Annotated in this window: 70 protein-coding genes and 1 pseudogene; 27 read left to right on the top strand and 44 right to left on the bottom strand. The window is 52.1% G+C overall.

Annotation, left to right across the window (positions count from 1 at the left end; all coding sequences use genetic code 11):
- The 7 genes from BCV73_RS05165 to BCV73_RS05135 form a co-directional block, all read right to left on the bottom strand.
- Positions 1-948: carbohydrate ABC transporter permease (locus BCV73_RS05165; protein WP_343219878.1), on the bottom strand; the 948-nt coding region annotated here is incomplete at its 3' end.
- Between the two features lie 172 nt (positions 949-1,120).
- Positions 1,121-1,909: a helix-turn-helix domain-containing protein gene (locus BCV73_RS05160; protein ID WP_076168852.1), complete on the bottom strand. Its 789-nt coding sequence runs from the start codon at positions 1,907-1,909 to the stop codon at positions 1,121-1,123.
- Positions 1,910-2,095: 186 nt separating this feature from the next.
- The gene (locus BCV73_RS05155) at positions 2,096-3,523 is read right to left on the bottom strand and encodes an alpha-L-fucosidase (RefSeq protein WP_089546336.1); all 1,428 of its coding nucleotides are present in this window, start codon (positions 3,521-3,523) and stop codon (positions 2,096-2,098) included.
- A 102-nt stretch (positions 3,524-3,625) separates the two neighbouring features.
- Positions 3,626-5,290, bottom strand: a complete 1,665-nt coding sequence (locus tag BCV73_RS05150; RefSeq protein WP_481855777.1) for an ABC transporter substrate-binding protein — start codon at positions 5,288-5,290, stop codon at positions 3,626-3,628.
- Positions 5,291-5,378: 88 nt separating this feature from the next.
- Positions 5,379-6,293, bottom strand: a complete 915-nt coding sequence (locus BCV73_RS05145) for a carbohydrate ABC transporter permease (RefSeq protein ID WP_076168856.1) — start codon at positions 6,291-6,293, stop codon at positions 5,379-5,381.
- Positions 6,287-7,261 (bottom strand): ABC transporter permease, encoded by a 975-nt coding sequence (locus BCV73_RS05140; RefSeq protein WP_084203793.1) that lies wholly within the window; start codon positions 7,259-7,261, stop codon positions 6,287-6,289. Before BCV73_RS05140 ends, BCV73_RS05145 begins: the two co-directional genes overlap by 7 nt.
- 258 nt (positions 7,262-7,519) lie before the next feature.
- The gene (locus BCV73_RS05135; RefSeq protein WP_256992752.1) at positions 7,520-9,730 is read right to left on the bottom strand and encodes a helix-turn-helix domain-containing protein; all 2,211 of its coding nucleotides are present in this window, start codon (positions 9,728-9,730) and stop codon (positions 7,520-7,522) included.
- 319 nt (positions 9,731-10,049) lie between these two features.
- Between BCV73_RS05135 and BCV73_RS05130 the strand changes: the two genes are divergently transcribed.
- Entirely contained in the window at positions 10,050-10,703 is a 654-nt protein-coding gene (locus BCV73_RS05130) for a cell wall hydrolase (protein WP_076168860.1), read from the top strand.
- A gap of 114 nt (positions 10,704-10,817) precedes the next feature.
- On the opposite strand, the gene BCV73_RS05125 is transcribed toward BCV73_RS05130, so the two are convergent.
- The 3 genes from BCV73_RS05125 to BCV73_RS05115 form a co-directional block, all read right to left on the bottom strand.
- Entirely contained in the window at positions 10,818-11,270 is a 453-nt protein-coding gene (locus BCV73_RS05125; protein WP_089546332.1) for an SRPBCC family protein, read from the bottom strand.
- Between the two features lie 150 nt (positions 11,271-11,420).
- Positions 11,421-12,065: an alpha/beta hydrolase gene (locus BCV73_RS05120; protein ID WP_076168864.1), complete on the bottom strand. Its 645-nt coding sequence runs from the start codon at positions 12,063-12,065 to the stop codon at positions 11,421-11,423.
- 55 nt (positions 12,066-12,120) lie between these two features.
- Positions 12,121-12,705 (bottom strand): TetR/AcrR family transcriptional regulator, encoded by a 585-nt coding sequence (locus BCV73_RS05115; RefSeq protein ID WP_076168866.1) that lies wholly within the window; start codon positions 12,703-12,705, stop codon positions 12,121-12,123.
- Between the two features lie 149 nt (positions 12,706-12,854).
- On the opposite strand from BCV73_RS05115, the gene BCV73_RS05110 reads away from it, so the two are divergent.
- Complete coding sequence (locus BCV73_RS05110) at positions 12,855-13,625, top strand: SDR family NAD(P)-dependent oxidoreductase (protein WP_089546331.1); 771 nt, start codon at positions 12,855-12,857, stop codon at positions 13,623-13,625.
- A gap of 74 nt (positions 13,626-13,699) precedes the next feature.
- On the opposite strand, the gene BCV73_RS05105 is transcribed toward BCV73_RS05110, so the two are convergent.
- From BCV73_RS05105 to BCV73_RS05090, 4 genes are all read right to left on the bottom strand, one after another.
- Entirely contained in the window at positions 13,700-14,794 is a 1,095-nt protein-coding gene (locus tag BCV73_RS05105; RefSeq protein WP_089546330.1) for a Gfo/Idh/MocA family protein, read from the bottom strand.
- A 40-nt stretch (positions 14,795-14,834) separates the two neighbouring features.
- Complete coding sequence (locus tag BCV73_RS05100) at positions 14,835-15,680, bottom strand: sugar phosphate isomerase/epimerase family protein (protein ID WP_076168872.1); 846 nt, start codon at positions 15,678-15,680, stop codon at positions 14,835-14,837.
- A gap of 23 nt (positions 15,681-15,703) precedes the next feature.
- On the bottom strand, positions 15,704-17,062 hold the full coding sequence (locus tag BCV73_RS05095; protein ID WP_089546329.1) for an MFS transporter: 1,359 nt from the start codon (positions 17,060-17,062) through the stop codon (positions 15,704-15,706).
- Positions 17,063-17,390: 328 nt separating this feature from the next.
- Positions 17,391-18,392: a LacI family DNA-binding transcriptional regulator gene (locus BCV73_RS05090; protein WP_089546328.1), complete on the bottom strand. Its 1,002-nt coding sequence runs from the start codon at positions 18,390-18,392 to the stop codon at positions 17,391-17,393.
- 258 nt (positions 18,393-18,650) lie between these two features.
- On the opposite strand from BCV73_RS05090, the gene BCV73_RS05080 reads away from it, so the two are divergent.
- Positions 18,651-19,628: a bile acid:sodium symporter family protein gene (locus BCV73_RS05080; RefSeq protein WP_076168878.1), complete on the top strand. Its 978-nt coding sequence runs from the start codon at positions 18,651-18,653 to the stop codon at positions 19,626-19,628.
- A gap of 57 nt (positions 19,629-19,685) precedes the next feature.
- Here BCV73_RS05080 and BCV73_RS35360 read toward each other — a convergent pair whose 3' ends face one another.
- On the bottom strand, positions 19,686-19,886 hold the full coding sequence (locus BCV73_RS35360; protein ID WP_218828103.1) for a hypothetical protein: 201 nt from the start codon (positions 19,884-19,886) through the stop codon (positions 19,686-19,688).
- A gap of 62 nt (positions 19,887-19,948) precedes the next feature.
- The gene (gene katA, locus BCV73_RS05075; RefSeq protein ID WP_089546326.1) at positions 19,949-21,409 is read right to left on the bottom strand and encodes a catalase KatA; all 1,461 of its coding nucleotides are present in this window, start codon (positions 21,407-21,409) and stop codon (positions 19,949-19,951) included.
- Between the two features lie 188 nt (positions 21,410-21,597).
- Between katA and BCV73_RS05070 the strand changes: the two genes are divergently transcribed.
- A complete protein-coding gene (locus tag BCV73_RS05070) occupies positions 21,598-22,125 on the top strand; it encodes a sigma-70 family RNA polymerase sigma factor (RefSeq protein WP_076169592.1) in 528 nt (175 codons plus the stop codon).
- The gene (locus tag BCV73_RS05065) at positions 22,122-23,372 is read left to right on the top strand and encodes a DUF4179 domain-containing protein (protein WP_179231893.1); all 1,251 of its coding nucleotides are present in this window, start codon (positions 22,122-22,124) and stop codon (positions 23,370-23,372) included. The genes BCV73_RS05070 and BCV73_RS05065 overlap by 4 nt, the downstream gene beginning before the upstream one ends.
- Here the strand turns inward: BCV73_RS05065 and BCV73_RS05060 are convergent.
- The 4 genes from BCV73_RS05060 to BCV73_RS05045 form a co-directional block, all read right to left on the bottom strand.
- A complete protein-coding gene (locus tag BCV73_RS05060) occupies positions 23,302-24,390 on the bottom strand; it encodes a Gfo/Idh/MocA family protein (RefSeq protein ID WP_089546324.1) in 1,089 nt (362 codons plus the stop codon). The genes BCV73_RS05065 and BCV73_RS05060 overlap by 71 nt on opposite strands.
- A 215-nt stretch (positions 24,391-24,605) precedes the next feature.
- Positions 24,606-26,249 (bottom strand): type 2 periplasmic-binding domain-containing protein, encoded by a 1,644-nt coding sequence (locus BCV73_RS05055; protein WP_256992751.1) that lies wholly within the window; start codon positions 26,247-26,249, stop codon positions 24,606-24,608.
- A gap of 38 nt (positions 26,250-26,287) precedes the next feature.
- Positions 26,288-27,169 (bottom strand): carbohydrate ABC transporter permease, encoded by an 882-nt coding sequence (locus tag BCV73_RS05050; RefSeq protein ID WP_089546323.1) that lies wholly within the window; start codon positions 27,167-27,169, stop codon positions 26,288-26,290.
- Positions 27,170-27,200: 31 nt separating this feature from the next.
- The gene (locus BCV73_RS05045) at positions 27,201-28,127 is read right to left on the bottom strand and encodes an ABC transporter permease (RefSeq protein WP_240913279.1); all 927 of its coding nucleotides are present in this window, start codon (positions 28,125-28,127) and stop codon (positions 27,201-27,203) included.
- Between the two features lie 356 nt (positions 28,128-28,483).
- Between BCV73_RS05045 and BCV73_RS05040 the strand changes: the two genes are divergently transcribed.
- From BCV73_RS05040 to BCV73_RS05025, 4 genes are all read left to right on the top strand, one after another.
- Entirely contained in the window at positions 28,484-30,769 is a 2,286-nt protein-coding gene (locus BCV73_RS05040) for a helix-turn-helix domain-containing protein (RefSeq protein ID WP_256992750.1), read from the top strand.
- 323 nt (positions 30,770-31,092) lie between these two features.
- Complete coding sequence (locus BCV73_RS05035; RefSeq protein ID WP_256992749.1) at positions 31,093-32,178, top strand: GerAB/ArcD/ProY family transporter; 1,086 nt, start codon at positions 31,093-31,095, stop codon at positions 32,176-32,178.
- Positions 32,175-33,614, top strand: coding sequence for a spore germination protein (locus BCV73_RS05030; RefSeq protein ID WP_089546321.1), 1,440 nt, complete (start codon positions 32,175-32,177; stop codon positions 33,612-33,614). Before BCV73_RS05035 ends, BCV73_RS05030 begins: the two co-directional genes overlap by 4 nt.
- A gap of 8 nt (positions 33,615-33,622) precedes the next feature.
- Entirely contained in the window at positions 33,623-34,759 is a 1,137-nt protein-coding gene (locus tag BCV73_RS05025; RefSeq protein WP_179231892.1) for a Ger(x)C family spore germination protein, read from the top strand.
- 10 nt (positions 34,760-34,769) lie between these two features.
- On the opposite strand, the gene BCV73_RS05020 is transcribed toward BCV73_RS05025, so the two are convergent.
- The gene (locus BCV73_RS05020; RefSeq protein ID WP_167372851.1) at positions 34,770-35,663 is read right to left on the bottom strand and encodes a LysR family transcriptional regulator; all 894 of its coding nucleotides are present in this window, start codon (positions 35,661-35,663) and stop codon (positions 34,770-34,772) included.
- 103 nt (positions 35,664-35,766) lie between these two features.
- On the opposite strand from BCV73_RS05020, the gene BCV73_RS05015 reads away from it, so the two are divergent.
- On the top strand, positions 35,767-36,636 hold the full coding sequence (locus BCV73_RS05015; protein ID WP_179231891.1) for an alpha/beta fold hydrolase: 870 nt from the start codon (positions 35,767-35,769) through the stop codon (positions 36,634-36,636).
- Positions 36,637-36,714: 78 nt separating this feature from the next.
- Positions 36,715-37,710, top strand: coding sequence for an acrylyl-CoA reductase family protein (locus tag BCV73_RS05010; protein WP_089546319.1), 996 nt, complete (start codon positions 36,715-36,717; stop codon positions 37,708-37,710).
- 95 nt (positions 37,711-37,805) lie between these two features.
- Here BCV73_RS05010 and BCV73_RS05005 read toward each other — a convergent pair whose 3' ends face one another.
- Positions 37,806-38,738: a helix-turn-helix transcriptional regulator gene (locus tag BCV73_RS05005; protein WP_179231890.1), complete on the bottom strand. Its 933-nt coding sequence runs from the start codon at positions 38,736-38,738 to the stop codon at positions 37,806-37,808.
- Between the two features lie 161 nt (positions 38,739-38,899).
- Here BCV73_RS05005 and BCV73_RS05000 point away from each other — a divergent pair, with 161 nt between their 5' ends.
- Positions 38,900-39,496 (top strand): GyrI-like domain-containing protein, encoded by a 597-nt coding sequence (locus BCV73_RS05000; RefSeq protein WP_179231889.1) that lies wholly within the window; start codon positions 38,900-38,902, stop codon positions 39,494-39,496.
- A gap of 141 nt (positions 39,497-39,637) precedes the next feature.
- Here BCV73_RS05000 and BCV73_RS04995 read toward each other — a convergent pair whose 3' ends face one another.
- The 8 genes from BCV73_RS04995 to BCV73_RS04960 form a co-directional block, all read right to left on the bottom strand.
- Positions 39,638-40,246, bottom strand: a complete 609-nt coding sequence (locus tag BCV73_RS04995) for a flavin reductase family protein (RefSeq protein WP_089546316.1) — start codon at positions 40,244-40,246, stop codon at positions 39,638-39,640.
- Positions 40,247-40,267: 21 nt separating this feature from the next.
- Positions 40,268-41,206, bottom strand: a complete 939-nt coding sequence (locus tag BCV73_RS04990; RefSeq protein WP_089546315.1) for a ring-cleaving dioxygenase — start codon at positions 41,204-41,206, stop codon at positions 40,268-40,270.
- A 42-nt stretch (positions 41,207-41,248) separates the two neighbouring features.
- Entirely contained in the window at positions 41,249-41,683 is a 435-nt protein-coding gene (locus BCV73_RS04985) for a MarR family winged helix-turn-helix transcriptional regulator (protein ID WP_089546314.1), read from the bottom strand.
- Positions 41,684-41,833: 150 nt separating this feature from the next.
- Positions 41,834-42,931 (bottom strand): Ger(x)C family spore germination protein, encoded by a 1,098-nt coding sequence (locus tag BCV73_RS04980; protein WP_089546313.1) that lies wholly within the window; start codon positions 42,929-42,931, stop codon positions 41,834-41,836.
- Complete coding sequence (locus tag BCV73_RS04975; RefSeq protein WP_076168911.1) at positions 42,928-44,013, bottom strand: GerAB/ArcD/ProY family transporter; 1,086 nt, start codon at positions 44,011-44,013, stop codon at positions 42,928-42,930. The genes BCV73_RS04980 and BCV73_RS04975 overlap by 4 nt, the downstream gene beginning before the upstream one ends.
- Positions 44,014-44,023: 10 nt before the next feature.
- On the bottom strand, positions 44,024-45,517 hold the full coding sequence (locus BCV73_RS04970; protein WP_256992748.1) for a spore germination protein: 1,494 nt from the start codon (positions 45,515-45,517) through the stop codon (positions 44,024-44,026).
- 368 nt (positions 45,518-45,885) lie between these two features.
- Complete coding sequence (locus BCV73_RS04965) at positions 45,886-48,384, bottom strand: glycosylhydrolase-like jelly roll fold domain-containing protein (protein WP_089546312.1); 2,499 nt, start codon at positions 48,382-48,384, stop codon at positions 45,886-45,888.
- A gap of 336 nt (positions 48,385-48,720) precedes the next feature.
- On the bottom strand, positions 48,721-49,098 hold the full coding sequence (locus BCV73_RS04960) for a nuclear transport factor 2 family protein (protein WP_089546311.1): 378 nt from the start codon (positions 49,096-49,098) through the stop codon (positions 48,721-48,723).
- Positions 49,099-49,380: 282 nt separating this feature from the next.
- Here BCV73_RS04960 and BCV73_RS04955 point away from each other — a divergent pair, with 282 nt between their 5' ends.
- A complete protein-coding gene (locus BCV73_RS04955; RefSeq protein ID WP_089546310.1) occupies positions 49,381-49,776 on the top strand; it encodes a nuclear transport factor 2 family protein in 396 nt (131 codons plus the stop codon).
- A gap of 35 nt (positions 49,777-49,811) precedes the next feature.
- The gene (locus BCV73_RS04950; protein WP_089546309.1) at positions 49,812-50,684 is read left to right on the top strand and encodes an NmrA family NAD(P)-binding protein; all 873 of its coding nucleotides are present in this window, start codon (positions 49,812-49,814) and stop codon (positions 50,682-50,684) included.
- Between the two features lie 185 nt (positions 50,685-50,869).
- Here the strand turns inward: BCV73_RS04950 and BCV73_RS04945 are convergent, their stop codons facing one another.
- The 5 genes from BCV73_RS04945 to BCV73_RS04925 all read right to left on the bottom strand — a co-directional run bounded on the left by BCV73_RS04945 (position 50,870) and on the right by BCV73_RS04925 (position 56,999).
- Positions 50,870-51,415 (bottom strand): VanZ family protein, encoded by a 546-nt coding sequence (locus BCV73_RS04945; protein ID WP_089550101.1) that lies wholly within the window; start codon positions 51,413-51,415, stop codon positions 50,870-50,872.
- A 205-nt stretch (positions 51,416-51,620) separates the two neighbouring features.
- Positions 51,621-52,223 (bottom strand): TetR/AcrR family transcriptional regulator, encoded by a 603-nt coding sequence (locus BCV73_RS04940; RefSeq protein WP_089546308.1) that lies wholly within the window; start codon positions 52,221-52,223, stop codon positions 51,621-51,623.
- Positions 52,224-52,358: 135 nt separating this feature from the next.
- Positions 52,359-55,160, bottom strand: coding sequence for a glycoside hydrolase family 2 TIM barrel-domain containing protein (locus BCV73_RS04935; RefSeq protein WP_089546307.1), 2,802 nt, complete (start codon positions 55,158-55,160; stop codon positions 52,359-52,361).
- Positions 55,161-55,586: 426 nt separating this feature from the next.
- Positions 55,587-56,522, bottom strand: a complete 936-nt coding sequence (locus tag BCV73_RS04930; protein ID WP_089546306.1) for an NAD(P)-dependent oxidoreductase — start codon at positions 56,520-56,522, stop codon at positions 55,587-55,589.
- 111 nt (positions 56,523-56,633) lie between these two features.
- Complete coding sequence (locus BCV73_RS04925; RefSeq protein ID WP_076168931.1) at positions 56,634-56,999, bottom strand: MerR family transcriptional regulator; 366 nt, start codon at positions 56,997-56,999, stop codon at positions 56,634-56,636.
- A gap of 197 nt (positions 57,000-57,196) precedes the next feature.
- On the opposite strand from BCV73_RS04925, the gene BCV73_RS04920 reads away from it, so the two are divergent.
- The 4 genes from BCV73_RS04920 to BCV73_RS04905 all read left to right on the top strand — a co-directional run bounded on the left by BCV73_RS04920 (position 57,197) and on the right by BCV73_RS04905 (position 61,359).
- Positions 57,197-58,543 (top strand): cytochrome ubiquinol oxidase subunit I, encoded by a 1,347-nt coding sequence (locus BCV73_RS04920; protein WP_089546305.1) that lies wholly within the window; start codon positions 57,197-57,199, stop codon positions 58,541-58,543.
- Positions 58,540-59,562: a cytochrome d ubiquinol oxidase subunit II gene (locus tag BCV73_RS04915; RefSeq protein ID WP_089546304.1), complete on the top strand. Its 1,023-nt coding sequence runs from the start codon at positions 58,540-58,542 to the stop codon at positions 59,560-59,562. The genes BCV73_RS04920 and BCV73_RS04915 overlap by 4 nt, the downstream gene beginning before the upstream one ends.
- A 204-nt stretch (positions 59,563-59,766) precedes the next feature.
- Positions 59,767-60,384 (top strand): hypothetical protein, encoded by a 618-nt coding sequence (locus BCV73_RS04910; RefSeq protein WP_089546303.1) that lies wholly within the window; start codon positions 59,767-59,769, stop codon positions 60,382-60,384.
- A 270-nt stretch (positions 60,385-60,654) separates the two neighbouring features.
- A complete protein-coding gene (locus tag BCV73_RS04905; protein WP_089546302.1) occupies positions 60,655-61,359 on the top strand; it encodes a DUF421 domain-containing protein in 705 nt (234 codons plus the stop codon).
- A 204-nt stretch (positions 61,360-61,563) separates the two neighbouring features.
- Here the strand turns inward: BCV73_RS04905 and BCV73_RS04900 are convergent, their stop codons facing one another.
- The 3 genes from BCV73_RS04900 to BCV73_RS04890 all read right to left on the bottom strand — a co-directional run bounded on the left by BCV73_RS04900 (position 61,564) and on the right by BCV73_RS04890 (position 64,006).
- A complete protein-coding gene (locus tag BCV73_RS04900) occupies positions 61,564-62,163 on the bottom strand; it encodes a short chain dehydrogenase (protein ID WP_089546301.1) in 600 nt (199 codons plus the stop codon).
- Positions 62,164-62,225: 62 nt separating this feature from the next.
- Positions 62,226-63,179, bottom strand: coding sequence for a D-2-hydroxyacid dehydrogenase family protein (locus tag BCV73_RS04895; RefSeq protein ID WP_089546300.1), 954 nt, complete (start codon positions 63,177-63,179; stop codon positions 62,226-62,228).
- Between the two features lie 44 nt (positions 63,180-63,223).
- Positions 63,224-64,006, bottom strand: a complete 783-nt coding sequence (locus tag BCV73_RS04890; protein WP_089546299.1) for a class I SAM-dependent methyltransferase — start codon at positions 64,004-64,006, stop codon at positions 63,224-63,226.
- Positions 64,007-64,229: 223 nt separating this feature from the next.
- Between BCV73_RS04890 and BCV73_RS04885 the strand changes: the two genes are divergently transcribed.
- Entirely contained in the window at positions 64,230-64,895 is a 666-nt protein-coding gene (locus BCV73_RS04885; RefSeq protein WP_089546298.1) for an NAD(P)H-dependent oxidoreductase, read from the top strand.
- A 68-nt stretch (positions 64,896-64,963) separates the two neighbouring features.
- Entirely contained in the window at positions 64,964-65,827 is an 864-nt protein-coding gene (gene sigJ / locus BCV73_RS04880) for an RNA polymerase sigma factor SigJ (protein WP_089546297.1), read from the top strand.
- Positions 65,828-65,911: 84 nt separating this feature from the next.
- Here sigJ and BCV73_RS04875 read toward each other — a convergent pair whose 3' ends face one another.
- Positions 65,912-66,379, bottom strand: a complete 468-nt coding sequence (locus BCV73_RS04875) for a DinB family protein (protein WP_089550100.1) — start codon at positions 66,377-66,379, stop codon at positions 65,912-65,914.
- 406 nt (positions 66,380-66,785) lie between these two features.
- On the opposite strand from BCV73_RS04875, the gene BCV73_RS04870 reads away from it, so the two are divergent.
- The 3 genes from BCV73_RS04870 to BCV73_RS04860 all read left to right on the top strand — a co-directional run bounded on the left by BCV73_RS04870 (position 66,786) and on the right by BCV73_RS04860 (position 71,386).
- The gene (locus BCV73_RS04870) at positions 66,786-69,440 is read left to right on the top strand and encodes a DUF4855 domain-containing protein (protein ID WP_089546296.1); all 2,655 of its coding nucleotides are present in this window, start codon (positions 66,786-66,788) and stop codon (positions 69,438-69,440) included.
- A gap of 231 nt (positions 69,441-69,671) precedes the next feature.
- On the top strand, positions 69,672-70,745 hold the full coding sequence (locus BCV73_RS04865; RefSeq protein ID WP_089546295.1) for a flavin-containing monooxygenase: 1,074 nt from the start codon (positions 69,672-69,674) through the stop codon (positions 70,743-70,745).
- A 164-nt stretch (positions 70,746-70,909) separates the two neighbouring features.
- A complete protein-coding gene (locus BCV73_RS04860) occupies positions 70,910-71,386 on the top strand; it encodes a MarR family transcriptional regulator (RefSeq protein ID WP_089546294.1) in 477 nt (158 codons plus the stop codon).
- Positions 71,387-71,512: 126 nt separating this feature from the next.
- On the opposite strand, the gene BCV73_RS04855 is transcribed toward BCV73_RS04860, so the two are convergent.
- The 3 genes from BCV73_RS04855 to BCV73_RS04845 all read right to left on the bottom strand — a co-directional run bounded on the left by BCV73_RS04855 (position 71,513) and on the right by BCV73_RS04845 (position 76,124).
- On the bottom strand, positions 71,513-72,412 hold the full coding sequence (locus BCV73_RS04855) for a carbohydrate ABC transporter permease (RefSeq protein ID WP_084203802.1): 900 nt from the start codon (positions 72,410-72,412) through the stop codon (positions 71,513-71,515).
- 19 nt (positions 72,413-72,431) lie between these two features.
- Positions 72,432-74,345 carry a DUF5711 family protein gene (locus BCV73_RS04850; protein ID WP_089546293.1) on the bottom strand — a complete coding sequence of 638 codons (1,914 nt, stop codon included), beginning with the start codon at positions 74,343-74,345 and terminating at the stop codon, positions 72,432-72,434.
- Positions 74,346-74,453: 108 nt separating this feature from the next.
- Entirely contained in the window at positions 74,454-76,124 is a 1,671-nt protein-coding gene (locus BCV73_RS04845; RefSeq protein ID WP_256992747.1) for an ABC transporter substrate-binding protein, read from the bottom strand.
- Positions 76,125-76,547: 423 nt separating this feature from the next.
- On the opposite strand from BCV73_RS04845, the gene BCV73_RS04840 reads away from it, so the two are divergent.
- Positions 76,548-77,069, top strand: coding sequence for a DinB family protein (locus BCV73_RS04840; RefSeq protein WP_089550098.1), 522 nt, complete (start codon positions 76,548-76,550; stop codon positions 77,067-77,069).
- 140 nt (positions 77,070-77,209) lie between these two features.
- Here the strand turns inward: BCV73_RS04840 and BCV73_RS04835 are convergent.
- Positions 77,210-77,323 (bottom strand): annotated as a pseudogene (locus tag BCV73_RS04835) (HTH domain-containing protein); the annotation flags it as partial.
- 225 nt (positions 77,324-77,548) lie between these two features.
- Here BCV73_RS04835 and BCV73_RS04830 point away from each other — a divergent pair.
- The 3 genes from BCV73_RS04830 to BCV73_RS04820 all read left to right on the top strand — a co-directional run bounded on the left by BCV73_RS04830 (position 77,549) and on the right by BCV73_RS04820 (position 80,322).
- Positions 77,549-78,364: a helix-turn-helix domain-containing protein gene (locus BCV73_RS04830; protein ID WP_089546292.1), complete on the top strand. Its 816-nt coding sequence runs from the start codon at positions 77,549-77,551 to the stop codon at positions 78,362-78,364.
- A gap of 25 nt (positions 78,365-78,389) precedes the next feature.
- On the top strand, positions 78,390-79,595 hold the full coding sequence (locus BCV73_RS04825; protein WP_256992746.1) for an epoxide hydrolase family protein: 1,206 nt from the start codon (positions 78,390-78,392) through the stop codon (positions 79,593-79,595).
- A gap of 73 nt (positions 79,596-79,668) precedes the next feature.
- A complete protein-coding gene (locus tag BCV73_RS04820) occupies positions 79,669-80,322 on the top strand; it encodes a type 1 glutamine amidotransferase family protein (protein ID WP_256992745.1) in 654 nt (217 codons plus the stop codon).
- A 225-nt stretch (positions 80,323-80,547) separates the two neighbouring features.
- On the opposite strand, the gene BCV73_RS35675 is transcribed toward BCV73_RS04820, so the two are convergent.
- Positions 80,548-81,167: LacI family DNA-binding transcriptional regulator (locus BCV73_RS35675; RefSeq protein WP_256992744.1), on the bottom strand; the 620-nt coding region annotated here is incomplete at its 5' end.

Raw genomic sequence — 81,167 nt, 5'->3', positions numbered from 1 at the left:
TTTTTCCCTTCCCCCGCCATAGAAAACCCAGCGTGCCGAGCTCTTAAATACCAGCAGCGTGACGGCCATAATCAGCAGGAACAAAATCCATGCCATAGCCGAGGCATACCCCATATGGAAGTAAGAAAAGGCGTTTTTGTACAGATACAGCGAATAGAACAGCGTAGAATCGTTGGGTCCGCCGGACGTAATAATGTAGGCCTGCGTAAAATACTGAAAGGAACCGATCAGGCCCATAATTAAATTGAAGAAAATGACCGGACTCAGCATCGGCAGCGTAATATAGACGATTTTTTGCCACCATACCGCCCCGTCGATCTGCGCCGACTCGTACATTTCCTGCGGAATATCCTGCAGCCCTGCGAGGTAGATGATCATCGCGCCGCCGACGCCCCACAGCCCCATCACGATCAGGGCAGGTTTCGACCATGCCGGGTCGACCAGCCACCCGGGACCCGCAATGCCGATGGCATCCAGCAGGCCGTTGATCAGTCCGAACTGCGGGTCGAACAGCCACAGCCACAGTACGGAAGACGCCACAACCGGAACGATGCTGGGCAGGTAAAAAATCGTCCGGTACAAAGCCATTCCTTTCACCTTCATGTTCAGCAGCAGCGCCAGCGCCACGCCGAAGACGATGCCGAGCGGAACCGAAAATAACGTATAGTACATCGTGTTGGTAATCGATTTCCAGAATAACGGGTCTTTGAATAACTGCACAAAATTATCCAACCCTACCCATACGGGCGAACTGACCACATCGTAGGTCGTAAAGCTGTAGTACAGGGATAGCAGAAACGGCAGCAGCGAAAAAGCGGCAAACCCTGCCAGCCAGGGTGAAACGAACAGCAGACCGTTCCGAAGATTCACTTTTGCGATTTTGCTCATGGTTCCCTTGGACGAACGGGCCTGAACAGACGGCCGAACCTCTGCACTTGAACGGGACAAGCAGACACCTCCTAGCCGATTTTTGCGGATTTAGCAGATTCCCCCTCCTTTGACAGCGTTTTCTTAAACGTGCAAGCCTATTTTATAAAGGGACGCCTTCGCTGTATTTATAAAAAACTTCACAAGTTTTACGATTATCGCTGAACATTTTCCGAAGACAGCCTTCGACTTCTCACCCGCCCCTTCTTCGCTGCTCTTTCCTCCAGGCGGTGGGAGACATCCCCGTCTGTTTTTGAAACCAGGCGGAGAAGGCATGAATATTGGGGAATCCGACCCCGCTCGCGATTTGCTGAACCGTCTTGTCGGAGAAGGTAAGCAGCATTTTGGCCTCGGACATCCGGTACTGCTGTAGATATTGCTTGGGTGAGAGACCGTAAGTCTTTTTGAAACAGGAGCGCAGCCCGCTCTCCGACATGCGGATCATCCGCGCCAGATCGGTCACCCTCATTTCTTTGTCCAGGTTGGTGCGGATATACTCGGCAATGGCGTCCAAGGTAATTCTGGAATCCTGTTGTTCGATGCGGTCCAATAAAAACAGCATAAATAACTCGACCCACGTTTTTAACAACCGGTTAAACAGCTGATTCGGGCGGACGGAGGTCATGTGGAGCCACACGCTGAACAACTTCTCAAAACGCTCCAATGCATAATGGGCCAGGGGAAACAGGTGCAGCGATTCTTCATTTGTCATTTGAAAAAATAACCGTTCGAGCTCATGCGACAAATGGTCAACCTGCAGGACGGCGAAGCGGATCGGTGTAACGGAGCTGTAGTCGTGGGGTACGCCGGGGGTGATCAGGATGACGTCCCCCTCCTGAATCGAAAAGACCTGGTCTTCAGCATAGAACACACCTCGTCCGAAAGTGACCACGCAGATTTCGAAATGGGGATGCACATGCGTGCCCATTTTCCATCCGGAAGGGTACGTTACGAGATCGGTGTACAGTGAAGATCTATCCAATACGAATATCCCACCTTCCATGATTTGAAATTGTTGGTTCGAAGTTCATTAACATTATACTGAGGCGGGAATGTCGGATAACCGCAAAAAAACTCCCCGATGGACAGACCCTATACGGGCCCGCCTCAGCGAGGAGTATAATCAGTTCATAGTATACGATTGAAAAGAAACTATAATGGTTCCGCTCTATGGCTGCAGATAGATCCGAATGGAGGAAATCTGCGGACACCACCGGGATTCCCGGATTTGAAGCCGGATATAACGGCTCTTGACGGCGGGAAAGCGGCAGATCCGCTTGTGGCCGATCACCGTACCCGTATAAGCAGTTTTCCACGTGTCCCCATCCAGATACTCGAGTTCAAAGCGCTCGACCCGCTGGCTGTACCGGTATTCCTGCAGCACGACGTGGTCAAAGGCGGTCTCCCTCTGCAGATCCAGCGTGAGCGAAGCCTGCTCCGTGCCTTCGGGCGGCGCCCAGTACGTGTCCGGTTGTCCGTCAAGAACATGGTCTGCTTGATGGCCTTCTGCCTGAACGGATGCCTCCAAAGTGGCCCCTGCCCCCAAGTCGGTGCCAAACGTGCTGCGGATCCGGTCCCCCAGCTCCTGCAGGCGCTGGACGTCCCGCTCATGAATGAGACCGCGCCGGTCCGGCGGAAGGTTAAGAAGGAACGTCGCATTGCCGCCGACCGATCCATAATATACGTTCATCAGCTCATCCAGCGATTTGACCTTGTCATCTTCGGAGGCGTGGTAGAACCAGCCCGGACGGATCGACGTGTTGACCTCCGCCGGGTACCAGACCAGATCCTGCTCGTGTTCGATGACCGCCCGGCTGCCCAGGTCCTCGTCCTCCGACCGGTAGCTCCGGGCAAACGCCGGATCGTCCTCCTGCTGCGATTTCGCCTGGATCTTCTCGTTATCCCGCAGCGACGCAGGCACGACGCTCCACTCCGATTCCCGGCAGTGGCCGGCTTCGTTGCCGCACCAGCGGATATCCGGACCGCAGACCGAAATCGCCGCCTCCGGCTGCAGCTCGCGGATCAGCGCGTAGTAAGCGTCCCAGTCGTACACCTGGCGCTTGCCGTTCGGCCCTTCGCCGCAGGCGCCGTCGAACCAGACGCAGAACACGTCGCCGTAATGGGTCAGCAGCTCCCTCAGCTGATTGGTAAAATATTCGTTATACGCCGGCGAATCGCCGTATGTAGGCTCATGCCGGTCCCAGGGGGACAGGTAAATGCCAAAGCGGATCCCTTCCCTCCGGCACGCCTCCGACACTTCCCGGACCACATCGCCCTGCCCGTCCTTCCACGGGCTGTTCTTGACCGAGTGCTCCGTATACCGGCTCGGCCAGAGGCAGAAACCGTCGTGGTGCTTGCACGTCAGAATCAGCCCCTTCATCCCGGCTGACTTGATCGCCGCCACCCATTGGCCGGCATCCAGCTCCGCCGGATTAAAGATAGCCGGATCCTCCTTCCCGTCCCCCCACTCCCGGTCAGTAAACGTATTGACCGTAAAATGAATGAACGCGTAGAACTCCATCTCCTGCACGGCCAGCTGCCGTTCGGTCGGCTGAACCTGTGCGGCGTAGCGGATCCTTTCGGTCGTTACCATCATGAAATGCCCTCCATCCTGGTTTTGATTACAGGTATGAATACCTTGTTCTCCTTGTAAAAGCCGGATACCTGCTTTACACCTCAGATATCCGGCTGCCGTCCCTTATTTCTTTAACGCTTTTTGGTAGATCGCCAAGTATTGATCCAGCTGCAATCCCTTGAAGCCGGCGATGTAGCTGTCCCAATCCTTGTCGATGTCTTTGTTGCCCGTCACGAACTGCGCCAGGCTCGATTTCACATAATCGGTCAGCGACTTCTGCATTTGCGCAACCGTCATGGCGTCCGCCGGGTCAATGAACGTATCCGCAGGATAGACGACTTCCGGCTTGGCGAAAGGCTCGTATTTTTTGGCGGCCAGCCATAAGCGGTATTCGTAGGCACCGTTGCCCAGCGGATCGCTTGGAGCGGCAAAGGATTCGCGGATGGAGTTAAGCATCTGCATCGTGCCCAGCTGCCACCAGAAATTGTCCAGCTTCGTTTCCCCGTTCGCGGACGGAGCTTTCGGAACGACTTCATACTTCGCCGGTTTGCCGTTGTAATCCAGCTTGCCGCTGTCGGCTTTTTTCCAGCCTTCACCTTCAAAGCCCCAGGAGGTCATGACCGTTCCTTCTTCGGACCAGAGGTAGTCCGCCAGTTTGATGGCAGCGACCTGTTCCTCCTTCGTCGCCTTGTTCGTGATCACAAACGATCCGTCGCCCGCGCCGATGCTGTAGCCTGTCAGCTGGACTCCATTTGGTCCTTTCAGCGGCGGGACGACGTCGTAATCCTTATGTCTCGGGTTCGAGTCATCCACGCTGAAGGCACTGCTAAGCAGCGCGTAACCTACAGTGCCCACGGCGGCGTCCGGCTTATTGGCTAGCTGCTTCACCGCATCGTTGTTCTGCGTAAAGACCGCTTTGTCCATCAAGCCTTCGGCAAACAGCTTCCGCAAATACTTCAGGCCTTCCTTCCATTCGGGCTGCGCCGGTGAATAGATGACCTGGCCGTCCTTGATGCTTAAGTAATCCGAGGTGTTGTCATAGATAAAAGCGTTCATCAGGAACGAATCCACGCCGCCTCCCCACACGCCGTCGGATGAGGTCGTGAACGGAATTTCGTCGGCTTTGCCGTTGCCGTTCGGGTCTTTCTCCTTAAAGGCCTTCAGCACATTGTAAAACTCATCGGTCGTCGTCGGCATCGACAGGCCCAGCTTCTCCAGCCAGGAAGTATTGATCCACATCCGCTGCCCATAGGTGCAGTGCAGACATTCGTTCAGCTTCGGCAGCGCGTAAATTTTGCCGTCCGGGGCGACCATGCCCTGCTTCAGGTAAGACACGTCCTCCATCGCCTTTTTGATGTTGGGGGCATACTGATCGATCAGATCGTTCAGCGGGATGAAGGCTCCCTGCTGGCCGTATTTGATCTGGTCCGCTTTGGATATGCCCGCGTTCATAATGACAGCCGGGTAGTCGCCGCTCGCCAGAAGCAGCAGCTTTTTGTCGCTGAAGCCGGCGTCCGGCACCGTGCTCCAATTAAACTTGATGCCGAGCTTGTCCTCGATGTACTTGGAGAACTTGTTGACGTCCATGTTTTCGATCCCCGCCTGCTGCGGAGCGAATACCGACAGCTCCACCGGTTTACTGGGATCCGAGGCGGCAGCCCCTGCGTCATTCTGCTCCTGCTTGGAGCCTCCGCATGCCGACAGCAGAAGGGATAATACCAACAACACACTTAAGCCGATAAATGCCCGTTTTTTCAAAGAAACTCCTCCTTTGGTTGAATGGCTCATATCCATGCCCCCTTACAAATGACCACTTCAAAACATCCTGCAGCGTTAGCCCGGTCACACCCCCCTTACGAAATTCCGTTCACCGTCTTCATCCCTTCAGCGATCCGATCATGACTCCTTTAACAAAATGCTTCTGGACAAACGGATAAATGATCAACACCGGCGCGCTGGAGACGACGATGAGTGAATATTTCAGCAAATCCTTCAGCCCCTGCTGCACGAGCAGGCTGTTCACATTGGTCATCATGTCGGAATTTTCCGAGTTCAGGATGAGAATGTTCCGCAGGAAGATTTGCAGAGGGAACATGCTGTTGTCTTTCAGGTAAATGAGTGCATTAAAGTAAGCGTTCCAATGCCCGATGGCATACATCAGGAACAATACCGCAAGGATGGGCTTGGATAACGGCAGTACGACCTGCAGAAAAAATCTCATGTCGCTGCACCCATCCATTTCAGCGGCCTCGGCCAGCTCGTCGGGAAGCGACTGGAAGAACGTCCTGGCGATAATGACCTGAAATACGGCCAGCGCGCCGGGGATGATCATAGCCCATCTCGTATTGACCATACCCAGGGATTTGACGAGCAGATAGTTTGGAATCAGCCCGCCGTCGAAAAACATCGTAAACACGATCACCACCATAATCAGCCCGCGGCCGTAAAACGTTTTGCGTGCCAGCGGATAGGCCAGCATCACGGTGAACGAAACGTTAATGAGCGTACCCACGATTGAATAAAAGAGCGAATTGCCGAATCCGATCAAAATATCGGAATTTTGGAATACCGCTTTGTAGCCGACCAGGCTGAAATTCACGGGCCAGAGCCACACCTTCCCGGACGTCACCGCCGCCGGCGAGCTGAAGGATGCGCTCAGCACATGCAGCAATGGAAATAAAATGACGATCAGCACCAGCGATAAAAACAGGTAGACGATGCCCAGAAACAGCCGGTCCGCTACCGCTTCGCGTATTTTCGTTGATTGCACGCTTTTCGCACCTCCTACCATAAACTGTTGGACGAGATCTTTTTGGCGATGAAATTGACAAGGATCAGCAGCACAAAGTTAATGACCGAGTTGAACAGCCCGATCGCGGCCGAGAAGCTGAAGTTGGCGCCCAGCAAGCCGATCTTGTAGACGTAAGTCGAAATGACCTCCGACGTGTTCAGGTTCAGCGGATTTTGCATTAAGTAGATCTTCTCGAAGCCCAGTCCCATGATCTGTCCCAGGTTCAGAATCAGCATAATGACGATGACCGGAACGAGGCTGGGAAGGTCGATATGGACAATTTTCTGAAACCGGGAAGCTCCGTCTACCTTGGCAGCCTCGTATAAATCGGGATTGACCCCGGACAGCGCCGCGATATAAATGATGGCCCCGTAGCCGGTGAACTGCCACACATCCGAGAGGACGTAAATCGTTTTGAAGTACCCTGCCTTGCCCATAAAATCGATCGGCTCCATTCCTAGCGACCTGAAGATGTTGCTGAGGAGCCCGACATTCGGCGATAAGTTGACGATCAGAATCGAGACGATCACGACCGTTGATATAAAGTAAGGCGCATAGGTAATCATTTGAACCGATTTCTTGAACAAGCCGTTGCGAATTTCGTTCAGCGCCAGCGCCAGAATGATCGGCGCCGGAAATCCGATGGCCATGCCGTACAGCGAAATTTCGAGCGTGTTCTTAAAGTACTGCCAGAAGAACGGGGTATCGAACAGCTGCTTGAAGTACTTCAGCCCGGCCCACGGACTGCCGAGGATGCCCTGTACGACGTTGTACTCCTTAAATGCGATGATGACGCCGAACATCGGCACGTACTTGAAAATGACGATATAAAGCAGAGGGAGGAAGACGAGCAAATAAAACTGCCAGTGCTTCCTGATTTTCCGGCCGGCCTGTGACCCCGCCCTCTTCCGGCGGGCGGCCAATCCGGGGGGATGCGGCGAAGCCGCCTTGCTGCTAGTTGCTTCCATACCTGCCGACTCTCCTTTGCGCTTGAGTTGCCTTCATGTTATCGGCACGGCACGGATGCGTTCAATATACAACTTTCGCCCGGTCAACTTATTTCCGCAATGCTAATGAATCGTCGTTCCCATAGGAAAAATCTGAAGGGCTAAACCTTTTTCTCCGTGCAACTTTTTTCTTACCGGCCTGGTCTATACCCAAAAAAATCCCGCAGGGATCTGTCCCGGCGGGATACGGCACCTTGAGGAACCGGCGCAAATGGCCTGTCAGAGAGCGGCTGAATCCCGCTCTGTCCGGGTGATGTGTTCACGGTATTCCCCCGGGGACAGGCCCACGATTTTTTTAAACATCCGACCAAACGAAATGACATTCAAATATCCGACCTCTTCGGCGATTTCCTGCACGGCATGGTCCGTATTCTCCAGCAGCGTCCGCGCGCGGCCGACCCGAAGCTCGATCAGATAGTCCACGAACTTCTGCCCGGTTTCCTCCTTGAACAATTTGCTGAGCGTTTTGGAGGGAAGATCGAACCGTTCACTGAGAAAATCAAGCGACAAATCCGGATTGGCGAATTCCCGCTCCATCGTTTCGCGGACCTTGCGGATCGTATCCGAATGATTCCGGGTGACTTGAATTTGCAGCAGCTGTTCATAGCACCGTTCCAGCGTCTTCATGAAGCTCTCTTCCACCTGCTCAAAGGTATCGGACGCGTGCAGCGCCTGCTGCAGGGGACGGTGCCCGGTCTCCTCCCACAGCTCCTGGTATTCCTTCGTCATTTTGCCCATTTCCCGCCCGATGGAATAGATCAAATAATCCGCCAGGCTGACGATATGGTCGCGGCTCAGCAGATGCTGCCCGATGCCTTGAATCAATTGGCCGTATTTATCCTTCCAGTCCGGCTTGCCGAGCCGGAACGATTGGGCGATCGAGTGGACCAGCTGAAAATAGTCGAACATGGCTCCCTGATCCTCTTTGGCCAGCGAATCATAGAAAATGATCCGGTTGCTGCCGAGAACCATTTTATATTTCAGAGCCTGCTGGGCTTGGGCGTAAGATTCCGGAATTTCGGCCGGGCACCGGGCTGCCGCTCCCGCACCGACCGTTACGGTAAGCTTCAAATGCTCCTGCACCCATCTTCTTGCATGGTCCAGCATATCCGTGACCCGGCCGCGGGGATCGTCCGTCTCCTCGATCTGCACCAGCACTCCGAGCCCGTCGCCGGAAATCCATTCCGTCCACACGATTCCCCCGTGCTCCTGGGCGGTTTCCTGGATGACGCTCTTCAGGGCGAACTTCATCAAGTACTGGTCCTCTTGGGTGAACTGGCTGCAGAACGAAGCAAACTTGTCGATTTCTACGACGCACACGACCTGCGGCATGTCGAGATCATTGAGCTGCATCGTGTCCCGCAAGGCTTCCCATTCTTCGGATTTCGGAAGATGCTGCCCTTCAACCAGCTGCTGGAACAAATACGCCTTCTTGACGTGCAGATCCTCGCGGAACTGGCGCTGATAGGTGTTGGACTGCTCCAGCATCTGGTTAATGGCGGACTGCAAAAAGGTAAATTCGTCCTGGCCGCTGCCCTGCATCAGGGCCGCCGCCTTCGTCTGGGATAACTTCTGAACCTGGGTGACGATCCTTTCGATCGGCTTGTAATTTTTTCGTGCGGCATAGACGATCCATAAGCCGCCTGCGGCGATCATGACGATCCCAAGGATGAACCAGACGTTATAGAGCTGGCTGGCTACGTCCACCCATTTTCCGTTAATCAGTCCGCTCTGGTAATCCCAGCCGGTCACGGGCGAAATCGCGCTCGACACGATGCTGCGCTCTTGCTCTGATTTACCGTTCGGAAGCACGTCTGCCCCCGATTTGTCGATGATATGGATGTAGCTGACATCCCGGCTGTACATACTCTCAATCAATTGGCTTAGCCCATTCGCCGTTACGTTCACGACCAGAAATCCCTGCCCGGTCTTCAGGAAAGGCGCCTTCAGCGCAAGGCTCACGACCCGCTTCGGCCCTTTGATGCTGAACTCCTCGAAATGGCGGACACCGCTCCAGCCCTCATCCTTCTTGGCCTGCTCGATATACGGCTCGATAAAAGGCGCATCCGGATAGTCTTCCAGGCTGGAGCTGGTCGCATTGCTCAGGACAAATCCGTCGCTGGACCGAACGAGATAAATGGAATCCACCAAGGGATAGGCATTTCTGAAGTTATTCATAAACTTGACGATCCGGATGTTCAGGTAATAGTCGTTTTCGGTTCCGCTTTTGTAAAAAGTCGACAAATCCGGATTATTCAGCAGTTCCGTCATCAGCATCTGCTCGATCGTTTTCAGGGAAGAGTCAATGGAGCTCATCGCCTGCAGCATCAGCGTCTCATTGGCTTTTACGGCTTCCTTGCGGCTCTGATCCCCAAGCATTTGAAAGAAAACGAAAAAAATAAACGAAATGACGATCAAAAAAGCCGGCATATATGAAAAAAGCTGGCGGTAAAACCAATTCCGTTTCCCCATCCGTTCTTGCACTCCTTATGTATGGCTCCTAAATCTTCTGTCCGCCGTCCTAGTAAAACGCTTTCATATTTGTTCAATTATAGCATCCTGCGGCTTCGAATTCATTAGTTCCAAATGCATAACGTGCAAAAAAACGAACCCGCACCATCATTTTAACGCCGCCGGTTTTCCAAAATTTCGCTTAGAGCCGCAAGGTTTTACCACTTATTTTCCAGTTTATGGCTTTGCCTTGTCCGTCCTCCTCCCGTTATAATGCCTCGTGAAGGAGATGATTTCGATGACAACCAAAAAATGGGCAGTTACCTCGATCCTCGTCGTCCTCTTAGTCATTCAAAGCTTCGCGTGGAAGGCTGATCATGCCGAAGCGGCTCCCGTCCTTAAATTAGGGAGCGAGGATCCCAAAGTTTCTGATTTACAGTACCGGCTGCAGGTGCTCGGTCTCTATGGCGGTACGCTTGACGGAAAATACGGCCCCGGCACGGAAGCCAGCGTCAAGGAATTCCAGAGGGAGTACGGCGCCGTTGCGGATGGCACGGTCGGTCCCGCTACATGGAGACAGCTCCGGAAGTACACCTTAAGCAAAAACGATATGGAGATTATGGCGAAAATCATTTACGCTGAAGCCCGCGGCGAGTCCTATAAAGGACAAGTAGCCGTCGGTGCCGTCATCATGAACCGGATTCAGTCGGACGAGTTCCCGGACACGATTCAAGGCGTCGTTTTTCAGAAGAACGCATTCACCGCCGTCAGCGACGGCCAGTACGGCATGAAGCCGAACCGGACCGCCTACCGCGCCGCCATCGACGCCGTGCGCGGATGGGACCCGACCCATAACTCGCTCTACTACTATAACCCGAAAACGGCAACGAACAAGTGGATTTGGACGCGCGCCCGTACCGTAAATATCGGACGTCATGTCTTTGCCATTTGATATCAACGTACATAGGCCCAAGGGATCATGCCCTTGGGCCTTTTTTAATATGGCAGTAAACATCATGAATGCCACCTGCCATGACTGTCACATCCCGCTCTCCTTAAGCTCCGCTTAACCCGCGGTGCCGGACTTCATTTCCTCCAGCAGTTGGCCGAACCGGTCGAAATTTTCCTCATTGCCGTTGATGCACATTTGTTTGATCTGCTCAAACTGCTTTTCCTTTTTGAACGTCTGGCGAAAAACAACTTTAGTCTGGCCCTTCTCTTCTTCAAACGTCGCCGTAACACGGAACTGGGGCTCGGAGAGATGATCCAGGACGACCCGCTCCATAGGGACAAGTTCTACAAAAACACTCTCGTTCGGATAATCCCGGCCATCCGGTCCGTGCATGGTGAATTTCCAGGCTCCGCCCGGCGTGATGTCGATTTCATGGAACGTATTCGTGAACCCGTGGGGCCCCCACCAGCGGGCTAATAAATCTGGATTTGTCCAAGCCTGATACACAAGGTGCTGCGGTGCGTCGAACACCCGAGTGGAAATAATTTCGTTCTTTCCGATCGTCATGCCAATGTCCCCTCCCACAGGTAGAATTTTTTAGGCGCCTATTTTTTACCGGTAGACCCATTATAAAAGGTGACGCCGCGTCAGGTGCAAGCCACTTTTTTAAGCAAACAAAAAACCCGCTCCAAGAGCGGGCTTGAACGAAATACCGAACTAAAATGCTTCGACTTCCTTCATCACCTGTTTTAACACGTCCATCGACGCAAAAAGATCGGTTTCGTATTCCAGGCCGTGATTCACGCCGGGGATCAAGCGCAGCAGCAGATTCGGATTTGCCCGAAGCTGCTGAAATCTCTCCTCGATATAGCAGCTGTCGTTGTCGCCGATGAAGCATAGGCTTCTTTGCTTACTGTCCAACATCGCGTTCCAGACGAAATCTCTGCCCAGCAGAGGCGTAAACCAGATGACCTTGGCCTTTTGGAACAGATCACGCTGCACCTCAAACCCAAGCGCAATCGTTCCAATGGACTTGCCGATCAGAATGTAATCGTCGTAGGATGCGTTCTGCAGCACACGGTCGATTACGGCGCCGACATCGATGCGGATCGCTTCGGCCATCTCATCAAAGCTGAAATCCCGGTAGAACGGATCGTTGTACTGATAGTTCACCTGCAGCACGTCGTAGTTTTGGTTCAGATAAATCCCCATGGAGTAGTACAAAAGAGGTGCCTGTGCAGTGTATCCCTGTCCCGGAAAAATGATCGCCAAGCCGCTGGTGTTGGATTCTGCTTTAGACAATAAGGTATAGGATATTTTCCTGTCTTTATAGCCCTGCACCCAGTCTGCCATGATCTTCATCCAAAAAAACCTCCCTTTCGGACCTATCTAATGAGGGTTCCCTTTTTTATCTGGATCAGCGATTTTCCTTAGAGGCGGGTTCGCCCGCCAACCGTCCGACCGCCCTCATGATCGCTTCCCGCAGCTCATCGGTTTTGCCGCTACTAGCCGGATCGATCGATGGACCAAACGGGTTGGTGGGCATCCAGGCCGTGGCCAGAACCATGATACTGGTCAGAAGAAACGCCGGGGAAAAATCCGTTCCGATGTGCCCGGCCTCCTGTGCTTTCGCCAGCTCCGCAATTTTGCGGTTATGGGCTTCCTTCCTCTGATCCAGCTGCTCCGTCTTCTGCTCCAGCGTAAACCATGTCATCAGCCGCATCAGGTCGGGATTGGCCATCATAAAATCAAAAACCCGCGCGGCATACCCCGGAAGATCTTCCGGAGTAAAGGCAAACTCCTCGTACACTCTCGTCAGATGCATTTCCAGCACAGTCGAGAAAAGCTGCTCTTTATTTTCAAAATAAATATAAATCATGTTCTTGTTGCACTTCGCCATCTTGGCGATCCGGTCCACCCGGGCGCCGGCAATTCCGTAGGCGGAGAACTCGGCCATGGCCGCCTCCAGTATTTTCTCTTTTGTAGCTTCGGCGTTACGCATAGTGGTTCCTCCCGTGTTTTTGCATAGGATTTACTATATCACGATTTTTAAGCCATTGACAAACCGGTTAGTTAGTTATATATTATGAACTAACCAGTTAGTTAGTAAACATGATCGCTGGGAAAATCAATGGAAAGAAGGTCTTTTGAATGACTTTACAAACCTCTGATCGAAAAATCGCACTCGTGACCGGCGGAAGCCGCGGTCTGGGCCGCAATACGATTCTTCAGCTTGCCAAGCGCGGCGTCGATTCGATATTTACCTATCACACCAATGAAGCCGAAGCGCAGCAGGTCGTCCAGTCCGTCCGGGATCTGGGGCGGGAGGCTGTCGCCCTGCAGCTGAACACGGCAGACACCTCTTCCTTTGACGGTTTCGCCCAGAACGTCCGCCAAGTCTTGGCGGAGCTTGGGGCGAAGCGGTTCGATTACCTGGTTAACAATGCTGGAACCTCGCATCACAACTCCATCGAGCAGACAACCGAAGGAGAACTGGACCAGCTGTACAACGTCCATTTCAAAGGCGTCTTTTTCCTGACGCAAAAGCTGCTCCCCCTCATTAACGATGGCGGGCGTATCGTTAACATCTCCTCGGGGCTGACGCGCATGAGCATCCCGGGAAGCGCCGCTTATGCCTCGATGAAAGGCGCGGTCGAGGTGCTTACCCGGTACCTGGCCAAGGAGCTCGGCGAGCGCCGCATCGCCGTCAATACGGTGGCTCCCGGAGCAATCGCGACCGACTTCAGCGGCGGCATGGTGCGCGACAACGCCGAGCTGAATCAGCAGATCGCCGGCATGACGGCGCTTGGACGCGCCGGACTTCCGGATGACGTCGGGCCGATGATTGCTTCCCTCCTCTCCGAAGACAACCGCTGGGTGAACGCGCAGCGGATCGAGGTTTCCGGAGGCATGTTAATCTGACGTCCCTGCCCCAAACGAAGAACTGCCTGTCCACATCACGGAGGACAGGCAGTTCTCTTCATATATAAAGATGATTACAACGTGATCGCATGGCCGGTTTCCGACGATTTGTAGATGGCCTCGAGGATCTGCGTCACTATAAGCGCCTGCTCCGGCTTAACGAGCGGCTCCCGATCTTCCAGAATGGCGTCGATCCACTGTTTCGCCTCCAGCTCGCCGGCGTTCAGCGATTCCCCTTCGTAAAAGGCGATGCCGCCCCCTTCAGAAGTGCTCGTTTCGACCAGCTGCCCATACCGGGTATGGTTAAATGTCACCGTGCCTTTGTTATCCCAGGCGTCGCCAAACATTTCGGCCCCGCCCTCGGTACCGCACAGGGTGACCTGCGCTTCTTTTGCGTTGATCATGTTCAGCGCCCACGAAGCTTCCAGCGTAATCGTCGCTCCATTTTCCATCTTAATGAAGCCGAATGCCGAATCCTCCACCTTGAACTCCTCCGGGTTCCACGGACCGAACATGTTGCCGTCCATCTTATCCTTCAGCTTATGGAACGCGGACCCGACGACGAGCTTCGGCTTATAGTTGTCCATGGTCCACAAGGCCAGATCCAAGGCATGCGTGCCGATGTCGATCAGCGGGCCGCCGCCCTGTTTTTCGATATCCATAAACACGCCCCATGTCGGAACGCCGCGTCTGCGGATGGCATGCGCCTTTGCAAAATAAACCTCGCCAAGATCCCCTTGCTCACATGCCGCATACAGCGCCCTCGAATCCGCACGGAACCGGTTCTGGTAGCCGATTGTCAGCTTTTTGCCCGTGCGCTTCGCCGCATCCAGCATTTGCTGTGCCTCGGCGGTATTCATCGCCATCGGTTTTTCGCACATGACATGCTTGCCGGCTTCCAGCGCGGCGACCGTAATGACGGCATGCGTGCTGTTCGGGGTAAGCACATGCACCACGTCGATCGACGGATCCTTGAGCAGCTCCTTGTAATCCGTATATACCTTGGCTTCTTCCGTTCCATACTCCTTGGCCGCAAGCTCCGCACGATCCAGCTCGATGTCGCAAAACGCCGTCATTTCCGCCTTGTGCCGCTGCTTGGCCAGCGCGGGCAAATGCTTGCCCTTGGCGATCCCGCCGCATCCGATAATGCCGATTTTCAAAGTAGTCATCTGGTTCCCTCCCGGTTGGTTGTCTATCCGAAGCTGTACCTTACTGTGCCAGCAGCCGCTGGATGTTGTCGAAGCTTTCCTTGACGCTGGCCAGCTCGCCTTTTACGGTCTGATCCTGTTCCACGATGATGTATTGAACCGTTCCGAGCTCTTCCGCTTTTTTCAAAATCGACGGAATGTCCATAACGCCTGCGCCGATCTCAGTGAAATCCTCCTGGTTTGCGGCTGAGAACACCACTTCATCCGTTAAATGCCCAGAAACCTTCTCCAGCAGATTCACCGGATTGGCCGACGGGGCCAGATCCTTCTGGTGAAGAAGCCCGATCCGGCTGCCGTACTTGTCCATAAAAGCGATGGGATCCACGCCGCCGCGCAGCGCCCAGAACGTGTCAAATTCAATCTGAACCAGCTCCGGATCGGTATGCTCCAGCAGAATGTCCATAATGGTCTGGCCATCAAACTCCTGAAACTCATGAAAATGGTTATGGAAGTAAAACTGAATGCCGGCTTCTTTGGACTTGCGTCCGGACGCATTGAGCCATTTGGCCAATTCCACCGCATCCTCCCGGTCACGGAAAAAGGCGCACGGCATAACGATGCCCTTGCTTCCGATCTCCGCGTTATAGCGGATGACCGCATCCAGATCCAGATTCGGATGATAGGCCACGTGGCTCGTGACCACCTGCAGGCCCAGCTTGTCCATCATGGCCTTCAACTCCGCCGCCGTGTAGTCGACCTCGAACGTGCCGTCTTCCCGGATGTTATGAAACGCGAATTCGATGTTTTGGTATCCGATATCCGCTATGCTTTGCAGCGTCCCGGCGAAATCTTTAGCCAGCGCTTCCCGTACCGAAAACAGCTGCAGACCAACTGGAATTTGAATCATGTGAAATCACTCCTCTATAATATTTAGGCTTTGACCGACGATGTGCGCAGGTCCAAATCTTGAACAATCTGTTTATGCTCTTTATCCAGCTTATACAGCACCAGACAACCGATTTGCAGAATGGTGAGCAGGATCGGTCCAATGTAGAACAGGACGCGGATCATATCGGTCGCCTGCGGCGTAACCGCATCGGGATCATATCCGGCGAAACCAAGTGCATAAGCGACAACGGAGCCGCCGACAGCAATGCCGAACTTGGTGGCGAAGCTGTAAGCCGAATACAGCATGCCTTCGGACCGATGGCCGAACTTCCATTCATGGTAATCCACCGTATCGGCGAGCATGGAGAAGTTGGCCGGACTGTTAATGCCGATGCCTATGTTGGCAATAAAGAAAATGACGAGATACAGAAATGGCGGACTGCTTTCCAGGAAAAACAGCAATCCGTACAGCAGCACGGCGCCAGTCAAGGCCAAGATGCTGCCGTTACGCTTACCAAGCCTTCTGAGTACAAACGGGGCGAGTGCGCCTCCTACAAAGTTGGCGACATTCGCGAGTGTCAGGTACAGCGGGATCATTTCAGGCTGGCCCAGAACGTACTGAACGAAATACACCAGCACGCCGAACACGACGCCGATCCGCAGAAACATGAAGAGGGAGTTCAGAGCGATCATCACCCAAGGCTGATTGCCAAACATATGCTTAGCCGATGTGAGCGTGTTAAACTCTTTGGTTTTCTCGGCGCTCTCCGAGAACCGTTCCTTGCACTTGAGAAACACCACATAAAACATCACGACGGCGACGACCGTGAAAATGCCCATCGTAACCGGGAACCCCAAGCGGTCATTCCCGCCGCCGATCCATTTCACCAGCGGGTTGGTGAGCGCCGATACCGCGATGGCCCCAATGGCCATCCCCATGATCCGGAAGCTGCTGAGCTGGTTTTTCTCCTCCGGATCCTTGGTCATCATCGGCATCAGTGCGCCGTAAGGAAGGTTGACGCCGGAATACAGGATCCCAAGAATCAGGTAAGTCAAATAGGCGTAGATCAGCTTCCCGCCTTCCGACCAATCCGGCGTAATGAACGTTAAGACGCTGAAGATGGCGAACGGGATCGTCAAAAAGAGAATGAACGGCCGCGCCTTGCCGAACCGGCTGCTGGTCTTGTCGATCATGACCCCGATCACCGGGTCGATCACCGCGTCAAGAATTCTTGTAATCAGAAACAAGGTGCCGATGGCCGTGGCGGCCAGGCCGTATACATTCGTGTAAAAATAGAGCAGATAGCTTGTCGTCATCCCCCAGACGAAGTTGGACGCCAAGTCTCCAAAGCCGTAACTGATTTTTTCGCTTAAGGACAGCTTTCCCGCCGCTTGAGCCATGTCTCATCACCACTTTTTGTGTTTTACAATGCGGTTTCTCGGTTTCCTATCCTGATGAACATGCTTGCTTCTTTTCCCCCGGATGAATCCGGAAAATCAACCTTCCTCCGGCAAAATGTAATGCGTTACATTTTAAGGTATGAAAAAGAGATATTGGCCTTACTGGTTGGTTTTGCTAAGCGGTACCTTTGATTCGCGCGAATCCGGTTTCTAGAAATGTAACGCATTACATTTCAGCGGTTTTAAAAAAACGGCTGCTTGGTAACCGTTTCTTTAAGCGATATTGTAAGCGATTTCTATAAAGAGCGCAACCCCCATTTTTCACCTGTCAGCGGGAGCGCTTTGCCGTCGACTCCCGGATGACGATTTCATGGGGCAGCAGGATCGTCTTGTTCTCGCCCGCTTCTCCGCGCAAGCTTTGCAGGAGCGCATCCATGGCGGCACGGCCGAGATCATACTTGGGCTGGCGTACCGTCGTGATAGGCGGCCGGCTCATCAGCGATTCCACCGTATCGTCGAATCCGACGACGGCAACGTCATCCGGCACCGATTTGCCCAGCGATATCGCCCCGTTGACACAGCCGATGGCTGTAGCGTCGCTGGAGCAGAAAATGGCGGTCGGATGCTCTGCAGCTTGGAGCCATTCGACGGCAAGGTCGTACCCGTTTTGGTATTCGTAGTCACTCTCCCTGATCCACTCCTGGCGCACCTCGATCCCCGCCAATTCCAGCGCTCGCCGGTACCCCTGCTCCCGGGCGGCGGAAGAACTCTTCGCGTTTCCCCCTTTAACCATGGCAATTCGCCGGTGACCCAAAGACAGGAGGTGGGACACCGCATCATAGGCTGCCTGCTCATTGTCGACCGAAACGCTGTAAGCGTGCTGCACCTGCTCATATTCCGAGCACTGCACGATGCTGTAATCTTTCGCCAGCTGATCCAGCTCCTCCGCGCTCAAGGTGGAAGCCACAATGATGACGCCGTCGACGATTTTTTTCTTGAGCATCTGCAGCAGCTCTTCTTCCTTATCATGGTCGTCCTCGGAGGCGCAGACCAGCACCTGATATCCGTTCTTCTGAGCTACATCCTGTATTCCCTTATACACGTCCGCCATAATTGGAAAGACGAGGCTCGGAGTCAGCACCATAATCCGGCGCGTCTCCGCTCTTCTTAATTCCCTGCCGAGGGAATTGGGCTCATACTCCAGCGCTTTGATCGTTTCCATCACTTTCTTGCGCGTCGATTCCTTGACGAGGGGACTGTTGTTCAGCACCCGGGACACGGTCGCAACGGACACGCCGGCCGTCTTGGCCACGAACTGTATGGGTCTCATATAATAGGCCGCTCCTTTACTCCGTACAATTGGGTTTATCTTTCATTTTATCATAGATTTCAAGGCCAATTCCAATTCCATGGTTGGCTGAAGCTCCATATTTTCATAGAGAACGCTGTCCGCGGAATGCCCTTGATCCAGCAGGCCTGATGCCGAAATCAAACAGCTCGCCTGTGCCCAACTGACCGATTCAGCCTTTTTCAATACTGCCATGCCATGTATAATGTATGAATACGAAAACATAAGGACGGACTGCTTATGCTGCAATCGCTGAATGCCCGACTCAACCGAATCATGCCTTTGATTACGCCGGCCAGCATCGTCATCGGCGTCTTATGCGGAGGTTTGCTGTCTTCGTATACGTTCATGTCCCCCTGGCTGTTTGCTTTTATGACATTTGCCGGAAGCATCAGCTTGAGCTTCAAGGATTTTCTCAGTGTTATGAAAAGGCCGCTGCCGCTCTTCGCCTGCCTGCTCGTTTTGCATGTGATCATGCCGCTGGTCGCCCTCGGCACGGGAAGGGTTCTATTCCCGCTCGATGCTTATACGATCACCGGGCTTGTACTTGCCGCGGTCATCCCGACGGGGGTCAGCAGCTTCGTATGGGTAAGCCTGTACAAGGGACATATCGCGCTGACATTGTCCATCATCCTGGTCGACACGCTGATAGCACCTTTCGCCGTTCCGGGCATTCTGTCGCTGCTGATCGGAACGAGCGTTCATATGGACATCCTGCCGATGATCAGCAGCCTGTTCGGCATGATCGTGGTCCCTTCCCTGCTCGGCATGGCCTTGAACGAATGGAGCAAAGGCGCCATCGTTCCGGTTTGGGGACCGCGCCTTAATCCGTTCTCCAAACTGGCCATGGCGCTGGTCATTATGATCAACGGCTCCGTGGTCGCTCCTTATCTGTCCGACATCAGCCCCCGACTGGTCGGCATCGCTGCGGTCATCGTCTTTTTGGCCGCGGCCGGGTACCTGCTGAGCTTCGCGATCTCCGCCCTGATGGGCTGGAGCGAGCCGGAGCAGGTCGCCCTCGTCTTCAACGGCGGGATGCGCAACATCAGCGCGGGCGCCGTCCTGGCCGTCGCCTATTTTCCCGCACCGGTCGCCGTTCCCGTCGTTCTTGGCATGGTCTTCCAACAGATGATGGCGTCTCTGGTCGGACTCCTGCTCGGCCGCCGCACACAGCTTCGAATACGGCGGGAGGAGTCGGGGAATACCCAGACATTATAAAAAAAAACAATAAAGAAGCTCACCCTTCCGATTCGGGTGAGCTTCTTTTTATCTGGTTCACTTTTCCGCGAATAAACCGTCGGTATTTATTTTATCTATGCGGATACTAGCTCCGCAGTGCGTTACTTCAATTTGATTTTGGTTTTGATTTTGCTCCCGCAGCCGCAAATGATCGTATGCTTCAAATTTTTGATCGGCTGGTGGCACATGGGGCATACACTTGGCTGAAGCATCATGCCGGATCACCCTCCCTTTCATTTGTTCGCACGCCTCGATCCATGCGGCTGCCGCCCTTAAGGGGCAAAACCGCTGCTGCCGCTTTACGCTTGGACGGTTAAGCCCAAACCTTCGGCAACGCGGGTTCCGTAATCCGGATCCGCTTTGTAGAAATGGGAGATCTGGCGCAGCTTAATTTCCTCCAGCTCCACCGGCTTCATCGCTTCCACGATGGTCCGGATGAGGCGGGCCTTCTCTTCTTCGCTCATCAAGCGGTACAAGTCCCCGGCTTGCGTATAGTGATCATCGTGATCGTACGCCGTTTGTCCAGCATAGCCTTCAACCTCGAACGGAGTGATCCGGGCATGCGGATCTTCCTTCGGTCCGTTGAAGCTGTTAGGTTCGTAATAGACCGATCCGCCGCCGTTCGTACCCGAATTCATGTATCCGTCGCGCTGATAGTTGTTGACCGGTACCTTCGGACGGTTGATCGGCAGCTGGTTGTGGTTCGCCCCTACACGGTAACGGTGCGCATCCGCGTAGGCGAACAGGCGGCCCTGCAGCATTTTGTCCGGGGACGGTTCAACGCCGGGAACAAGGTTGCCCGGAGAGAATGTGGCCTGCTCCACTTCGGCGAAATAGTTTTCCGGATTCCGGTCAAGCACCATTTTCCCAACCTCGATTAACGGATAATCCTTCTGGGACCACGTCTTCGTCACGTCAAACGGATCGAACCGGTACGTGTTTGCGTCCTCCAGCGGCATAATCTGAACATACAGCGTCCAGGACGGATAGTCCCCTGCTTCGATCGCCTGCTGCAGGTCCTGAATATGGTAGTCGGGATTTTCACCTGCCAGCTTTGCCGCCAGATCCGGATCCAGGTTCTTCACGCCTTGGTCTGTTTTAAAATGGTACTTGATCCACACGGCTCCACCCTGCTCGTTGACCCATTTGAATGTATGGCTGCCGAAACCGTGCATATGACGCAGCGTCGCCGGAATGCCGCGGTCGCCCATCAGGTAAGTAACCTGGTGCAGCGATTCAGGAGATAAGGACCAGAAATCCCATACGGCGTTCGGATTTTTCAGGTGCGTTCTCGGATCGCGCTTTTGAGTATGGATAAAATCCGGGAATTTGATCGCGTCGCGAATGAAAAAAATCGGCGTGTTGTTGCCGACGATATCGTAATTGCCTTCTTCAGTGTAGAACTTTACAGCAAATCCGCGCGGGTCGCGGACGGTGTCTGCGGAGCCCAGTTCTCCCGCAACGGTCGAAAACCGGATAAAGAGGTCGGTTCGCTTGCCCTTGTCATGAAACAGCTTCGCTTTGGTATATTTAGACATGTCGTTGGTCACTTCGAAATAACCGTGTGCTCCGGCACCTTTCGCATGAACGACACGCTCAGGAACTCTCTCGCGATTAAAGTGGGCTAATTTCTCCAGCAGGTGAACATCTTGAATCAGGGTAGGACCGCGATGTCCGGCCGTAATGGAATTTTGGTTATCCCCAACCGGGGCTCCCCAGCTCGTTGTCAGTTTATTGGAATCGGAATGATTTGTACTCATTAGCTCTCCACCTTCTTCGTAAAATGATCATCAGAAACCTCATAAACAAATGATAACACTTATCAATTTAAAGTCAATATTTATTTAGAATAATTATAAATAAGAATTTTAAAACCGTTTGAACCATTGGTCCGTCTGTACCACAGAGACAAGGAAAGGAGGGCTGCCCGCTGGGCTCTCACGCAGAAATGAAAAAGGTCAGCATGGGACAAGCCGGAGTAGAAACCGATGTTTATGACGCCATCATGGAGCACCGGGAAACGCTGCTGAACATCGCTTACAGCTATTTGCGCAATCGTCATGATGCCCTGGAGGCGCTGCAGGAAATGACGTGCAGGGCATGGGTCAAACGCTCGACGCTGAAAGACGGCAGGGCGCTGAAGGCTTGGCTCATCCGCATACTCATTTATGTATGCATCGATGAACAGCGGCGCAGGAAGCGGACCGTTCCTACCGTGGATGCGCAGCTTGAGGAGATTAGCCAGCCTCATGATGCATTCAAAGCATTCAACCACGATAAGGTCGCCATGGGTCCCTTGCTGGAAAAGGTGAAGCCGAAATACCGCCATGTGCTGATCCTGAAATACTACAACGACCTGACGCTCACGGAAATCGCCGCGATTCTCGGCAAACCGGAAGGCACGGTCAAAACGTGGCAGCATAAGGGGCTTGGCCAGCTCCGCAAATGGATGAAGAATCGGAGGGATTGGGAATGAACACGAACCCTGAAGAACAAGCCCTGCTTGCCGACGCGGCGCAGCTCCGGCGGCAAAGGATGCAAATCGGCGATACGGAAGCTACCGAGGCGATCCGGCGCGGATTCGCGAATAGATCGGCTTCGCGGAAGCGGCGTTTGCTGCCCTATGCCGTCGCTGCAGTGGTGCTGGCCGTGCTGCTCGGCGCCGGATGGTGGCAGGGCGGCCCGATCGGCATTCCTGCACCGCATACGGCGAAGGATATGAGTTGGGGCGCATTGGAAAGGTACAGGGCCCTATCCGCCAAAGACGTGGACCATGCGACACTCGAATCCGCAGTACGCAACAATTACATCCAAATCGTCAACAAGTCGGTTTCCTCCGGTCCTTACCGAATTACCCTCGACGCCGTCACGGCAGACGAGAACAAGATGCTGCTGCTTTACACGGCCACAGCCGAGTCCAGCCATGAAATCAAAGCGGTGAACAGCGTCAAAGTGACCGATTTGAATTCAGGCAGGCCTCTGAATGCTGAGCTGCAGATCAGCAATGGAGACGTACACAGCTTCTCCGCTCTGAGCACGGTGATGCTTGACCGAAGCCAGCCTTTTCCGAGCCGCATCGAGGTTGATTTTCAGGTGACCTCCGTAAATCCCGGGAAGCTTGGCGACCCGAAAACCAGAGCGGCCGCTGCGGACTTCCTTTATTCCGACCGTATGAAAATTAAAGTTGATTTAGAACCAAAATTTGAAAAGACGCCGACCGTTGTGATGCAGCCCGATCGTTCTATCAGCATCGATGGCCATAAGGTTGTTCTCTCCAAGGTGGAAATGTCTCCGTTGTTGACGCGCGCCACCTTCGTGATCGATAACGACAGCGAGTTGGATTTCAAAACAAAGCAATCCATCTGGGATAAGCTCCGTTACATGACCATCGTCTCCACTAACAGAAATGGAAGGGCTGTGCAGCTGAGTCCGGTAGCCGGAAACGGGACCGACGAAGGCTTCCAGCAAATATTCAGCAGCAGCATGCTCGACAAGCCCCGCTCGCTTGTGCTGAAGATGTACCTCGAGTCGGATGACGCGGGCGTCCCTATACCTCTAAAGGATCTGCCCGTCGTTGAACTGAAAAAAACCGCGATCGTATCGCGGTTTTTTAATCTTCCTTATGTTCCGGCTCGGCCATCGGGATCTTCATCTACTCAACGCCTGACCAAACCTGACGTGAAGAAACGACGGTTTCTCCAGACTGAATCGCCTGCTGTATGAGCATGCCCAAATAATGATCCTGCGAAGCATCGGAGAGACTGTAGAAACTGGGCCCGCCCGCAGCGTAGACAGCCATTTGCTGCAGGCAGCAGGCAATCGCGATTTCATCGTCGTACAGCCTTGCAGGGGCAAACGGATTGTTATACACCCACCGTTCTCCCGCCATGATCCCCTCCAGAAAGTACCCTTCCTGATTCTCGAGCTCACCCTTATTGATTCGCTTGAAGTTCAAATAAAGCGGCGTACGGAAGTCCTTCAGGACCGTCAGCCGGTCATCGAATATTTCGCCCCGTCCCCCCCGAACCGACAGGTGGTTCGAGCGGATCCAGGAACGATGCTGGTCCGCGGTGAAATCGTAGATCCCGAGCTTGCCGCCGAAATCCAGCCAGGCCAAATCTCGCCGGGACGTCACGATCTGTTCTTCCGGCGGTGGTCCGCTCCGGGTAGGTCCTGCCACCCAGTCGGACTCAAACCGCATTGCCCGAACGCGGACGTCTTCAAATCCAATACCGAGCATCTTCCGAAGCAGGGCGGCTCCGTGGTAAAAGTGTGAAATCGATACGGTTGCCTGGGTTACGTTCCCGAGCAGCCCTTCCCGAATGATGGCCATTCTAGCTTGATTCATCGGATGGAACGGATACTGCTCGGCGACCTGCACCCGCGCACCACGGCGTGTCAGCTGGTCATGCAGCCTGATCAGCCCGTCCAAATCAGGTGCAGGAGGCGTTTCCGCCAATGCGGGAATGCCATGGTCCGCAAGCTGAATCAAATACTCCGCGCAAGCCGATGCGCTGACCGACACGACCATGAAATCCGGCTGCGGGCCGGTCAACAGCTGTTCAAGCGTCCTGTATGCGGCCACCTGCCACTGGCGCTCCATCACCTGGCCTTTGGCTGCGTCCCGGACCACCATTCCCGTGACCTGGAATTTCTCTGGAAGCGCTTGCGCAATTCTTAAAAAATATTGGGCCCGAAATCCACCACCGCCGATAATGCCGAAAGTTGCAGGCCTTCCCATAACAACACCTCCTTTTTATTGAGAGCAGCCCGAAGGCGGCAGTACCATGAGCGACAGCCATGAACGAATCGCGGATATCGCCCGCTTCTCCCTTGGATAATAACTACCTTAGCACCGGCCCTGATCATTGACAATCCGCCGATAGTCAGAAGAAAGAACCGGCCGTTGGCCGGTTCTTTCCCGATGAGGATGGAACCATTTTTTCTATGATTGATTTATTCCGCCTGATACCGATCATAAGCCGCCTGATACACGGACATGTACTGGTCCAGTCCCATTTTCTTTAAGTTATTTACGTACCCGTCCCACTGATCGAAAGACGCGGAGCCGTTAATGAACTTTGCTTCCATTTCCGCGGTGTAATCCTCAATGTCCTTGCCGATGGAAGACATGACCTCCGTCTCCTCCGGCGTATAGTTAAAGTTATACAGGATGTTCTTCACCGCGTAAGGCTTGGCTTTTTCGGCCGCGGCCATGGAATTCGGGAGCGTCTCCGACCCCTTGAAATACTTCTCCGTCACGAAGCCGGGATAGCTTCCACCCAGCCAGGTGAAGTATTTGGCCAATGCCTGGTCCTGCGTCAGCCCGTCCGGATTGTTCGTAATCTCGTCCACGTATTTCAAACTGCCGCTCGCATCGCTGGTATACGTCTCCCCTTCCTTGCCCATGAAATACAGCTTGGCGCCTTCATCGCTGTAGAAGTAATCCATCCAGTGGATCGTAGCTTCCGGATACGGATCTTTATTGGTAATGGCAAAAGCGCCGACATGCACCATCGGAACTTTGACATGGGCATACAGCTGGTCGCCATGCGGCCCTTTCAAGGCTCCGAGTCCCGTAAATTCCTTGCGCCCCATCACGGTTTCAGGGTTCGGCACGACTGTTGAACCAAGCAGGCCGGCTTGGCCCTTGGCGTTCAAGGCGCTGCCTTCGATCGTAAATATTTCGGGATCGATCAGCCCCTCCTTATAGAGCTTGCTTATGAACTGCAGCACCTCTTTGTACTGCGGCAGGCTTTTGATAAAGCGAAGCTTGCCAGTCCCAGGGTCCACATCCACCAGCTTATGCCCGAGGCCGCTGGTGCCAAGCCCCCAGGCCCCTTTCATGTGGTCGATCAGGACGGTCACGCCACCGGCGCTGAACGGAATCTCGTCATGCTTGCCGTTCCCGTTCAGGTCCGTCGCCTTGACCGCCTGCAGGTACTTGTAAAATTCCTCGGTCGTCTGTGGTTCCTCCATCCCCAGCTTCTTTAGCCAATCCTGGTTGATCCACAGCGGCGTGCCGATCAGCATGGAGAGAAGATCCGGGTCATAGAAGGACGGAAGCGAATAAATGTTGCCGTCCGGCATCGTCAGCCCTTTGCGGATGTCCGGATATTTCTCCATCAGCTTTTTGAAGTTGGGCGCGTACTTGTCGATCAGGTCATTTAACGGAATGAAGACGCCCTGCTGCCCGTACCGGGCGAGCTCAGCCGATCCGACGCGCGCTGAATAAAAGACGTCCGGATAATCGCCTCCCGCCAGCGCCAGGTTCCTTTTCTCGGTCAGCGTTTCAAACGGCACCAGATTGAACTTCACCTGGATATTCGACATTTGGCTGTACGTTTTCCAAATCAGCGTATCTTCAAATTTGCTGCCGTTGGTCGGCGACTTGCCTGTGAAAAAGGTCAGCTCAATCGGTTCTTTCACGATCGGCATGCCCGTTTCGTTCAGATTTTCCACCTTGTCGGTCTTGTTCTCCGCTTCGCCTTCCGACGCACTGCCGCTGCATCCGCTCAGCAAACCCGCAGCCATCACGAGCGACAGCGTGAGCGGTCCCCATTTGCCCCTCATCTTACGAAGCCGTTGTTGCTTTCCCATACTCCATCTCCTCCGTTAACGTTTAGATTTGAACCTGATCAGCCTTTAATCGCACCAACCATGACACCTTTGACGAAATACTTTTGCAGAAAAGGGTAAAGAATGAGCATCGGCAGATTCGTGACAATAACCGCCGCATATTTGATCGCCTCGGCATCCATCAGACTGCGGGCCAGTGTATCATCGCTGATATCGACCATCTCCTGCATCTGGTTCTGTACCAGAATCTCGCGCAGAAACAGCTGCATCGGATACAAATCCCGGTCCGACAAATAGAGCAGTGCGCTGAAGTAAGCATTCCAATGTCCGACCGCGTAGAACAGCACCATGACCGCGAGTACCGGTCCCGACAGGGGCAGTACGACTTTGAGCAAAATTTTAATATTGGAGCATCCATCTATGAAGGCCGCTTCTTGAACTTCCTTGGGGATGGAGGATTGAAAAAACGTGCGCATGATCAGAATGTTCCATACCGAGACGGCGGACGGAATAATCATGGCCCAGAACGTATTGAGCAGCCCGAGGCTTTTGATCAGCAGGTATGTCGGAATCATGCCGCCGCCAAAAAACATCGTAAACACGATCAGGAACGTAAAGAAGTGCCTGCCTTTAAAGTCCGTGCGGGACAGCGGGTAAGCCCCCGCCACGGTCATCACCACATTGAGCGCGGTTCCGGCAACTGTGTACATAACCGTGTTCATAAAGCCACGGAGCAGCTCTTTGTTCCCAAACAGGCGTTCATAACCAACGAGCGAGAACCCTTTGGGCCACAGCCAGACCTCTCCCCGGATCACCGACCCGGGATGGCTGACCGATGCGATCAGCACAAAGAACAGCGGATACAGAACGATCAGGGTGACGACCCCCAACAGAACGTAGATGCCTATGCCCGTGATCCGTTCGGACCTGGTCTCCAGCATGGATGACCCTCCTTCCGTTGTCTAGTCAAGATTACCATAGACTGCTTCCGCCCATTTTGCGCGCGATCCGGTTTACGGTCAGGAGCAGCACGAAATTGACGACGGCATTGAACAGACCCACGGCGGCGGAATAGCTGTACTGCGCCCCCAAAATGCCGCTGCGGTATACGTTGGTGGCAATGACATCCGACGCTTCCATATTGAGCGAATTTTGCATCAGGAACACCTTTTCAAAACCGACGCCCAAAATCGATCCGATGTTCAAAATGAGCAGAACGACGATCGTCGGCGCGATGCCCGGCAAATTGATGTGCCACATCCGTTTGAGCCTGCCGGCACCATCCACCTTGGCCGCTTCATGAAGCTGCGGGTCAATCCCGGACAAGGCGGCCAAATAAATGATCGAGCTCCAGCCCATGCTCTGCCACACGCCTGACCAGACATAGATACTCTTGAACCATGACGGCTCGGTCAGAAAAGCAACCGGCTGTCCGCCAAGCCATACGATAACCGCATTGACGAGCCCGCTGACCGGAGACAGAAACATCATCAGCATGCCGACCACAACCACAGTCGATAAAAAATGCGGGGCATAAGTCACCGTCTGGACGAATCGCCGGAACTTGGATGAACGCACCTCATGCAGCAGGAGCGCCAGCACGATCGGAACCGGAAAACCCGCGATCAACTCATACACCCCGATGCCAAGCGTGTTCCACAGAATGCGCGCAAAATAAAAGCTGTCAAAAAAGCGTTCGATATGCTTGAGTCCGACCCAAGGACTCCCCGTGATGCCTTTCGAGGCGATGTAATCCTTGAATGCGATCTGCACGCCGTACATGGGAATATAGTGGAAGACGATAAAGTAACCCAGAACCGGGGCAATCAACAGATACAGCTGCCAATTCCGGAGCCATGCCGCCGCCCGGCTGCTCCCTCGTCCATTATTCTCGTACATGCTGCCGCCCTTGCCGGCCATCTTGTTCACCGCCGTTTGGCTGTCCACAACGAATTTCCCTCCCCTTTGATCTTCTGTGCAAGATTCATGCCCCAAGCTGGACGCTATCTGACACGAATGCATCATGACACAGCTTTGGCGCACGCCGCTATGGACAATTTTCAAGATGCTTACCCATATCTCATCTCTTCTAACTTGCAGTCCGGAAATCATGAATAATCAAACTAAATCATAAAATTTGCATATACAATTTTTACGTTCTCTTAACATCCGCGTCCAATCGACTTAATAGTGAGCCGTTACATTAATGGGATAGGCATCCGTGCCAAAATGGTTTGAAGGGAGCTTAAGCGGTGATGATTAGCTGGATCAAGGAACGCAGGCGCTCGCTGTTCGTCCAGATTTTCGTTAGTTTTCTTGCGCTGATCCTGCTGTTTGGCGGGGTTTATACGGCCATTTACCATATGTTTAAAGGAACGCTTCAGGAAGAAATCATCCAGTCGAACCAGAGTGATCTGCACGATGCGGCGGGCCGCTTCACCAATCAGCTCCAGCGTCTGCAGGTGCTGCTGTACGATCTGTACAACCAGGAGGACTTGATCGGCTTTAACAGCCAGCTTCACAGCGCCGAGAGCCAAAACGTCGATTATCTCAAAGCCCGAAGCGTGATTCTCCAAATGAGAAGGGATGTATATAACCCCCTCTTTTACCTGGAAGACGTTGTTATTTATTTTGACGAAAAAGATTTTGCCCTCAGCAAATCCGGAAGCAGCAGCGCTTCTTACCTGTTCAGCCATCTCTATGCCAGCTCCGCGTACCCGCAGCATTTCTGGCAGGCCGCCTCCGATCCGTCTGATCCGCAGACGTTCCGGCTGCTGCCGGCGTCGCCGTTTCACGTCAATGTCACGGTGCCGGATGCCAAGCAGCTGCTGCCTTACGTGTACCAGCCGCCTGGCGGACGATATCAGGTGATCGCATTGATCGACATTGAAAAAGCGGCCAGTTCATTTTTCGGCAACACCCAGAACCGGACGATAGGAATCATGGACACGGAGGGAAACCTGCTGTATCAGCATGGAAAACTCAGCATGGATACGCTGCCTGAATTCAAGCTGGGACAGCTTCAGATGCTCATTGACGATACCTATTATTTCAAAACATCGCCGGACCAAGGGCTGACTTATATTACGGCCGTACCCTACAGGCATGTCTCCTCGCAGTTCAGCCGGGTGACAGGAACCGTCCTGGTCATCTTCATGCTGACGCTCGCCGTTTCTGTAGGCGTTTCCATCCTCCTCAGCCGCAAGCTGCATACGCCCGTCAAGCGCATGCTGTCCGCCATGCTGGACCATAAACCCTTTGATGCAGCCCCTGCACCCTTGCGGAAGGGCACGGTGGAATATGATCTGATCGCGGAGAGGATCCACGAGCTGCAGCGGGACAAAAACGAGATCCGGGCCAAGCTCCAACAGCAGCGATCCGTACTGACCAGCTATTCGTATATCAGCCGCCTTAAAAACATCAACACGGATATTAACGAATGGAAGGACTTCCTGACGGCGGACGAACGCTATGTCGTGGTGCTGTATCACATCCGGTTCCGCTTGTCCCATACGGCAGATTTGCCTGTGCACGCCGATACAGCCGTCAGGCATCTGCTGGACCATATTCATATCCTGACGACCGGGCAGTTCGAGGGCTCCCATACGTTCCAGCTGGAGAAAAATGAAATTATATCTATTATGAAGGGAGCATCCTCAAGCTCGACTTATCCCTTTCTGGAAGAGATCCGCAGCATGCTGGAGGCGGAGAAGGACCAGATTCTGGTCAGCATTGCTGTCAGCGGCGATATCCACCAGGTCTCGGAGTTCAGCCGGGCTTACCATGAGCTGCGGTCGTGGACGGCCCAGGCCAAATTGGTCGAGGAGGCCCAGCTGATTACCGGCAGCCGCTCCCTTCCCGCTTCCGTATCCCTAAGCCCTGCTCAGGAGCGCGAATTCACCGCTTCCCTGCAATCGGGCCAGGACGCCCGCTGCCTGCAGCTGATCGACCAGGCGCTGGACTTCATGCTGCGCAAGGAAGCCGGCATCGGCCAATTCCGTTTCTTCTCCGATTCCATCGCCTCGCGGGTAATCTACTTCGTGGAAGCCGCCCAGGTGGAACCAACGAAGATTCAGTCGCTGAAGCAGTGGACCCGCGGGCTGCAGGACTGCCAGTGCGTCACCGATTACCGACAAGTCTTCCGCCAGCTGCTCGAAGCAGCCTGCTCCCTGCTGCGTTCCAAGTGGGATGCGCGGGAAGAGCCGCTGATCTCCAGGCTGCTGAAGGTCATGCAGACCCAGTACGCAGAGGATTTGTCCCTGGATTACCTGTCGGCCAAATTCAATCTGACGAGCACCTATTTATCCGCCTATATCAAAGACAAGACCGGCTTGAATTTCAGCGACCATATGCAGGGCATCCGGATGGAAAAGGCGCGCGAACTGCTCGCCTGCACCAGCCTGACTGTCAATGAAATCAGCCAGCAGGTCGGGTACCTCAATATCACCTCTTTCAACCGGACCTTTAAAAAGGTGACCGGCATCACGCCGGGTGCCTACCGCAAAAGGCATTGGCTTCAGAGCACCAGCCAAAGCGGTTAGCGGAACCTGGATGTGGCGCTCCGCTCTTTTCGCATGTTGACCCAACACAAAAACAGCCATTTGCCGGTTACATACAGGCAAATGGCTGTTTTTTGCTTGAAGCTATATCTCGAACAACATACATCCCATGATCAGGTTCGCCGCCATGCTCAACAATTCCAGTCCCCATAACATGACAAGATCCGCCTTAGGTTAATTTTGCTAATCATATTCCTAAAGCAAAGCGGTCGCAGTGTCACGTCATAAACAAGGCACTCTGTATAATTCTTCTAAAATATCCCATTATAAGAAGGAAAGATTGCCAAAGCAGGAGGATGAGGATCATGAAACCCCAAATTTCGTTCGTTCAATCGGTCATGATCTTGATGCTCAGCACGGGGCTGATGAACCATGTCATCATTATCCCGGTCCTGCTGGATGCCGCTGATCGGGACGCCTGGATGTCTGTAATTGTTGCGGCGGCATGCTCGCTGGCGTGGATTGTCATCCTGCACTTAGGAATCAGCAAAATCGGCAAGCGTCCGATATTTGACATCGTCTCAAAGGCTTACCATCCTCTTGTAGGGCGCCTGCTGGCCGGAGCGGCAGCGATCTATCTCTTTGCAATATGTACGATTACGACCCGGGACACTGTTTACTGGATCCACCAGACCTTTTCTCCTGAAACACCGATTCTGGTGTTTGCCTTGATCTTTCTTTTCATATCGGTGGTCAACGCGTACCTTGGTATCCAATCGATCGCTAATACGTCCAGCATCCTGCTGCCCATTGTCATCCTGCTCGGCTTTTTCGTCATGTTTTCGAACACTATGCATAAAGACTACTCCTTGCTTAAACCGCTTCTCGCCCATGGCATGCAGCCCGTCTGGAGCGGCGTGATCTATGTGGGGGCCGGCTTCGCGGAAGTGATCATGCTGTTCTTCATGCATCATCACATCAAAACCCGCCTGTCGTATCTATCCTTTATGATCATCATACTTCTGCTGGCGGGTCTCACTATGGGGCCGCTTATCGGTGCCATCACGGAATTCGGGACGGACGAAGCGGCCAAGCTGAGGTTTCCGGCTTACGAGGAATGGAGGCTGCTGACGATCGGCCGCTACATCGAGCATCTGGATTTTTTCAGCGTGTACCAATGGTTCAGCGGCGCGTTCATCCGGATATCCCTCTCCATGTTTCTCATTCTGGATGTATTCCGGATTCAGAGCAAAAAGGGAAAAGCCTGGATGCTTGGCTTCCTTTACGCGGTCATCACCTTCATCTCAACCATGCCGATCAGCGATCAGGCATTTTTACGAATAATGACAAACTATTTGCTCCCTATATCGCTGTGGGGAGTGCTGGCGTTATCCGTTATTATGACTGGACTGCTCCTGCTGGCTCAGCGAAGGGGGAAAGCGGCGTCATGATGAGAAAAAGCAGCCGGAACGGTTCAGCGATCGATGCTGTGGTCACCCGCTTATTCGATGCGAGCGCGGATATTAAGAACGTGACCCTTCCCCTTTCAAACACAGATTACAGCGTTCAGCTGCTGTACTGCCAAGGGTTGTGCGACATCAACAAAGTGGAGCAGGATATCATCCCTGAACTGAAGGGCATCTCTGAAGATGTTTTTCAGTCGGACCAAATGAACCTGCAGCAGAAAGTTCCGTTTCACATGCAGGCCCTGCCTGAAAAAAACCGGGAAAATGCCATCAAGGAAACCGTGCTGAACGGAAATCTTCTGCTCCTATTCAAACCTACTTATCAGATTTACTCGGTGACTGTAGCCGATCCGCCCTTACGGCAGCCGGAGGAGCCTAATACAGAGGTGTCGACCCGCGGACCGCGGGACGGATTTGTCGAAGATGCATACACCAATCTGGCCTTGATTCGAAGAAGGCTCAAGACTGAGATGCTGGCGGTTGAAGCATTCACGATCGGATCCGAAACGTCGACCGAGGTATTTCTGATGTACCATAAGGGTGAAATTCAGAAGAACGTACTTGATGAAATTCGCTCCAGGCTTACGCACGTACGTACCAAGGGCCTGATCAGCAATACGCAGCTGGAAGAAACGTTGACAGGCTTTTCCTTTTTTCCGCTAATGTCCTATACGGGCCGGCCGGACTACGCCGTTAACGCATTGCTTCATGGCAAATTCGTACTAGTGATGAATGGTTCGCCGACGGTGGTCTTTGCCCCCGTGACCTTTAATCTTCTGCTTAACACGTCGGAAGACGCACATTACGTCAATGTCTTCGTGGCCTTCACCAGGTTACTGAGGATAAGCGGGGTCATGCTGTCGCTTTTTTTGCCGGGCTTCTGGACGGCGATTACGACATACCACCAGGATCAGATCCCCTTCACCCTGCTGGCGACCATCGTCAACTCCAGGCAAGGCGTGCCGCTCCCGGTCCCATTGGAGGCCGTGGTGAGCCTGCTGCTCTTTGAGATTTTCAGGGAGGCGGGGATGAGACTGCCTTCATCCTTCGGACAGACCCTGTCGGTCGTCGGCGGGTTGATTATTGGCCAGGCGGCCATCAGCGCAGGGATCGCGGCACCGGGGACCATCGTCGTTACGGCGATTTCAGTCGTCTCCACCTTTACGCTGGTGAACCAGTCCTTGGTCACGGTGGTCAGCCTGCTAAGGCTTGTGATTCTGCTGATCAGCGGGTTTCTCGGACTGTTCGGCACGCTGTCGAGTCTGATGGCGCTCATACTGTTCCTGGTCAATCTTCGATCCTTTGGCACCCCTTATTTGGCCCCTCTATCCCCACCGCAATTTAAGGAATGGTTTAAGGTCCTTTTCCGCATGCCTTGGGGCAAAGGAAAATTCACCGACCAATCCGGAAACAAAGGATGAGTAGAGGCATGAGAACGATAAGATGCATTTTAACTGTGATCCTGCTCTCCACGCTGCTGACCGGCTGCTGGGGAACGAGGGAAATCGATCATATGATCTATGTAAATACACTAGGCGTAGATTATGTCAAAGACAAAGTCGTCGTGTACATCCAAATGGTCAACTTTGGAGGGATTGCCAAAAAAGAATCGGGGCAGTCCCAACAGCAGAAGACCTATGTCGGGAAAGCTGAAGGCGATGCGTTCGACGCCGCGGTATTCAATCTGTACGAATCGAGTCCGCAGCGAATTGTCTGGAGCAACGTGAAGTCGGTTGTCTTTACCGAGAATGCATTAAAGCACGGACTGATCGATCAGGTTTTTGACGTATGGGACCGGTATTACGAGTTTCGTTATACCGTATGGGCAATGGCCACCAGGGAACCCTTGGAGCGGGTGCTCAATGCGACGTCAACCAGCGAACTGTCCGCCATATACTCGCAGCTGAACAGCCCGATGCGGTCTTATGAACAAAGCTCCATCGTCGCCCCGCTGTATATGTACAAATTCATTTGGAAATGGAAAGAAAAAGGTGAAACGGTCCATCTGCCTTACCTGGAAACCGTATCGGGTTGGACCGACAACCAGAAGCCGTCCCCTAACAACAGCATGGCCGGCGTATGCTTTCTGGATCATCAGAAGTTCCGGAGCTGTCTTCCGGCCCAAGATATCCTGGGTCTCCGCTGGACGGAGAAAAAAACGATAAGAACGCCCCTGATCATCAAGGAAAAAAAGAAAATCAAAGCCGTCATAGTCATGAACAACATCAAATCTTCGATCCGGCCACGTACCGTCAATGGGAAACCTGTCTTCGATTTCAAGGTTTCCATGCAGGGTACGCTTCCGCAGCTGAGCACAAGCCTTCATCGACAACAGCTTGAGCTGCAGGCTGCCAAAGAAGTCAAAAATCAGATCATGGACACGTATGTAAAGGGGTTGGAGAAGGACATTGACGTGTACAGCCTGTCGGCAAAGCTGTACCGCAGCATGCCCAAGGAATGGCAGGAACTAAGCAACAAAGGACAATTAAAGCTGGATCGGGGCAGCATTGGTATCATTACCGTCAAGGTGAATCTGATCAGCGGCGGTATTTCCAAAATGCGATGATGCACCATCCCTATGACTGCATCGAGGGGTATTTTTCGCGGATGAAGTCAAGGAAAGTTTCCGATACCGGGGTAAGCGGCCTGTCTTTTTTCCATACTACACCGATCGGAAGCTTGCATGCCGGGTCATCGACCTTCACCCAGTGCAAATGATGATTTTGAACACCTATCGTCTTCGGCAGCAAGGCAACTCCAAAACCCGCAGAAACGAGCCCGGCCACCGTATCCAATTCGTCCGCTTCAAATACGGTGTTCGGGCGAATCTGTTTTTTTTCGAACAATTGGTTGATGGTGAAATTTAACCCGCAGGACGTCTTTAAACCGACAAAAGGCTCATCCTGCAGCTCCTCCAGACTGATTTGGCTTTTGCTGCTCCACCGATGATGCTGCGGAAGGGCCAGAAATAATTCGGGCATGCCGAGCAAATGCCAGTTGAACTTGTCATCCAGCAGCTCGGGCGTGGAAAGGCCGAAATCGCATTCGTGATTGGAGATGAGCGTAAGCAATTGTTGATTGGAGCTCTCATGAAGCTCAAAACGGATATCGGTATAACGCTCCCGGAAGGAGCCGAGCAGGCTGGGGATCAGCTGAGCTCCGAGCGTATGCAGGAAGCTAAGGGAAATCACACCCGCCTCGGGATTGATTTGGTTCGCGATCTCCTGTTTGGCTTGCTCAATTTCACGAAAAGCATGTTCGGCCCGTTCTAGAAAAAGGCGTCCGAACCGGTTCAGGACCAGATTACGCCCGCTCCGTTCGAACAAAGCCACGCCAAGCTCCCTCTCCAAGCCTGCGATGGAACGGCTCAAGGCAGGCTGGGACAGGGATAACTGCTGTGCCGCCTTCGTCATATGCTGCAGCTTTGCCACCGCAATAAAATACTCAATCTGCTGCCACTCGATTTTCATCCCCTCCTCATCCATTACATTTATGCATGATTTATATACGAATTATAAATTAGACGAAATGAACGAACAAGGATACGATTCTAACTATAAGGAGGGATCGCAGATGACGTTCGATAAGCAGATGCTAAACCACTTGCGGCAGCCCGTGTCTTTTAAGGTAACTGGAGGCGGCGGCGTTAAGCTCCATGTCGAGGAATCGGGCAATGTCCATGGCCGCCCGCTGCTGTTCCTGCACGGCGGATCGCAGTGCAGCTTGTGTTGGAAGAAGCAGATTCATTCGGAGCTTGCCCTGGACTACCGCCTGGTAACGATGGATTTTCGCGGACACGGTCAATCGGATAAACCGGCGCAAGGGTATGCCGACGGACGGCTGTGGGCGGAGGATATTCATGCCGTCATTCGGGAGCTGGGATTGATTCAACCGGTATTGGTCGGCTGGTCATTCGCGGGAATCCCCCTTCTCGACTATATCCGGGAGTATGGGGAGAACGAGATTGGAGGAGTCCTGTTTGCGGGTGCCTTAACCCGGCTTGGCAAGGAAGCTTTGACCGCGGATATGGGAAGCGACACGCTGAACATGTCGGCGAGCCTCTTCTCTGACGAACCGATGGTTCGGATTAACTCGTTGGATCAATGGCTGGAGCAAAGCGTGTTTTATCACACTTTGACCCGCGAGGAGCACTATCTCTTTCTCGGATCCAATGTGGTCGTTCCGGCATTCGTGCATCAAGGAATCTTTAACAGGCAGATCACGAACGACGATGTATTGTCGTCGATGACGAAGCCCGTTCGGATCACGCACGGAGCCCAGGATTGCACCGTGAAGCTGGAGGCCAGTCGGCGAACCGCTGAAATCATCCCCCATTCCAGGGTATCCCTGTATGAAGAAGCAGGGCATGCGGTCTTTTGGGATCAGCCGGAGCGCTTTAATCTGGAACTCAAAGAGTTTGTTGATTCGATCGGACCGAGCTGAATCCGACACGCTGCATCCATGCTTAGAGCTTAATTTTCTGCAAATCATCCATCATTATTTAAGAGAGGCGGCATCCAAATGAACACTTATCAAGCATTAACAGTAGATTGGAAAGGGGAAGAACTGAAGCCGGAAGTACGGGGCTATTCACTGGACGATCTGCCGGAAGGGGACGTAACGATCCGTGTTGCATACTCAGGCGTGAATTATAAAGACGGGCTGGCCAGCATCCCTGGAGGCCATATCGTGAACAGTTACCCGCATATTCCGGGAATTGACTTAGCCGGAACCGTCGTCGCTTCGTCTGACCCGGCATTCTGTGAGGGAGACGAAGTCCTCGTTACAGGATACGGATTGGGCGTATCCCATCCGGGAGGCTTCAGCCAAATAACGCGGGTCCCCGCTGCTTGGGTCGTCCCCCTGCCGCCGGGTATGTCAGCGAAGGCAGCGATGGCGGTCGGCACCGCCGGGTTCACCGCTGCCTTATCCATTCACCGGATGGAGGAGAACGGACTGGCTTCCGGCCAAGGCCCCGTGCTCGTGACCGGTGCCACCGGCGGCGTGGGAAGCTGGGCCGTCGCCATGCTGGCGCGGTCGGGTTATGACGTGACGGCCAGCTCCCGCAAAAGCGCTGAAGCCGATTATTTAAAAAAACTAGGCGCCGCCGAATGCATCTCGCCCCAGGAGCTGGAATTGCCTGAAGGACGCGCCCTTCAGCAGGAGCGATGGGCCGGTGCGGTCGATCCGGTAGGCGGGGCTCTTCTGCCTCATGTCCTAAGATCGGTCCGTTACGGAGGCTCTGTCGCAGTCAGCGGTTTTACCGGAGGAATGGACTTCGCTTCATCAGTGCTTCCGTTTATTTTACGCGGCGTTAATCTGCTCGGCATTGACTCGGTGCAGTGCCCTATGGAGCTCCGGCGCAAGGTATGGGGACGGATCGCGGCCGAGTGGCTGCCGGAAGAAGACATGCTCGATTCCGTCGTTCACGAGATTGCGCTGTCCGATCTGCCGGACGCGTTGACTCAAATTCTTCAAGGCCGTATGCGGGGCCGGGCCATCGTGAACCTCACTTGAGCAGCATGTCATGGTAAAGCGTGAGACGTGTACTGGAAGGCTGGTCGCTGTTAACGGCCAATCCGGTCACGTCTTTTCAATGGTCAGGAGTTAAATCATTTATCATATAATTGAGCAGTTCTGCGTACTCGATCGGCGATCTCTGCCCTTATGTGTTCAGGTTCCAATACGAGAACATTCGGCCCAAAACTTAGAATCGTATCATATAGCCAACTATCCTCCAGAAACTCCCCTTTAACTTGAAGCGAGCCGTCAGGTAAATGGGTGATCGATTCCGCTTGGAAGTAGTCCTGTACTCTCGTTCTTACCTGCGGCTGAAAATGTAACTCCAAATGAGTAACCGGACCGCGATCGTTCCATAAATCCTCGAAGTCCTCGATCGTTTTATCTCGGCGAACAAAGCTCTCTAAGGCAATCCGCAGGTTGTTTATTCGGGATAATCGAAAGATTCGATAATTGTTTCGAGTCGTACAATACCCGTACACGTACCAATGATAACCTTTCAATGCTATCGTCATCGGTTCTATTTTGCGAGCATGATATTCGCCAATCGTGTTTGGGTAATCAAATTCAACCATCAGGTTATCCTTAATGGCACCGCGCAATTGTTCTATAATGTCTTGTTCCGATCGTCCGTGCCCCCATGGATTAAAGTCTACGATCATTTTCTGCTTATGCTCCTGCATTTGATCCCGTTCCGCTTTTACGATAAGAGCTTGTACCTTATCCATTAACAGTTGGATCTTCTGATCATCCAGTGAGGAGAGCATCCCGTTCAGGGCTGTCTCAATCACGAACAGTTCTTCAAAAGTCAGCAGTTGACGATCAAGTTTATAATGATCGATCAGTCCGTAACCCCCAGCGTTCCCTGTATAGGATACGATAGGGATACCTGCCTTATTGATTGCGTCGATATCTCGGCAGATCGTTCGGACCGATACCTCAAAACGTTCGGCGAGTTCCTTGCCGCTTATTCTATCGCGCCCCAACAGCAGCGTCACGATAGCAAGAAGCCTGTCGATTTTCAAGGCCCTTGTCCCCCATTTCCGCTTCACACTATAGTTCAATACACACTCATTAAAACACAAATCGTTGGATCAAAAAACCCGAACCGTTCATGACATAATGATGTCGTAAACGGTATAGTACAATGTCACTGCACCTTAAACGAAAGGAGAGGCAAACATTGATGAATCTAATGATTACAGACAACAAGTATTATCACGCTCCGGATCACCCCGAACTGATTGAGCTTGAAAGCAACCTTTATCTTACCATTTCCGATCAGGGTGCCCCTGGGGGATCTGCCCACCTGGCTGCTGTACAAGCACTTCACACCTCCGCATACGGGGTCAAATCACTGATGATGAAGGAAGGCAAAGATTTTATCGTGCCGGTTCTGGAGGGGCTCTGGTGGGTAGACGGCAATAAGCCTGTTCGGGAAGTGCCAATGGAGCAATGGTATTGGAAACTGCTCATACGAGTTCCCGACTACGTGACAGAGAGCCATTGGGAGAGGACCAAAATAAATGCGATCATGGACAATCCCCTCATTCAATCTATCGTCCTAGAAACGATCAATGAGGGTAAATGTGTGCAAATGATGCATAACGGCCCCTATGATCGGGAGCAGGAAACCGTGGATTTGATTGAGGCATTTATGAAGGACCATAACCTGGTACAAAACGGGCTTCATCATGAAATTTATATTTCCGATATCATGAGCACCCCTCCGGAGAAGGCAAGGACCATTTTACGACACCCGGTAAGAAAGGCCACAACATAAACCAGAAGGTGAGCCTTGAGATCGGATCACTTCGCTTGCCCGTAATTTGCCAAGGGGGGCGGCAATCGATTGGAAGTCAAAAATGGCGGCGCAGGGATAACCCCCCTGCACCGCCATTTTATCAATTCCATTCGAGCAAACTTACTGCGGGCGCTCAATCGTGAATATGTCCCCAATCCGCGCGTAATGGTTGCCAGCCAGCCGGCTAACCGCAGCCAGACGCCGGGCGTCGATTCGGCCGTTCTCGTACAGATCCTCCTTGATATGAAACTGAACGATTCGGCCGATGATGAAGTCGCATCCGTCAGAGCCCGTTCCGCCCAGCTCAATCGCTTGTTCGAGCACACACTCCATACGGATCTTGGCTTCGGCGACGCCCGGAACAGAGACTTTGGTGCTTTCGACTGGCGTCAATCCGGCTATTTCGATTTCGCTGTGGTTCGGAGGCAGCTTGGCTGCCGTCTCGTTCACTTGGCGAACATTCTGCTCATCCACAATATGAACAACAAACTCCTGGAGGTCGCGAATGTTTCTGGCCGTATCCTTAGGTTCGCCGCCTGACCGCTGAATGGACAGGGAAATCATCGGCGGGTTACTGGACACGATGTTAAAGTAGCTGAACGGCGCTCCGTTCAATACGCCATCCTGTGATTTCGTCGTCACAAACGCGATTGGCCTGGGAATGATGCTGCCAATCAGCAGCTTGTAGTTATCCCTTTCGCTCTGGGCTTTGGGATCGATGGATATCATGCGGGTTGCCCCTCCCTTCAATTAGTCCAGTGTTCTGACTTCAAACGGAAGCAGAACCCGTTCAATCTCAGCCCGATGTGGTTCGTATTGCGCCGGCAGCATCAGCTGCTGTCCCATCGTTTCCAAAGACTCGTCATGGGCAAATCCTGGAGGATCGGTGGCAATTTCAAACAAGATTTCCCCATGCTCTTTAAAGTAGACGGCATTGAAATAGTTGCGGTCACGCACATGCGTCACGTGATAGCCGTTGTCAGCAACATAGCTCTGCCAGTCCAGCTGATCCTGATCATCTTTGGCCCGCCAGGCAATATGGTGAACCGTTCCGACCCCCATCTGGCCGCGGCCTGCCGAGGCCAGCTTCAGATCGATGACGTTGCCGATATCCGCAGTAGAGCGATACCGGGCCAAATCCCCTTCTTTGCCGATGAGTTCCAGACCCATCACGTTCTCCAGCAATTCCGCCGTCTGCTCCGGATGCGCAGAATACAGGGTCGCGCCTCCGAATCCTTTGATCGCAACGTCCGCAGTTACGCCGCCAAAGCTCCAGGCGTTAGGCTCGCCTTCCTCCCGCTCAACGATTTCCAAATGGAGTCCGTGCGGATCGTCAAACGTCAAGTACGTTTCGCCAAAGCGCTGCGTTTTTGTAAAAGGAACCTGAAACTGCTCCAGCCGTTTTTCCCAGAAGGACATCGCACCGGCAGGCACAACATAAGAGGTGACTCCAACCTGACCGTCGCCGATTTTGCCCTGATACGCGTTTGCCCAAGGAAAGAACGTAATGATCGTCCCCGGTTTGCCGCCTTCATTGCCAAAGTACAAATGATAGGTACCCGGATCGTCAAAGTTGACCGTTTTCTTTACCAGGCGAAGCCCCAATACGCCGGCATAAAAATCGACGTTTTCCTGCGGATGACCCACAATGGCTGTAATATGGTGAATTCCCATCGTTTTTTTACTCATTTTAAATTCCTCCCGTGATCTTCATTATTTTAGATCGAATGATTATACCTGTACATGAAGCTGATGCTTGATTTTTCCGAGCAGCTGTACGAAGGTTCCCGACTCCTCTTCAGACAGCGATCCGAACAGCTGCTCCACCCGCTCCTGATGTCTCGGCATGATGGACTGCATGAACGCTTCCCCGTCGGGGGTAAGAACCAGATGGATTACCCGGCGGTCGTCAGGACACGGTACCCGTTTGAGCATGTTCTTACGCTCCAGCTTATCGATCACATACGTCATGGATCCACTTGACACCAAAATGCGCTGCGCCACTTCGTGGATCGTCTGCTTTCCATGGAAGTAGAGGACTTCCAATACTGAAAATTCCGTAACGTGAAGGTCGGTTTTCGCCAGCTCGGCTCTAATGCATTCCTGGATTTCTTTAGAAGTCTGCATTAACGCCAGGTACGCTTTATTTTTGCATGTCGATTGCATCCGATTCCCACCCTTCAAAAACCTTAAATTCATTTGTCTTTAATTTGAGATATTTGATTATGAGACAATTCTATGCTTAAATGCGGTTGGTGTCAACCCCCTTTTTTTCGTCTTTCAGAATAACCCCTTCCCTGCCTCAGATAGCCGCTTCTAGAGGGTTTGTCCAGAGTTGACGATGTTTAAATCGACCTTGCATTTCACGGTAAGATGAGCATACTCTTCATACCAGTCAAGTTTCTTCCAGGACGCATAACTCATGCTGTTGCGCACATAAGCACCAATCCCGATGCTGTCCACCTTGTTATCCTGCATAAACTTGATCATCTCATCCGCTCTGCTCTCCAGATGCCTGGCTGCCTGCTGCAATAATGTATTTCGGTCCGCATCACTGTGCAGCTTCAATTTTCCGATATACTCGAGCACCGATCCGGACGCCTTGATATGAATCATCACCACGGGTTTGCCGCTCTTGTCGCGAAGAACATCGATCTTCCGGTCACTCTTCAAATAGTTGAAGGTGATCAGCTCTTTGTGCTGTCCTTCCGAGGCCAGATGGATCGTCATATCCGCATGCCGCAGATTATGTCGTAACAAAGCCAATATGTGCAAATCATCCGGTTTGATCCTGGTAATATATTTGTCCCCTCTAAACAATCCTACGCCGGAGACCGTAATCGTATCTCCCGCGTCTTTGATGATAGGAGCGATCGGATCGATTCCGTCATCGTAATAATCCCGTATGAATTCGTACAAGGTAGCCTCAGGCACCGTCTGATACGCAGCTTCCTTTTCCAGCAAAGTATAAATGTACCGGTCGGTTCGGGGGTGCTCCTTGTAATTTTTTTTAAGCAAATCATAGGCATCGCCATCAGCCAGAGTAATCTTGACTTTAGGCGGAATCGATGGATCTCGGCTCAGTGTATCCATTTGGTCCAAAAGACCGCCCTCGGCTAAAGGCAGGCTGAAGAGAAGGTTCCGCAGCTGTCCGTTAACCAGCAGCAGACTGGTTTGTCTGACCAATTTCGGTTGTGAGTCCTTACTGCTGTGGGCGATAGCTTGCAGCACCTCCCGGTCCGTCTTGGAGTTCGGATCTGCCTTGGGTACGCTCAGTCCGATTTTAAAATTATGGTCCGGCAAAAGATCGTAGCTGATCGTGTGGCAAAATCCGGTTCTCTCCAATATGTGCTGATCGTCGCATCCCGTAAGCATGGCAAGGGTCAACAACAATCCGGGCCATCTTTTGTTCATGATTGGAATTCACCTCTGCTTCGTTGAATAAGCAACAACAAGATCAGAGCAATCGGGAAGCCGAAAGCAAGACCGGTTTCGATGTAAGCTGCGTAATTCAGCCACCTCTGGGCCTCCATCAGCACCTTCGGGATAATGGAGATCACATAACCGAACAGCATGATCAAAAAACTTAATACGACGTTTTTTAATTTGGGAAACATCCTTTTCCCGACCTCAACGGCAGCCCAGCTGTTCATCACCGTCGTGATCATGGTTGTAAACAAGAGAAAACCGTAAAGCAGATTCTCAATGCGTTCAATGAGCGGAAGGTGAACATACGCAAACAAGACGAGAATCGGGTATTGCAGCACCTTCAGATAGCCCAAACCGAAAAAGCCAAAAGAGACGAAGGCAATGAACGCATACACGATGGTCGCCAGCCCACTGCTTATAAATGCCGACCGCATGAGATGCGTTTTTTTGTCCGCATATGGAAAAAGCAGTAGGGTCAGCTCGTATCCGAGAAAAGCTGGATACACATCGAAAAACCCTTTGATTTTGTCCGGATTTCCACCTTGAAAAATGAAAGGCGTAAGCCGGGTCCACTTAAAGTCATGATAGTAAAAAAAGAACAAAAAAAGGATCCACACCGTGATGATATAAAAAACGGTCGAAACTTTGGCAATATTGTAAATTCCCTTATTAATTAATAAATAGGCGAGCACACAAAAAATAAACATAAAGATCATCGGATGGGTCGAAGGAAAAGCGATAATTTGAAAGATAAATATGTACTCCTTCGCGGCCAAACAGCCGATCGTTACCCAAAAACAGCATAAAAAAAGGTATATCGGGAACAGAACGATTTTGGGAATCGACCTTTCTAGCGTTTCAAAGACGGATTTCCCTTTGGACAGCCGATAAACAACAGCAATGATCGCCGTGTTTAGAAATGCAAAGGCCGCCATAATGAATATCGCAAGCCAACCGTTCGTTCCAAAATGCTGGGCAAGCATTCGGGGAAGGCTGAAGCTGACTACGCCGACTTGAGTCATATAGATTAATATGGTGGTGTGAAACGCAGATAACTTCTCCTTCATGAGCCGTCACCTACCTTCTGGGCTTTTGTCTTATCCGGTTTGGCGTCTTGGTTTGCGTAGGTCTTTCATCCAGGATAAAAAATGGAGCCCGGATAAACGTATCTTTCCAATCCCTAAACTTAAACGGGGCAACGGGAGTTAAATATGACGTACCGAGGCTGAGCACTCCCCCAAGATGAATAATGATCGCGGTGAAACCGATCGCAATCCCGAAGTTCCCCCATATTCCTGCCAATACGATGATTCCGAAACGGATGATTCGAATCGAGCCGCTCATGGCATAACTGGGAATAACAAAGGAGGAGATCGCAGAGATTGCCACGGCGATAATTAAAATATTACTTGTCAGACCGGCCTGAACGGCTGCCTGTCCTATCACAATACCCCCGACGATACCGATGGTTTGCCCGATTTTAGTAGGCAGCCGTGCGCCGGCTTCCCTTAGCAGCTCGATCGTGGTTTCCATCAGCAGAGCTTCGTATAAAGGCGGAAAGGGAACCCTGCTTCTGGATTCCGTTAACGGGATCAGCAGATTTTCAGGAATCATCTCATAATGATACGTCGTGACGGACACGTAAAGGGCCGTGAAGGCTACTGTAATGATAAAGGCAACGAATCTAAGCAGGCGGATCCCGGTACCGACCATCCATCGTTGGTAGTAATCGTCCGAGGAAGAGAAAAATTCGAACACGGATGTAGGTGCACTAAATGCTGACGGACTCCCGTCACAGAGCCCGACCACCCGCCCGGATACCAGCTTGGACGCAATCGCGTCCGGACGTTCCGACGTAATGAATTGGGGAAACACGGATTTTGGGCTGTCCTCTATGCATTGGATGAGCATCGAGGTGTCATACACGGCGTCCATTTCAATGGCTTTAATTCTGCTTATCGCCTCATGGACATAATCCATGTTTGCAATTCCTTCTATATAAAGGATAAACACATCCGTTTTGGTGACTTCCCCCACAGACAACCGGATCACTTTCAGATGTGAGCTTCGAATTCGGCTGCGAATGAGCGCCAGATTCGTTCCCGCACGTTCTGTAAAAGCATCATGGGGGCCCGTAATGACCGTCTCCGTTTCGGATTGGGTTACGGCGCGCGATTCGGGGCCGAAAACATCCACTAAATAGGCGGATTGCCCGTAAAAGATGGCTGCCTGTCCGGAAAGAATCCCTTTAACAATTTGCTTACTGTCCTCACTTTTGGAAAATTGGCTTTGCTCCAACACGCCGTATACTTCATCTTCACCAGCTTGCAGCAGCGGGGTTAATACGTCGCGAGTCAGCTTGTCCATATCCATCATGGGACTAAAGTACACGATATCCACTTGAAGTTTGGGGTACGTTCGATGCACCAGATCGGCGCAATTGTCAAATTGCTCCAGCGTATGTTGAAGAGAGGGCCTTTCGTTGTTTTCAGGATATGCCTCGACAATGGCTTCCTGCGATTTAGATTCATCCTTGAGCATGGCCTTCCATAGTTGTTTGAAAAATGACATTTGTCGGTCCCCTTGCAGCACGGTTTATGAATCTTTCTCATCATTTTCGCCATTTCGCAGAGTCCATATACTTGAGAATCGTTGTGCATCGTATGCGTCCGAGGATTGCCAAATACGAAAACTCCTCTTCGGGACGGCTGCACAGACGCTGTGCAGCCGCGGGAAGAGGAGCAGATTCTGCCGTTATTTTAAATCGAAATGATGTCCCGGTTCAAACTCGAACCGCTGCGCCGCTTCGTCAAGCTGGCCGTCAAACGGGAAACGTCATCCGCTATCCCTTAACAGATCAGCCTGCAGCGAAGAGTTACCTTTCATATGGGGTTCGACAACTTGCCGTCACGAACTCAGTTCTTCCTGCCAAAGAAATCTTAAGGATGCGGCACCTTCCTCAGCTGTACCGGGCCAATCAACCCGGATGGGAAGGACTTGCCGTCGTAGCGGTTGGCCAGGCTGTTCGTGACAGACACGCGTAAGCGGTTCGTTCCAGAAAGCAATCCCGATTCGGCCAAGTCAAAAACGTACGGCTTCCACATCCGGACCCCCGCCTCCCTGCCGTTCACCTCGAGCTGAACGAATTCATGGGCATCGCCGAGATCCAGCAGGAGTTCCATCCACGCGGACGGATCTTCAAGCTCGAAGCTCCGCTCGTAAACAACCGTTCCCGAGAAGTGGTCCATCCCTTCCCAACCGGTCCATGACGACAGCGAAGGGAGCTCCCCGGTCCATGGACCATCCACCACCTGCCAGCCTTCCGACAGGTCCTCCACCGATACGTCCCCATCCCTCTTGCTCTTCGCCGGCTCCCCTGTGAAGCCTGCCCCTTGGTCATCCGAGGCCGGATTCACGGCAACGATGATGCATTCCCTGCGCTCTATACGTAAGTCGACGACCTGTCCATCCTCTGTTTGAACCGTCCTCGCCGCTTCGCATTTCCCCGTCCAAGGCCGCCAATACTCCGCCGTACCGGCGTGGTTTATCCGCAAGGCACCTTCGTATTCTTCTTCACCCTCATTGACGATGACATAGAAACAGATATCGTTCTTCAGCACGCGGCTGATCCGAATCGCTTCCGCGGCGGGTTCGAGCCTATGCTTGCTGCCCAGCCTGCGCCCCAGCGCTTCCGGAATCTCTACGGCGCGGCTTACCGCAACCTGGCCGATGTCCGTGCTCTGCCTGCCTTCAGGACTCCATTCGATGATCACGCCACCCTGATCGGCAAACGTCCTTAGGAACTGCAGGCTGGAAGGCGCAAGCCGCAGGGAATCCTCAATCAGGAGTGCTTTATACCGGTAACCGGCGATCGCAATCGTCCCGTCCTCTAACTCGCAGGAGGTGTTCAGCAGCGATTCCTCCAAGTAATTGAACTCGATCTGCTGCTCATACAGCGGCTTGACGATTTGCCAAGGCAGGTGTTTAGCCCCCGTCAGTACGGCGACCTCCGCTCCGTTCACGCCGCCTGTCATCATCCAGCTCATCCGCTTGATGTACCTTGCGAACCGTCCGTATTCCGGCCACCAAATGTTATGAGGTCCGACATCCGGAGGACGCTCGTCCCTGCGCTCCCCGCGGATGGAGTAATAAAAGGCATGCGGGCTGATCAGATTGACACCCCGGACGAACAGCCAGTCCAGGTACCATTTCATATTGTCGGCGGTCAGCGACCAGCCGCCCTCGATTCCGCAGACGCCGAAGCATTCGTTCAGGTTTCTCCGTCTCCCCCGGTGGCGGGCGGCATCCGATGAGCACTTGCCCATGGTGCTGTGCACGCCGGTGAGCGACTTGCCGTCTTCGGGAGCGATGTACCTCCAGACGACATCCTGCCCGGGAATATGAAAATGCTCCAGCAGCCCAATGTCGTCGCTTCCCGCCGGATGACCGGTAAGGCTGATGCCGTGCGCTTCGCACCAATCGGCGATCTGCTTATAATACGTGCGGCCCAGCCGGTTCCGGACCGCCGTTTCGTAGGCTTCGCGGACCGAAGTGGCAGAGTCTCCCGTCTCGAACCACAGCGCCGGTAAATCCTGCTCCCGAAAGCCGTTCTCGATAAGCTCGTTCAGGAAGCCGTTCGTCCATGGCTTCAGCCCCCTGATATGGCCGCGGCCGAGCAAATCCGGTTCGTCGGTGAAAAAGGCGAATACGGTCGTTCCAAAATAGCGATGCAGCCTTTGATAGTATCTTTCATGCGTTATCGTAATAAAGGTTCTCACCGCATCCGGATTCAGTAAATCAGCCGCTAATGGAGCGTCCGGCTCGCCATCGTCCTGTCCGGGATGAACCCCGCGGATGGTTCCCTGCGATGGAGTCTCGATGAACAATAAGACCGACCAATTTCCTTGTGCCGGCGGTGTGAACGACACGCCGTCGTTCTCACATTCGAGCATGAGTGCCGTTCCCAATTGGGCCTCACCTGCAGACGGCTTGATAACAGCTTGGACCGACACCAGCGTCTCCCCAGGGGACAGTGAGATGGGAACCCTGACGGGGCCTGATCCTTTATCGCATGGGATCTCCTGAAGCCGCAACCCCCGGCTGGCAAACCCGGGATTCTGCCGCACGACGAGTCCGCAGGCGGAGCCGGAAGGATACATCCCTTCATCATACAGAATGACCCGCATCCCCAGATCGGCGGCTTCCGATACGGCGGTTTCAACCAAGTCCATGTATTTCTCCGACAAATAAGGAATCTCTCTGGGCATTCCCATCCGCGGGTGAATGACGAACCCTGCCACCTCTTTGGCATGAAAATCATGGATTTGGGGGATGATTTCCTCCTCCGTCAGGGCATCGTTCCAGAACCAAAAAGGAATAGGGCTGAATTCAGCAGGCGGATCGGCAAACTGCTGTTTAAGGTTTTCGATTTCCGTCATGAACTGCACCTCATTTTCACGTTGATCAGCAATCCATACCTGTAGAAATACGCATATGGAATTCTTTTTAGGAAGCGGTTTCAATTCAAACTACAACGATCTTACCGTCATGCAGTGGAAAGGACAATATTAAAATCGTGCGAAATCATATAATAATATGGACTTCAGGGCCGCGCCTCCCCAGAATATCACCTGGTTCCGGACGTGATAATAATCAAATTTTATGATTACCCGCTGTCGTGACTATCCCCGTGCATCCTTCTTCCCGGAAAAACGTAAAGCCGCCATACCGGGCAGCATGTGCTCCAGTACGGCGGCACCTATGCCAATACCGTATTACTTGATGACCATATCCCCCGGTCCCCAGTAGGCCTTCATCGAAGCGATGCTGCCTTGTTCGTCAAAGGTCATCACTTCAATGACCGGTATGGAAATGGTTTTCCCTTCGGCTGAGGTCGTAATTTGCAGCGCCATGGCTCCCGAATTGCTGTGGGATCCCCGTATGGGTCCCTCAAGCCGGATTCGGGTATTTCCATTAACCACCTTTTTGTAAAATTCAGCGATTGCGGATTTCCCTTCTACAGCCGGTGAACCGACCGGATCTTCCACGGTGGCTTCTTCCCCGAAAAGGGAAAGCACGCCTTCCACATCATCCTGATTGAAGCGGTCAATGTACTGTTTCATCACGGTTTTGATCACGTCTTCCTGCGGCATGGTTCCCCTCCTATGAACAGATTTTCATGGGTCATTTGCGATGCTCGCCCAAATGGTATTGTATACCTCCCTTCGTCCGTATGCCAATGGAGTGACCTTATTCATGAAAAGCTGAGAGCGGCTCACCTGATAACAGGAGCCCTCTTTCCATCGTTTTTTCTTTTTTCGGACTATTTAGTCAAAATATTATTGACCATTTAGTCCGGAATTGTTATATTAGGTCCATACCTGTGGCGAATTGCTAAACAGGTCCAATCCACCGCAGAAAGCGAGGCATCTCAAATGGGCACGATTTCTTCCGCACAGGCAGAAACGATCATGCAATGGTTCACAGATCGTATTATGAACAAAGATTATGAAGGTTTTCTCGATTTGTTTGATGAGGATATCGTTTTCGAATTCCCTTACGCGCCTGAGGCGCTACCTCAATTTTTGAAGGGTAAAAGGGCTCTGAAGCAGCACCTGGATATGCTGGACACCCTGCTTGAGATTCGCTCTTTTACCAAACCGGTAATCCATGTTTCGGCGGAATCCCCGGTATTTATTGCCCAGTACGAAGGCAACGGGACCGTCTTCGCGGATGGCAAACCGTATGAGCAGAAGTATATTTCTGTCGTAGAGGTTAAGAACGGAAAAATTGTCCGGTTTCAGGACTACTGGAACCCGTTAGCACTTTGATCATCACTCAAACGATAAAAAAAGGAGCTGTTCTTATGCATACCGATTCATCCAATCGCATTCTCATCACAGGAGGACAAGGAAAAACTTCCTTCCGTCTCGCCCAGCTTTTGATCAACCAAGGCTACTCCATCCGGACAGCCGGACGAAGCCCGTCCAACATGGAGAATGCCCTGGCAGACCATGCACGCTTTGACTGGTACGACGATTCCACCCACGAAGCAGCCCTGCAAGGTGTTGGTGCGATTTATCTCGTCGCCCCGACGGGCATGCACCCGGATAAAGTCATGATCCCTTTGATCCGCAAAGCACTGGACGCCTCCGTCCGCCGCTTCGTCCTGCTCTCCAGCGCGTCGATAACGGAGCATGGGCCCGTCTTCGGCCCCGTCCATCAGTACCTGAAAGAGCACGCGCCCGAATGGGCCGTGCTGCGGCCATCCTATTTCATGCAAAATTTTACGGAAGCCGGACATGGGCATACCATCCGCCAGCAGGGTCAAATGTTCACGGCGACCGGGGATGGCAAAGTCGGCTTCGTGGATGCGGAAGATATTTCAGCCGTCGCCTTCCATGCGCTGACGGACAAGGAACCGCACAATACAGAGCATATCATTACGGGGCCCGAATCACTCAGCTATGATGAAGCCGCAGCGATAATCAGCCGGCTTACAGGCCTGGCCGTCAAGCACAGCCGCATTACGGAAGAGCAGCTGGCGCAGTCGCTTACAGCCGCCGGTATTCCGAATGACTACGCTGAATTCCTGGCTGATCTGGATCGCCGTATTCGGACGGAAGGCGTGGAAGATCAGGTTACGGACACGGTACTGCGAGTAACCGGGCGGAATCCGCGGTCGCTGGATGAATTTATTCGGGACAACCGGTGCTGGCTGGAGAAGACTTACGTCTGAGCAACGATGTATAGTTTCAGGCTGTTGATTAACCAATAAACGCTAGCAAAAGAATAGCTCCTTTATTACGGTCATGGAGCGGGTTTACGGCAAAGAACGATTGGATCATAAGCAGAAGAACAATCCTTTGTCATAAGTCCGTTCCTTTTCCGTAAGGGACCATCTTGTTTATGCAATAAAGATATTCAGAGACGCAATCTCACCGCAAATAATAAATATAATAGAACGGGTAATCCTATTGCCGATAGTATTGTAATTGCAGTACGTACTTTTATCTTATCCCGTAATATACACATTAAAAACGTATACCCTAAAATACCGACGAATCCACCCAAACCATTTAAAAGGATGTCATCAATGTCTGATGCTCCAATGCCTAAAAGGCCCTGAATGATTTCAATAAATAAACTTGTCATTACTATGAATAGCAGATTGGTTGTTCTTTTATTGTTCTTAATTAACGACAAATAGGCGCCGAGAGGAATAAAGATAACGATATTGCCAACCACATTAGCAAAAGCGAATTTTTTTATCGTGGCAGAGCTGCTAAATATATAGTCCTTTATACTATGAAAAGGAATGAGATTGATCGACCTATCTATAGTCCTTTGACTATTAAACAAATCCACAAGCGAAACCCTTGACAAGAACAATAATTTACATAAAAAAAGGATGTAACAAATGAACACTGCATATAAAAAAACTGTTTCCATTCTCCCTTGTTTATTCATCGTACTTCCATTTTTCATTGTTTCCCGCCTATTCTCCAGTGTTCAGTTTACAACATTCGCATCGGCTTTGACTTTAAGCCGACCTAAAGTGTAAAACCATTTTACCACGCCTGTAATAGCTTTTTTACTCTTTAAGCAACATGAAGAAAGGCTATCCCATGATCATGACCGATGACCACGGGATAGCCCTTTTTGCGCACCGCTTCTATTCAATATGACTACCACTTGGATTGACGACCGACAGCACGATCTTCATGATCCCCAACAGGTTCTGTTCGTCCATCCCCATCTTTGCCGCAACGACCAAGGATATCCGCTCATGCGCCAGAAACCGGGCCAACTCGCGGGTATTGGTTGCCGGATCGATCTCGCCCCGCTCCTTCCCTCGCTCCAGCATGCTGTAGAAAGCCTGCTCCACCTGTTCGGTGTTGGAGCGGATATAGGCGGCCAGCTCCTCGTCATGAGGCGCTTGCTCAATCGCGCTGCTGATGATAAAACACTCCAGGCGCAGCTCCGGGTCCGCCAGAGCGCTGATCATCGCCGTGAAAGCCAGCTTCACTTTATCAATAACCGCACCCGGCTGGTCCATCAATTCCAGCAAATCGCGATTTTTACGATCCATATAATATTTGACGGCCGTCACGAACAGGTCACGCTTCGTACCGTACGTGTCATACAAACTTTGGCGGGCGATGCCCAGCCCGGTTAACAGGTCCGGCAGCGTAGTGCCTTCATAGCCCCGGCTCCCGAAAACCTTCATCGCTTTATGCAGAACTTCATTCGTATCAAATGCTTTGGTTCTAGCCACGTTCAGCTCCCCTTTTCTCTCTCATCATAGGGCAAATTGCGTGGAGCTGCAACGTCAGCGGCAGTTTTGCTCAACCAAACGTCCGTATTTTCAGCATCGTCCGGTTTGGATGGAGCCCTCCTGAAGATCGTGAGCTTACAGGATGGCCTGAAGCTCGGAAGGCGCAAGTTCAACCTGCGGATCAAAGTCTTCCGATCGTACATATTCGATCAGGCTGTGCAGGAACTGCTGGCCCTCCGGCGTACCAATCACCGCTTCCGTATTCAGCGGACAGACCAGAAGCCTGCCGGCGCCGACCCGGCACTCGAACAAGAGGCCCAGCTTATGGTTGCGCTCAAAATTGTCAATCGTCTGAACGATCGGCGACAAGGCTTGGGACAGATCGTCCAGAATGATCGGACGCGAGTGGGTCGCGATGCTCCACCAAGGATACGTCGAATGCGAGGCGCTTGGAAAATGCCGCAGTGCCGGATGCAAGTGATCGATCAGCAGTCCCATCGTACCGACAGGCACAGGCTTGTTCATGCTCTCCGATATCGACCGGAACATCGGGTAACACCAGAAATCGGTGCAGTACGTGCCGTCTACGGCGGATTTCAGCCGGTCTGGGTCCGGCGTAAGCAGCAGAGACTCCCCCTGCGCAAGACGCGCCAGGACGCCTGGGTCCAGTGCGGTTACCCATTGCTCGGCTGATACATCGACAGTCACTCCCGCCGGGTAGAGCCAGAGCGGGTAGGTTTTACGGATATCCGTCCCGGTGATCGCAAGTGACAAGGTGACCTGTGTCATACCCGCAGGTTCCGGAACTACGAAGGAGATATCCCCGAAATCGACGTAGTTATCGTCTTTGGATGCTTCTGCAGCCAGCGTTCCTTCGGCCAGAATCGTCCCCCCTTCTGCAACGTTCCAGACCACCTCAACCGTGTTTAGCGGTATGCCGCAGAAATAAGCCAGTTCGACGTGCGCGCCGAAACGCTCGCCGGCTGTAAAATGATATTTGTCAAAACGAGCCAGCAGCACGGCGTCGGAGCAGAACGTCCGCCACTCCTCCGGAGTCACCAAGCCTTTGCTGTCCATAAAAGCATCCAGCACACCCACAAGCGCCGTCCCTTGGCCGCTGAAATCCTGGAGGTCCAACAGCTGGAACCCTGCCAGCCGGCGGGAGCGGAAAGCAGCTTCCAGTTCCTCCTTATAGCAGTCTACCGCCAGCTGCCCGGAGTTCCAAAAGTAAGCCTCCGCCAAATGGCCGAGCCCCTTGTCCTCGAGCCGTTTCCGGAACGTTTCGAAATTGCGGGCTTTGAGGGGACCTGTGTATTTCTCGATCTCGGCAAAATTCGGGAAGGTGGCATACTGGCCGATCTCGTGCGAAACGACCGGAATGCGGGGGATCAATTGTTCTTCTACAGCCGACGCCTGCACGGTCTTCGTACCTGTTCCGTACTGGATCTGGATGCTGTTCCCGGATCCTTCCTCCGGTCCTTTACCGAAAACGGACGGCTGAATCTGCTCGTCATAATCTTTCCGGGTGCTTGGCATGTCCGTCTGCACATGGCCCTGGGGCGCGTCACACATGGCGTAGGAGCCGCGGAAGAGACGATCCCGCGAGAAGCGGACGCCGCAGAAGAAATCCTCCTCCGGGAGAATGTCCGGCACGAACTGGAAGTTGTTCGAGCCTTGCGTATACAAGGGGCGGTCATCGAACGCTTTGTAAGCGGCAAGGATCTCACTGAGGCGCGACTTGCTCCCCCACAACTCGTTCCCGAGCGACATCATGACAAAAGACGGATGATTGCCGAAGCTCTCCAGCATGGAGAACCCTTCCTGGATCAGGTATTCCTGTTCGGCGGCGTTATGATTCGGATCGGATTCGTCGGTGACGGTTCCCCAGAACGGCAGCTCCGGCTCCATATAGATCCCCAGCAGATCGGCCGCGGTAAAAGCAGCTTCCGGCGGACAGCAGGTATGGAAGCGATAATGGTTGATGCCGTACGATTTGGCAATGGTAAGCACCCGCAGCCATTCGTCAACGGTCGTCGGCGCATAGCCTGTCAACGGAAAAATGAGGCCGTCATGCTTCCCGCGCAGAAAAGTCCGGACCCCGTTAATTGTAAACTTATCGCCGTCAGCCTGAAATGCCCGCAGTCCGAATACGATTTCGGTCACGTCCAGCAGCGATCCTTCCTCGTCCACCAGACGAAGGTTCAGCTTGTACAGGTAGGGATCGAACTCGCTCCACAGTCTGGCGTCTTCACCGAGCGGGTATGTGATAACGACCTCGCGATCATCGGAAAGGCTGAACGTTTGCGCCTCCGGCCGATGCTCGGAATCGCCGTTGAATCCGTATGCTGACACGACCAGCTTGTCTGCAGAAATGCCCACGCGGCGCGCCTTGACGGTGACCGACCGGCTTGCCGCATCCGGATAGACCTGGACATTTTGCAGGTAACGCTGGCCCGTAAATTGCAGCTCGATCCGTCCGGTGATGCCGTTCCAGTTCGTCTGGGTATCCGGGGATGTAAGATGGCCGCCTTTGGTGGGGTAGTTCGTGTTGTCGACGCGAATGAGCATCGTATGCGTCCCTGCCGTCAGTCCTCCGGAGATCTCGTACACGTGGGGGGTGCTCAGACTGTTACGGCTGCCCAATTCCTCACCGTCGATCCAAACGGTTGTCACACGCGTACGCTCCAGGTAAAGGAAGCAGGGTAACCCCACGAGTGATGCGTCCACTTCAAACGTCCGTGAAAACCAGGCATAGCCTTCAAAACGATACTCATCCGTCAGCGAGCCGATCTCTGCGGCTTCGTTCCGCTCCCCTTTTCGGGCATGCGATGTCGTGCCCGGGAGCGCCATCGTATCGGCGAACGGCGTTTGCAATCCGGACTTCTCTCCATCCAATTGGAGTTCCCAAATTCCGGCTAGATTTAATGTAGTAAGCAAATGATAACCTCCTTGAGATCGTTACGCTGCATGCAGCGCATACATAGTCATAGAAACAGAAGCTGTATAAGTTGAAAATTTGAAATGAACGATAGGGGCAAGTACGTAAAATGTCCCTACGATCACTCTTGTTTTCGGATTTCTTGATTTTATGAAATCCATCTGAGGCAGAAATCCGAAAGCCAAATGAGACCGCTTCGCTTCTTCGGAATCATTTTACTCCCTTGCTTGCATCGTTTTCTTTAGGTCAACTTATATCGTCATATGTAAGACAAACTCTCGTTTTCCTGCTCTTGCCGAGCTACGAAAACGTATTCTGAAAAATTGAATAAAGTATACCCCTAGACCTTGACGAAGGTCAATCGCTTCTCAGTTACAGTACAAAAAAGCCTGAACTCCAAAAGAGTCAGGCTTCGGCATTGCGGGTCATGTGTTCCGCACTTTGGCTGCTTTGAACGTTTCAATCAGGCTGGTAAAGCTGTTCCCGGCATATCCTTGGTCCATTCCCCGCCTGAAAATCTGGAGCACGGCAGCCGGTAAAGCAGCATCAATCCCCGCATCTTCGGCAGTGTGCACGACATGCTGGACGCTCGCCACACCCATGGCCAGTTTGTCCACATCGCCGGGATGCAGCCCTTCGTCAAGGCGAGGCGTGTAGAACGCGATGAAGCCCGGCAGCGACGACAGGGTCGCTGAAGCATACGGCAGAAGCTGTTCCGCCGAAATGCCGTTTGCGTCAGCCAGCGCAAGCGCATGCAGATAGCTGAGCATGGATGTCCAGAACATGTCCATTTGGATCTGGTAATACACCATGGAAAGTCCGGGATCCTCTCCCCTGTAATCGGTGCCGGTCAGCACCTCCAGCGTCTCCTTATAAACCTCAAACGCCTCCCTTGGCCCGCTGTAATACGTGTAGGACCCGGATTGGCCGATCCCTGAAGGTGGAACCTGCACGCCGCCTGTGACGAGACGGGCGCCGCGGTCCGCTAGCCACTCCGCCGCCTTACGGGCGTTCGCCGGCGTGTCCGAGCTCAAGTTGACGATCGTTTTGCCTGCCAATTGCTCTGAGGCCGGTTCGAAAATAGTGTACATGGCGCCGTAATCGGTGAGGCTGAGTATCGTGAGCTCATTCGCATCCAAAGCTCCGCCGACCGTCTCGGCCCGGACGGCACCTTGCCGGACAAGCTCTTCCACCTTGCCGGGGGTCCGGTTCCACAAGGTCACGGCATAGCCGCAGTCCAGCAGTACGAGCGCCATCGCCTGTCCCATCGGGCCGAGTCCGATGAGGGTGACTGATTTGGAAGGGCCGGCCGCATACGAATCGCCAGCTTGACGGGTGTCTTTTGTAAAGCCTGTATTCATAGGTAAAACTCCCTTCATCACGAGATTAAGCCCATCATAAAGGTTTACACTAGTGTCAATGTCAACATAAAAAAACCGGAGCATGCTTCCGGCGCTCCAGTGCTGTTTTGGCTATACGATGTTCTTTTTCCCGTTGGTGAAGGCGATTTGCCTTTCCAGTAATGTTTTCAGCCCGTGCAAGGCTTCGATCTGCTCATTTACCTGCTGCAGCTTTCCCTCATACGTAGCCAGCATCTCCTCACAATATTCATAACCGTCAGGATCGGCCACTTCCGTTCTGAATAACGCTTTGATCTCTTCAACCGTCAATCCCAGCTTCAAGTACAGCTGGATCGCCTTGACCCGCCCGACGGCCGATTCAGGGAAATCCCGGTAATCGTTATCCAGTCTGTCGGCGATGAGAAGTCCTTGATTTTCGTAATGACGGATCGAGCGGGCACTGACATGGGTTAATTGCGACAATTCGCTGATTTTCACTCCGGGTCGCCCCTTTCCTAGTCATCTTATCTTCATTATACAGTCAGGATGGTTACAGCCACAATCCATCGTCCCCGCCCGCTTACTCTCTGTTCCGGCCGCTTTACGCTCTTGGCGTTATTTATCTGCGCAGGAATACTTTGGATAACCTTGGTTCACAATAAGATGCGACTTTACGCTCAGAACGGAGGCTTCTTATGGATAACGTTATGCTGGCACGGTCACTGTTCGGATCGTCCATGGCGTTTCATATCATCTTTGCGACACTCGGGGTAGGCATCCCCTTCATGATCGTGATCGCGGAAATTTTGTACCAGGTGAAAAAGGACAAGGACTACGCCACGCTCGCCAAACGCTGGACCAAAGGCCTCGCCATTCTCCTTGGCGTCGCCATTCCGTCGGGAACCCTGGTCGGCGTGATGCTGTCCCTCTTGTGGCCCGGCTTTATGGAAATCGTCGGCCAAGTGATCGCGCTTCCCTTCCAGATTGAGATCTGGGCCTTTTTCCTCGAGGCGCTGTTCATGTCCATCTATGTCTACGCAGCGGATCGGCTTCCGGGAACACTGCGGATTCTGAGCGTCATCTTCGTTGCGATCGGATCCAGCATGTCCGCCGTGCTCATTACCGACGCTCACGCCTGGATGAACACGCCCAGCGGCTTCCGGATGGAAAACGGCCGGGTGTTTGACGTCCATCCATGGGCGGCCGTGTTCAACCCGAGCCTGCCGACGACGGCCATGCATGTCCTGCTGTCGGCCTATATGACCGGCGCGTTCGCGGTCGCTTCGGTAGCCGCCTATAAGCTGCTAAAGCGTGGATCGTCGGACCGCGAGCGGTCCTATCACCAGAAGAGCCTGTTCCTGGGACTGCTTATCGGCGGCATCATTTCGCTCATGACGGCGCTTAGCGGCCACGAAACCGCACAAATGCTGCATGAGCATCAGCCCGAAAAGCTGGCGGCCGCCGAGGGGCTCTTTGAGACCCAAGCCTATGCGCCGCTCGCGATCGGCGGTGTCACCGATAAAGAAACCCGCAGTATTAAAGGCGCCATCGAAATTCCGTGGGCGCTCAGCTTTCTGGCGGGCAACCGGTTCGACACGGTGGTGAAGGGTTTGAACGATTTTCCGGAGGATCAGTGGCCTCCGCTGATCATTCATACGCTGTTCAACGTCATGGTCGGGATCGGCACGCTGCTGATCCTCGCATCGGCCTTTACGGTCGGTCTGCGGCTGCTGACCAAGCGCCCCTATCCGAGGTGGCTGCTGTCCGCCCTGCTGCTGGCCGGCCCGCTGTCCATGATCGGCATTGAAACGGGCTGGGTGTTCAGCTGTACGGGGCGTCAGCCGTGGACGATCTACCATATGCAGACGACGGCGTCGGCCGCGACGAAGGCGCAGCATCTCGGTTCGCTGTTTGTCCTTTTCCTTGGCCTGTATGTTTTTCTGCTCATCGTCACGGCCGTGGTGATGTACTACTATTTCAAACGGCATCCGGTCACCTTCGACGGGGTGGAGGGCGTAAACGGAGAGGGGAGAAGCCTATGAGCGACACGCAGCTTGCAATCACCATTCTCTGGTGCTTTATTTTCATCTATTCCATCGCCGGTTCCATCGACTTCGGCGCAGGCTTCTGGTCCATGGTGTTCAGCAGACGGAATCCGCATGCGGCCGACATCGCGAATCGCTTCCTGTCCCCTTCCTGGGAAGTGACCAACGTCTTCCTCGTCCTGCTCGTGGTCGCGCTGGTCGGCTTTTTTCCCCGGGCCGCTTATGTCCTGGGCACGCTCCTGCTTGTGCCAGTGAGCCTGGTGCTCGTCCTGCTGCTGTTTCGGAGCGCGTTCATCGTCTATTCGTACTCTGTCCAGAAGCATGAACTGGCGCTCCGGATCGTATCCGGCGTCACCGGACTGCTGATCCCCGGTCTGCTCGTCAGCGTGCTGCCGATTTCGCTCGGCGGATTTATTCACATGAGCCAGGGGTTTCCCCAGCTCGAGTTCGGGAAGCTGCTGACCAGCGCCACGCTGTACGCCCACGTCGGCTTCGGCATTCTGACCGAGCTGTTCCTGTCCGCCTTGTTCCTGTCCGACTACGGCCGGGAAGCCGGCGACGAACAGGTCTCGCAGCACTATCGCTCCATTGCGGTCGTTCTGGGGCCGCTGGCGCTGGCGATGGCCGTCCTGGCGACGTTTACGATGGTTCCGGAAGCGTTATGGATCGTAGCCCGAATGCAGGAGCAGTCGATGTGGTTCTTGCTGTCGGTCGTCGCTTTTGCCATCGGGTACGGTGCACTGTGGATCCGCCGGAAAAACGGCAGAAAAGGCTGGCTGCGCCTGTCCGTCGTCGCCGTGATTCTGCAGTTTGCCCTGGCGAGCTACGCCTACGGGAGAGCGCATATGCCCTACATCGTCCACCCCGACCTGACCGTGGAGGCCGGTTTTACGAACCACTCGATGTTCGTGTCGCTGCTCTGGGGCTACGGCTTCGGCACCGTCATTCTGCTGCCGGTGTTTATTTTGTTCTGGTGGTTATTCCTGAAGGACAAGCGGTACTTGCGGACAAAATAATACGATCTGAAGAAGCTGACCGGCGCCCATTGCCGGCCGGCTTATTTTGCATGGCATACTGCCGAAACATGGCGGCGTTTGAGCATAGGGAAATTGATGACAACTGTCATATCAAAGTCATGACAACCGTGAATACCGGGAGTTTCGGTCCTTTTGATATGATGAATCCAGTGAAGATCATATCCATTCGGAGGAGTTAACATTATGAAAAAACCATCTGGCACCATCCATAGTTCCGCCATACGCGGAACGGCAAGCGGCGTTTTTTTTATGGCCTTATTCGGTACGCTGTGGGCGTATACCGGCATCATGGGATTGCAGGAGTTCGCAGCTCCTTTGTGGTTAGCCGCAGCTGTCGCCATTGGGATTGTGCTGTTCATCGGAGGTGCCTCGCTGATCCGCGGGTCGCGGAAGATCAAGGATCAAAGCGCAGTAGCTGATCCCAGGCCCGGCAAACGGATCGCCATCCGTTTCAATATCGTCTTTGCGGCAGAGGGTGCCGCAATCGCCATTGCGGTTGCCGTCTGCAATGCCGCCGGCCGCACGGCGTTGATCCCCATCGTGACCGCTCTGATTGTCGGAATTCACTTTTTCCCGCTGGCCTCTTTGTTCCGGGTCAAGTTTTATCATCTAACCGGGGCATTACTGTGTCTGCTCGCGCTCGCAACACTGTTGTTCCTGCCTGTAGAGGCCAGCTTTGGTGCGGCTCACATCAATGCTTATATGTCCGTAGTCGGCCTTGGGTCCGCCCTGATCCTGTGGGGCACCGGCACTGTCATATGGTTCATGGGAAAAAGATTGCTGACGGTAAGCAAACTGTAACATCTGTCTTTCATTCCTCCACTCGCCGCATTAGAAAAACGCCGATCGACGAATCTTCAAGGAAAGCAGGCTGCACTTAGCGGAAGCTTTCCTTGCGATATCGGAAATCCAAGTCTTTAGATGCACATACTTATCCTTAATTCACGAACCGGCCAAATGCCGGTTCTTTTGTGTTACCGTCCTGCTTGAAACGTCGATAGTAAATATCGGGCGCAATATGGGCATACATAGAATGTATTCCAAAATAGAAACCGCTGCGAGGTTAATGATATGCCGGAAATTCATTTAGGGCCCGTAACCCTCAAACTAATCGTCGGATTTTTTTTATTGTTCGTGATCGTGAGATTTGCCGGAAGAAAAATCATCAAACAAATTACGCCCTTCACCTTCATCGCCTCCATCGTGTTTGGAGAACTGCTCGGGAACGCCTTGTATGAACCGAAAGTCGGGCTGTCTTATATCATCTATTCCATCTGCCTGTGGGGAGTGCTGCTTGTCATCATCGAATACCTGGGGCAAAAATCGCTGTTTTTCCGGGGGATATTTGAGGGCAAGCCTTCTGCATTGATCAAAAACGGCGTCCTGGATCTTCAGGCGCTGAAGAAAAACCGGATGAACATAAACCAGCTGCAAAGCTTGCTCCGCCAGAGCGAAACCTTCTCGATTCGGGAGGTCGCCTTCTGCTATTTGGAGGCCGACGGCTCCCTCAGCATTTTAAAAAAGTCCCGGTATCAGAAAACGACCGGGGAGGATTTGAATCTGCCTGACAAACCGGTTTACGTTCCCGTAACGATCATCCGCGACGGGAAAGTATTGTGGGACGAAATCAAGGATCTCGGATTTGACGAATCCTGGTTGAGAGCACAGCTGGAACCGTATCACATAACCGATTATAAAGACGTTCTGATCGCCGAATGGCAGGAAGGGGACGGTATTTACGTCCAGACCTATGACAATGACGCTAGCGGCAGATAGGACCTGGGGTTCCATCATTCGATTTACCAACCTTCGGATCCTGTAGAGGATAGCAGAACGAGGAACTGCATAAAAAGAGCCAGTCGCTGGATATCCTCCAACCACTGGCTCTGCATATCTGCCAAAGCTTTTGTTCGCTGACAGCTACATTCGTTAGCCTGGCTTCAACTTTACGGATAACAATATTCGTCCGGTCGTCTTACTTCAATAGACCGTATAAGTTTGTCCGGTCTGGGCACCTTCCACACTTTTCCGGAACGCTAAGGCAGCTCTTCTAGCAGGTATAGGCTCAAAGCCCGGGAAATAAGGACCATAGGTATCCATGGACTCCTCCAGTACGTTCGGGCTGACGTTGTTGATCCGGATTCCTCTTGGCATTTCAATGGCTGCCGACTGTACGAAGGCTTTGATGGCGCCGCCCGCCATCGCGGATGAGATTCCGCCCACAATGGGACTGTCCATAATAATACCGGTGGTCAGGGTAAAGCTTCCTTGATCATTTACATGGTCCAACCCCAGCAGCACGAGGTTGATTTGTCCTTTCAGCTTCCCTAAGACCGCGATTTCGTTACGTTCCGGTGTTAATTCCTCCAGCGGACCGAAGTAAGCTTGTCCAGCGGTGCAGATCACCGCATCGACCTTGCCGACAGCATCATACATGGCGATGATGCTATCAGGTACCGACATATCGACGGTGACGTCAGCCCCTTTGCGTCCGGCCGTAATGATCTCATGGCTCTGCTCCAATTCATGGCGAACCGCCGTTCCAAGCGTACCCGTTGCGCCGACGATCAATATTTTCATGTTCGAACCCTCCTGCGCCTAAAAATCATCTCACGGATGCCTGTACGAATCGGGACGTATCGTTACCCAATCACATTCACGGGCGAGCCTTTCAGGTACGCATCGATCGCCTCGACGATCCCGCGGAAGTAGGCGCGGTAGGTCGCTTCGGTAACGTAACCGATATGCGGCGTGGCCAGCACGTTCGGCATCGTCCGGAGCGGGTCGTCTAAAGGCAGCGGCTCCTGCTCGAATACGTCCAGGCCGGCACCGGCGATCTTACCGCTGCGCAAAGCATCGATCAAAGCCTCACGGTCAACGATCGGTGCCCGCGAGGTGTTGATGAGGTAAGCGGACGGACGCATGAGTCCAAGCTCCCGCGCGCCGATCAACCCTCTCGTGCGGTCACTGAGCACGACATGGATGGAGACGAAATCGCTGCTCTCCAGCAGCTCGTCCTTCGACGATGCGAGCTTCACCCCCGCGGCGGCGGCTTTGTCGGCGGTCAAGTTCTGGCTCCAGGCCATAACCTCCATGCCGAACGCCTGCCCGATGCGCGCGATGTTGCTTCCGATATGGCCGAGGCCGAGCAGCCCTAACCGCTTGCCGAGCAGGTCTACACCGATCGTGCTCTGCCAGGCTCCGCCGCTGCGCAGCGCTTCGTTCTCCTGTACCAGCCTTCTTGCGAGCCCGAGAATGAGCGCCCAGGTCAGCTCCGTCGTCCCCTCGCCGCCTCCTTGCGTCCCGCATACGACGACGCCTCGTTCCGCAGCCGCGGCCAGATCGACCGAGGCGTTGCGCATGCCTGTCGTGACCAGCAGCTTCAGGCGCGGCAGACGCCGGAACAGCGATTCCCGGAACGGCGTCCGCTCCCTCATGATGACGACGATCTCGCAATCTTCGATCGCAGCAGCCAGCTCCTCCTCGTCATCGATATGATGATCGAATACGCGGAGCTCGACGCGCTCCGCGACGGTCGACCAGTCCGTCATCGATAAGGCAACCCGTTGATAATCGTCCAGAATTGCACATTTCATACCCGTTATTTCCCCTTCCCGATTTTGGTTAGTCCAAGCTCTGCTCACTCCACCCGGACAGCCTGAATATAGACGGATTCTCCGGAAAAGCTGGAAAGCCTGCCGTTTTCATCAGAAAATATCGAGAAAAACCGGCGTACATCTTCTGCAGAATGCAGCATCTTGTTCTCTAAAGCCTCTCTCTCCGCTTGCGGGAGCCCGGCCCGCTCGCACCAATCCTGAAACCGGAACGGTTTCGGGAAGCAAACGGCCATCTCGATGCGGAAGCCGGTGCATTCGAGCAGATGAATCCACTCCGATTTCTTCCATGCCCGGACATGGCTCGGGTCCCGTAACTTTTCGATATCATTATAAAATTGATCCAAAGGGTCCTGCTCGGGAGCTACGTTGTCTATGAAGAGCAGTTTCCCTCCAGGTTTGGCAACCCGCAAGGCCTCGGCGGCAAACGCCGGAACATCTGTGAAATGATGCGCGGCGATCCGGCAGGTCACCAGATCGAAGGATTCATCTTCAAAAGGCAGCTGCTCCGCGTCTCCCGTTATGTAGCTAACGTTCTTGTGTCCATTTCCGCCGATAAAGCGTTCTGCTGCCGCCAGCATGTCACGGGTTAAATCACAGGCCGTTACATGCCGAACCAGCGGGGCAAGCGCATTAGCCACATGTCCTCCCCCTGTTGCGATATCAAGCACATTCATATTCGCATTGGCTTTGGCACATGATACGAGCCAGGCCAGATCCTCGCCTTTGGCATGGATTGCGCTCGTCACGTACTTATCCGCATTCCGGGAAAACTGCTGCTTTACCTGGTTTTTCCTCGACTCGTCCATCATAGTCCTCCCTTAATCCATCCTCAGATTCCAAATCGATTGTGTACAATAGCCACTAATAAGTTTCATAGAATGAAACTAAATATCACTTGTTGATACACGATTAAATTTAACACAGGACTTCAGCATTGTAAATGAACCACGAGCCATGTTTGAGCGGCTGTCACAAATCCCAGCATCACCTCGTTATATGTGTAAACCCACGAAAGAAGGTTGATCCCATATGATCGCAGCGGTGAATAAAAAAGAAGAAATTTTAAAGGCTTTTCAATTCAGACATGCTTGCCATGTATTTGATACCAGCCAGAAAATCCCGGATGAAGACTTCCGCTTTATTTTGGAGGCAGGAAGATTGTCTCCGAGTTCGGTTGGCCTTGAGCCTTGGAAGTTTGTCGTGATTCAGGATGCGGCGCTCCGCGAAAAGTTAAAACCTGTCACGGGCGGTGCCCTGGGACAACTGCCTACGGCGAGCCATTTTGTTGTGATTTTGGCCAGACAAGGCTTAAGGCATGATTCGGCTCATGTCATGAAAATGCTGAAAGACATCCAGCATATGCCTGAAGAAGTGGTGCAGCGGGTTTCCGGGTTCTATAAAACCTTCATCGAAACGGAGCTCGAAAATAATGACCGCCTCCTGTTTGAATGGGCATGCAGACAAACGTATATCGCACTGGCCAATATGATGACAGCCGCGGCTCAAATCGGCATTGATTCCAGTCCCATCGAAGGTTTTGATAAAAAGCAGGTGACCTCTATTTTACAAAATGAGGGTATCATCGGAGCTGGCGATTTCGGCGTATCCTGTATGGTTGCTTTCGGATATCGGCAAGAGGACCCCAAACGTCCAAAAGCAAGGCAGCGCCTCGGTGAGATCGTCGAGTGGCGGTAAGGGTTGTGTAAAAGTCCTGATTCCTTTAAGGTGAAAATAGAAAATCAGCTGCGGAAGGAGCAAGTCGGATGCAGGATCTTTACAAGCAGTACAAGAAGCTGTTATTCAAGCTTGCTTATCAGTTGACGGGTTCGGTTTCCGATGCGGAAGACGCCGTGCAGGATGTTTTTGTGAAGGTACATGATGTCCCACGGGAACGTTTAACGCAGCCCAAGGCTTTTTTGTGCAAAATGGTCACGAACCACTGTAAAGATATGATGAAATCGGCACGAAAACAAAGGGAGGAATATTACGGGGAATGGCTTCCCGAGCCTTTTCTCATGTTAAATGACGATTCAACGGAAGCATTGGAAAGAGATGATCTCCTCTCTTATGGAATGCTTGTTCTGCTGGAAAACCTGACGACCTCCGAGCGTGCCGTGTTCATCCTACGCGAAGCGCTGGGCTTCAATTACAACGAGATCGCCGAGCTTATGGAAAAAAGCGAAGTGAGCTGCCGGAAACTGTTCAGCCGTGCAAGCGCCAAGATGGGCCGGATCTCCGATGAGCCCGTTCAGATCCACCCTGAGAGCCAGCAGTGGGTTCATGGATTTATGGGAGCGCTCAAGAAAGGGAACATGGATCAGCTTTTATCGCTGCTGGACCAAGATGTCGTGCTGGTTGCCGACGGTGGCGGCAAAGTGGTTGCAACGGTCCATCCGGTTGTCTCCAGGGAACGGGTTGGCCGCTACCTTCTCGGCGGTATGCGTAAAGCAGCCATGTTTGGAGAAGGAACGACTGTCGAAATGGGGGAAGTCAATGGAGAAGCTGCCATACTGATGCGTTCGGAAGACAGCGCGGTCAATGGAGTGCTGCTCTTTCACTTCGAAGATGGGAAGATCCACAACATCTATATTGTTCGAAACCCCGACAAGCTGGGGCATATTTTCTAGCGTACGAACTGAGCACCGGTCATCCAAAAAAGTCATAGCCACGATCTGTGGTTATGACTTTTTCGCTTGAGCGAGAACGGGGGATTACTGTCCCTGCAGGCGCACAAATGTAATATAATCCACGTTGACCGGCTCCATGCCGGCTGTGCGAAGCTTCATGTTGATTTGCCCCCTGTGATACTGGCCATGCAGCGCAAGATGAGTCAAAATGTCTTGAACAGATGTCCGGTACGACCTCCCGTACTGGTTGATGTAGGAAATCACATCGACCAGACGTTCGTCGGTTAGCTCAGCGAGATATGCGCTGAAGGCTTCCCGCATCTCTTGCGCAAGACGTTTACAGTCATCCAGACTGTCGTTTGGCCAAAGCGGCAGGTGGTTGCTGTCCTGTCCCTGCAGCCGGGTGAACCACACCTGCTCCGCACGCAGAGTATGACTTAGCAGCCGGACCGCTTCGGCGTCGGATTGCCCATCCCCGCCAGCTTCCAGCGCATCCAGTATGCGCTTGTCGGCCCAATACAGCTGCTCGAACATGCTGCGAATCGTTTTCATTTCCTTAAACGCCCCCTTCATATCATCATTTCCCTTATTAAAATTCAGGTTATCTGAGGAGTTCGCCAGCCTGGACCCATTTCCTTCTATGCTCAGTTCGCATGACATAGCGATGGTTATCTCGTAAAAGCCGTTTATTCATTCGGGCCGATGAGCACAGAAGCGCTAACACAAGTCTTGAAATCCCCTCCCTCCAAGCCTTATGAAAATATTGCGAACGCATCAAAAAATGTTGCTTGCCTTGCATACAAGGCCCCATTTACCATCAATCATGCGGAGGGTGTCACCATGACTTACACCTATCAGATCGAATCGCAGTGAGGGGGTGACGGAAAGTTTGATTCGGAGAAAATGCTGACCAAAATTTGAAAGCGGTTTCTTAACTTGAGAAAAGGAGCTGAACTTGATGAGTTGGTATAAAAGATGGGCTGCGGTTGCCATGACTGCAGTCATGATGGTGTCGCTGGTTCCGGCGGCCCAAGCGAGCGAGCTGGTTCCGACGATGCAGGCAAAAGGGATTTCCCCGGCGGATGATCCTGCGTCGCCACCGGATGAGGAGCAGCCAAAGCTCCGTAATCTTGCCCTTGGACTTCCTTATGAATGGTCTGAAGCCCCGGATCCGTCACATCCTGATGCCGGGAATCAGCTTACAGATGGGAAATATGGACAATTAGATATGAATGACCCGGCCTGGGTAGGACATGTTCGGGGCAAAGCGCGCGAAGTCGTGTTCGATTTGGGTGAGGAGAAGTCGATCGGAAAAATAACCGCCCATTTTTTTCAGGATTACCCTGCCAACTCCATCCTCGTGCCTCTCACGGTATCGATGTATGTCTCGGACGACAAGGAGAATTGGGGCCTTCTCTCCCATAACGCCACTCAACTGCTTTGGGGAGAAGGACCGCCAAGTGAGGAAATGTTTGCGTGGGACGGCAGCCGGGACGGAATCCAAGGCGGGAGTACGGACGGCAAGCTGGCTTATGCCCGCTATGTAAAAGTCATTTTCACGATGCATCCTACCCTATGGGAATACATTGACGAAATTGAAATTATGGGCACGGACGGAAAGATGGACGGAGCGGTAAAGGTTCCCGCTGAGCAGCCTCATTTTTTGGAGCCGGGCGAAGCTACGGGCGGGATCCGGAATCTGAATCTGCTGTATAACGGACAGTATGCGGATGGTTTGGGGGACTGGACCAAGGAACGGATCATCCCGAACATCAGTTACGTGGATCAGAACGGGGAACCTACCGACTGGCTTTTTGACGGTGTTTTATATCTCGGGCTTGCTTCCCCTGCCGGCCGGGATTTCGGTCTGGGGCAAACAAATCTGGGGGACTGGACCTGGTATTTGGACAAAACCTTTGCAGCTGCGGGAGATATGCAGCAGTTGAATGAGGCGACCAAGGAAGTCGGGTCCAAGCTGAACCAACCTGATTATAAAGAGAAGGTTGTGCTCATGATTCCGAATCCAGGGGAATCTTTAAACGATTTTGGCGATGTGGACGGGTCAGGGGAATCGTTAAGCTTTAATGCCTCTGTCGTCGGACAAGAGAAAGCCCTCGAAAACAGAAAAAAAGCGGTTCAGTGGTGGCTGGACCAGGTCCGGCAAAGATGGCAGGCCGCGAATTATTCCAATCTGGAGCTTGTCGGCATGTACTGGCTGGAAGAACAAATCAGCACAAGCGAAACGGGACCGGGCTTGATTAAAGCCGTGAGCGGCAAAATCCATGACATGAATCTGAAATTTTTCTGGATCCCCCACTCTTTGGCTTATAAAAGCTATATGTGGAAAGACGTAGGATTTGATGCCGCGGCCCTTCAACCGAACTATTTCTTTGGCGGCATGGATCAAGACCGGTTGGAAGATGCCGCAAATACTGCAAAGCGGTACGGAATGTCGAATGAAGTCGAATTTGATGACCGGATGCTTCAGGACGGCGTATTCCGTGAGCGTTATATCGATTACTTGAACAGCGGCGCCGCAACCGGCTTGATGCAAAAGGGATTCAGAGCTTATTACCAGGGAAATAATGCGGTTTATAATTTGGCGGTGAGCAAAGATCCCGGCCTGCGTCTCATGTATGACTGGCTGTATCAATACCTGAACGGAACATACGATATTCATAACAGTACACCACCTGAAGCAGACGTATTTATCAACGGACAAAAGTTAAATGACGATGTGGTTGTTCCCAATACTGAAACAGTTGCATTCACATGGGAAGTCCAAGACGATGACAGCGGTTTGACCCGGGTTACGGCCACTTTCGACGGCAAACCCTACGCCCCGGGAACGCCGATTGATCTGAAGGGAATGCCGGGTAAGCATCAACTGGCCATTACCGTGGCGGCTGCCAAATCCAAGACGACAGCTTACACAATCCGGGCGGCAACTACCGCTGACACCATGAAAGCTCATGTGAACCTCTTCGCCGAGCAAAAGCAGTTCACGACGCCCGGAGCTCCCCGCTCGTTGAACGCGCAGCTGGACCAGATGAAGCGTTTTGAAGGAAAGAATGCTGCGCAGTTTGATCAATTCCTCAAAGGTTTCAATGTAAAGCTGGATCAACTGTACGCGGATCGTATTGTTTCGGATACGGCTTATGCTTCGCTGAAAGAAGAGGTGTATGATCTTGCCGGTAACCTGGCGGAAAATAAAACCGTAACCGCCTCTTCCGTCGAAGGCTCCGTTTCGACCTTGGCGCCGAAATATGCCGTCGATGGGTTTTCTTCGACCAGATGGGCGAGCAACTACGTGAATGACAGCTGGTTCCAGGTCGATCTAGGCGAAGCTAAAGCATTCGATACGGTCCGGATCGAGTGGGAATTAGCCCGCGCCAAAACTTACAAAATCCTTGTCTCCAACGACCAGCAGAACTGGAGCAGCGTGATCCAGGACAATGATGGCATCATTACGGCCCATGATGGCAAAGAAACGGTCCATTTTGCCCCCGTTACAGCCAGGTACGTTAAATTTCAGGGGATTGAAAGAGCCACCGATTATGGATATTCCTTTTATGAGTTTGGGATCTATAACCTCTCGCAGTCAAGGGAGTAAGAACTTTGGTATAAGATAAATCTCCTCTTATCATCTATATAGTCCTTGTGAGAAGAAGACTGCCGTTGAACCGGCAGTCTTCTTTCTTGCTTGCTTCGCATTGGGAATAATCCCACCTTTTTCCATTTATCTGGACTTGGCTTTAAGCGAAGATTCCAATCATTTCATTTACATATGAACAAATGATCATGTATTATATAATCAACATTTATTTTACTTGGAGGAATTTCTATGCTGGATGTCTTGATTATTGGAACCGGACAGGCTGGTCTTGCAGCTGCCTACTTCTTAAAGCAAAAAGGAATACCATTGATGTTAATCGATAAAGCCAAAGCCTTAGGCGATTCCTGGCGCAACAGATACGATTCCTTACAATTATTCACACCCAGGAATTACAGCCGTTTACCTGGTCTTGATTTGCCTGGGGATCCGAATGGTCTCCCTACAAAAGATGAGGTTGCCGCATACTTATCGGAATACGCTTTAACCTTTGATTTTCCGATTCAGTTGGATACGGAAGTCAAATCGTTAACCTCCATTCCAAGGGGATTTGAGGTGGAGACTAGCAGAGGAACGATTCAATCCAAAAATGTAATCGTGGCTACAGGGCCTTTTCATAAACCGTATGTTCCAGCCATAAGCCAGTCCATTTCAAATGATACGACTCAGCTTCATTCTTCCGTATACCGGAATCCCGGCCAGCTTACACCTGGAAGCGTGTTGGTTGTGGGAGCAGGAAATTCAGGTACACAAATTGCAGTAGAACTGTCAAATGACTTTGATGTCTATTTATCCGCATCAAACCAGCTCCATTTTAAACCTCTGTACATATTGGGAAAGAGCATTTTTTGGTATTACGACAAATTGGGTTTCTTACAGGCCGGAAATCACACCAAACGCGGGAAATGGTTACGCCAACAACCTGAGCAAATCTATGGATACCAATTAAAACAACGATTAAAAGAAGGGAAAATCAAGCTATTTCCGAGGGCAGCCAGCGCGGAGTCACGTACTGTGTTTTTTGCGGACGATCAACATATTGAGGCTGACAATATCATTTGGGCAACCGGGTTCCGCCCGGATTTCTCCTGGATCCAAATCAATCATCTCTTTAATGAACATCAAGAAGTTACCCAGTTCAATGGTATTTCTAATATTCCAGGCCTATATTTCATCGGTCTTCCGTGGCTGTCCTGCAGAGGATCTGCACTTTTGGGGTGGGTACAGCATGATGCCAGACGTATCGCCGAATACATAAATAATGATTTAAAGTCAATGCAGCTGTTCTCGCCGGGAATTATCTAGGTTTAGCTCTTCTTTTTTTCGCTCGCAAACAAAAGTCTGAAACCAGCTTCCCGTGTACCGGCCACCCTCGACGTGTCAACCTTGCCTAGAAGTATGCGTAATTATTTCTCAGGAAACGATTTATGATATACTAAAAAAAATGAGTCGAGGAGCCAGCATGAACCATGGATACTGCAGATAAAAGCAAAGCCGCCATTCATGAATTTTTTATTCAGTTTCTTCAGCAAAAAGAAGAATATGAATCCCGAATATCCGCATCCTATCTCGAAGATATCCGGAAGCATATCGGTGCCGAATTCAGTTTGAACATGACAGAACTGCACACCATTGCGTGCATCGGGGAGCAGGAGCCGATCAATGTCACTTCCATCGCGGAAAAGATGAATTTGAGCAAAGGGAACACCTCCAAGATCGCGAGCAAGTTACTTAAAGCCGGTTGGGTTCGGAAAGCCCAGCTCAACGATAACAAAAAGGAAGTGTACTTTCGGCTAACTCCTGCCGGCAAAAAGCTGTTTGCTGCGCATGATGAGCTCCATACGTTGGAAAAGCAGAGAATGTACGAGTTTTTGGGAAGGTACAGCGATGCCGAGCTTGAATTGATCAAGCGCCTGTTTGCAGACATGGTTGACTTCTATCGCTGACACGTATCACCGGCAAACGAACCTCAAATCAAAAAGCAACCGGTAGCCGCCCGGCTGCTTTTTTTGTTACTCGTTGAAGTGAGCACAGCGCCGAGAGCGCTACATTGAAACGATTCATCTCACACGCTACATTTTCAAAGCCCCCTGCGTCATGCCCTGAATGTAATATTTCATGCCGAAAGAGAAAATCAAAATTAACGGAATCGAGGAAATGGCGTATGCCGAAAACTGCGTTCCCATATCGGTGATGCCGAACTGTTTCGTAAAGACGGTAAGGCCGACAGCAACCACCTGAAGACTGCTGTCCCTGATCGTAAGCAGCGGCCAAATGTAATCATTGTACACGCCAACAGCCTGCATGATGAACAAGGTGGCCAGGATCGGCAGCGACAACGGGATGACGATTTGAAAAAATACGCGAATCTCCGATGCTCCATCGATCCGGGCCGCTTCAAACAGCTCGCTGGGGATGCCGGACATAAAACTCCTGCACAAGAAAGTTCCGAAGATTTGCCCGCCGGCTGCACCGGCAATAATGATCACCCAAGGTGTATTCGTTAGTCCCAGATTATTATACAGGACGTACGAAGGAATCAGCGTTAACACGCCCGGAATCATCATCATGGCCAGCATCATCATAAACAGCAGTTCTTTGCCGGGAAAGCTTTTTTTGGCGAATATATATCCTGAAATGGAAGAGAGCAGAATGACACATGCACTGGCTCCGACCGCATACAAGATGGAATTCACCATATATCGCCAAATACTGGTGAACGCAGCGCCGTAATTATTCCATTTGGCCGGAGATGGCAGCCCCCAGAAATTGCCGAGAATTTGCGCATTGCTTTTTAAGGAGCTGACGATCATGAACAGAATGGGCACCAGCATCAGAATGACCAGCACGCACAGCAGCACGATGATGGTGATTTGGGGGAAACTGAGATATTTGATGAGCCCGCCTTCGTTTTTTCTGAGCCTCCTCACGGGGCTGACGCTTTCAGCGGCTGTATCCGTTTCGGTATACATCGATCCCTCTCCTCCTTCCTTAATCTTCTGTTTTAATAAGCTTCATGTTCACAACCGTAATCGCAAGGATCACCAGGAACATACTTACACCGAGCGCCGAGGCATACCCGAGATCGTTGAACTTGGTGGCGGCATAATACATCTGCAGAGCGGGTACATAAGTCGAGTCCATGGGACCGCCGCCCGTAACGATCATGATGCCGTTAAAGTCCTGAATAATGCCTATGAGGGTTAAGATGATCAGAAACTTGAATTGACCGCCCAGCAGCGGCAAATGAATGGAACGGATAATCCGCCAAAGATTGGCCCCATCGATTTTTGCGGACTCGATCAGCTCGTTCGGAATGGACAGCAGCCCTGCGTAAAATACCAGCAGCTGCAGGATGCCAATAAACGGAAACCCGATAAAAATAATAGCCCACAAGGCGGTATTCGGGTCACCAAGCCAACCATGCGCCCAGGAACCAAGCCCGATCAGATCTAAGACGTTATTGATCAGACCCACGTTAGGATCATACAGGTTTTGCCAAATCAACAATAGGGCCACACCCGGAATAACCATCGATGCGGTAAATGCCGTCCGAAAGCCGTATTGCAGACGTTTACTGCTTAGATGGAAGATGAGTTCAGCGGTAATGAGTGCAGGGATAATCGCTTTGATCAAACCGGTGATGATCAGAATCACCAGGTTGCCCATCCCCTTAATGACATAAGGATCATGAATCATTCGTTCAAAATTGGCCAAGCCGACAAAGGTGGTCCTGCCCCCTGGCTGCCAGTCATATAAGGAATGGAATAAGCCCGAAAAAGCCGGGTAATAGAGAAAGACGAACACCAGAATAAAGGTCGGTGCCAAGCCCAGGTAAATATATTTGCTTTTCCATATCTGGCGGAAAATAACCAGCCGGTTGCGCTTCTTCAAATAATTCAAGTACAGCAGAACAAGGACGACCGCCAAGACACCGGCTGCAGCCCATAGCATAGCGTTTATTCGTGCCTTGCTTGCCGCTTTATCGATGACACTGCCTACATCGTACTTAAAGATCCTTCCGTCATTGGTGCCCGAATACAGCGTCTTGCCCTCCCGGTCAAATTGAACGCCCCGGCCTTCCCCCGTGATCTTTGACTCCCACAGCTGCTTTCCGCGCCCGTCGAAAATATAGTAGTTACCGGATAAATCCGAAACGCCGATCCGTTCCCCATCGCTTGAAAAGGCGACATCGGTCACGATGTCCCGCGTGTTAATCGAACCGTTAACGTTCCCTTTCTGATCAAACAATTCCACCTTATTGGAAGCCGTACCCACTGCAGCCAGGCCATTGTCTGAAACGGCCACCGCCTGGATTTGATTATCCGCGCTGAATTTATACAGCAGGCTGCCATCCTTGTCCAGAAGATAGGCGAATTGGTCGCTTGTCGCGGCAACGATCCACTGTCCGCTGCCCGATACGCTCACTTCCTTCAACAGGGAACCGATGGGGATACTGCCTGTCTGTTCTCCGTTATTTTGATCCACAACGATGAGATCTTTGCTGCGCTGGGTAACGAGAACGATGGTGGACCCGTCCTGCGATGCGGCCAAGCTTTTGACCTGCCGCTTCAGATCCGAATCCCACAGCTGACCTCCTGTCTCGTCATATGCATACAGATGCCTGTCATCCGATGAAACCAGAAGTGTGCCGTTACTCAGAAGCGCTACCCCTGTAACGACATTTCCAGCCCCAACCTCATAGATGGGGTTGCCTTCGGAATCGTAGAGAAATGCCTTCGCATTATGACCCCCAACGGCCACACGGCTCCCATCCTCTGATACGGAGAGGGAGGTGATACTCCCCGCTCCTTCAATGGACCAATGGTCTTTGGCAAATGCTGCGCCCGGGACAAGCCCTAGAAGCAGGATCAGTGCAAGAAATATCCATGGGGCTTTCCTCATGATGAACCTCCCTTTTTATCCGTCATCCTTACGAATTGCCTGCTTCCCTCGGGTAATCATACGGGTCCGCACATGCAAATGCATGTGCAGACCCGTGTGAAAAAGTGATTAACGCTGCGGCGGACGCCGCTCGGGGTGATCCAAGTCGGAGAGTTCTTTCTTAGCTTCTTTCATGGCAGGTTCCATATATTTATCGATATTCGCCTGCAGCTGATCCAAATATTGATCCGTTGTCAGCTTACCGCTGAAGTACCGCTGTACGAGCCCTACCCAATCCTGCACGGACGGCTGGTAATCCCACATTCCACGAGCCAGGTTGTTGGCGGCGCTGGTGTAGCCTTCGGTATTTCCAATCGGCTTGAAATCGGCGAATGCCACCGCCATTTCATCCGGGAGCGTAATGCCTTTGATGGCCGGTGCGCCTGAGAGGGAGGCGTCGTCACTCTTCTGGATCGCATCCAAATATACGGCGTAACCTTCCGGACTCGTCAGGTACATCATGAAATCCACATTCAGCTCATTTTGCTTCGCATCTTTATTGACGAAACCATAGAATCCGATCGGAATCTGGATCGTTCGGGCCGGTGCCATCACCTCAGGTCCTTCCATGGAAGGCATGTTGAAGAATCCGTATTCGAAAGGCTTCACGCCGCCTGTGGCACCCGTTTTTTCCTCATCCGCGAAATCTTTAGGGAGCTGCCAGTAGGAGGCCGGCGTGCCTAACATTGTCGCCGCCTTTCCCGTCAGGAACAGATTGTAAGCCTGGTCCTCTTTCACTCCGAAAAATCCGTCAGGCACATAATCGAACAGTTTTTTCAGATTTTCCGAGTAAGCCTTCCACTGGGGATTGCCGGCAATTTTGAAGGGACCTTCTTTGTCTTTAACAGCTTTCCACAGCCGCATTTCGTTTTTGGTCACTTTACTGTTGGAATCGTTATACGGATCCGTCAGATCATATTTCCACTGCTCGTCGAGCTCTGGAACGTAAGTATAATCCTGTTCTTGGGACCGGATGATGTTAATATAATCGCGCATGTACTGATCGGCATAGATCCGCACCAGCCATCCCGCCTGGCCGCTCCACATCGATTTGGAGTCTCCGCCGAGCGCCAGCGGTGTATATCCGGCCTTTTTTATTTTATTGAAAGCGTCAATCATCTCGTTAAACGTTTTGGGAGCTTCGGTAATACCGACTTTCTGGAAAATCTCCTTGTTGTACACCCATACGATCTGCACGGATTCAAAGTTCAGGTTGTACAAATGATCTTCGGCTCCAATGCCTTCGAGGTTAATGCCCATCGCCTTCAGATCCAGGGTGTCCTGCCAAGGCTGGTTCGTATAAGGATTGACTTTATCGAAATAAGGGTAAAAGTCCATAAATTTTTTACTGTTAACTAGGCCACCGACTTCGTTATTCGTTACCAGGTCAACATCCGGCACACCTGCTGCAAATTGAGCCGTCAGCCATTCCTTGTAGCCTTCCGCCGGCTTGTTGTCGACTTTGACCTTCACTCCCGGATTTTTCTTCATATACGCTTCGGCAACCGCATTCCATACTGACGCCGATGCATTCGGCAAGGAAATGTTAATATTTCCTGTCAGCTGCGACGCGGCCGGATCCTTCCCTGCGTCTTCCTTACCCTGATCCTCACCCGTTGGATTGGATTCTGCGGTGCCTGGATTGTCTGGTGGTGTGGGAGCTGCTTTGGTGCATGCTGACAATAAAGCCAAGAGCATCACAATACTCAAGAGAACGATGAATCCCTTCCTTTTGTTCACATTGATCTCCCCTATTTTCGAATGGTCATGATCTAAAGCGCTTTCAATTACAACAAACTTGAACGAATACGCTTCAGCCGTAAGTATACGTTATAAATTTCGTATACTTTGATAAACAAAGTATACTGTAGGAGTTTGCCTATTGCAATAGTTTTTATTGCGAAATACGCTGAGGCTGCCGCGGGATCGATGGGATAATTCGATTAAAGAAGAACATTCTCATGTTTTTCTTTATATATTTTGATATCGTTGACTTAGGGGGAAATTGACTTTTATCTACCCCCTATATGATATTGTAGATCATATTACCGCAAGGAGGCGTTTGTAATGAGAACGGCTTTTACTCCCGGGCAAACTATGGAGGGGCAGGACGCATAATTGCCCTTAAACTGCGGGCTCCCCTATTTGAAACGGGGAACAAAGTTGAAAAAATATGCTTTGCAGCAATTTGATTATCATGTATGGGCAAATCGGCAGGTTTGCGAGCATCTTCAGAAACTTTCTGATGAGGTATATCGAAAGCAAATCGTTAGCGTTTTTCCAACCATCTACGACACTATCGTCCATATTTATGTTATCGATCGAGGTTGGTTCACTTTCTTAACTGAAGGCGGCGTCTCCGAGTTGTCGGAGGAATACTTTGAGAACTTGAAGAACACTATAGAAATTATAGTGGCAGAAACCAACGACAAGCGTATTGAAGAACTGGGTCAGATGCAAGATGAACTGGCGGCTAGCTTCCGGTCATTCATCGAGCAACATGAGGATATCGAAGCAGTCTATCCGTCAGGAACATTTAATGCCAGATGCGTAGACTATATCCAACATATGGTGAACCACGGAACTTATCATCGTGGTAACGTGACTGCGATGCTCAGGCAACTAGGGCATCCCGGAATACCAACAGACTACGCCTTTTATTTGTACAATTTAAGCCATTTGTAGGCAAAAAACAGCCTGGAACAGTGAATGCTCCAGGCTGTTTTTTAGTGCGCGCGAACGGGAACTGGCAAACGCCTACCGTTAGCCAAGAGCAAGAGCGCGAGACGGAGTCTGGAGGAAGCTGGATGCAACCGCTCGGACTGAGGTAGCAAATATCCCTCCGTTAAGGAATACCCTGTGCCTGTTGTACCTATAGTAGGCAAGCCTGCTTCGCTGAGTACCTGAATGTCACGATAGATGGTCCTTACACTGGTTTCAATCCCCTATATCGAACAGTTTCTACTCGATTTCCTAAATCCGGAACACGTGCATTTATTTTTGTAGACTCTTTCCATACGCTTACGAATATTACTCGGATATTATGAAATAAAAATTCTTTTAGTGCAGTAGCGAACTCCTTCTGAACTTCTTGTTTCAAATCATGAAAGTTATCAAGTACAATGAAATTATTTGAACAATGAGACAGAAAGGACTGAACAGCAATGTCGTTTCAGACCTATTCCCCCCGGCCACCTTTGTCTTCCTTCATCGCATACTTCTGGTCCTATACCGGAAAGAATCCGCCGCACTCGAGAAGACTTACCCTACCGGACGGCTCGATCGATCTCGTCATTGATCTGTATGATCGTAAAACTCGTATACACAATCGATATGACAGCGAGATGACACTAGCGTCTTCCGTGATTAGTGGGCCTCACACTGATTATTATATAACGGATTCTTCAAGCGAGCGGTCCATGATTGGCGTACATATCAAGCCCGGCTGCGCTGGTCCCCTTCTAAAGCTGCCTTCTATTGCGTTAAAAGATACGCATGTCTCGTTGGATGATTTATGGGGGATAGTGGCTACTGATCTGCGCGATGAGCTGCTTTATTCCAACACGGTAGAAGATCGATTTCGTATCCTTGAAAAATACTTTCTGTTACGAAGTGATTGGTCAAGGCCATCGCATTCAGCCGTTGAGTTTGCGATTGCCTCGTTTCAGCAGTCGCATCACCCCGAATCCATTGCGAACATGGTTGAACAGGTTAACATGAGCGCCAAACGATTCATTCAAATTTTCAAGGATGAAGTAGGACTAACACCCAAGAGGTTTAGTCGTTTAATGCGTTTTCAAAAGGCGGTACGTCTTATCAGAAAGAGCAATGATATCGATTGGGCCGATCTTGCCATGTCTTGCGAATATTATGATCAGTCCCATTTCATTAAAGAATTTCAGTCCTTCTCCGGCCTCACTCCGACCGAGTATCGCGCTATAGAAAGCCTGCACCCCAATCACATCCCTCTCACGAACTAGATCTCGGGAAAAAATATACAATACAGTGTCTTGTTGGCTCCCTTACAATGCAGAAAGCAGCTATTACATTCTGTATTCAAGGGGGAGAGCAGCTATCATTACTCCATTCAAAATCAATGTTCCGCAATCGGATCTTGAAGACTTGAAAATGCGGCTGGATCATACACGGTGGCCCGACGAAGCGGCTGGCGAAGGCTGGAATATGGGTGCAGATCTCAGTTATATGAAAGAATTAATCGATTATTGGCGAACGCAGTATGACTGGCGTATTCATGAAGCCAGATTAAATGCCTTACCGCAATACAAGACTGTTATAGAGGATACAACCCTTCATTTCGTGCAGGTTAGAAGCGAAAATCCAAATGCGGTGCCGCTTTTGCTCGTTCATGGTTGGCCCGACAGCTTCTACCGATTTCACAAGATGATCCCTCTATTATCCGACTCCTTCGATCTTGTCATGCCTTCGATTCCCGGTTTTGGATTTTCGGATCGAAAAACCACAACACCGAAACGAGTCGCCCACCTGTTTGCCAAACTGATGACAGAAACACTTGGATACGAGGGCTTCGCGACTTGCGGCGGGGATATCGGCACTGAAATCGTGACCATGCTATCCACACATCACTCCGACGTTATGAAAGCGATCTTGTTGACGGACGCTGGTTATCCAACCGGAAGTGAAGATATTACGGAGATGTCCCCTGCCGATCGGCAGTTTATGTTAGATACGCAGACCTGGGTTCAATCAGAAGGGGCCTATCTGAAGCTGCAAGCGACCAAACCGCAAACGCTTGCCTATTCACTTAACGATTCGCCGGTTGGCCTGGCATCTTGGATCGTCGGCATGATCCGTTCGGGAGCTGGCGACGAGACCGTAGATGATGCATTCGGCGGAAGGGACGAACTGCTCACGAATATCATGATCTATTGGCTGACCGGGACGGCCGGATCCGCCGCACGCATGTATCGGCTCATTGTAATGGCCAACCAAGCGAATGTAGATAGTGCTTCGCCGGTCAGAGTGACACGTAGAGTACCGGCAAGTATCGTGCTCTTCCCGCGCGAAATCCAGTTCCCCTCAAGTTGGGCTGAACGTTCGGTACATGTGTGCAGCTACAACAAAATGCCCTGTGGCGGTCATTTTGCAGCGCTGGAAAAACCCGAACTTCTGGCCAATGAACTGATACGATTTATCCCTTTACATTATTTCGGCTCGGGAGGAAGTTCATAAGGGAAACCATGAGGGAACGAAGTCACTTTGGCACAGATCGGCGACAACATCTTTTCAACGGATAGAATCATGGATGAACAAGGAGGAACTGATGAAATACGCTTATGTTTATGTACTGGATACGATGGCGGACTGGGAACTTGGCTTTGTTACTGCAGAGCTCAACTCCGGTCAATATTTCAAAAACCGCGGGAGTCGCCTTCCCGTTCGAACCGTCGGAGCTTCCAAACGTCCTATCACGACGAAGGGCGGATTAACAATCGTGCCGGAATTGACAGTAGATGAGATCACGTATGAAACATCGGCTATATTGCTTTTGCCGGGTGCTGACAACTGGAAAGATCCAACGAATGGGCCAATCATCGAAAAAGCAAAACAACTGCTGAACGTCGGCGGCAATGTCGCAGCCATATGCGGGGCGACACTTGCGCTTGCGGATGCCGGGTTGCTGGATGAGCGTCAGCATACGAGCAATAGTCTGGAGTATTTAAATTTATTTAGCCCCTCATACAAAGGCGCTGCTCGATATAAAAACGAGAAAGTCGTGGTCGATGGCAATCTGATCACAACCGGTTCAGCCGGCGCACTAGAATTAGCGCGCGAGGTTATTGCGCTGCTGAACCTGTTTGCGGAAGAGACGTTAGAAGCTTGGTATAACTACTTCACTTCAAGCGACCCTAAATATTTTTATGCGATGATGGAGACGCTCCAAGAGAGTAATTCATAACTTGCGAGGGTGACTAAGACGTTGGTCTTGGGTCACCCTATTTCTATTCTCGTAATGAGCTTACCGCGACGCATCGCGGAGCGATAAAAAACTAAAAGCGCTGCGACAGGTTGCTTATGGCTAACCTGTCACAGCGCTCTAACCCCAGGCAGTTAACCTGAATCATCCCTTCGATGGAAGAGGCAAACATACTTGCCGGGTTAGATTAATTCGGCACCCTGCAAATTAACTATTCCTGATGCGCTGCTTCGCCGATAAGGGGGCGGTGCTGTCGCGCAAGATCAGCGTCGGAACGATCTCGTCTTTTACCAGGGACGAATGATCCTCCTCCAGTTCAAACAGCAAAATCTCCGCCGCCCGCTGTCCCATCTTGCGAGTATTCTGATTCACCGTGGTGAGCCTTGGATAGGAATACTCGCCGAGTTTCACATCATCGTAACCGATAATGCTTATATCTTCGGGGATGTTCATCCCGGATTCTCTCGCCGCGTTCATCGCACCGAAAGCCTTATAGTCGCTTGTGGCGAATATCGCCGTTGGCGGTTCCGGCAGCTTCATCAGCCTTTTGAACCCTTCCTCCCCCATCTCCGCCCGTTCGTCTTCACCGTCGACAACGGTGATCAGTTCCGGATGGAAAGGAATATTATGCTGGGTCAGCGCCAGCTTGTAGCCTTGGAGGCGAAGGGAGAAATCCTGATTTAATTCCAAGAGCGAACTGCCTGTCAAGATAATCCCTATTCGCTGATGCCCCTGAGAGATCAGATGCTGGGTGGCCAGATATCCTCCTGTCAGATTATCCGCGATAACATAGGGAATGCCCAAATGCGGATAATAGAAATGCACCG

Source organism: Paenibacillus sp. SSG-1 (assembly GCF_002224835.1).
Taxonomy (GTDB): Bacteria; Bacillota; Bacilli; order Paenibacillales; family Paenibacillaceae; genus Paenibacillus_AQ; species Paenibacillus_AQ favisporus.
Note: the sequence above shows the minus strand (reverse complement) of the source record. Positions and strands in the feature narration are given on the sequence as shown.

Bases quoted from the DNA above. Each gene is read 5' to 3' on its own strand.
- BCV73_RS04865 (WP_089546295.1), top strand. From the start codon at position 69,672: ATGCTGGATGTCTTGATTATTGGAACCGGACAGGCTGGTCTTGCAGCT.
- BCV73_RS04910 (WP_089546303.1), top strand. From the start codon at position 59,767: ATGAAAAAACCATCTGGCACCATCCATAGTTCCGCCATACGCGGAACG.
- BCV73_RS04875 (WP_089550100.1), bottom strand. From the start codon at position 66,379: ATGAAAACGATTCGCAGCATGTTCGAGCAGCTGTATTGGGCCGACAAG.
- BCV73_RS04895 (WP_089546300.1), bottom strand. From the start codon at position 63,179: ATGAAATGTGCAATTCTGGACGATTATCAACGGGTTGCCTTATCGATG.
- BCV73_RS04820 (WP_256992745.1), top strand. From the start codon at position 79,669: ATGAACAAGGAGGAACTGATGAAATACGCTTATGTTTATGTACTGGAT.
- BCV73_RS04965 (WP_089546312.1), bottom strand. From the start codon at position 48,384: ATGACGGAAATCGAAAACCTTAAACAGCAGTTTGCCGATCCGCCTGCT.
- BCV73_RS05090 (WP_089546328.1), bottom strand. From the start codon at position 18,392: ATGAGACCCATACAGTTCGTGGCCAAGACGGCCGGCGTGTCCGTTGCG.
- BCV73_RS04905 (WP_089546302.1), top strand. From the start codon at position 60,655: ATGCCGGAAATTCATTTAGGGCCCGTAACCCTCAAACTAATCGTCGGA.
- BCV73_RS05155 (WP_089546336.1), bottom strand. From the start codon at position 3,523: ATGATGGTAACGACCGAAAGGATCCGCTACGCCGCACAGGTTCAGCCG.
- BCV73_RS05055 (WP_256992751.1), bottom strand. From the start codon at position 26,249: ATGGGAAAGCAACAACGGCTTCGTAAGATGAGGGGCAAATGGGGACCG.
- BCV73_RS05020 (WP_167372851.1), bottom strand. From the start codon at position 35,663: ATGAAAATCGAGTGGCAGCAGATTGAGTATTTTATTGCGGTGGCAAAG.
- katA (WP_089546326.1), bottom strand. From the start codon at position 21,409: ATGAGTACAAATCATTCCGATTCCAATAAACTGACAACGAGCTGGGGA.
- BCV73_RS05100 (WP_076168872.1), bottom strand. From the start codon at position 15,680: ATGATTCAAATTCCAGTTGGTCTGCAGCTGTTTTCGGTACGGGAAGCG.
- BCV73_RS04975 (WP_076168911.1), bottom strand. From the start codon at position 44,013: ATGAAGGAGAAGTTATCTGCGTTTCACACCACCATATTAATCTATATG.
- BCV73_RS04945 (WP_089550101.1), bottom strand. From the start codon at position 51,415: ATGAATAAACAAGGGAGAATGGAAACAGTTTTTTTATATGCAGTGTTC.
- BCV73_RS04850 (WP_089546293.1), bottom strand. From the start codon at position 74,345: ATGAGGAAAGCCCCATGGATATTTCTTGCACTGATCCTGCTTCTAGGG.
- BCV73_RS05135 (WP_256992752.1), bottom strand. From the start codon at position 9,730: ATGCCGGCTTTTTTGATCGTCATTTCGTTTATTTTTTTCGTTTTCTTT.
- BCV73_RS05105 (WP_089546330.1), bottom strand. From the start codon at position 14,794: ATGACTACTTTGAAAATCGGCATTATCGGATGCGGCGGGATCGCCAAG.
- BCV73_RS04960 (WP_089546311.1), bottom strand. From the start codon at position 49,098: ATGCCGCAGGAAGACGTGATCAAAACCGTGATGAAACAGTACATTGAC.
- BCV73_RS04985 (WP_089546314.1), bottom strand. From the start codon at position 41,683: ATGCAATCGACATGCAAAAATAAAGCGTACCTGGCGTTAATGCAGACT.
- BCV73_RS04970 (WP_256992748.1), bottom strand. From the start codon at position 45,517: ATGTCATTTTTCAAACAACTATGGAAGGCCATGCTCAAGGATGAATCT.
- BCV73_RS05015 (WP_179231891.1), top strand. From the start codon at position 35,767: ATGACGTTCGATAAGCAGATGCTAAACCACTTGCGGCAGCCCGTGTCT.
- BCV73_RS05030 (WP_089546321.1), top strand. From the start codon at position 32,175: ATGATGAGAAAAAGCAGCCGGAACGGTTCAGCGATCGATGCTGTGGTC.
- BCV73_RS05125 (WP_089546332.1), bottom strand. From the start codon at position 11,270: ATGACGATCGGAAAGAACGAAATTATTTCCACTCGGGTGTTCGACGCA.
- BCV73_RS05035 (WP_256992749.1), top strand. From the start codon at position 31,093: ATGAAACCCCAAATTTCGTTCGTTCAATCGGTCATGATCTTGATGCTC.
- BCV73_RS05010 (WP_089546319.1), top strand. From the start codon at position 36,715: ATGAACACTTATCAAGCATTAACAGTAGATTGGAAAGGGGAAGAACTG.
- BCV73_RS05110 (WP_089546331.1), top strand. From the start codon at position 12,855: ATGACTTTACAAACCTCTGATCGAAAAATCGCACTCGTGACCGGCGGA.
- BCV73_RS05095 (WP_089546329.1), bottom strand. From the start codon at position 17,062: ATGGCTCAAGCGGCGGGAAAGCTGTCCTTAAGCGAAAAAATCAGTTAC.
- BCV73_RS35360 (WP_218828103.1), bottom strand. From the start codon at position 19,886: ATGAAAGGGAGGGTGATCCGGCATGATGCTTCAGCCAAGTGTATGCCC.
- BCV73_RS04995 (WP_089546316.1), bottom strand. From the start codon at position 40,246: ATGATATCCATCGATCCCAAAGCCCAGAGCGAAAGGGATAACTACAAG.
- BCV73_RS05080 (WP_076168878.1), top strand. From the start codon at position 18,651: ATGCTGCAATCGCTGAATGCCCGACTCAACCGAATCATGCCTTTGATT.
- BCV73_RS05045 (WP_240913279.1), bottom strand. From the start codon at position 28,127: ATGTACGAGAATAATGGACGAGGGAGCAGCCGGGCGGCGGCATGGCTC.
- BCV73_RS05000 (WP_179231889.1), top strand. From the start codon at position 38,900: ATGAATCTAATGATTACAGACAACAAGTATTATCACGCTCCGGATCAC.
- BCV73_RS04920 (WP_089546305.1), top strand. From the start codon at position 57,197: ATGGATAACGTTATGCTGGCACGGTCACTGTTCGGATCGTCCATGGCG.
- BCV73_RS04860 (WP_089546294.1), top strand. From the start codon at position 70,910: ATGGATACTGCAGATAAAAGCAAAGCCGCCATTCATGAATTTTTTATT.
- BCV73_RS05065 (WP_179231893.1), top strand. From the start codon at position 22,122: ATGAACACGAACCCTGAAGAACAAGCCCTGCTTGCCGACGCGGCGCAG.
- BCV73_RS05025 (WP_179231892.1), top strand. From the start codon at position 33,623: ATGAGAACGATAAGATGCATTTTAACTGTGATCCTGCTCTCCACGCTG.
- BCV73_RS05040 (WP_256992750.1), top strand. From the start codon at position 28,484: ATGATTAGCTGGATCAAGGAACGCAGGCGCTCGCTGTTCGTCCAGATT.
- BCV73_RS05120 (WP_076168864.1), bottom strand. From the start codon at position 12,065: ATGAAGATCATGGCAGACTGGGTGCAGGGCTATAAAGACAGGAAAATA.
- BCV73_RS05150 (WP_481855777.1), bottom strand. From the start codon at position 5,290: ATGAGCCATTCAACCAAAGGAGGAGTTTCTTTGAAAAAACGGGCATTT.
- BCV73_RS04915 (WP_089546304.1), top strand. From the start codon at position 58,540: ATGAGCGACACGCAGCTTGCAATCACCATTCTCTGGTGCTTTATTTTC.
- BCV73_RS04830 (WP_089546292.1), top strand. From the start codon at position 77,549: ATGTCGTTTCAGACCTATTCCCCCCGGCCACCTTTGTCTTCCTTCATC.
- BCV73_RS05140 (WP_084203793.1), bottom strand. From the start codon at position 7,261: ATGGAAGCAACTAGCAGCAAGGCGGCTTCGCCGCATCCCCCCGGATTG.
- BCV73_RS04885 (WP_089546298.1), top strand. From the start codon at position 64,230: ATGATCGCAGCGGTGAATAAAAAAGAAGAAATTTTAAAGGCTTTTCAA.
- BCV73_RS04950 (WP_089546309.1), top strand. From the start codon at position 49,812: ATGCATACCGATTCATCCAATCGCATTCTCATCACAGGAGGACAAGGA.
- BCV73_RS04980 (WP_089546313.1), bottom strand. From the start codon at position 42,931: ATGAACAAAAGATGGCCCGGATTGTTGTTGACCCTTGCCATGCTTACG.
- BCV73_RS04900 (WP_089546301.1), bottom strand. From the start codon at position 62,163: ATGAAAATATTGATCGTCGGCGCAACGGGTACGCTTGGAACGGCGGTT.
- BCV73_RS05070 (WP_076169592.1), top strand. From the start codon at position 21,598: ATGAAAAAGGTCAGCATGGGACAAGCCGGAGTAGAAACCGATGTTTAT.
- BCV73_RS05050 (WP_089546323.1), bottom strand. From the start codon at position 27,169: ATGCTGGAGACCAGGTCCGAACGGATCACGGGCATAGGCATCTACGTT.
- BCV73_RS04955 (WP_089546310.1), top strand. From the start codon at position 49,381: ATGGGCACGATTTCTTCCGCACAGGCAGAAACGATCATGCAATGGTTC.
- BCV73_RS05130 (WP_076168860.1), top strand. From the start codon at position 10,050: ATGACAACCAAAAAATGGGCAGTTACCTCGATCCTCGTCGTCCTCTTA.
- BCV73_RS05060 (WP_089546324.1), bottom strand. From the start codon at position 24,390: ATGGGAAGGCCTGCAACTTTCGGCATTATCGGCGGTGGTGGATTTCGG.
- BCV73_RS05115 (WP_076168866.1), bottom strand. From the start codon at position 12,705: ATGCGTAACGCCGAAGCTACAAAAGAGAAAATACTGGAGGCGGCCATG.
- sigJ (WP_089546297.1), top strand. From the start codon at position 64,964: ATGCAGGATCTTTACAAGCAGTACAAGAAGCTGTTATTCAAGCTTGCT.
- BCV73_RS04890 (WP_089546299.1), bottom strand. From the start codon at position 64,006: ATGGACGAGTCGAGGAAAAACCAGGTAAAGCAGCAGTTTTCCCGGAAT.
- BCV73_RS04870 (WP_089546296.1), top strand. From the start codon at position 66,786: ATGAGTTGGTATAAAAGATGGGCTGCGGTTGCCATGACTGCAGTCATG.
- BCV73_RS04930 (WP_089546306.1), bottom strand. From the start codon at position 56,522: ATGAATACAGGCTTTACAAAAGACACCCGTCAAGCTGGCGATTCGTAT.
- BCV73_RS04990 (WP_089546315.1), bottom strand. From the start codon at position 41,206: ATGAGTAAAAAAACGATGGGAATTCACCATATTACAGCCATTGTGGGT.
- BCV73_RS04855 (WP_084203802.1), bottom strand. From the start codon at position 72,412: ATGTATACCGAAACGGATACAGCCGCTGAAAGCGTCAGCCCCGTGAGG.
- BCV73_RS05145 (WP_076168856.1), bottom strand. From the start codon at position 6,293: ATGGTAGGAGGTGCGAAAAGCGTGCAATCAACGAAAATACGCGAAGCG.